At 66.3% G+C, this 112,844-nt stretch carries 112 protein-coding genes and 1 tRNA gene (1 of these 113 running past the window's edge); 60 read left to right on the top strand and 53 right to left on the bottom strand.

Annotation, left to right across the window (positions count from 1 at the left end; genetic code table 11):
* Together AC5FRV_RS17520 and AC5FRV_RS17515 are read left to right on the top strand one after the other, a co-directional pair.
* Positions 1-602, top strand: the 3' portion of a protein-coding gene (locus AC5FRV_RS17520; protein ID WP_493562375.1) for a hypothetical protein. It extends 10 nt beyond the left edge of the window; only the last 602 of its 612 coding nucleotides appear in the window; the start codon falls outside the window, past its left edge; its stop codon occupies positions 600-602.
* The gene (locus tag AC5FRV_RS17515; RefSeq protein ID WP_493562374.1) at positions 599-1,918 is read left to right on the top strand and encodes a hypothetical protein; all 1,320 of its coding nucleotides are present in this window, start codon (positions 599-601) and stop codon (positions 1,916-1,918) included. Before AC5FRV_RS17520 ends, AC5FRV_RS17515 begins: the two co-directional genes overlap by 4 nt.
* Before the next feature lie 32 nt (positions 1,919-1,950).
* Here the strand turns inward: AC5FRV_RS17515 and AC5FRV_RS17510 are convergent, their stop codons facing one another.
* The gene (locus tag AC5FRV_RS17510; protein ID WP_493562373.1) at positions 1,951-2,763 is read right to left on the bottom strand and encodes an aldo/keto reductase; all 813 of its coding nucleotides are present in this window, start codon (positions 2,761-2,763) and stop codon (positions 1,951-1,953) included.
* 310 nt (positions 2,764-3,073) lie between these two features.
* On the opposite strand from AC5FRV_RS17510, the gene AC5FRV_RS17505 reads away from it, so the two are divergent.
* Positions 3,074-4,315: an MBL fold metallo-hydrolase gene (locus tag AC5FRV_RS17505; protein WP_493562372.1), complete on the top strand. Its 1,242-nt coding sequence runs from the start codon at positions 3,074-3,076 to the stop codon at positions 4,313-4,315.
* Positions 4,316-4,398: 83 nt separating this feature from the next.
* A complete protein-coding gene (locus tag AC5FRV_RS17500; protein WP_493562371.1) occupies positions 4,399-5,169 on the top strand; it encodes an HAD-IIA family hydrolase in 771 nt (256 codons plus the stop codon).
* 30 nt (positions 5,170-5,199) lie between these two features.
* Here AC5FRV_RS17500 and AC5FRV_RS17495 read toward each other — a convergent pair whose 3' ends face one another.
* Complete coding sequence (locus AC5FRV_RS17495) at positions 5,200-6,399, bottom strand: hypothetical protein (protein ID WP_493562370.1); 1,200 nt, start codon at positions 6,397-6,399, stop codon at positions 5,200-5,202.
* 104 nt (positions 6,400-6,503) lie between these two features.
* A complete protein-coding gene (locus tag AC5FRV_RS17490; RefSeq protein ID WP_493562369.1) occupies positions 6,504-7,409 on the bottom strand; it encodes a hypothetical protein in 906 nt (301 codons plus the stop codon).
* A gap of 64 nt (positions 7,410-7,473) precedes the next feature.
* Between AC5FRV_RS17490 and AC5FRV_RS17485 the strand changes: the two genes are divergently transcribed.
* Positions 7,474-7,767: a DUF7837 family putative zinc-binding protein gene (locus AC5FRV_RS17485; protein WP_493562368.1), complete on the top strand. Its 294-nt coding sequence runs from the start codon at positions 7,474-7,476 to the stop codon at positions 7,765-7,767.
* A 75-nt stretch (positions 7,768-7,842) separates the two neighbouring features.
* Here AC5FRV_RS17485 and AC5FRV_RS17480 read toward each other — a convergent pair whose 3' ends face one another.
* Positions 7,843-8,181, bottom strand: coding sequence for a DMT family transporter (locus tag AC5FRV_RS17480; RefSeq protein WP_493562367.1), 339 nt, complete (start codon positions 8,179-8,181; stop codon positions 7,843-7,845).
* A gap of 119 nt (positions 8,182-8,300) precedes the next feature.
* Between AC5FRV_RS17480 and AC5FRV_RS17475 the strand changes: the two genes are divergently transcribed.
* A complete protein-coding gene (locus AC5FRV_RS17475) occupies positions 8,301-9,110 on the top strand; it encodes a TrmB family transcriptional regulator (RefSeq protein ID WP_493562366.1) in 810 nt (269 codons plus the stop codon).
* 30 nt (positions 9,111-9,140) lie between these two features.
* Here the strand turns inward: AC5FRV_RS17475 and AC5FRV_RS17470 are convergent, their stop codons facing one another.
* Entirely contained in the window at positions 9,141-10,379 is a 1,239-nt protein-coding gene (locus tag AC5FRV_RS17470; RefSeq protein WP_493562365.1) for an ABC transporter substrate-binding protein, read from the bottom strand.
* Positions 10,376-11,617 carry an ABC transporter substrate-binding protein gene (locus tag AC5FRV_RS17465; RefSeq protein WP_493562364.1) on the bottom strand — a complete coding sequence of 414 codons (1,242 nt, stop codon included), beginning with the start codon at positions 11,615-11,617 and terminating at the stop codon, positions 10,376-10,378. Before AC5FRV_RS17465 ends, AC5FRV_RS17470 begins: the two co-directional genes overlap by 4 nt.
* 118 nt (positions 11,618-11,735) lie before the next feature.
* Between AC5FRV_RS17465 and AC5FRV_RS17460 the strand changes: the two genes are divergently transcribed.
* The 3 genes from AC5FRV_RS17460 to AC5FRV_RS17450 all read left to right on the top strand — a co-directional run bounded on the left by AC5FRV_RS17460 (position 11,736) and on the right by AC5FRV_RS17450 (position 15,027).
* On the top strand, positions 11,736-12,890 hold the full coding sequence (locus AC5FRV_RS17460) for a FecCD family ABC transporter permease (RefSeq protein WP_493562363.1): 1,155 nt from the start codon (positions 11,736-11,738) through the stop codon (positions 12,888-12,890).
* Positions 12,890-13,753, top strand: coding sequence for an ABC transporter ATP-binding protein (locus AC5FRV_RS17455; protein ID WP_493562362.1), 864 nt, complete (start codon positions 12,890-12,892; stop codon positions 13,751-13,753). Before AC5FRV_RS17460 ends, AC5FRV_RS17455 begins: the two co-directional genes overlap by 1 nt.
* Before the next feature lie 89 nt (positions 13,754-13,842).
* Positions 13,843-15,027: an ABC transporter substrate-binding protein gene (locus tag AC5FRV_RS17450; RefSeq protein WP_493562361.1), complete on the top strand. Its 1,185-nt coding sequence runs from the start codon at positions 13,843-13,845 to the stop codon at positions 15,025-15,027.
* A gap of 125 nt (positions 15,028-15,152) precedes the next feature.
* Here AC5FRV_RS17450 and AC5FRV_RS17445 read toward each other — a convergent pair whose 3' ends face one another.
* Positions 15,153-15,632 (bottom strand): metal-dependent hydrolase, encoded by a 480-nt coding sequence (locus AC5FRV_RS17445; RefSeq protein ID WP_493562360.1) that lies wholly within the window; start codon positions 15,630-15,632, stop codon positions 15,153-15,155.
* A 125-nt stretch (positions 15,633-15,757) separates the two neighbouring features.
* Here AC5FRV_RS17445 and AC5FRV_RS17440 point away from each other — a divergent pair, with 125 nt between their 5' ends.
* Entirely contained in the window at positions 15,758-16,063 is a 306-nt protein-coding gene (locus AC5FRV_RS17440) for a cupin domain-containing protein (protein ID WP_493562359.1), read from the top strand.
* Positions 16,064-16,067: 4 nt separating this feature from the next.
* On the opposite strand, the gene AC5FRV_RS17435 is transcribed toward AC5FRV_RS17440, so the two are convergent.
* The gene (locus tag AC5FRV_RS17435) at positions 16,068-17,030 is read right to left on the bottom strand and encodes an oxidoreductase (RefSeq protein WP_493562358.1); all 963 of its coding nucleotides are present in this window, start codon (positions 17,028-17,030) and stop codon (positions 16,068-16,070) included.
* 111 nt (positions 17,031-17,141) lie between these two features.
* Positions 17,142-19,076 carry an ABC transporter ATP-binding protein gene (locus AC5FRV_RS17430; RefSeq protein WP_493562357.1) on the bottom strand — a complete coding sequence of 645 codons (1,935 nt, stop codon included), beginning with the start codon at positions 19,074-19,076 and terminating at the stop codon, positions 17,142-17,144.
* 192 nt (positions 19,077-19,268) lie between these two features.
* On the opposite strand from AC5FRV_RS17430, the gene AC5FRV_RS17425 reads away from it, so the two are divergent.
* From AC5FRV_RS17425 to AC5FRV_RS17410, 4 genes are all read left to right on the top strand, one after another.
* On the top strand, positions 19,269-20,195 hold the full coding sequence (locus AC5FRV_RS17425; RefSeq protein ID WP_493562356.1) for an ABC transporter permease: 927 nt from the start codon (positions 19,269-19,271) through the stop codon (positions 20,193-20,195).
* The gene (locus AC5FRV_RS17420; RefSeq protein WP_493562355.1) at positions 20,192-20,986 is read left to right on the top strand and encodes an ABC transporter ATP-binding protein; all 795 of its coding nucleotides are present in this window, start codon (positions 20,192-20,194) and stop codon (positions 20,984-20,986) included. The genes AC5FRV_RS17425 and AC5FRV_RS17420 overlap by 4 nt, the downstream gene beginning before the upstream one ends.
* Positions 20,986-21,594 carry a DUF8130 domain-containing protein gene (locus AC5FRV_RS17415; protein ID WP_493562354.1) on the top strand — a complete coding sequence of 203 codons (609 nt, stop codon included), beginning with the start codon at positions 20,986-20,988 and terminating at the stop codon, positions 21,592-21,594. The genes AC5FRV_RS17420 and AC5FRV_RS17415 overlap by 1 nt, the downstream gene beginning before the upstream one ends.
* A gap of 64 nt (positions 21,595-21,658) precedes the next feature.
* Positions 21,659-22,615 carry a phosphotransferase family protein gene (locus AC5FRV_RS17410; RefSeq protein ID WP_493562353.1) on the top strand — a complete coding sequence of 319 codons (957 nt, stop codon included), beginning with the start codon at positions 21,659-21,661 and terminating at the stop codon, positions 22,613-22,615.
* Between the two features lie 19 nt (positions 22,616-22,634).
* Here the strand turns inward: AC5FRV_RS17410 and AC5FRV_RS17405 are convergent, their stop codons facing one another.
* From AC5FRV_RS17405 to AC5FRV_RS17395, 3 genes are all read right to left on the bottom strand, one after another.
* Complete coding sequence (locus tag AC5FRV_RS17405) at positions 22,635-23,777, bottom strand: Fic family protein (RefSeq protein WP_493562352.1); 1,143 nt, start codon at positions 23,775-23,777, stop codon at positions 22,635-22,637.
* 170 nt (positions 23,778-23,947) lie between these two features.
* A complete protein-coding gene (gene thiE / locus AC5FRV_RS17400; RefSeq protein WP_493562351.1) occupies positions 23,948-24,592 on the bottom strand; it encodes a thiamine phosphate synthase in 645 nt (214 codons plus the stop codon).
* 66 nt (positions 24,593-24,658) lie between these two features.
* A complete protein-coding gene (locus AC5FRV_RS17395; RefSeq protein ID WP_493562350.1) occupies positions 24,659-24,868 on the bottom strand; it encodes a hypothetical protein in 210 nt (69 codons plus the stop codon).
* 117 nt (positions 24,869-24,985) lie between these two features.
* On the opposite strand from AC5FRV_RS17395, the gene AC5FRV_RS17390 reads away from it, so the two are divergent.
* From AC5FRV_RS17390 to AC5FRV_RS17360, 7 genes are all read left to right on the top strand, one after another.
* A complete protein-coding gene (locus tag AC5FRV_RS17390; RefSeq protein ID WP_493562349.1) occupies positions 24,986-25,894 on the top strand; it encodes an AEC family transporter in 909 nt (302 codons plus the stop codon).
* A gap of 90 nt (positions 25,895-25,984) precedes the next feature.
* On the top strand, positions 25,985-26,368 hold the full coding sequence (locus tag AC5FRV_RS17385; protein ID WP_493562348.1) for a hypothetical protein: 384 nt from the start codon (positions 25,985-25,987) through the stop codon (positions 26,366-26,368).
* A gap of 678 nt (positions 26,369-27,046) precedes the next feature.
* A complete protein-coding gene (locus tag AC5FRV_RS17380; RefSeq protein WP_493562347.1) occupies positions 27,047-27,502 on the top strand; it encodes a universal stress protein in 456 nt (151 codons plus the stop codon).
* A gap of 61 nt (positions 27,503-27,563) precedes the next feature.
* Positions 27,564-28,643, top strand: coding sequence for a DHH family phosphoesterase (locus tag AC5FRV_RS17375; protein ID WP_493562346.1), 1,080 nt, complete (start codon positions 27,564-27,566; stop codon positions 28,641-28,643).
* 216 nt (positions 28,644-28,859) lie between these two features.
* Positions 28,860-30,056: a lipase family protein gene (locus AC5FRV_RS17370; RefSeq protein WP_493562345.1), complete on the top strand. Its 1,197-nt coding sequence runs from the start codon at positions 28,860-28,862 to the stop codon at positions 30,054-30,056.
* Between the two features lie 280 nt (positions 30,057-30,336).
* Entirely contained in the window at positions 30,337-30,807 is a 471-nt protein-coding gene (locus AC5FRV_RS17365) for a GNAT family N-acetyltransferase (RefSeq protein WP_493562344.1), read from the top strand.
* A gap of 241 nt (positions 30,808-31,048) precedes the next feature.
* Complete coding sequence (locus tag AC5FRV_RS17360; RefSeq protein ID WP_493562343.1) at positions 31,049-32,230, top strand: tubulin/FtsZ family protein; 1,182 nt, start codon at positions 31,049-31,051, stop codon at positions 32,228-32,230.
* 118 nt (positions 32,231-32,348) lie between these two features.
* Here the strand turns inward: AC5FRV_RS17360 and AC5FRV_RS17355 are convergent, their stop codons facing one another.
* Together AC5FRV_RS17355 and AC5FRV_RS17350 are read right to left on the bottom strand one after the other, a co-directional pair.
* Positions 32,349-32,783, bottom strand: coding sequence for a DUF5807 family protein (locus AC5FRV_RS17355; RefSeq protein WP_493562342.1), 435 nt, complete (start codon positions 32,781-32,783; stop codon positions 32,349-32,351).
* A gap of 91 nt (positions 32,784-32,874) precedes the next feature.
* Positions 32,875-34,113 (bottom strand): LEA/WHy family protein, encoded by a 1,239-nt coding sequence (locus AC5FRV_RS17350; protein WP_493562341.1) that lies wholly within the window; start codon positions 34,111-34,113, stop codon positions 32,875-32,877.
* Between the two features lie 91 nt (positions 34,114-34,204).
* On the opposite strand from AC5FRV_RS17350, the gene AC5FRV_RS17345 reads away from it, so the two are divergent.
* Both AC5FRV_RS17345 and AC5FRV_RS17340 read left to right on the top strand, forming a co-directional pair.
* Positions 34,205-34,558: a nucleoside triphosphate pyrophosphohydrolase gene (locus AC5FRV_RS17345; protein ID WP_493562340.1), complete on the top strand. Its 354-nt coding sequence runs from the start codon at positions 34,205-34,207 to the stop codon at positions 34,556-34,558.
* Positions 34,559-34,681: 123 nt separating this feature from the next.
* On the top strand, positions 34,682-34,912 hold the full coding sequence (locus tag AC5FRV_RS17340) for a hypothetical protein (protein ID WP_493562339.1): 231 nt from the start codon (positions 34,682-34,684) through the stop codon (positions 34,910-34,912).
* Between the two features lie 795 nt (positions 34,913-35,707).
* Here the strand turns inward: AC5FRV_RS17340 and arlJ are convergent.
* From arlJ to AC5FRV_RS17255, 17 genes are all read right to left on the bottom strand, one after another.
* Positions 35,708-37,456, bottom strand: coding sequence for an archaellar assembly protein ArlJ/FlaJ (arlJ, locus tag AC5FRV_RS17335; RefSeq protein WP_493562338.1), 1,749 nt, complete (start codon positions 37,454-37,456; stop codon positions 35,708-35,710).
* Between the two features lie 2 nt (positions 37,457-37,458).
* The gene (gene flaI / locus AC5FRV_RS17330) at positions 37,459-39,132 is read right to left on the bottom strand and encodes an archaellum flagellar ATPase motor FlaI (RefSeq protein WP_493562337.1); all 1,674 of its coding nucleotides are present in this window, start codon (positions 39,130-39,132) and stop codon (positions 37,459-37,461) included.
* Positions 39,132-39,893, bottom strand: coding sequence for an archaellum protein ArlH (gene arlH / locus AC5FRV_RS17325; protein WP_493562336.1), 762 nt, complete (start codon positions 39,891-39,893; stop codon positions 39,132-39,134). The genes flaI and arlH overlap by 1 nt, the downstream gene beginning before the upstream one ends.
* Positions 39,890-40,339 (bottom strand): archaellum stator protein ArlG, encoded by a 450-nt coding sequence (gene arlG, locus AC5FRV_RS17320; RefSeq protein ID WP_493562335.1) that lies wholly within the window; start codon positions 40,337-40,339, stop codon positions 39,890-39,892. Before arlG ends, arlH begins: the two co-directional genes overlap by 4 nt.
* 1 nt (position 40,340) lies before the next feature.
* Positions 40,341-40,781, bottom strand: coding sequence for an archaellum stator protein ArlF (gene arlF, locus AC5FRV_RS17315; RefSeq protein WP_493562334.1), 441 nt, complete (start codon positions 40,779-40,781; stop codon positions 40,341-40,343).
* Positions 40,765-42,273, bottom strand: coding sequence for a FlaD/FlaE family flagellar protein (locus AC5FRV_RS17310; protein ID WP_493562333.1), 1,509 nt, complete (start codon positions 42,271-42,273; stop codon positions 40,765-40,767). Before AC5FRV_RS17310 ends, arlF begins: the two co-directional genes overlap by 17 nt.
* Before the next feature lie 257 nt (positions 42,274-42,530).
* Complete coding sequence (locus AC5FRV_RS17305; RefSeq protein ID WP_493562332.1) at positions 42,531-43,049, bottom strand: chemotaxis protein CheD; 519 nt, start codon at positions 43,047-43,049, stop codon at positions 42,531-42,533.
* Positions 43,049-44,263, bottom strand: coding sequence for a chemotaxis protein CheC (locus tag AC5FRV_RS17300; protein ID WP_493562331.1), 1,215 nt, complete (start codon positions 44,261-44,263; stop codon positions 43,049-43,051). The genes AC5FRV_RS17305 and AC5FRV_RS17300 overlap by 1 nt, the downstream gene beginning before the upstream one ends.
* Position 44,264: 1 nt before the next feature.
* A complete protein-coding gene (gene cheY / locus AC5FRV_RS17295) occupies positions 44,265-44,624 on the bottom strand; it encodes a chemotaxis protein CheY (RefSeq protein ID WP_493562442.1) in 360 nt (119 codons plus the stop codon).
* Between the two features lie 107 nt (positions 44,625-44,731).
* Positions 44,732-46,798: a hypothetical protein gene (locus AC5FRV_RS17290; RefSeq protein ID WP_493562330.1), complete on the bottom strand. Its 2,067-nt coding sequence runs from the start codon at positions 46,796-46,798 to the stop codon at positions 44,732-44,734.
* Between the two features lie 22 nt (positions 46,799-46,820).
* On the bottom strand, positions 46,821-47,324 hold the full coding sequence (locus AC5FRV_RS17285; RefSeq protein WP_493562329.1) for a hypothetical protein: 504 nt from the start codon (positions 47,322-47,324) through the stop codon (positions 46,821-46,823).
* Positions 47,325-47,372: 48 nt separating this feature from the next.
* Positions 47,373-47,933, bottom strand: a complete 561-nt coding sequence (locus AC5FRV_RS17280) for a DUF7500 family protein (protein ID WP_493562328.1) — start codon at positions 47,931-47,933, stop codon at positions 47,373-47,375.
* A 105-nt stretch (positions 47,934-48,038) separates the two neighbouring features.
* Positions 48,039-48,695 (bottom strand): flagellin, encoded by a 657-nt coding sequence (locus AC5FRV_RS17275; protein WP_493562441.1) that lies wholly within the window; start codon positions 48,693-48,695, stop codon positions 48,039-48,041.
* 267 nt (positions 48,696-48,962) lie between these two features.
* Entirely contained in the window at positions 48,963-49,238 is a 276-nt protein-coding gene (locus tag AC5FRV_RS17270; RefSeq protein WP_089817165.1) for a DUF7521 family protein, read from the bottom strand.
* Between the two features lie 279 nt (positions 49,239-49,517).
* Positions 49,518-49,853 (bottom strand): ArsR/SmtB family transcription factor, encoded by a 336-nt coding sequence (locus tag AC5FRV_RS17265; RefSeq protein WP_089816399.1) that lies wholly within the window; start codon positions 49,851-49,853, stop codon positions 49,518-49,520.
* 153 nt (positions 49,854-50,006) lie between these two features.
* Entirely contained in the window at positions 50,007-50,732 is a 726-nt protein-coding gene (locus AC5FRV_RS17260; RefSeq protein ID WP_493562327.1) for an RAD55 family ATPase, read from the bottom strand.
* Between the two features lie 126 nt (positions 50,733-50,858).
* Positions 50,859-51,284, bottom strand: a complete 426-nt coding sequence (locus AC5FRV_RS17255; protein ID WP_493562326.1) for a chemotaxis protein CheW — start codon at positions 51,282-51,284, stop codon at positions 50,859-50,861.
* Between the two features lie 186 nt (positions 51,285-51,470).
* Here AC5FRV_RS17255 and AC5FRV_RS17250 point away from each other — a divergent pair, with 186 nt between their 5' ends.
* From AC5FRV_RS17250 to AC5FRV_RS17230, 5 genes are read left to right on the top strand one after another with little or no spacing between them, the layout of a single operon-like run.
* Positions 51,471-52,526, top strand: coding sequence for a protein-glutamate methylesterase/protein-glutamine glutaminase (locus AC5FRV_RS17250; protein WP_493562325.1), 1,056 nt, complete (start codon positions 51,471-51,473; stop codon positions 52,524-52,526).
* Between the two features lie 2 nt (positions 52,527-52,528).
* A complete protein-coding gene (gene cheA / locus AC5FRV_RS17245) occupies positions 52,529-54,541 on the top strand; it encodes a chemotaxis protein CheA (RefSeq protein WP_493562324.1) in 2,013 nt (670 codons plus the stop codon).
* Positions 54,538-55,347 carry a CheR family methyltransferase gene (locus AC5FRV_RS17240; RefSeq protein WP_493562323.1) on the top strand — a complete coding sequence of 270 codons (810 nt, stop codon included), beginning with the start codon at positions 54,538-54,540 and terminating at the stop codon, positions 55,345-55,347. The genes cheA and AC5FRV_RS17240 overlap by 4 nt, the downstream gene beginning before the upstream one ends.
* Entirely contained in the window at positions 55,344-56,570 is a 1,227-nt protein-coding gene (locus tag AC5FRV_RS17235) for a HEAT repeat domain-containing protein (RefSeq protein WP_493562322.1), read from the top strand. Before AC5FRV_RS17240 ends, AC5FRV_RS17235 begins: the two co-directional genes overlap by 4 nt.
* A complete protein-coding gene (locus AC5FRV_RS17230; RefSeq protein ID WP_493562321.1) occupies positions 56,567-57,430 on the top strand; it encodes a CheF family chemotaxis protein in 864 nt (287 codons plus the stop codon). Before AC5FRV_RS17235 ends, AC5FRV_RS17230 begins: the two co-directional genes overlap by 4 nt.
* Before the next feature lie 2 nt (positions 57,431-57,432).
* On the opposite strand, the gene AC5FRV_RS17225 is transcribed toward AC5FRV_RS17230, so the two are convergent.
* The gene (locus tag AC5FRV_RS17225; protein WP_493562320.1) at positions 57,433-57,591 is read right to left on the bottom strand and encodes a hypothetical protein; all 159 of its coding nucleotides are present in this window, start codon (positions 57,589-57,591) and stop codon (positions 57,433-57,435) included.
* 139 nt (positions 57,592-57,730) lie between these two features.
* Between AC5FRV_RS17225 and AC5FRV_RS17220 the strand changes: the two genes are divergently transcribed.
* Complete coding sequence (locus AC5FRV_RS17220; protein WP_493562319.1) at positions 57,731-58,486, top strand: class I SAM-dependent DNA methyltransferase; 756 nt, start codon at positions 57,731-57,733, stop codon at positions 58,484-58,486.
* A 167-nt stretch (positions 58,487-58,653) separates the two neighbouring features.
* Here AC5FRV_RS17220 and AC5FRV_RS17215 read toward each other — a convergent pair whose 3' ends face one another.
* The 5 genes from AC5FRV_RS17215 to AC5FRV_RS17195 form a co-directional block, all read right to left on the bottom strand.
* Positions 58,654-59,532 carry a CheF family chemotaxis protein gene (locus AC5FRV_RS17215; RefSeq protein WP_493562318.1) on the bottom strand — a complete coding sequence of 293 codons (879 nt, stop codon included), beginning with the start codon at positions 59,530-59,532 and terminating at the stop codon, positions 58,654-58,656.
* 93 nt (positions 59,533-59,625) lie between these two features.
* A complete protein-coding gene (locus AC5FRV_RS17210) occupies positions 59,626-60,054 on the bottom strand; it encodes a DUF7112 family protein (RefSeq protein ID WP_493562317.1) in 429 nt (142 codons plus the stop codon).
* Between the two features lies 1 nt (position 60,055).
* Positions 60,056-60,445 (bottom strand): 30S ribosomal protein S6e, encoded by a 390-nt coding sequence (locus AC5FRV_RS17205; protein WP_493562316.1) that lies wholly within the window; start codon positions 60,443-60,445, stop codon positions 60,056-60,058.
* A 73-nt stretch (positions 60,446-60,518) separates the two neighbouring features.
* Complete coding sequence (locus AC5FRV_RS17200; protein ID WP_493562315.1) at positions 60,519-60,932, bottom strand: dCTP deaminase/dUTPase family protein; 414 nt, start codon at positions 60,930-60,932, stop codon at positions 60,519-60,521.
* A gap of 44 nt (positions 60,933-60,976) precedes the next feature.
* Positions 60,977-62,086, bottom strand: coding sequence for an aminopeptidase (locus AC5FRV_RS17195; protein WP_493562314.1), 1,110 nt, complete (start codon positions 62,084-62,086; stop codon positions 60,977-60,979).
* 97 nt (positions 62,087-62,183) lie between these two features.
* Between AC5FRV_RS17195 and AC5FRV_RS17190 the strand changes: the two genes are divergently transcribed.
* The 3 genes from AC5FRV_RS17190 (at position 62,184) to nucS (ending at position 64,385) form a co-directional block, all read left to right on the top strand.
* Positions 62,184-62,942, top strand: coding sequence for a hypothetical protein (locus AC5FRV_RS17190; RefSeq protein WP_493562313.1), 759 nt, complete (start codon positions 62,184-62,186; stop codon positions 62,940-62,942).
* A gap of 138 nt (positions 62,943-63,080) precedes the next feature.
* Positions 63,081-63,632, top strand: coding sequence for a DUF6735 family protein (locus AC5FRV_RS17185; RefSeq protein WP_493562312.1), 552 nt, complete (start codon positions 63,081-63,083; stop codon positions 63,630-63,632).
* Between the two features lie 12 nt (positions 63,633-63,644).
* A complete protein-coding gene (gene nucS, locus AC5FRV_RS17180) occupies positions 63,645-64,385 on the top strand; it encodes an endonuclease NucS (RefSeq protein ID WP_493562311.1) in 741 nt (246 codons plus the stop codon).
* A 19-nt stretch (positions 64,386-64,404) separates the two neighbouring features.
* Here nucS and mutS (AC5FRV_RS17175) read toward each other — a convergent pair whose 3' ends face one another.
* Together mutS (AC5FRV_RS17175) and AC5FRV_RS17170 are read right to left on the bottom strand one after the other, a co-directional pair.
* A complete protein-coding gene (mutS, locus tag AC5FRV_RS17175) occupies positions 64,405-67,119 on the bottom strand; it encodes a DNA mismatch repair protein MutS (protein ID WP_493562310.1) in 2,715 nt (904 codons plus the stop codon).
* Between the two features lie 78 nt (positions 67,120-67,197).
* A complete protein-coding gene (locus AC5FRV_RS17170) occupies positions 67,198-67,605 on the bottom strand; it encodes a hypothetical protein (RefSeq protein ID WP_493562309.1) in 408 nt (135 codons plus the stop codon).
* Between the two features lie 198 nt (positions 67,606-67,803).
* Between AC5FRV_RS17170 and AC5FRV_RS17165 the strand changes: the two genes are divergently transcribed.
* The 3 genes from AC5FRV_RS17165 (at position 67,804) to AC5FRV_RS17155 (ending at position 69,931) form a co-directional block, all read left to right on the top strand.
* Positions 67,804-68,583 (top strand): DUF7847 domain-containing protein, encoded by a 780-nt coding sequence (locus AC5FRV_RS17165; protein ID WP_493562308.1) that lies wholly within the window; start codon positions 67,804-67,806, stop codon positions 68,581-68,583.
* 36 nt (positions 68,584-68,619) lie between these two features.
* Entirely contained in the window at positions 68,620-68,952 is a 333-nt protein-coding gene (locus tag AC5FRV_RS17160; protein WP_493562307.1) for a thioredoxin family protein, read from the top strand.
* 346 nt (positions 68,953-69,298) lie between these two features.
* Positions 69,299-69,931, top strand: coding sequence for a DsbA family oxidoreductase (locus AC5FRV_RS17155; RefSeq protein ID WP_493562306.1), 633 nt, complete (start codon positions 69,299-69,301; stop codon positions 69,929-69,931).
* Positions 69,932-70,179: 248 nt separating this feature from the next.
* Here AC5FRV_RS17155 and AC5FRV_RS17150 read toward each other — a convergent pair whose 3' ends face one another.
* Positions 70,180-72,462, bottom strand: coding sequence for a glycoside hydrolase family 3 N-terminal domain-containing protein (locus AC5FRV_RS17150; protein WP_493562440.1), 2,283 nt, complete (start codon positions 72,460-72,462; stop codon positions 70,180-70,182).
* A 392-nt stretch (positions 72,463-72,854) separates the two neighbouring features.
* On the opposite strand from AC5FRV_RS17150, the gene AC5FRV_RS17145 reads away from it, so the two are divergent.
* Positions 72,855-73,796, top strand: coding sequence for a DMT family transporter (locus tag AC5FRV_RS17145; RefSeq protein WP_493562305.1), 942 nt, complete (start codon positions 72,855-72,857; stop codon positions 73,794-73,796).
* A gap of 81 nt (positions 73,797-73,877) precedes the next feature.
* Here AC5FRV_RS17145 and AC5FRV_RS17140 read toward each other — a convergent pair whose 3' ends face one another.
* Positions 73,878-74,036, bottom strand: coding sequence for a DUF7331 family protein (locus AC5FRV_RS17140; RefSeq protein WP_493562304.1), 159 nt, complete (start codon positions 74,034-74,036; stop codon positions 73,878-73,880).
* 173 nt (positions 74,037-74,209) lie between these two features.
* On the opposite strand from AC5FRV_RS17140, the gene thiD reads away from it, so the two are divergent.
* The gene (gene thiD, locus AC5FRV_RS17135; RefSeq protein WP_493562303.1) at positions 74,210-75,562 is read left to right on the top strand and encodes a bifunctional hydroxymethylpyrimidine kinase/phosphomethylpyrimidine kinase; all 1,353 of its coding nucleotides are present in this window, start codon (positions 74,210-74,212) and stop codon (positions 75,560-75,562) included.
* 24 nt (positions 75,563-75,586) lie between these two features.
* Here the strand turns inward: thiD and AC5FRV_RS17130 are convergent, their stop codons facing one another.
* The gene (locus AC5FRV_RS17130) at positions 75,587-77,728 is read right to left on the bottom strand and encodes a glycyl aminopeptidase (RefSeq protein ID WP_493562302.1); all 2,142 of its coding nucleotides are present in this window, start codon (positions 77,726-77,728) and stop codon (positions 75,587-75,589) included.
* A gap of 186 nt (positions 77,729-77,914) precedes the next feature.
* Here AC5FRV_RS17130 and mutS (AC5FRV_RS17125) point away from each other — a divergent pair, with 186 nt between their 5' ends.
* The gene (gene mutS / locus AC5FRV_RS17125) at positions 77,915-80,659 is read left to right on the top strand and encodes a DNA mismatch repair protein MutS (protein ID WP_493562301.1); all 2,745 of its coding nucleotides are present in this window, start codon (positions 77,915-77,917) and stop codon (positions 80,657-80,659) included.
* Here mutS (AC5FRV_RS17125) and AC5FRV_RS17120 read toward each other — a convergent pair.
* The 4 genes from AC5FRV_RS17120 to AC5FRV_RS17105 form a co-directional block, all read right to left on the bottom strand.
* On the bottom strand, positions 80,652-81,206 hold the full coding sequence (locus AC5FRV_RS17120; RefSeq protein WP_493562300.1) for a hypothetical protein: 555 nt from the start codon (positions 81,204-81,206) through the stop codon (positions 80,652-80,654). The genes mutS (AC5FRV_RS17125) and AC5FRV_RS17120 overlap by 8 nt on opposite strands.
* Before the next feature lie 191 nt (positions 81,207-81,397).
* Positions 81,398-81,625: a DdfA family disk-determining factor gene (ddfA, locus tag AC5FRV_RS17115; protein ID WP_493562299.1), complete on the bottom strand. Its 228-nt coding sequence runs from the start codon at positions 81,623-81,625 to the stop codon at positions 81,398-81,400.
* Positions 81,626-81,768: 143 nt separating this feature from the next.
* Complete coding sequence (locus AC5FRV_RS17110; RefSeq protein WP_493562298.1) at positions 81,769-82,422, bottom strand: ribonuclease HI family protein; 654 nt, start codon at positions 82,420-82,422, stop codon at positions 81,769-81,771.
* A 111-nt stretch (positions 82,423-82,533) separates the two neighbouring features.
* The gene (locus AC5FRV_RS17105) at positions 82,534-82,710 is read right to left on the bottom strand and encodes a hypothetical protein (protein WP_493562297.1); all 177 of its coding nucleotides are present in this window, start codon (positions 82,708-82,710) and stop codon (positions 82,534-82,536) included.
* A gap of 159 nt (positions 82,711-82,869) precedes the next feature.
* Here AC5FRV_RS17105 and AC5FRV_RS17100 point away from each other — a divergent pair, with 159 nt between their 5' ends.
* The 8 genes from AC5FRV_RS17100 (at position 82,870) to AC5FRV_RS17065 (ending at position 89,834) form a co-directional block, all read left to right on the top strand.
* Positions 82,870-83,010 carry a hypothetical protein gene (locus AC5FRV_RS17100; RefSeq protein WP_493562296.1) on the top strand — a complete coding sequence of 47 codons (141 nt, stop codon included), beginning with the start codon at positions 82,870-82,872 and terminating at the stop codon, positions 83,008-83,010.
* A gap of 172 nt (positions 83,011-83,182) precedes the next feature.
* A complete protein-coding gene (locus AC5FRV_RS17095) occupies positions 83,183-84,451 on the top strand; it encodes an RNA-guided endonuclease InsQ/TnpB family protein (RefSeq protein ID WP_493562295.1) in 1,269 nt (422 codons plus the stop codon).
* 78 nt (positions 84,452-84,529) lie between these two features.
* On the top strand, positions 84,530-84,985 hold the full coding sequence (locus AC5FRV_RS17090; protein ID WP_493562294.1) for a hypothetical protein: 456 nt from the start codon (positions 84,530-84,532) through the stop codon (positions 84,983-84,985).
* 114 nt (positions 84,986-85,099) lie between these two features.
* Complete coding sequence (locus tag AC5FRV_RS17085) at positions 85,100-87,181, top strand: RecQ family ATP-dependent DNA helicase (RefSeq protein WP_493562293.1); 2,082 nt, start codon at positions 85,100-85,102, stop codon at positions 87,179-87,181.
* A gap of 270 nt (positions 87,182-87,451) precedes the next feature.
* Positions 87,452-87,790, top strand: coding sequence for a DUF7853 family protein (locus AC5FRV_RS17080; protein WP_493562292.1), 339 nt, complete (start codon positions 87,452-87,454; stop codon positions 87,788-87,790).
* 128 nt (positions 87,791-87,918) lie between these two features.
* Positions 87,919-88,689: a creatininase family protein gene (locus tag AC5FRV_RS17075; RefSeq protein ID WP_493562291.1), complete on the top strand. Its 771-nt coding sequence runs from the start codon at positions 87,919-87,921 to the stop codon at positions 88,687-88,689.
* A 380-nt stretch (positions 88,690-89,069) separates the two neighbouring features.
* On the top strand, positions 89,070-89,480 hold the full coding sequence (locus tag AC5FRV_RS17070; RefSeq protein ID WP_493562290.1) for a DUF4870 domain-containing protein: 411 nt from the start codon (positions 89,070-89,072) through the stop codon (positions 89,478-89,480).
* Between the two features lie 96 nt (positions 89,481-89,576).
* The gene (locus AC5FRV_RS17065) at positions 89,577-89,834 is read left to right on the top strand and encodes a hypothetical protein (protein ID WP_493562289.1); all 258 of its coding nucleotides are present in this window, start codon (positions 89,577-89,579) and stop codon (positions 89,832-89,834) included.
* A gap of 240 nt (positions 89,835-90,074) precedes the next feature.
* On the opposite strand, the gene AC5FRV_RS17060 is transcribed toward AC5FRV_RS17065, so the two are convergent.
* A complete protein-coding gene (locus AC5FRV_RS17060) occupies positions 90,075-91,124 on the bottom strand; it encodes an RNA-guided endonuclease TnpB family protein (RefSeq protein WP_493562288.1) in 1,050 nt (349 codons plus the stop codon).
* 307 nt (positions 91,125-91,431) lie between these two features.
* Between AC5FRV_RS17060 and AC5FRV_RS17055 the strand changes: the two genes are divergently transcribed.
* On the top strand, positions 91,432-93,618 hold the full coding sequence (locus tag AC5FRV_RS17055; protein ID WP_493562287.1) for an elongation factor EF-2: 2,187 nt from the start codon (positions 91,432-91,434) through the stop codon (positions 93,616-93,618).
* Positions 93,619-93,800: 182 nt separating this feature from the next.
* Here AC5FRV_RS17055 and AC5FRV_RS17050 read toward each other — a convergent pair whose 3' ends face one another.
* Positions 93,801-94,160 carry a VOC family protein gene (locus tag AC5FRV_RS17050; RefSeq protein ID WP_493562286.1) on the bottom strand — a complete coding sequence of 120 codons (360 nt, stop codon included), beginning with the start codon at positions 94,158-94,160 and terminating at the stop codon, positions 93,801-93,803.
* Between the two features lie 362 nt (positions 94,161-94,522).
* Here AC5FRV_RS17050 and AC5FRV_RS17045 point away from each other — a divergent pair, with 362 nt between their 5' ends.
* Positions 94,523-96,916, top strand: a complete 2,394-nt coding sequence (locus AC5FRV_RS17045) for a GLUG motif-containing protein (RefSeq protein ID WP_493562285.1) — start codon at positions 94,523-94,525, stop codon at positions 96,914-96,916.
* 78 nt (positions 96,917-96,994) lie between these two features.
* Here AC5FRV_RS17045 and AC5FRV_RS17040 read toward each other — a convergent pair whose 3' ends face one another.
* The gene (locus tag AC5FRV_RS17040) at positions 96,995-97,780 is read right to left on the bottom strand and encodes a helix-turn-helix transcriptional regulator (RefSeq protein WP_493562284.1); all 786 of its coding nucleotides are present in this window, start codon (positions 97,778-97,780) and stop codon (positions 96,995-96,997) included.
* Positions 97,781-98,078: 298 nt separating this feature from the next.
* A complete protein-coding gene (locus tag AC5FRV_RS17035; RefSeq protein ID WP_493562283.1) occupies positions 98,079-99,857 on the bottom strand; it encodes a hypothetical protein in 1,779 nt (592 codons plus the stop codon).
* 263 nt (positions 99,858-100,120) lie between these two features.
* On the opposite strand from AC5FRV_RS17035, the gene katG reads away from it, so the two are divergent.
* Positions 100,121-102,268 (top strand): catalase/peroxidase HPI, encoded by a 2,148-nt coding sequence (gene katG, locus AC5FRV_RS17030; protein WP_493562282.1) that lies wholly within the window; start codon positions 100,121-100,123, stop codon positions 102,266-102,268.
* A gap of 100 nt (positions 102,269-102,368) precedes the next feature.
* Here katG and AC5FRV_RS17025 read toward each other — a convergent pair whose 3' ends face one another.
* Positions 102,369-102,566, bottom strand: coding sequence for a hypothetical protein (locus AC5FRV_RS17025; protein WP_493562281.1), 198 nt, complete (start codon positions 102,564-102,566; stop codon positions 102,369-102,371).
* A 99-nt stretch (positions 102,567-102,665) separates the two neighbouring features.
* Positions 102,666-104,768, bottom strand: coding sequence for a COG1361 family protein (locus tag AC5FRV_RS17020; RefSeq protein ID WP_493562280.1), 2,103 nt, complete (start codon positions 104,766-104,768; stop codon positions 102,666-102,668).
* 218 nt (positions 104,769-104,986) lie between these two features.
* On the opposite strand from AC5FRV_RS17020, the gene AC5FRV_RS17015 reads away from it, so the two are divergent.
* The 11 genes from AC5FRV_RS17015 to AC5FRV_RS16965 all read left to right on the top strand — a co-directional run bounded on the left by AC5FRV_RS17015 (position 104,987) and on the right by AC5FRV_RS16965 (position 112,001).
* The gene (locus AC5FRV_RS17015) at positions 104,987-105,520 is read left to right on the top strand and encodes an amino acid-binding protein (RefSeq protein WP_493562279.1); all 534 of its coding nucleotides are present in this window, start codon (positions 104,987-104,989) and stop codon (positions 105,518-105,520) included.
* Entirely contained in the window at positions 105,517-106,470 is a 954-nt protein-coding gene (locus AC5FRV_RS17010) for a homoserine dehydrogenase (protein ID WP_493562278.1), read from the top strand. The genes AC5FRV_RS17015 and AC5FRV_RS17010 overlap by 4 nt, the downstream gene beginning before the upstream one ends.
* An 83-nt stretch (positions 106,471-106,553) precedes the next feature.
* Positions 106,554-107,183 (top strand): class I SAM-dependent methyltransferase, encoded by a 630-nt coding sequence (locus tag AC5FRV_RS17005; RefSeq protein WP_493562277.1) that lies wholly within the window; start codon positions 106,554-106,556, stop codon positions 107,181-107,183.
* Positions 107,184-107,350: 167 nt separating this feature from the next.
* A complete protein-coding gene (tuf, locus tag AC5FRV_RS17000) occupies positions 107,351-108,616 on the top strand; it encodes a translation elongation factor EF-1 subunit alpha (RefSeq protein ID WP_493562276.1) in 1,266 nt (421 codons plus the stop codon).
* The gene (rpsJ, locus tag AC5FRV_RS16995) at positions 108,616-108,927 is read left to right on the top strand and encodes a 30S ribosomal protein S10 (protein WP_089816305.1); all 312 of its coding nucleotides are present in this window, start codon (positions 108,616-108,618) and stop codon (positions 108,925-108,927) included. The genes tuf and rpsJ overlap by 1 nt, the downstream gene beginning before the upstream one ends.
* Positions 108,928-109,066: 139 nt before the next feature.
* Positions 109,067-109,138 (top strand) — tRNA-Ala (locus AC5FRV_RS16990).
* 191 nt (positions 109,139-109,329) lie between these two features.
* A complete protein-coding gene (locus AC5FRV_RS16985; RefSeq protein ID WP_493562275.1) occupies positions 109,330-109,593 on the top strand; it encodes a DUF7563 family protein in 264 nt (87 codons plus the stop codon).
* Positions 109,590-109,787 carry a sigma factor-like helix-turn-helix DNA-binding protein gene (locus AC5FRV_RS16980; RefSeq protein WP_493562274.1) on the top strand — a complete coding sequence of 66 codons (198 nt, stop codon included), beginning with the start codon at positions 109,590-109,592 and terminating at the stop codon, positions 109,785-109,787. The genes AC5FRV_RS16985 and AC5FRV_RS16980 overlap by 4 nt, the downstream gene beginning before the upstream one ends.
* Entirely contained in the window at positions 109,784-109,936 is a 153-nt protein-coding gene (locus AC5FRV_RS16975; protein ID WP_493562273.1) for a hypothetical protein, read from the top strand. Before AC5FRV_RS16980 ends, AC5FRV_RS16975 begins: the two co-directional genes overlap by 4 nt.
* Positions 109,936-110,385 (top strand): hypothetical protein, encoded by a 450-nt coding sequence (locus AC5FRV_RS16970; RefSeq protein WP_493562272.1) that lies wholly within the window; start codon positions 109,936-109,938, stop codon positions 110,383-110,385. The genes AC5FRV_RS16975 and AC5FRV_RS16970 overlap by 1 nt, the downstream gene beginning before the upstream one ends.
* Entirely contained in the window at positions 110,373-112,001 is a 1,629-nt protein-coding gene (locus AC5FRV_RS16965) for a DUF7845 domain-containing protein (protein WP_493562271.1), read from the top strand. The genes AC5FRV_RS16970 and AC5FRV_RS16965 overlap by 13 nt, the downstream gene beginning before the upstream one ends.
* A gap of 216 nt (positions 112,002-112,217) precedes the next feature.
* On the opposite strand, the gene AC5FRV_RS16960 is transcribed toward AC5FRV_RS16965, so the two are convergent.
* The coding region (locus AC5FRV_RS16960; protein ID WP_493562270.1) for a hypothetical protein at positions 112,218-112,844 on the bottom strand (627 nt) is incomplete at its 5' end.

Here is a 112,844-nt window from a genome sequence, read left to right as displayed (position 1 = left end):
GGTCCCGACGGCAGACCCTCTCGACACTCGCTGGCGGCCTCGCAGCCGCGCTCGCCGGGTGTCGGGGGACCGACAGCAGCGACGGATCGCCCGACCGGTTCGAACGACGCGTGGAGAACTACGAAGTCAAGGGGGTGCGTGACGAGGACGGTGCGGCCCTGTTCACCCGCCACGACGAGTTCCCGGACGGCCACGCCGGTGGTTACCACCACCTGAAGAGCACGGAGGACCTGGAGGAACTGACCTTCGCCGACGTGCCAGCGGCCCGGGCGCTCCGTGAGTTCAGCGCCGCCACGGACTTCGAGGAGCGGTCGATATACCTGTTCGCACAGTCGGTCCCGGCGTGTTACACCGTGGAGCTCCGGCACGTCGATGTCGATCGGAACGGCCCCAGCGCGCAGTTCTGTCGCGACCTCCGGCCCGTCGACGTCGAGTGCGAGACCGACGCCGAACACACCGCCGGCTACGCCATCAGGCTCCCGTTCACCGGGGAGAACCACAGCGGCATGGGCTCGGGGATGAGCAGTTCGTGCTCCCGGCCGCCTCGCCCCGAGCCGTTCGACGCCAACGTCACCCTCGCGAACGGGCGTGATGGGCGATGACCGACCCGACTCGCCGCCGGCTCCTCACCGGCTGCGGCGCCGGACTCGCCGCGCTCGCTGGCTGTTCGGGACTCCCGGCGTTCGGCGACGAGACCGACGATCGGCCCGACTACGACAGGGAGGCCGTCGAACGCGCGCTCGCGCCCGTCGCGGACCTGCTGGAACCGGACGCCTTCCCGGTCGGTATCCCGGCGGCCCTCCAGCACCACCATCGCGAGCGCGGCCGGGAGTACGTCGACGCCGTCCCCGCCGAGCCCGGATACCCGAACGGCGTCATCGCCTCGCGAGTCGCCGACGAGCGCGCGGCGGCCGCGTCGGCACTGGACGAGGACGCCACTGGTCGTCCGCGAAACCGGCTGGAGACGTGGCGGGACCGCCGCGAGGAGGCGGCGGCCGTCATGGGGACGCACCTCGCTGCGACCGGAGGGATCGACCGGAGCGACGTCGACGCGTTGGGCGAGCGTGGCAGGTCGCGACTGGCCGCCTTCGAAGCCGACTGGGCGTACCGGGCGACAGACGTTATCGACGCGGCGGTCGTCCACGCGACGCTGGAGGACTACGTACAGACGTGTCGCGGGCAGCTACACACGAACTCACCGTTCCCGACGAAGCCGGACGAAGCGGTCTTCCAGGCCGGCGACGTCGTCGGGACCGTGGACGGGGCCATCGCCACCGCCACCGACGCCGGCCGGCTGCGCGAGCAGTACCGCAGCAGCGTGGACGCCGATACCGGGTACCGACAGCGCCTCGCGAGCGCCGCCTCGCGACTCGACCGGTCCCTCTCGTCCACCACGAGCGACCTGGAGGAGTACCTCGACGTCGAACCGGACGAGGCGTTCGACGCCGACCTCTCGGACACGCCGGCGGAGACGGTGTTCAGGGACGCATCGCGAACGGTCGAGTGGCGGCGTGAGCAGGTGGACGAAGCGGGCCAGCGCCACGACCCCGCGACGGCAGTCCTCGCGGCCGGGCACGGGTTCGTCGCGGCCGGCGCGCTGGAGGCCGTCGTCGACGCCGTCGAGGACGGGAACTACCGGGAGTACCCGACTGTAGACGACATCGAGCGTCACACCGACCGGGCTATCGACGCGCTCGAAGCCGCGTGGGACGCCGAGCCGCAGGCACTCGCCATCGAAATCGCCGACCCGGCCCTCCTGTCGCTCCGCGCTGCTCACCGGCGCGTGCGAGAATCGCAGTTCTACGGCGGACCGGAGCGCGTGTTCGTCCAGGTTCTCCACGCCGAGGCCCAGGCGCGTGCGGTGCCGGCGGCGACGGCGTTCGTCGCCGAGCGACTGCAGGCGACCGGCCCGGACTAGCGGGGCGATACCCCGAGCGTCGGAGCGCCCGCTCAGAAATCGAGCAGCGAGCGCAACCGGTCGAGCGGTCCGCCGCCGAGTTCCGCCACCGTCGTCATCTCGTCGTCGGTGAGCGCGAAGTCGAAGACGTCGAGGTTCTCCCGGAGGTGGTCCTCGCCGCCGGCCTTGGGGATGGCGACGACGTTCGGCTGCTGGACGAGCCAGCGGAGTGCGACCTGGGCGCCCGTCTTCCCGTAGCGCTCGCCGAGTTCCATGAGCGTGCCGTCCTTCGCGACCTTCCCCTTGCCCAGCGGGCTGTACGCCGTCAGCAGGACGTCGTGTTCGAGACAGAACTCGAGGAGGGCCGACCGGTCCTCGTAGGGGTTGTACTCCACCTGGTTGGTCAGAATCGGCGTCTCGGAGGCATCCATCGCCGTCCGCAACTGGTCGACCGAGAAGTTGCTCACGCCGACGTGGCGTACCGTTCCCTCGGCCTGCAGGTCGTTCATCGCCCCGATGGTCTCCGGGATCGGGATCGAGCGACTCGGCGCGTGGATCAACAGCAGATCGATCGTGTCGACCCCGAGCTTTTCCGCGCTCCGGCGACCCGACGCCAGCACGTCGTCGCGGGCGAGGTTGGTCTTCCACACCTTCGTCGTCAGGAACACCGCCTCGCGGTCGACCGGCGACTCCCCCAGCGCCGTCCCGACCGCCGTCTCGTTCTCGTACAGCTCCGCCGTGTCGAGGTGGCGATACCCCAGGTCGAGCGCGCGCCTGACGGCCCGTACCCCTGCCCGCCCCCGTAGCTCGTAGGTCCCGAGGCCGACGGCCGGCACCCGCACGCCGCGGGCGGTCTCGTACTCCATGTCAGTCTTTAGCACTCTGCCGTGAAAAGTGCGCGCCGTTTCCCGGTCTGAAGGGCACGACCGTGACAACCACCGAGAGTACCGAACCCGTTCAATCAACGTCCGGGCGGGACTGAAAGGGGCGACCGGTTCGAGGAAGGCTGGCGACGCAAGCACGCGACCACCGGGAGCGCGCGCAGCGAGCCACCCGACTCGAACCGGTCGGGGCTTTCTTGTCGTTTGCGGAAGATCAGCTGGCGTTCGCCATCGCTATTCTCACTCCTAGCGAGAATCGACGGAGGAAAACCCCTGGAGCGACCACGAACGGTCGATGGAGGTCCAGTTCCTGGGCGGAGCCGACGAGATCGGTCGGAGCGCCGTCCTGGTCGACGGATCGCTGCTGCTCGACTACGGGATGGCCAGCGAGTCGCCTCCGCAGTACCCCGTCGGGAACGTGGATCCCGAGGCCGTCGTCGTCTCGCACGGCCACCTCGACCACGCCGGCGCGGTGCCGTCGCTCATGTCCAGGGGCGAGGACCTCCCCGAGATTCACTGGACGCCACCGACGCGTGACCTGGCGACGACGCTCGCCGAGGACACCCTGAAGCTCCACGGCGGGACGATGCAGTGTCCCTTCACCGTGACCGACGTCCGGCGGATGAGCCAGGTCTCCCACACTCACGGCTACGGCGAGAACGAGTCGTTCTCCGTCGCGGGGTACGAGGTGACGTTCTTCGACGCGGGCCACATCCCGGGAAGCGCCCACGTGCTGGTCGACGACGGCGAGACGCGCCTCCTCTACACCGGCGACTTCCACACCGACGATCAACGACTCGTCGCCGGCACCACCGACCGGCCCGACGCCGACGCCGTCGTCTGCGAGTCGACGTACTCCGACGTCTCTCACGAGGACCGCGACAGCGTCGAGAAACGGTTCGTCGAATCACTGCAAACGACCATCTGGGAGGGCGGAACCGTCGTCGTCCCCGCCTTTGCCATCGGCCGGACCCAGGAGATGATGCTGGTCTGTGCGGCCCACGACGTCGAGTGCTACGTCGACGGGATGGGGACGCGCGTCACCGAACTCCTCCGGCGCCACCCCGACTTCCTCCGGGACGCCGACGCGCTCCAGCGGGCGACCTCCCACGCCCGCTTCGTCGACGGTCGAGACGGCCAGCGCCGGCGAATTGCGGAGCAAAACACGGTCATCATCACGACCTCGGGGATGCTCTCTGGCGGCCCGGCGATGACCTACGTCCCGGCGATTCGTGAACTCCCGGTGAACAAGATAGCGATGACGGGCTACCAGGTCGAGGGAACGCCGGGTCGGGACCTGCTCGACACCGGGAGCGCCGAGATCGACGGCCGCCGGATGCCCGTCAGCGCCCAGGTCGAACTGTACGACTTCTCCGCGCACGCGGACCGAGACGGCCTGCGTTCCTTCCTCGATTCGTACGGCGACACGCCGGTACTCCTCAACCACGGTGACCGCACCGCGGCCTTCGCCGAGGAGTTGCGCGAGGACGGCTTCGACGCGGCGGCGCCGGAGCTGGGGGAGACGGTGACCATCTGAGCGACTCGCGGACCGGAATCGTCGCGAACCGGGAACCCCGCAGTCGGTCCACTCTTTGCGGTCGCTCCCGTTCGCCGGAGTAGATGCTCGTCGACCAGTACGACGCGTTCCTCGTCGACATGGACGGCGTGGTCCACGTCGGCGACTCGCCAGTCCCCGGCGCGGTCGACGCGATTCGGGACCTGCGGGACCGCGGGAAGACCGTCCGGTTCGTGACCAACAACTCAAGGGCCAGCCGGGAGGCCCTCGTCGAGGACCTCCGGGGGTTCGGAATCGAGGCAAACCCGGACGACGTGGTCAGCGCCGCCTGGGCGACCGCCGAATACCTCGCCGAACGGGGCGTCCAGGCGGTCTCGCTCGTCGGCGGTGAGGGGTTCGCCGGGATGGTTCGAGACCACGGCATCGCGGTCCGCGACGAGAACGTCGACGCCGTCGTGGTGGGCCACGACGATACCGTTGCCTATGCAGATCTCAAGCGGGCGACACAGCTGATATACGAGGAGGGCGCCGACCTCGTCGCCGCCAACGCCGACGGCTGGTACCCAACGTCGGACGGTATCGCCCCCGGAACCGGCGCGACCGTCGCGGCCATCGAGGCGGCCACCGGCGCCGAGGCGACCGTCGTCGGCAAGCCCGAGGCCAGACTGTTCGAAATCGCGATGGAGGGACTGCCGCCAGAGCGGACAGTGATGGTCGGCGACAATCCGCAGGCTGACCTGGTGGGTGCCGAGGCCGCCGGTATCGACGGGATTCTTGTGACTGGGACTGGCGGCGACGTGGGGGCGGGGAGTTTGGATGAAGTCGGAGTGACTCCCGTAGCGACTGTGGAAAGTCTCGCCACGCTTCTCACGTAGACCAGAGCGTGATACAGACTGTCGAGTTACTCAGTTAGCGTCCTCAGGCCAGGTCTTCGTGGAACCGCCATCAGAAGTATCTTCGAGGGTTCCTGCATCGACGGGGAACGTAGTTCCATTACGTGTCTCAAGAATTTCAACGGTAATCTCGAATGGGTGACCACCAGTTCCACCGGTACTGTACTCGACGGTGCCGTTCGAATCATTTGGACCGGTAGTCTTCACTTCGGTAGCTGAATCCTTCTGCGTGTCTTCGAACGTAACTCTGGCTCCACCGAACCGCTCGGTGTTCGAAGTTTCATAGGAGACAGTGTAGTTGGTGGTGTTCTTCTCGGTGGTGTCGTTGAGGGTGAAAGCCTCGAGTTGAGGGCTGTCGGAACGAGTCGAGTCACCGTATCCCGACGGATCGATACCATCGGCATCATCCTGAATCGTGACATCGTCAACAACAAGCCCGTTCTGGTTCTCCACTTCGACAATTATCTCGAACGAATCGTCTTCAGTCCCTCCTTCATTGTAACTGAGGCTCCCGGTGGGAGAATCCGGGCTCAGGTCGGTGTCCGTAGCCCAACTATCGCTGGTGTCGCGAAATCGTCCTCGAACTTGCCCAAAGGTATCGAGATTCGAAACCTGATAATATACTGTGTAGTTACCGTTGTTGTTCTTGGTAGTATCCTCTACGAGGACCCAGTCTAATTTAGGACTGTTCGCATTGCCGAACTCTCCACTGCTGGAACCACTCCCGCCTGCGTCATCGATCGTCTGCTTCGTAATGATCGGGGCAGTGGTTCCCTGCTTGTACACTCTGAATGTGAACTGATAACGTTCACCCATTGCCCCACCATCACTACCCCCGCCCCTGGGATAGGAAATCATGCCCTCTACCCCGGTCCGCGTAAACGTATCTCCAGTAATGTTTGGGTTGTCGATGTTTTCGACGTCGATCTCGATCCGGTCGAAGTTAGCAACCCATTTTACCTGAAATACTATCTGATACTCCGCGTTGTTATTCTTGGATTTGTCCTGAATCTGATAGTTCAGCGTCGGGTTGCCATCGACGGCGACCGTTCCGCTCGCGGAAAGACTGTCTCGAAACGTTGCGGTGGTTTTGCCGTCGACCAGCATCGAGCTCCCGCCGACGAGCAATAAACTCCCGGCGACGAACTTCCGCCGAGAGATATCGCTCCCGGCAGGCTTCTCGGAGTCGAATCGGCGTTTCTTCCCACCCATGGATGCGGCGAACTCGTACAGAATAGAGGGTAATTCAGATATATAAGCGACGTGGCCGATTCCCGAACGAGTCAATTGACTAATCTACTCGGCGGATGAGCCAATCACGCGCTCCACGAGGTTCCGTTCCCGTCGGGTTCGTCGGTAAGGGTCCCCGAATCGACGACGATGCCGTTGTCCTTGACGACTTCGACAGTGATAGCGAACGGTCCCCACCTGGGATAGGTCTGACCGTCGTCAGGATACGACACGGCCCCGCTGTCGACGGTCTCGTTCGATATCGTCTGGTTCCCCTCGGGGTAGAGGAACCCGAAAAACCCGTTGGTACTCTCGAAGTGAACCTGGACCTCGCCATCGAACCCGTCTGAGTCGGCGACCTGATACGAGACGTCGTATCGGGTCCCGTCGTCCCCGTTACTGAGATCCGTTACAGTGAACGATTCGAGTGTCGGGTCGTCTGACCCACCCATGTCGTCCCCCGGTGGATTCGTACCATCCGGCGAATCAGTGAGGGTTTCCGTCATGACCGGGTTCGAATCACCGGCTCCGGCGGCGCTCACTTCGAACGAAAACTCGAACGTATCGAAATACGCTCCCCCATCGGCAGTGTGTTGAATCACTCCTTCCTGCCCGTCGGCCGCGTCGCGTGGATACGTCGTCGAGTCGCCCGACGTGTTATCCACCGTAACCTCGATTCCGTCGAACCCTTCTTCCATCACCACCTGGTAGATAATCTGGTACTGAACGTCTTCTAAGAAACGACTGTTATCCTGGAGGGCTACGTTGAGCTCCGCTATCTGCACATCACTGGATGCCGAATCGGCACTCTGGAACTCAGCCTTCGTCGTCGCAGTGACGAGATTCGAGCTTCCGCCGATCGTCGCTAAACTCCCAGCGAGAACCTTCCGGCGAGAGATGCCACTCCGACGGTCCTCCTGCTCGCGACACCCGCGGTTATCCACACCCATAGCGTACCACACCCAGTTGTGGCAGAGATTGGTGAAACCCAACCATAAGGGCCCGTATCGTGTCGAACGGTGAGGAGGGACGCGATGGCAACGCCCGTTTTCCGGGATGCCGTTGTCGCCCGTCGATTACACTTTCACCGCGCTTGGCCGAGTATTATACCCATCCCGACGAGAGCTACTGGTGGAGGGCGAGAACGTTCCCCAATCATACAACACGCTCCAGTCCTCCGACGAGGTGATTTCGGTGTCTACGTCTCCATCGGCTGCCGGCACGTGCCCGCGGTGTGGCGAGGCCGTGCCAACGCATCGACTCCTGATCGAGTACGAGACGACCGACGGTCCGGCGGCCTTCGCCGAGTGTCCCACGTGCGGCGACGTGGTGCATCCCGAGCCCGCCTGACCGGTCGTCTCCGTTCCCCTTTCGAACCGAACCGTCACGAGCGACGGCGCTGGTCTCAGATCCGACTCCGAGCGCTCAGTGGGCCGGCGTGTACGCCTCGGAGAAGACGTTGAGGACGACGACGCCCGCGACGACGAGGGTGACGCCGACGACGCCGGCCAGGTCGAGGGACTCCTCGAACAGCGCCACGCCGATGGCGACGGAGCCGACGATGCCGACGGCGGCCCACGTCGCGTAGACCAGCCCCAGGTCGAGGTCCTGGAGCGTGAGACTGAGCAGGTAGAAGGCGCCGAGGTAGCCGACGAGGACCACGGCGCTCGGGAGGGGATTCGTGAACCCGTCGGAGTACTTCAGCGCCGTCGTTCCGGCGAGTTCCGACGCGATGGCGAGTGCAAGTGCGAGATACGGGCGCATGCCGGATTGCTCTCGTGCGGTGTGGAAAACCGGTTCCAAACGGACGGGGACTTCAGATATGTTTTCTGACAGCTCCTGGTCGGACAGACTCTTGTCACTGGGCCGAGCCGATGGTGTCGATGAGCGACCTGACCGAACTCGGTCTCTCCAGCTACGAGGAGCAGGCCTATCGCGCCCTGCTCACGCTCGGCCCCGCGACGGCACAGCAGGTCTCGGAGACCAGCGACGTCCCGAAGGGGCGCGTCTACGACGTGCTGAACGCGCTCGCGGCCCGGGACCTGGTCGAGGTCAGGGCCGGGGCCGAACCGCGACGGTACGCGGCGATCGACCCGGACGAGGCGGTCGACCGACTGCTCGACGAACGCCGCGCTGACCTCCGGGAAGAACGGGCCAGGTACGAACAGCTAGCGGCGGACGTGAGCGCCGAACTCTCGACCGCGGTCCCGAGCGAGAGTCGCTTCTGGTCGATCCCGATCGGGAGCGGCGACGCCGTCGCCGGGATGGGTGAGCAGTTCGACGCCGCCGAGGAGACGCTCCTGTCGGTCGTCGCCGCGCCGTACGAGGGCGCCGCGCCGGAGGCCTACCGGGAAGAGATAGCGGCCTACGCGGACCTGGTTCGGACCGACCTGGAGGTGAAACTGTTGACGACGCCCGAACTTATCGACCGGACGCCGACCGACCAGCTGGCGCGAGCCGTCGCCGACGCGCCCGACTTCGCGGTCCGAACGACGACCGGGATCAACCTCACCTACGACGTGCTGGACCGCGAGGCGGCGTATCTCAGCGTCCCGACGCCGTTCACCGACGGCGAGCGGCTGGGGGCAGTGCTGGTGCGCGACGACGACCTCGCCGACCGGCTCGAAGACCGATTCCGCGAGGCCTGGGCGGCCGCGGATCCGGTCGAACCCGCGGTCGCCGGCGACGACTGAACGGTCTGCCAGGATCGCGAGCGAGCGCCTTCAGAACTCGCCGTTGATCGCGCCGGCGACTCGCTGGCGGTCGAACAGCTGCTCGTCCTCGGGAATCTCGGGATACGGGCCGTTCTCGTAGGTCGGCCACTCGCCGAAGACGTCGGGGTAGAGCTGTTTGGCCGTCATCTCCAGCTGGAAGAGGTTCAGGACCGGGCCCTGGTAGCGGGCGCCCTGCGCGTAGACGCGGTCGTTCTTCACGGCCGTGATCTCCGACGCGACCGGGTCCTCCGCGAAGGCGACGCGGCGGTCGGCCATGTTCGTGTTCGGTTCCATCCCACCGAGGTGGAGGATTACTTCGGGGTCCGCGTCCAGGAGCGCCTCGAAGTCGACGACGGAGTTGCTCTCGACGGTCCCCTCGAAGGCGTCGCGGGGCCCAAGCGGACGGGTGTGTGCCGTCAGGAACCCCGGCGTGTTCATCGTGTACGTGTAGATCTCCTGGATGTCGGCGGCGGCGATCATCACCGCCGTCGGGCGCTCTGACTCGGCCGGGAGGTCGGCGTCGATCGTCGAGCGGAGTTCCTCGCGCACGGCGGCGAGTTCCTCGTAGCGCGCTCGCTCGCGGAACACTTCGGCGACGAGTTCGAACTGCTCCCAGAGGCCGTAGTACTCGTAGTCGTCGGCCCACTCGCCGGTCGGTTCGCGGTGGATGTCGCTGAGCGAGTTGCCGAACCACGGGGAGACGTTCTCGGCGATCTCGTCGACGTCCGCGCGGTCCCAGCTCTCTTGCTGGGTGATCCACGCGGGGTCGGCGAGGTGGACGTCGCTGTCGAGTTGGTACAGCTTCTCTTTGCTCGGTTGCCAGGAGGAGTACAGCCCGGTCCAGTCCAGCGTGACGCCGGGGAGCCGTTCGACGTACTGGTTCCAGAGACCGTCGTAGTAGTCCGGCGCGTGCATCGCCGTGACGTCGTCCCCGTGGCCGAGCGCGAACGCCATGTCGGCGTGGTGAGTGAGCCGCGTGAAGACGGTCTCGGGCGGCGACTCGAAGGTCACCTCGCCCACGGGCGACATGGTCACCGAGTACGAACTGGCTTCGGTGTCCGTTTCTGCCGCCGTCTCGGTCGCTCGCTGGGTCCCCGTCTCGGTGGCCGTCGAGGCGTCGTCGGTCGCGGGCGCGGACTCGCTGCCCGAACAGCCGGCCAGCAGGCCGCTGGCGACTATCGCCCCGCCGTACTTGATCGTCTCTCGTCGCGTCGGTGCGCCGGTCGTGTCGGTGCCGTCGTCAGTCATGATCGGTTGTCTCCGTTGACGATGTCCGCGAGTCGCTGGCGGTCGAATAGCTGCTCCTCTTCGGGAATCTCGGGGTAGTGCTGGCCGTCCTCGTAGTCGGGCCACTCGCCGAAGACGTCGGGGTAGAGCTGTTTGGCGCCCATCTCTATCTGGAAGAGGTTCATGATCGGGCCCTGATAGCGCATCCCCGCCGGGTAGACACGGTCGTTTTCGACGGCGCTGAGCGTCTGGCCCGCGGAGTTGGATTCGAGCGTCTCGCGCGTGTCTGCCATGCTGTAGTTGGGCGTCATCCCCCAGAGGTGGAGGATGACGTCCGGGTCGGCCTCCAGCATCGCCTCGTAGTCGACGGTGCCCCACAGCCCGTTCCAGTCCTCCTCGGCGAAGGCGTCCCTGGCGCCCAGCGGGCGAGTGTCGGCCAGCCAGTACCCCGGCTTGTTGAGGTGGTAGGTCCAGAAGGACTCGCCGTCGCCCGAGAGCGTCACCCGGACGGCGGTGGGCCGCTCCTCCTCGGGCGGCAGGTCGGCCTGAATCGTCGAGACGAGGTCGGTGTGGACCTGCGCGAGGGCTTCGTACCGCTCGCGCTCCTGGAACACGTCGGCGACGTTCCCGAACAGTTCCCACAGCGTGTAGTACTGGTAGTCGTCGTAGCCCTTCGGCGGCGACTCGTTGGTCCCGCTGTAGAAGTTCCCGAACCAGGGGGCGAGCTGGGAGTCGACCTCGTCGACGTCGGACTGGCTCCAGCCGTCCTGCGTCGACACCCACGCTGGGTCGGCGAGGTGAACGTCGCTATCGAGTTCGTAGAGGAGCTCTCTGGGAAGCCCGTCGGCCAGCGGATCCCGCAGCCCTTCCCACTCGACGGAGACGCCGTCGAGGTGGTGGTAGTAGTGGTTCATCGTCGTCCCGGACATCTCGGGGACGTACACCGAGTTGACCGCGTCGCCGTGGCCCAGCGCGACGGCCATGTCGAGGTACTGCGGGAAGACGGTGAACACGTTCTCGGGGACGGCGTCGAACGTCACGTCGCCCGCCGGCGAGAGCGAGGCGGTGTAGGAACCGTCGGTCGACGTCTGGGAGGCGGTCGGGGTCTCGGTCGTCGTCTCGCCGTTCGCGGTGTCGTCCGCCGTCGGCGTCGACGCATCGTTGGCACCACCCTGGCTGCAGCCGGCGACGGCCGTCCCGAGCGCGACGCTCGCGCCGGTCAGGAACCGTCGACGGGTGCTGTCTGTCTGGTCTCGCATACGATTTAGGCCCACCTAAAGGACTAAAGAGCTACCGGTTTTTAGGTAGGCCTAATCGGAAGAGATCCGGCCCGGATCAAAACTGTTAACAAGAGGATTAGGCCTACCTAAACCAAATATGGCCAGTGCCCATTCGGACGCCCAGGTCTCGGAGACTGCCGAGGACCGGGGCTGGCTCACCGGCGACCTCGTCTTCTTCTGTCTCGCGTGCACGGCCGTCACCGTCTTCGCGGGGCTGATCCAGGTCAGCTTCGGGGCGTTCACGATGACCATCGAACAGGCCTGGCGCGCGGTGTTCAACCCACAGGTCGTCTTCAACCTGAACGCCTGGGAGGCGTTCATGTTCGGGACCGAACTCCCCGAGATGAACCGCCGGAGCCTGATCGTCTGGAACATCCGGCTGCCCCGCGTCTTCGTCGCCGCCATCGTCGGCGCGTCGCTCGCCGTCTCGGGCGCCATCTTCCAGGCCGTGACGCGCAACGAACTCGCCAGTCCCTACGTGCTCGGCGTCAGTTCCGGCGCGGGATTGACGGTCCTGCTCACCCTCGTCGTCTTCCCGAGCGTCACCGTCGCCATCCCGTACATCTTCGGCACGTTCACCTTCAACACGACGTCGCTGCTCCCGCTGCTGGCCGCGCTCGGCGGGACCATCGCCTTCCTCCTCGTCTACGGCATCGCCTGGAAGGGCGGGACCAGCCCGGTGCGGCTCGTGCTGGCCGGCGTCATCGTCAACATGGTGTTCCAGTCACTCCAGCGTGGCCTGTTCTTCTTCGCCGACGACCTCGGCGTCGTCCAGTCCGCGCTGGCCTGGATCACCGGCTCGCTCACGGGCACCGGCTGGGAGCAGGTCCGCCTGGCCATCATCCCCGCGACCATCGCCATCCTGCTGGCCGTCGCCGGCGCGAGACAGCTCAACGTGCTCTTGCTGGGCGAACGCACGGCCCAGTCGCTCGGGATGCGCGTCGAGCGCGTCCGCTTCATGCTCTCTGGCGTGGCCATCCTCGCTGCGAGTACCGCAATCGCCGTCGCCGGCATCATCGGTTTCTTCGGACTCGTCGTCCCCCACGTCGTCCGCATCGTCCTCGGGAGCGACTACCGGCGGCTGGTGATCGGCTGCGTGTTCGCCGGCCCCGCGCTGCTGGTCGTCGCCGACGTCGGCGCCAGGCTCGCGCTGAGTCCGGTCCAGATCCCGGTCGGCGTCGTCACCGGCGTCGTCGGCGGACCGTACTTCCTCTACCTGATGCGCAAACAGGAGTCCATGGGTGACCTGTGATGGCACAGCGAGACGCCTCCCACGAGAGCGACCACGACCGGATCACGGACACCAACGACGTCGCCGTCGAGAGCGCAGTCGTCGCCGACGAACTCCAGTTGAGCTACCCCTCCTCCGACGAGACCATCGTCGACGTCGCGCGCCTTGACGTCCCCGAGGGGGCCGTAACGGCCCTGGTCGGGCCCAACGGGAGCGGCAAGAGCACGCTACTGAAGGGGCTCTCGAACCACCTCGCGCCCGACCAGGGCGACGTCAGGCTCTGGGGCGAGAGCGTCGACTCCTTCGGCGACAAGGAGCTGGCCCGCGCGCTCGGCGTCCTCTCACAGGAGAACGAGTCGCCGGGGACCATCACCGTCGAGGACCTGGTCTACCACGGCCGGTATCCCCACCGAGGATTCTTCGAGAGCGTCACCGACGCGGACCGCGAGGCCGTCGAGCGCGCCCTGGAGATGGCCGGCGTCGAACACCTCCGGAACTCGGAGGTCGGCCAGCTCTCCGGCGGTCAGAAACAGCTCGCCTGGATCGCGATGGTGCTGGCCCAGGAGACAGACGTCCTGTTGCTCGACGAACCCACCACCTTCCTCGACCTCCACAACCAGTTCAAGGTCCTGGAGACGGTCCGCCAGCTCAACGAGCGGACCGAGGTCACCGTCGCCGTCGTCCTCCACGACGTCGCCCAGGCGGCCCGGTTCGCCGACTACCTCATCGCGCTTCGGGACGGCCAGCTCTACGACTGGGGGCCACCGGGGGACGTCGTCACCGAACAGCTGCTGGCCGACGTCTTCGGCGTCGAGGCCACGGTGGAGTACGAGCCCGAGTTGCAAGTGCTGCCCCGACGCGCGCTCCCGGACGACCGGAACTGACGAGCGGCGGGATCTGGCGACCGGGGACGACGACCCCGACGCGGCGCGAATCGGTGCCGCTTTACATTTTTAGGCCAGCCTAAAACGCGATGAGCGAAGAGACCAGACGTACAAGACGGAACGTACTACGGACGAGCGCCTCTCTCGCCGCCGTCGGCGGACTCGCCGGCTGTAGCCAGGACGACACAGGTAGCGCGGCCACCGAGAACGACGTCGAATCCGAGACGGCAACCGGGACGCCGGCCGAGACCGCGTCGTCGACCGAGAGCGGGTACTCGGTGACGATGAAACCGGTGGGCACCGTCGACTTCGAGGCCGTGCCCGAGACCTGGGCCACCTACTGTCAGGGGTACGCCGACATGGGCATCGCGCTCGGCCAGGCCGAGGGCCTGCTCAGTGTCGGCTACAAACCCCGGCTCCACACCAAGTGGTACGACGAACTCGACGGCGTGAGCGTCGACAAAGAGGGGCTTCAGGCGCTGTACCAGGGCGGCATCGACAAGGAGCTGTTCTACTCGATGGACGCCGACGTCCACGTCGTCGACCCCAACTGGCTGTCGAACAACTTCAAGGGCTGGGAGCAGTCCGACGTCGACGACATCGCCGACGAGGTCTCACCGTTCATCGGCAACCTGATCTTCCGGCAGACCGACGAGTGGCACGACTATCGCTACTACACGATGTACGAGGCCTTCGAGACGGTCGCCGAGGTGTTCCAGGAGCAGGAACGGTACCAGGCGTTCGCCGACCTGCACGAGGAGTACGTCCGGGGTCGCGTCGCCGACAAACTACCGGAGGGCGACGACGCGGTGGAGGCTGCGATACTCCACGCGGCCGGCGAGGAACCGGAGAAGTTCGCACCGAACCGCCTCGAATCGAGCGGGACGGCGCTGAAACACGTCCGCGACCTGAACGTCCAGGACGCGTTCGTCGGCACCGAAGTCCAGGGGCTGAGCTCCACCAATCGGACGAAGATAGATTTCGAGACCCTGCTCGACGTCGACCCGCCGGTCCTGCTCGTGAAAGGTCACGAAGCCAAGAGCACCCAGGAGTTCCAGGACACGGTCGTGGCCCACTTCGAGAACCACGACGTCGGCGCGAGCCTCACCGCGGTCCAAGAGGGGCGCATCTTCAGGGGCGGACCGGTCTACCAGGGCCCGATCCACAACCTCTTCCTCGTCGAGCGGCTCGCAAAGAACCTCTACCCGGACACGTTCTCCGGCGAACTGTTCGACCGCCAGCGCGTCGCGGACATCGTCACCGGCGAGTTCTGACTCGACGCCGACCCATCGACCTGCCGTGATCCAGTCCGGTCACTGCCGACCGGGCGCCGCTTTTCCGCCGACGGACGCCGCTTTTCCGACGGGCAGGACGTCGAACAGTGACGGCGCTCCACTCCTCAGAGGTACGGCGCGACGGCCTCCAGCACCGGCTGGTGGAGGTCGTAGTGGACGACGGCCGCGATGACGGCCAGTTCGAACGCCGTGACCGCGAGGGTGACCGCGTCCGACCACTTGCTGGAGACGGCCACGCCCACCGGGATGTCGTACTCCTCGGGGTAGGGATAGAACAGGGCCATCCCGCGGATGTTGCCCAGCATGTCCAGCACGTAGTGGGTCGCGACGCCGATCCAGACGTAGTGGAGGTTGCCGAAGACGACGGGGAAGGCCAGGAACGCCCCGAGCGTCGCGAGGTTGTGGAAGGTCTTGCGGTGGGTCCCGAAGCTGGTGTCGATGTCGGGGAACAGCGCACCGAGCGTGACCGGAACGCCGACGGCGAGGAGCGCCTCGACCGTCGGCAGCGCCAGCTCCCCTTCGAGGATGACCGCGATGCCGACGCTCAACAGGACGGCGTTTTCGACGTGGCCGCGTTCGTTCATCGGCGGTGACTGCGCCGCCGGGGTACGTCAATTATTCGGGACTGGTCCGGTCGCCGGGTGGCGCCGACGCGCCGTCGGGCCTGGGACCCGAAATTCCTTGACCGACGCGGCACGAACCGACCAGCATGAAACGAACGACCCTCGAATCCGACGACTGGTTCGACGTGCTGCTGACGACCAGCGACGCCCAGGCGGCCGTGATGACGCTCGATCCCGGCCAGTCGACCGGTGGGCCCGACAACTACCACCGGGAGAGCGACCAGTGGCTCTACGCGGTCTCTGGGGCGGCCACGGCGATTGTCGAGGGGGAAACCGTCTCGGTCAGTGCCGGCGATCTCGTCGTCATCGAGGCCGGCGAGACGCACGAACTGGCGACCGACGGCGACGAACCGTTCGAGTCACTGAACATCTACGTCCCGCCGGACTACTGAGAACTCACTCGCGCACCGTCGCAGACAGTCGGTCGAAGTCGTACGCGACGCCGGTCAGATCTTCCGAGACGGTCCAGAGCCGTTCGGCGACGGCCGGGTCGTAGGACTCCTCACTCGACTCCTGGAAGCCGGGGTGACCGCGCATATTAAACAGGCCGGCCGGCCCCACGTACTCGCCGCCGATGACCGCGTCGTCGGTGGCGGCGAACAGCATCGGTAGCGCGCCCATCTCGGCCGACTGGCCGAACACCGCGTTCGCGGCCTTCATCGCCCAGAGCTGGAGCGTCGACCCCGACGCCTCGCCGGTCCGGATCTGGAGGTTGGTGTCGGCGTAGCCCGGGTGACAGACGACGCTGGTGACGCCGTCGACGCCGTGCTCGCCGAGTCGGTCGTCCAGTTCGTAGCCGAACAGCACGTTCGCCAGCTTGCTCTGGGCGTAGGCCGTCCACTTGTCGTAGCTCTGCTCGCCCTGGAGGTCGTCGAAGTCGATGTTCCCCCGCTCGTGTACCCCGCTCGACTGGGTGACGACGCGGGACTCGCCCCGCGTCTCGGCGAGGGCGGAAAGCAGGTGGCCCGTCAGCGCGAAGTGGCCGAGGTGGTTCACGCCGAACTGCGTCTCGAAGCCGTCGGCCGTCTCCGACCGGGGGATGGCCATGACGCCGGCGTTGTTACAGAGGACGCGTAATTCGTCGTAGTCGTCCGTAAACGCGTCCGTGAACTCGGCGACGGCGGACAGGTCGCCCAGATCGCACTCGCGGACGTCCAGGTCGGCGTCGGGGACGGCTGCCCGTATCTCCCCGGCCGCTCGCTCGCCGCGGTCGACGGACCGGCAGGCCATCACGACCGTCGCTCCCCGGTCGGCGAAGACCCGCGTCGCCTCGTAGCCGATGCCGCTGTTCGCGCCGGTGACCACGACCACCTCGTCGTCCATCCGGGGCACGTCCTCGGCCGTCCACTTGTCACTCATCGACCGAACGTTCGGTTCGACGGGTGAGAAAACTATCGGCCCGGGACGTCGCACTGCCACGGCAGGCCAGTCGTCGGCATTGGCGAGCAGCGACGCCATGCTGTGCGCCGTTCAGACGCTGCCCGTCTGCGCGCCCCAGAGCTCCGCGTACCGGCCGCCACCGTCGACAAGTTCCTCGTGGGCGCCGCGCTCGACGACCTGGCCGTCTTCGAGGACGACGATCTGGTCGGCCCCGACGACCGTCGAGAGGCGATGAGCGACGACGAACGTGGTGCGGTCCTCGGTGAGCGCGTCGAGCGACGACTGGATGCGCTGTTCGGTGTCGGTGTCGACGTCGCTGGTCGCCTCGTCGAGGACGAGGATCGCGGGATCCTGCAGGACGACGCGGGCGATGGCGATGCGCTGGCGCTGCCCGCCGGAGAGCTTGACGCCGCGCTCGCCCACGCGGGTGTCGTAGCCGTCTGGGAGTTCGGAGATGAACTCGTGGGCCTCCGCGGCGCGAGCGGCGTCGCGCACGTCGTCCATGCTCGCATCGAAGCGGCCGTAGCGGATGTTGTCGCCGATGGTGCCGTCGAAGAGGAAGGCGTCCTGGGAGACGTAGCCCACGTGGGTCCGCAGACTCGCCAGTTCCAGGTCGCGGACGTCCGTTCCGTCGGCGCGCACTGCGCCCTCGTTGAGGTCGTAGAGGCGCAGCAGCAGGCGACAGAGCGTCGACTTCCCGGCGCCTGTCGAGCCGACGAAGGCGACCGTCTCGCCCGGTTCGGCCTCGACCGAGACGTCCTCGATGACGTACTCCGCCTCGTCGCCGGTCGATTCGAGGACGGCGCCTCCGTCGGCTGCTGGGCTCTTTCCCCGTTCGTCCTCGCCCTCGGCGCGGGCCAGGAAGTCCGGGTAGGCGAAGGAGACGTCCTCGTACTCGACGTGACCCTCGGGATTGTCGAGCGGGACCGCGTCCTCGGCGTCCTCGATCCGCACTGGAATATCGTACAGGCCGAACACGCGGGAGGCCGAGACCCGGGCGTTCTGGACCTGGTCGACGATGCTGGAGACTTCGGCCAGGGGCGAGACGAACCGCTGGGTCATGAAGACGAACGTGATGAAGACCCCGACGCTGAGTTCGCTCGTGAAGGGACCAAATCCGTCGGCGAGCAGCCAGTAGCCCCCGACGACGAAGGTGATGGCGAAGGAGAGGCCGGCGAGCAGTTCCATCCCGGGCCGGTAGAAGTACGCGAGTTTCAGCACCTCCATGATGGACTCGAAGACGCCCCGCGAGGCGTCCCGGACGCGACCGGACTCGTACTCCTCGCTGGAGGTGGCCTTCGCGAGTTCGACGCCGCTGATCCCGTTCTCGATGCGGGTGTTGAACGTCGCCACGGCGGACTGGCGGTCCTCGTACCGGGGCTCGATGACGCGCATGAACCACCAGGTGAAGGCGACCATCAGTGGGAGCCCGAGGAGCGTGACCACGGCGAGCTGGGGATTCAGCAGGAAGAGGATGGCGGCGATACCGAACACCATCACGACCAGTCGGACGCCGTTCATCAGCGCGTCGTCGAGGAACAGTTCGAGGTTCGAGGCGTCGTTCGAGAGGATGGACATCACCTCGCCGGTCTGCTTGTCGTCGAAGAACGCGGCGTCCAGCCGGATCATCTTCTCGAAGCTATCGGACCGGACTTTGTGCATCACGCCGTGGGCGAAGAAGTTGGCCACGACGCCGTAGATCCAGGTGAAGACGGCCGTCGTCAGGAAGGCGCCGGCGATGAGGATCGCTGAGAACCAGAACGCCTCGACCTGGGTCTGGGGGAGCAACGACGTCGGCACGAGCGGGAGCTGATAGGCCGTGTCGCTCTCGCCGAACACGGCGTCGATGGCCGCGCCGAGCACCACCGGCGGGAGCAGCGACGCGGCCTGGGCGACGAGGTTGGCGAGCAGGCCGACGATCAACCAGCGCTTTCGTTCGAGCCCGTACTCTCTGAAGAGCCGGACCAGCGGTCTGTCGATGCGCTGGCGGTACCGGTCGAACGGCGTCTCCTCGTCGGCGGCCATGGGGACTGACTATCGAGTCAGTGTACATAACAGCTTGGAAACCCGTTCGGCCGCGGCGACGCCCGAACCGGGCGCTCGGGGCGCCGGCCCCGTCGCGGCGACGTCCGCCACGAACGTCGTGCATCAGACGGGAGGTTTCGTGCGCGACCCCCGATCGGTAAATCTATTTTCATTACCTCCGCACCGCCGTCCATGTCCCGCTCGCTCGCCGCCCTCCCGCTTTCGTCCCTCCCCCGCTGGTTCCCGCTCGCGCGCAAGGAGGCGCGCACCGTCCTCACCTCGAAAGGCACCTGGCTCCTCGCCGTCTTCGTGTTCGTCTTCGGCTGGCGACCGACGTACTCGGGCTGGGAGCTCCTCGGCCCGTCGATGAGCGCCGGGTTCGTCCAGGTCGGCGTCACGACGCTCGTCCCGCTGGGCGTACTCGTCCTGAGCTACGGGTCGGTCGTCGGCGAGCGAACGTCGGGCAGCCTGAAGTTCGCCCTCGGGTTGCCCCTCACCAGGACCGACGTCCTCGTCGCCAAGACGGTCGGCCGGACCGCGGGCTTCGTCCTCCCGGTGACAGTCGCGACGGTCCTGCTGGGCGTCGTTGGCGCGTTCCGCTACGGGCTGTTCTCGCCGCTCGCGTTCCTCGGCGTCCTGCTGGCGACGTCCCTCTACCTCGCCGTCCTCGTGGCCATCGCGACGGCCGTCTCGGCGGTGACGACGAGCACCGTCCGCGCCAGCGGTGCCGTCGTCGGTTACTTCCTGGCGTTCGTCCTGCTGTGGTCACAGCTCGCCGTCGCGGCGTACTCGTCCCTGACCGGGCGCGCCGTCAACCCCTACGACCCGCCAGCGGACGCCCTGCTGTTCGGCCTCCTCCGGCTCTCGCCGGACCGGGCCTACCGGACGGTGACGAACTGGATCCTGGGAGCGGGGAACGCGGGCGAGTCGTTCACCATCCTCGCGATCAAGCTCGCGCCTGGACAGAGTGTCAACGGCTACGCGGTCGAGACTGCGTTCGCTGGGGCGTCGGTCCCGCTCTCCCTCCACGAGGTCGGCGGAGTCGTCGTGCTGCTGGCGTGGCTGGTGGTCCCGCTCTGGCTCGCTCGCTACCGCTTCGAACGGGGTGACCTCGCGTGACGACACCGGCCATCGACACCGACGGGCTGACCAAACGGTACGGGTCGACGGTCGCCCTCGACGGCCTCGACCTCACCGTCGAATCGGGCGAAGTGTACGGGTTTCTCGGCCCCAACGGCGCGGGTAAGTCGACGACGATCAACCTGCTGCTGAACTACGTTCGGCCGACCGACGGGAGCGCGACCGTCCTCGGACTGGACCCCTGGGACGACGTGGTCGCGCTCCACGATCGCGTCGGGATCCTCCCCGACCGCTACGACACGTACGACGGCCTCTCGGCACGGCGCCACCTCCGTCTGGTGATCGATACCAAGCGGAGCGACGACGACCCGTCGGCGCTGCTAGCGCGGGTCGGCCTGACCGACGCCGCCGACCGGCCGGCCGGGGAGTTCTCCCAGGGGATGGAGCAACGGCTCGCGCTCGCGATGGCTCTCGTCGGCAACCCCGACCTGCTGATACTCGACGAGCCCTTTACCGGCCTGGACCCCCACGGTGTCGCGCTCGTCCGGGACGTCGTCGCCGAGGAGACCGACCGCGGCGCGACCGTCTTCTTCTCCAGTCACGTTCTCGGCCAGGTCGAACTCGTCTGCGACCGGCTGGGTATCCTCCACCACGGGTCCCTCGTCGGTGAGGGGACGCTCGACGGATTCCGCGATCGCCTCGACCTGGCAACCGACGCGACGGTCGAGGACGTCTTCGTCGAACTGACCGAGGACGGCGTTCGCCCGGAAGCGGAGCGCGACGAGCCGGTCGCCACTGCCGAGGGCGTCTCCGAGGGAGGTGCCCGGTAATGGAAGAACGAACGGCGATACGTCGTCGTACGTATCTCGCCGGCGCCGCCGGCGCGCTCGCGGGGCTCGCCGGCTGTATCGGTGGTGAGACGGAGTACCGGGTGACCGGCGCCTCGGGCGCGTCGCCGGCGGACCACCCACTCTCGCTGGACGTCGCCGTCGAGCGCCCGTCGATCACCGTCGATAGTCCCGCTACCCTGTCGTTCACGCTCCGGAACGAGGGCGACGACGCCGTCGCCGTCCTGAACACCGGCGTCTGGCCGCTCGGCGTCCTGGCCGTCGAAACGGAGACGGAACACGGACCGGTAGACGCTCGCCTCCTCTCGGACCGGTACGGCGAGACCGACCGCGTCGACGTGAAACCCAGCGGGATGAGCGTCTCCCAGGAACCGCTCGTCCGCCCGATCGCTGCCGGCGACTCGGTCACCGAGCCCTACGTCCTCCACGGTGACGGCCTGTCCCGGACCGGGAGCTACCGGGTTCGGGGAAAGTTCGAGGAACGGATCCTGCGGTACGCCGCGCCCGGTACGAACCCTGAGAGCGGCGACTGGACCGACTTCGCTCCCGACGTGACTGTCACGCTCGAAGCCCAGTCGGTACTCCCCTGACGTACCGTGGGACGATCTAGCAGGCCACCCCAAGAACCAACCCCGTCGTTTTCGAGAGACGCCCATGGGCGAGTTTATCGACGCCGCGCTCGACGACGCCTTCCCCGGCAGAGAAGTCGCCGAGGTGGGCGAGACGGGCCCGTCCTGGAACGAGACGAACGAGACCGTCGAGGTCCAGTTCGCCGACGGCGAGACGGTGTTCTGCAAGGTCGCCGTCGACGGCGACGGGTCACGGATCGCCCGTGAGCGCGCAGTGATCTCCTTCCTGGGTGCGAGTTCCGAGGTGCGCGTTCCCGACGTGGTCGCCACCGACTCCGACGCCGCAGTCCCCTCCCTCGTGACCAGCCCGCTCACCGGGCGAAATCTCGCGTTCGCCTGGGCCGACGCGACCCCCGACGAGCGGGAGCGTCTGGCCCGGATGGTCGGCGAGACGCTGGCGGACCTCCACGCGGTCCCGGTCGGCGGTCACGGTCACGTCATCGGTGGCGACGCCGACGGCCTCGCGGTCGAGACCGCGCCGTGGCCCGACGTCCTCCTCGACAGGATCGAACTGATGCGCGACCTCGCCATCACCGAGCGCTTCGACCACCACTTCGACGAGGTGGCAGCGGCCGTCGCGGCGAACCGCGACCTGCTCGACGGCGCGCCGGCCGCGCTCCTCCACGGCGACCCGGCCCAGCCGAACGTCGTCCGCGACGAGGGAGATCTCGGCCTCCTCGACTGGGAGATCGCCTACGTCGGCGACCCGGCGCGGGAACTCGTCCGCGCGCGCAACCAGCAGTTCGACCACCCCCGGGCCGACGCTTCGGACCGGATCCTCGACGCGTTCCACGACGGGTATCGCGAGCGAGCGGGCGGACTCCCGGACGGGTTCGAGCGACGCCGTCCGGTCTACGAGGCCGTCAACCTGCTCACGATTTCGGGCTTCTTCGAGAACTGGGCCGACCACGCGGACGAGTCGGCCAAGGATCTCGCAGACTGGTTGACGGACGAACTGGAGAAGCGGCTGGCCGCCATCTGAACGGGCGCGTCGCCGCCGCTCAGGACGACTGCACCACGGCCAGTATCTCGGGCGACTCGTACACCTTGTTGCGCTGCTTGCCGGTCGTCTCCTCGACGATGCCGGCCGACTCCAGCTTCTCGATGGCGTCGTAGACGGCCGGTTTCGACCGCCCCGTGGCCTCGACGGCGCGGGGGCCGGTGAGGTAGGGCTGTTCGAAGCAGTAGTCGACGAGCGCGCGGGCCGTCGGGGAACTCGGGAACTGCTCGCGGTACGCCTCCCGCAACTCGGTCAGTTCGATGCCGCAGTCGTAGCCGTCGATGGCCTGCTCGGCGATGGCGTCGAGGACGAAGGTGATCCAGTCCTCCCAGGCCCCCTCCTGGCTCACCGCCAGGAGCTTCTCGCGGTACTGGTCGCCGAAGCGCTTGAAGTAGGCGCTCAGGTAGAGGTAGGGGCCCGGCAGCAGGCCCGAGTCGTACAGCTGGAGCATGATGAGCAGGCGTCCCATCCGGCCGTTGCCGTCGCGGAACGGGTGGATGGTCTCGAACTGGTAGTGGGTCAGCGCCACGTCGATCAGCGGCGGGTACTCCCCCCGGCCGACGTAGGCGAACAGCTGATCCAGGAGGAGGGAAACCAGGTCGGGGTTGGCCGGGATGAAGTTGGCGTCCTCCGGCGTCCCGTCGCGGGCGCCGATGTAGACCGGGACCTCCCGTAGTTCGCCGGGTCGCTCCTCGCCGCCGCGGACCGAGCCCATCAGCGTCTCGTGGAGGTCGCAGACCAGGTCCACCTCGATGGATCCCCCGTCGTCCAGGCGGTCGAACCCCTGGGTCACCGCGTCGACGTAGTTGTACGCCTCGCGGACGTCGTCGAGTTCCGCCGCCGACCGGCTGGGCTCGGCGCCCACCTCGTGCTGGTAGATGTCCGAGATGGTGACGTTCGTCCCCTCGACCTGCGAACTCATCGCCGCCTCGCGGTGGACGAAGGGGGCGATCAGCAGGTTCGGATTGTCGATGTCGCGAGCGAGAGTGGCCAGCCTGCCCAGCGCGTACTGGGCGTCGCCGTAGACGGCGAGCAGGTCCTCGGTGTACTCGAGATCCGGCGGCAGGCTCGCCGGCGTGTAGCAGGGCAGACCCTCGTAGTCGTCGATGCGGCCGGGGCCGTTGGTGAAGTCCGCGGGGTCCATCTAACTACGAGTCCGCTGGACGGCCCGTTAGTTAACCGTTTCGGCGTTCGGTTAACTGTAGTCGAGTTGGAGACGGTAGAAGTTAGATCTGCGGGCCGGAATCTCACTAGCCGGGTGATTCGCGGGCTCGTAGTTAATCCCGGCCGGCCGCTACTGGACGCCGTCCGAAGCTACTCCGAGGGGCGCCCGCCTTCGAGAGCGTCTCGCAGCGCCACTGTCGCCGCTTCGGGGTCCTCGGCCTTCGTAATCGCCGAGATGACGGCGACGCCGTCGGCGCCGGCGGCCGCGACCTCGCCGGCGTTATCGGCGGTTATCCCGCCGATGCCGACCACGGGAATCGAGACGGCGTCGGCGATGGCGCGCACGCGCTCCGGGCCGACGGCGTACTCGTCGTCGGGGACGTCGTCTTTCGACCCGGTGGCGTAGACGGACCCGACGCCGAGGTAGTCCGCGCCGGTGCCCTCGGCGGCGATGGCGTCCTCGACGAAGGACGCCGAGCGACCGATGATCGCGCCCTCGCCCAGAATCTCCCGGGCGACCTCGACGGGCAGGTCGTCGTCGCCGAGGTGGACGCCGTCGGCGTCGATGGCCTGTGCCAGGTCCACGCGGTCGTTGACGATCAGGGGGACGCCCGCCTCGCGGGTGAGTGCTCGGACGTCGCGGCCGACGGCGAGTCGGTCGCGGACCGGGAGGGCCTTGTCGCGGAGCTGGACGACGCCGGCGCCGCCGTCCAGCGCACTGGCGACGATTTCGGGCGTCGAGCGGCCGGTGGAGGCGCGCCGTTCGGTGACGAGGTAGACGGACCAGTCGACCATAGCGGGGGGTCGGCGGGCCGGGTTCTCACTCTTGCGCTTCGAGCACTCGACCCGGAACGGAGAGGTTCACTCCTCGTCGCGGATCTGGTCCTCGTCGTCGTGTTCGATCCGGAACTCGAGCCAGCCGCCGGGATACGAAATCGAGCCCGACTCGTAGGGGACGGGGTCGTACTCGACGTCGTAGCCGTAGATGGTCGCCTCGCCGTCGCGGACGGCGCCGGCGACGCGTTCGAGCTGGTCGGCGACGGCGTCGTCGCGGTCGCGTCGAACGGGCATACGCGCCAGTACGGCCGCGAGCGGGAAAAACGGGTGGGCGGCGGGAACTCCTCAACTGGCCGACCGGATCCGGCCGGAAGGGCAAGGGACAAGACCGGGACTCCCAGATTGGGGTGTATGGATCTGGGCGTGCGCCTGCTCTACATGCTCTCGCTGCTGGCCGTCGGCCTGGGTGCACGCCACGTCGGGCTGCTGGAGGCGACCCGGCGGGATCAGCTCAACGCCTTCGCGTTCTACGTGACGCTCCCGGCGCTGATCTTCCTCTCGACGTACGACCAGCCGCTGGGAACGCTGCTGTCGCCGGAACTGCTGGCGGGGCTGTGGGTCGTCCTGTTCGCCGTCGTCGGGGCCAGCTGGCTCGTTCACCGCCGGACCGACCCGCGCTCGACCCGGAGCGTCGCGATGGTCCAGTCTTACCACAGCAACTTCGGCTTCCTCGGGCTGCCGCTCGTGGCCGTCACGCTCGGCACCGCCGCGGCCGGCCGGGGGAGCATCATCCTCGGCATCGGCGCGCTGACGCAGGTTCCCCTCACCGTCCTCCTGCTCGTCTCGATGAACGACGCGGAGGCCTCCCTGCGCAGCGAACTCCGGAGCCTCGCGACGAACCCCGTCCTGATCGCGCTCGCGATCGGCCTGGTCGCCTCCATCTACTCGCTGTCGGTGCCCGAAGTGGCACAGACTGGGCTGGGCTTGCTGTCCGACCTGGCCCTCCCACTCGCGCTCGTCCTCGTCGGCTCGGCCCTGGAGATGCGGATGCCCGACTCGGACTGGCAGGCGCTGGGCGGCGTCGTCGGCCTCAAGGTGTTCCTGATGCCCGTCTTCGCCTTCGTCGCCTTCTCGGCGCTCGGGGCGGACCCGCTCACCCGCAACGCCGCGGTCGTCATGTTCGGCGCCCCCACCGCCGTCTCGACGTTCATCTACGCGAGCGAACTCGGCGGCGACGCGGAGTTCGCCTCCGTCGCCGTCTTCGCGACCACCGTCGTCTCCGTCGGCACGCTCGGCGTCGCACTCCAGTTGCTGGTGTGACCTGCCGCTTCGCGGCGCTGCCCCGGTGTCCCGACCTCCTGTTTCCCGCCAGTCCATAGATTCGTATGACTGGGCCTCGCACGTATCTACATGGAGATCATCGCGACAGTACTCGGCTCGATAGTGACGTTCGTCGTCGGCCTGCTCGTCGGCGGGCTGGCCATCTACGTCGCCGCCCAGCTCGTCGTCGGCAAGGGCGACTTCCGGACCGCCGTGTGGACGGCGGTGTTCGGCGCGCTCGGCTGGCTCCTCGCGACGCTCGTCGTCGGCTGGATTCCCTTCCACATCGGCGGTATCCTCGGGACCCTCCTGGGACTGGCCGTCTACCTCACCGTCATCGCCGTCCAGTACGACACCGACTGGGTGGAGGCAGCCGCAATCGCCTTCGTCGCCTGGGTCGCGGTGCTCGTCGCCCGGTTCTTCCTCGCCCCGCTGCTGGGCGACTGGGGCGTCGTCGGCGTTCCATTCGTGTGAAAGAGACCAAGTCGGTTGTCTGGAGGCGCGTTTCGAGAAGAGTCCCGAACGATTTCTGTAGCCGGAACGAAGACCGACGACAACCAGAAAGCCCTCGGCGCGCTCCTAGCTATCGTTGTCGACACCGCAAACACGAAGAAAGCCCTCGGCGCGCTGAACTCACGCGGACCACACTGCGCTCCTCGTTGCACTGCGGTGCTTGTGGGTCCGTGCTTCGTTCACCGAGCCTCGCCCTTTCAGTCCACCAGGGTCAGCATGGCTCGCGCGATGAAACGCGCTCGCGATTGAGTCCCCCACCCCTCCCCGGTCGCGCCTGGCGGCGCGACACGCTTCCTTCCGCAACCGCGCGGCGGTTGGCCGGGAGCGAGTAGCCGAGCGAAAGCGAGGCTCTCGCGACCAGGGGGAGGGCAGGCCTGCGGTGCGGTACCTGGAGGACTGAAAGGGCGAGGTGGGCTCCGGGAACCCCGGACCTTCAAGCACCGGAGCGGAGCGAGGAGCGCAGGAGGTCCGCGGGACCGGAGCACGCCGAGGGCTTTCGGAGTGTTTGCGGTATTGTTGCCGACTCCAGAGAGCGCCGAGGATTTTCGACGTCCTGGCGCTTACGTCGACGCAATCACCACCAACACCTCCCGAACCTTCTCCCGGAAGTTTAAGCCGGGTCCCGCGCAACCCACCAGCATGTTCGAGACGGTACTCATCGCGACGGACGGGTCGGCCAGCGCCAAGCGGGCCGTGGAGGCGGCCCTAGACCTGGCCGAGCGGTTCGACGCGTCGGTCCACGCCCTCTACGTCGTCGACGCGGGCGAGGTGGCGGCCTCGCCCGACGAGGTCCGGGACGACCTCGAGCGGGCGCTCGCGACCGCGGGCGGGCGGGCGCTGACGTTCGTCCGCGAGACGGCAGACGAGACGGCCGAGAAGGGCGACGTCGTCACGGCGGTCCGCGAGGGCGACCCCGTCGACGAGATCTGCCAGTACGCCACCGACCAGGACGCCGACGTTATCGTCACGGGCACGCGCGGGCGCCACGACGACCACGGATTTTTGCTGGGGAGCGTCGCCGAGGGCGTCGTCCGGCGGTCCGGCCCGCCTGTGATGACCGTTCGGCAGCTGGAAGGCGCCGCCGCAGAGGAGTGAGGAGTCTCCCGCATCGACCGTCATTCCGAGCCTTCATTGCCACCGCGCCGTTCGTCGGCGTATGGACGACTGGCTCATCGACGACGAGCGGCTCTCTATCGAGCGGAAGTCGATCCTCCCCGGCGCGGGCTTTTTCACGCCCGACTCGGTCGAGGAGGAGGAAGCTGAACGCGAAGCGGCGGAGTCGCTGACCGACGCGGGCGTCGTGGTCATCGCCGACCCGGATTCGGACGGCCTGGCCTGCGTCGCGCTGGTGCGCGAGGCATTCGGCGAGGGACAACTCGTCCCCGCCGGACCACACGAGATCGAGGAGAGCCTGGAGTGGGCCGCCGAGTACGCCGAACCCGACGCGACCGTCGTCGTCTGCGACCTGTGTCCCGACAGCGAGTACGACGTCGCAGCGCTGCCGGACCTGGTCGACCGCGTCGAGGACATGCGGTGGTACGACCACCACCAGTGGGACCCCGAACTGGCCGATTTCGTCGACGACCAGGGCGTCGAGCGCGTCGTCGGCGACAGCGACGAGGTGTGCACCGCCGACGTCGTGCTCGCCGAACTGGACCACGAGTTCGACGAGCGCTTCGCCGAACTCGCCGCCGTCACCCGCGACCACGACCTGTGGATCCGCGAGGACGAGCGCAGCGACGACCTGGCCGACCTCTCGTACTGGTCCGAACCCGAGGAGTACATCGAGGCCGTCCTCGAACACGGTCCGGACCTCTCCGAGGAGATCCACGACTTCCTCGCCGAGAAGCGCGTCGAGAAGGAGGCCCTCATCGAGAAGGCCGTCCAGCGCGCCGAACTCCGCGACGTCGGCGAGTGGACCGTCGGCGTCACCTACGGCCGCTGCTCCCAGAACGAGGTCGCCGAGGCGCTCCGCGAGCAGGGCGCCGACGCCGCCGTCATCGTCAAGCCCGCCGGCTCCGCCTCCATCCGCGGGACGGAGAACTTCGAGCGCGCCCACGAAGTCGCCGGACAGGTCAACGGCGGCGGCCACCCGCGCGCCGCCGGCTGCAAGCCCGACATCTACGACGACATGCTGGACTACGCCCACCACTGGTCGACGCGTGGCGCGGTAGCGAAGCAGGCGATAGTCGATGCGTTCCTCCGGCTGGAACCCGAGGATAGCGAGGGCGAGTGAAACGAGCCCTCGAAAAGGCGAGCGGTGAAAACCGCGAGCCAGACGAAGACGTCGACACAGAACGGTAAGCGGCGAGCGTCCTGCGTGTGACGTCGTGGGGCGGCGGCGCTGGCCCGGGCCGATCCCCAATTTAATGAACGTCGTTAGCGATGAAATAATAATTATAAACACCCGTAAACGACGGAACGTACCGCTCCGAAGAGCGGTCGAGAACACATGACACCGAACCGATGTTCTGACGGGGACGGGGAGAACGGGGAATCGTCAGACGGGCGTTCGCGGCGGGATCTGCTCAAAACCGCCGGGGCGAGCGTCGTCGGCGCTGTCGGACTCAACGCAGTGACGAGTCCGGGGGCCGCCGACACCGACGAGATACGCGAACTGGACCTGCGGGACGGCGTGCCACCGGTCACGGACGCGCCACAGGGAGAGGACGAGGTCGTCTTCAACGTCCACGGCTACTCGGCCTCGTCGCTCAGTGTCAGCGAGGCCCGGCGACTACAGGGAACCCTGCGTGAGGTCGGCAACACAGAGACGGTCACGGCGGTGACCTGGGACGACAGCGGGGGGCCATTCGGCGCGCTGTCGAACGCTCGCGACCAGGGCGGCGTCTTCGCCGACTGGATGGCCGCGTACCTGGAGGAGAATCCCAAAACGACGATCCGGGTCCTGGGGCACTCGATGGGGGGCATCGTCACGTTCGAGTTCCTGGCCGGCGCGGACGGCCGATTCACTGTCGCCAACGCCGACTCGATCGGATCGTACGTGGCCTCGGACGCACCCTGCGACGGGTCGGAGTACCACGACGCCATCGACGCTGCTGCGAAGTCCGTCGGGAACTACTACTCGACGAACGACGGTATCGCCCGCCTCGGCGGCGGGCCTGCGAGCTGTTCGTCGGGAGCGCTGCCGTCGAACTACGCCGACGTGGACGTGAGCGATTCTGTGTCGGGTCACACGACCTACAAGACGAGCAGCGGGTGCGTGCAGGCGATCGTCGACAACTACGTCTCCGGGGTCGACAGGGGGAACGGCGGGACGTCCACGGAGACGGCGACCGAAACGACGTCACCGACGGAGACAGAGACCGGGTCGTCGAGCGAGACGCCTTCCGAACCGCCCACGGACACCGAGCCTATCATCGACACGTTCGACGTTTCGGAGGAGAGATTCGGCAACGACCCCGACGTCGAGTGGACCGTCTCGGTCGAGGGTGGTGACCTCGCGACGGTCGAATCCACGCTCCTCAGCTACTCGGGCCGGACGCTCGACAGCGCCGCCAGCGACGTCTCGGGCTCGACGGCCGAGGGCCGCCACGAACTCGACACGTTCTCCTGGTGGAAAGACACCGTCGAACTGACCGTCACCGACGAGGCGGGCAACAGCGTGACCGAGCGGGCGCCGGCGCCATAGCGCCGGTTCGTCCGACTGGTCCGCCGGCGAAGACGTCGAGTTCGCTACCGAACCGCGGGATGACGTCGTCGTCCCGGACTCGTCGCCCCGATCGTCGATACCGCTGTGCGACTGGTTCGCACCACGAGACCGGCCCCGATCGGGGGCGGGGGGCGTAGCGATTCTCGTTGCCCGGCACGCAAAACGGCGCACGCGTCGACGGCGAGCGGTGCCGGGTGGGGTGCCGGTGATCGCTCGCGACAGTAGGATATCACAACCGTCTTAGTCGCGGTGGAGCACCGTGACGGCACTGACCACGATGGCCGCTGCCAGGACGATTCGATCGGACGAACTGGACGACCTCCTGGAACTGTACCAGATGCTCAATCCCGAGGATCCGGTCCTCGCCCGGGACGAGGCGTTGTGGGGTCAGTGGGAGGAGATGCTGGCCGACGACTCGCTCGACGTCGTCGTCGTCGAACACGACGACCGGCTGGTCTCGTCGTGCGTGCTTTCGGTAACGCCGAATCTAACCCGGAACGCGAGGCCGTTCGCCGTTATCGAGAACGTGGTGACCCACGAGGAGTTCCGGGGTGAGGGATTCGGTAAACTGTGCGTCGAGGCGGCCGTCGACCGTGCCGAGGCGCGCGACTGTTACAAGGTCATGCTGCTGACCGGAACGGAGGCGGAGTGGAAGTTACAGTTCTACGAGAGCTGCGGCTTCGACCGCGAGGCGAAGACCGGGTTCGTGCGCGACTTGCGAGACGAGTGACCCCAGCGGTCCGGCAGAGCGGAGGTGGCGGCGACGTTCAGCGTAGATCCGCCTGCTTTCTTGCGATTCTGGTACCGTATGCAGTCCGGAACGATTCTGGTGGGGAGGTGGTAAGTGTCTGAATAACAAGGGTCATAGAGAGTGTTGGACGGAGTGACGCGGGGGCAGTCGCCGGTGAGATGGGATTCCTCACCACGACGACGAGGGGTCGAGCGCGAACGCACCCCCGGACCTTCCAACCATGAAACTGGCACTCATCGGCTTCGGGCAGGCAGGCGGAAAGATCGTCGACCGATTCGTCGAGTACGAGCAGCGAACGGGGGTAGACGTCTTCACAGACCCCGTCGCGGTCAACACCGCGTCGGTCGACCTCCAGGGGCTGGAGCACGTCCCCGAGGACAGCCGGGTCCTGATCGGGCAGTCGCGCGTGAAGGGCCACGGCGTCGGCGCGGACAACGAACTCGGCGCCGAGATCGCCGAGGCGGACGTCGACGAGATACAGAGCGCCCTCGACGATATTCCGGTCCACGAGGTGGACGCGTTCCTCGTCGTGGCCGGCCTGGGCGGTGGCACTGGCAGCGGCGGCGCGCCGGTGCTGGCCAAGCATCTCAAGCACATCTACACCGAACCGGTGTACGGCCTGGGTATCCTGCCCGGACGAGACGAGGGTGGCATCTACACCCTCAACGCCGCGCGCTCGTTCCAGACGTTCGTTCGCGAGGTGGACAATCTCCTCGTGTTCGACAACGACGCCTGGCGGACGACCGGCGAGTCGATGCGCGACGGCTTCGAGGCGATAAACGAGGAGATAGCCACCCGCTTCGGGATGCTGTTCGCGGCGGGCGAGGTCGACGGCAACGCCGAAGTCGCCGAGAGCGTCGTCGACTCCTCGGAGATTATCAACACCCTCTCGAGCGGCGGCGTCTCGACGGTTGGCTACGCCGCCGAGGACGTCGAGCGGTCGGGCGACGGGAGCCTGCTCTCCCGGGTCGGTAAGGGCGACTCCAACGCCGACGGCCTCGACAGCGCCAACACGACCAACCGCATCACGGCGCTGGTCCGCAAGGCCGCACTCGGTCGGCTCACGCTCCCCTGCGACGTGCAGGGCGCGGAGAAGTCCCTCGTCGTCGTCGGCGGTCCGCCGGAGCACCTCGACCGGAAGGGCATCGAGCGGGGCCGTCAGTGGCTCGAAGAGGAGACCGGGTCGATGGAGGTCCGCGGTGGCGACTACCCCCTCCCGTCGTCGGGTAGCGTGGCGAGCCTGGTGTTGCTCTCCGGCGTCCACAACGTCCCCCGGTTCAAGGAACTCCAGCAAGTCGCCATCGAGGCACAGGACAACATCGCACAGCGCGACGCACGGCGCGAGGACAACCTCCAGAAACTCGTCCACGACGGCGCCGAAGAACTCACGTCGCTGTTCTGAGCGCTCCGCCGCCTGGTCCCCCTGACGCGGTCGGTCCGGCGCTCCGCACCGGGTCGTTCTCTCTCCGGCCCTCCACCGCACCGAGTTACCGCCGCTCCGATCTTACTTCTCGCAGTACCTACTCCTCGCCGACGACCCACTTCTCCGAGTAGGCCTCGCCGCAGGTACACACCGCGTACGAGTGGACGACGTCGCCTCGCTCGTAGATACCGCCGACCTCCTCGTTCTGTTCCTCGGCGAAGGCGAAGACGAACTTGGCGACGTGGTCCTCGTCGGACTCCCCGTCGGCGTTCGGACAGACGCCACCGGTCAGATCGCGATCGATCTCGCCGTCGGTGCCCATCGCCCGCTTGGCCAGCGCCATCGGGTCCAGCCCGGTCGCCGACTGGAAGGCGCTGCGGCCCTGGTCGCCGTCCAGCACGAGGACCAGGCCGTCTCCGACCTGTTCGGCGTACTCCGAGAGGGCGTCGACGTTCCCGACGCTGTCCTCGTGGAGGAAGAAGGCGATGTCCTCGACGCGCTCGCCGGCGAGAAACTCCTCGCGTTTGCTCATACCGGAGAGAAACACGGACGCGGTGAAAAGTTTCGCGACTCGGGCGGGCGCGGGCGACGGGAGGCTGGTCGGAGGGTGTCGAGTGGACCGGTCAGAGCGTGACGTCGAGAATCCCGCCGTCGTCGCCGTCGCCACCGTCGTCGGTCCCAGTCGCGGTGTCCGTCTCGGTCGGCGTCTCCGTCGCCGTCGACGTCGGCGACCCGGATCCGGGTTCGGTCTCGTCGTCACCGCCGGAGAGGATGTCGCCGTCGTCGGTCGCCGTCGAGTCGTCGTTCGTCGGCGTCGGCGTGGACTCGTCGCCATCGGCGTCGCTGGAGTCGTCGCCGTCACTGGCGCTGGCGTTCTCGGCACTGCCGGTCGGATACTCGTCCTTGTTGCCGAACATGTCGGTCTCGATCTCGTGAGTCACGCTGTCGAGAGGGACGCGGATATCACCGGCGCCGGCCGCCGAGAGGTCGAAACGGGCGTAGAACTGGATCTCCAGGTCGGTGACCTGGTTCCGTTCGAGGTGGGAGACCCACCACTCGTCGAGGAGGCCGTTGTCGATGACCGTCGTCGCCTCGATGGTCCGGGTCTCACCCGGCGGGATGGTGACCGCGCTGTCGGTCGACCCCTCGCCGACGGCGAGGTCGTTCATCGTGACGTCGTAGCCGATGGCGGAGGCGCTGATGGGGTAGTCCTTCGGGTTGTAGAGGGTGAAGGCCATCACGATGGGCGTCTCCTCCTCGGTCACCTCGCCCCACTCGCCCTCGGTCTCGTTGAGGTAGAGCACGGGGTCGCTCACGAGGGGCTGGTTCGCGTCGATCGGCTGGGTCTCCGTCGAGTCGAACGACGAACTGATGTCAGTCTCTATCTCGCGCTCGACAGAGGGCGCGCCGAACGAGCGGTTGACCATCGAAGAGTGGACGTCGGCGTCGACGGTCAGCGCCGTCGACTCCCCGTTCTGGAGGTGGCTGAACCACCACTCGGGGATCCGGTCGTTGTGGAGGCGCGACGTGACGTCGACGGTGGAGTTGCCCGTCTCGACGCCGACGCCCGCCTTGGTGCCAGTGGCCATCGTGATGCCGTTCATCTCGACGGCGTAGTCGACCGTCGTCCCGCCGAGTTGCACGCCGACGGGGTTGGGGTTGTCCACGACGATGTCGGTGTGGACGTCGGTGGTCGTCTCGTTCACGTCGCCGAAGTGGTTCTCGATGCCGGCGACGCTCGGCGCCCCGAGAATCCCCGTGGCCGCGCCGGCCGCGCCGACGGCGACGAGCAGTCCGATGCCCACCGCGACGACGCGAAGTTTGCTGCCCAGCAGCATCGCGGCGAACCGTCCAAGTGCCATGAGAGAGGTGTCTCCCGCGAGCGGGCCTTAGCCTTGCGGCTTGGAAACAGTCGACCGAACGACAGATGTGGCGGGGCGTCGACCGACCCGTATGCGCGAGACGTACGACAAACTCGTTCGCGACGATATTCCCGAGGTGATCAGGACCGACGGCGACGAGCCGATGACCCACGTCGTCGAGAGCGAGGAGTACCTCGAGCGCCTCCACGACAAACTCGACGAGGAGGTCGCGGAGTTTCACGAGAGCGGCGACGTCGAAGAACTGGCGGACGTGCTGGCGGTGGTCGACGCGCTCGCCGCGGCGTACGGCTCGTCGTCGACCGAACTCGACGATATCCGTCGAGCGAAAGCGGCCGAACGCGGTGAGTTCGAGGCAGGGGTCGTTCTCGAATCGGTTCGTCGGTCGTCGGAGAGTCCCGGACGTGACGACAACGGTGGACCGTGATGATCAACTGCACGCCGATCGAGTCCGATAAGACGCCGCCATCGCGCCAGTGAACGCCGGACAGCAACCCAATAGTTAGATATCCGACAATATATGGTCACGGAGCCCCAACTGCCACCCGCAATGTCCACGAACACTGACAACCACATCGGCTGGTTCGGCTGGTTCTCGCTCCTCGGATTTATCGTCCTGGGGCTGCTGGCCATCGGTGAATCGATGGCGGCCCTGGAGTGGCCGCTCACCGTCGGGCTGACGGCCGCCCTCGCCATCCTCGCCGGCATCGGCGCCATCGCGCTCTGGATGGGCAACGACCCGACCGCCAGAGACCGGGCGGCAGAGGCACAGCGCCGGTGACCAGGGAATCGAGTCCTTCGTCGCGCGCTATTTTCTTCGAGTGTTCGGGTACGATCAGTGTAGTACGTGTGGTGAGCGATCGGTGGAGTCGATGGTTCCGGTGTGAACGGGACGTCAAACACGTCGAAAGCCCTCGGCACGCTGAACTCGCGCGGACCGCACTGCGCTCCTCGTTGCACTGCGGTGCTTGTGGGTCCGTGCTTCGTTCACCGTGCCTCGCCCTTTCATTCCACCAGGAGAGCAAGCTCTCCTGAGCCCTGGCTCGCTTCGCTCGCCAGGACACCAGGACCAGCCTTACTCGCGCGGCCTCCGGCACGCGCTCGCGATTAGCTCCACCACTCCTCCCCGGTCGCGCCTGTCGGCGCGACACGCTTCCTGACCGCACCACCCGGCCGGGAGGCCGTCTCGTCGGCCGACCAGGGGAAGGGAAGGCTGCGGTGCTGTGCTGGCCTGGGGTCCTGCCGAGCGTAGCGAGGCAGGGCTCGTCAGAGCTTGCTCTGACGGTGGACTGAAAGGGCGAGGCGGGATCGGGGAAGCCCGACGAAGCAAGCACCGCAGCGAAGTCGTTCGAAAGGCGCTTCGCGCCTTTCGTGATGACGAGAGAGCGAAGCTCTCTCGAACCACGAGGAGCGCAGCGAGTCGCGCGAGCCGAGCACGCCGAGGGCTTTCTGGTTCTTGCTGTGTCCGTTTCTTCTAAATTCGGATCCCGTAGATCCACTGTTCCCTGCACACAGGTACCGAGCAAACAGATCGGCACGAAGTCCCGGAAACGAGACGGCCAGCGGCACTCGAAGCTCAGATCGCGAGGAACTGGGTGACGAGCAACTTCGTCATGATCGAGATGACGGCGCCGATCCAGGCCAGCAGGACGAAGTGGATGTAGGTGTTGAGCTTGTGGCCGCCGTCGACGGTCCGGATCATCAGGGCCGAGAGCATCGCGCCGAACATGATGATGACGACCAGCAGGAACTCGATGAGGGGGATGTTGTACACCTCGGTGTGGATGAGCGACCCGGCGTCGAAGTTGGCAGTGGAGTCGAGGCCCAGCGTCATCTCCGAGAGGATGTTGACGACCTGGAGGCCGATGAAGAACGCGAACGTCGAGGCGGCGGTGATACCGTAGAGGAGCCCGACGAGCTGGACCGTCGCCTGCTGGCGCTGCTTGCGAAGTTGCTGGACCTCGCTCATGTTCTCGGCGATGAGTTCGCCGAGCATCTTGGGCGAGCCACCCATCGAGCGCCCGACGAGGTACATCTCCGAGAACGTCTGGATGAGGTAGGACCGACAGTCGGCGGTGAAGTACCGCCACGCACCTTCGGGCTCGATCCGCATGTTGAGTCGCTTGTAGAGGTGGTCGAGGTTCTCCGTTAGCGGGCCGAAATCCTTCTTCCGGAGCGACTTCAGCACCTTCGACGTCGTCGACTGCTTGGCGCCCTCCGTCGCGCCGAGGGCGCGGATGAAGCTCGGGAACTCGTCGTCGCGGCCCTTGATCCGCTGTTCCTCCTGGCGGACGACGATGCCGGGGATCAACAGCGGCGTGATGGGGACGACCGGATGGAGTGGGATGGGGACGTCGTCCATGAAGAAGAAGAGGTGCTCCAGCGTCAGCGGCGAGACGCCGAACATCCCGCCGATGGAGACGAACGCGAGGACGGCACTCAGTCCCAGACCGACGTAGGTGGCCTTGTCGATACGCTCCTGGGCGGGCGAGGGGTACTTCTCGGGGTGGAACCACAGCGGGTCGTAGGGTGCCATCGACCGGATGGCGAGGTAGAAGCCCGACTGGACGAAGATGTACATCACGATGACGGCGCTGACGGTCATCGTCGGGTTCGTCCCCGTCAGGACGGGGAGGACGACGGCGAACACGAGCGCGAACGTCATCGAGAGGACCATCGACAGGTACAGGTCCTTCATCACCTCCAGGTTGTCCATGGTCCCCTCGTACACCGTCGAGTAGTTCTGGATGATCTGCTCTTGCTCGCCGATGAGGTAGTCCTCCAGCGACTGGCCGGCGCCGAGGGTGTAGGCGAGGCGGTCGAGGAAGTCAGAGACCGCGTCGGAGGGGACCTCCTTGGCGCGGCGGCGACAGGCGTCGTCGAGGCTCTGGTTCCAGGTGTCGACCAGTTCGACGATGCGGTGCATCTCGTTGGCGAGTTCGCCGTACTCCTCCTCGCGGGCGAGCGTGCGGAACACCTCCATCCGGTCGATCTTCGTCGTCGCCAGCACCGTCATGTGGGTCACCATGAGGTGGAACCGGTCGTTCAGCTGCTGGCGCCGCTGTGAGAGCAGTATCTTCGGGTAGATGACGGCGGTCCCCATCGCCAGGAATCCCAGCAAGGGGATGGGGAGCCGGATCATCATCGGCAGATCGACCAGGACGGCGACGACCACCGAGAGGACGAAGAACACCCCGGAAGGGAGCAGGATGAAGAAGAGATATCGCTCCAGGGGGATGTGCATCTTCCCGTAGGAGTCGACGAGCGAGGCTATCGTCTCGGTGATCGTCGTCGGGAGTCTGTTCTCGGCCTGGCTCGACGCCATCGTCAGTCGGGTCTGGCGATGGTGAACGGGAGGCCCTCGACGCCGTCCCGCTGGAAGTTCTCGATCAGCTCGTTCACCTCGTGGTAGCCCAGGATGTTCTCCTGGATGGCCCGCTCGATGATGTTGGCGCGGAACTGCAACTCGTTGTAGATGTCCCGCGTGTCCTCGTAGCCCAGCAGCGTCGCGATCTGCTCTTCGAGGACGAAGGAGTTGTTCATCCCCTGGAAGACGATCTCGTCCTCGACGGGGTCCCAGTAGAACGCCTGCCGGGTGACGACCCCGTCCATCTCCTTCGAGTAGCCCTCGATCTCCTGGACCGAGGTGACGCGCCGCAGCACCTGATCGCCCTGCTTGACACGGTTCTGGAACAGCGCGACGTCGGCGACGTCCATGAACGTCTCGGGGACGTTGATCGGTTCGCCGGTGAAGCGCTGGATCATGGAGACGATGTCGCTCGCGTGGAAGGTCAGCATGACCGGGTGGCCGGTCTGGGCCGCCTGGAACGCCATGCGACCTTCCTCGCCACGGACCTCACCCACGATGATGTAGTCGGGACGGGACCGGAGTGCGGCGGCGACCAGGTCGAACATGTCGACGCTGGTCCCCTCGTCCTCTCCCTCCCGGGTCAGCAGTTGCTGCCAGGTGTTGTGCGGCGGCAGCACCTCGGCGGTGTCCTCCGCGGTGTATATCTTGGAGTCCTGCGGGATGAACGACATGATGGAGTTCAGCGTCGTCGTCTTCCCCGAGGCCGTCTCCCCGACGACGAACACCGTCTGTTCGTTCTCCAGGCAGAGCCAGAGGTACGCCGACAGCTCCGGTGAGAGCGTCATCCACTTCGTGATCTGGAAGATGGAGAGGGGGGTCTCGACGCCCTGGCGGATGGTGAGCGAGGGACCCTTCAGCGAGACGTCGTCGGAGTAGATCAGGCTCAGACGCGATCCATCAGGTAAGGTCGAGTCGACGATGGGGTCGGAGTCGGAGACGGGGTCGCCGATGCGTTCGCCCATGTTCCGGAGCCACTGGTCGAAGGCCTGGTCGCTGGGCCACTCGACGGTGGTCTCGAGCATCCCGTACACCTCGTGGTCGACGTGGCACTCCTGGCGCCCGATGACGTGGATGTCCTCGTTCGCCGGGTCGCGCATCACCGGTTCGAGCGGGCCGAGGCCGACGATGTCACGGTTGAGCCGGTAGAGGATGTTCTCGTAGGTGCGCTCGTCGACCTCCACCTTGCCGACGGCGCCCAGGTTGGCCATCCGGGTGAGGACGCCGCTGTTGCCGCTCTCGTCGCGGACTTTCGTCGAGTCCTGAAGCAGTTCCTCGATGCGGTCGTCGTACTCGGCCTCGCTCTGGGGGGCCGCCTTCGTCACGGACTTCTCCAGGAGCTTGTTGCGGACCTTCTGGAAGACGACCTGTTCGTCCTGGTCCAGCTCCGGCTCGATGGCGTAGTACTTCATCTCCTGGCCCAGGTCGCCGTAGATGTGGCAGTAGATCGGGCCACCGACCGGATAGAGGACGTTCGGCCGGTGGGACTCGTACTTGCTGTCGGCCTCCTCGATGTACTTGGGGAACTCGCCGGTGATCTGTTTGAACTTCTTGAGGTGGTCACGCAGGTGCGGGCGCCGCGCGGCCACCTGCCGCAGTTCGTCCGACGGTTTCGGTCGGCCGTGGTCCGTCATCAGGCCACACTCCGTGATTCGATGACGATGCCGGTCCCCGAGCGAACGGAGTACCCGACGCTGTCTCCGACCTGTTCGCCCATGCCGGCGAAGCGCTTGACGCTGATCTGCCGGCGAACGTCGTTGCCCACCTCCACCATCTCCAGTTCGAGGAAGACGTCGGCGATGGCCCGGAACGGCCCGATGGCCTCTTCGGCCAGCGTCGACGGGTCGACGGTCAGCATCACGCACTTGCCCCGCGAGATGATGTCCCTGAAAAAGGAGATGATCTCCAGGGCCGCCTGGCGCTCGTCGTTCTGGCGCACGAGCGCCTCGAACTTGGGGTCGTTCCGGAGGATGGAGTCGAACGTGTCCACGATGATAACGTCCGACTCCCACATCACCTTCGCCTCCATCAGCCGCTTGAGCAGTTGCTTCCGTTCGCCCTCTTCCTCGTTGCCCGAGAACGTGTTCCCGTCGCCGATGTCGGCGTGGAGGAAGAGCAGGTTCTCGTTGAGGACGTGGTCGACGACGTCGTAGGACAGCGAGTGCATCTGGTCGAGGAAGCTCCCGACGGTCAGCTCCGTCGAGAGCATGGTGACGTCGTTGCCCTCCTCGCAGAGGCCGTAGGCGAACCGCTGGCTGATAGCGGACTTCCCGGCCCCGTAGTCACCCTCGACGAGGATGATGCTCCCCGGCGGGATGCCCCCGCCGAGTTCGGCGTTCAGTCGGTCGTGCTCGTCCAGTCCGAGCGAGAACAGATCGTTGCGTGCGACACTCATGTTCGGAATTTAAACACCTCCTCGTCCGCGTTGACGATCAGCTTGACCCGGTGGTCGCCGCTGTCGAGCGGGTGGTCGATGTCGAGTCGCACCACGCCACCGGGGCGCCACCGGACGCCGTCCTCGAGCAGCGTCGCCTCGGCGTCCGTCTCGAAGACGCCGTCGACGAACAGGTCGATCCTGTCGGCCCGCGCCGGTAACGTCTCCGAACCGGTGTTTTTCACGTGGAGCGTGATGTTGCCGGTCGCGCTGTCGTAGACGGCGTCGCTGCCGGCGTCGGAGATGATCTCGACGTCGGTCCGGACGTTCTCCGAGACGTCCAGCCCCTGGTCGGATATCGCCTGGCCGAGGCGCCCGACCGTGTCGGTGAACACGCCGGCGACGCTGGCGGCGATGACCATGCTCGCGATGAACAGGATCAGGTGCGAGGCGGAGACGCTCGCCACGTCAGGCCACCCCCGTCGTTCGCGTCGCGGACACACCGGGCCCGGTGACCAGCTTCACCCGGCCCGGGTCGCTGTCGAGGCTGGTTACGGTGATCGCCAGGGTCTCCTGGGGGAGCCAGAGGTTCGTCGCGTCGTCGCCGTCGACCGACGTGGCGTACCCGCTGACGTAGGCGTTGTCCGCCAGCAGGTCGACGTCGTCGACCGCCAGTTCGGTCGACCCGGTGTTGTTCGCGCGGACCGTGAGCTCGCCGGCCCCGCCGTCCCAGGTCGCCGACCAGATCTCGATCTCCGTGTTCTGCTGGACCAGCGTCCGGTCGGTCCGGTCCTCCTGGGCGTCCGAGACCGTCTCGAAGCCGTTGACGGTGGCCGAGTGAAACATGCCGAAGCCGACGAACATCGCCGCGAAGATGATCGCCGCCGAGCCGCTAACGCTGAAGCCCATCGGCACCTCCACCCACGAGTTTCGACAGGGCGACCGCCTGGCCGCTGTCGTCGTCAAGCTGGCTGATGTACTGGAGACTGCGCGTGTGGTGGTCGATGGTCAGGCCGCCGTCGCCACCGCCCACGTCGTCGAAGCCGCGCAGGACTTCCTGCAGGTCGTCCGCGACGTCCTCGTTGATCCAGTCGATGGTCTCGTAGTAGTCGATGGCGCGGGCGGCCTCGCGGTGGCCGGCCTGCTGGAGCAGGAACTCCAGCCACTCGACCACGATGAGGTCGCTGGCGAAGCCCGACGGCAGCGTGGCGAGGTACGGCTTCCCGCCGTCCGTGGCGGCCGAGTCCCCCGTAGTCTCCGCTTCGGCCGACTCGGGCTCCGACTCCTCGGCGGGCTCGACCGACTGTTCCGGCGCGCTCTCCTGTGCCGACGACGATTCATCCACCGTTTCCGCCGCCGGTTCGTCGTCGACGACGTCGTCGAACTCCTCCTCCTCGAACAGTTCGTCGCCTTCCAGACCGTCGACGTCGTCGTCGCTCTCGTCCTCGAAGTCGTCGTCTTCGAACAGCTCGTCGCCCTCGAGGCCATCGTCGAAGTCGTCGTCACCCTCGTCGTCGGGGGCTTCGCCGTCTGCCCACTCGGCGTCGCCGGAGTCGTACTCGTCCTTGAGCTCCTGGAACGACTTCCCGCCGTCGCCACCGTCGTCCCCGCCGTCGAGGTCGTCTTCGTCGTCGAAGTCGTCCTCGAACCCCTCGTCGAAGGTGCCGCCGTCGTCCTCGAAGGCGTCGTCGCCGCCGTCGTCGCCGAACATGTCGTCGACGCTGTCGCCGGCGTCGGCGTCGTCCTCGACCAGGTCCTCGTCGAAGAAGCCCTCGGCGTCGGCGTTAGCGATGCCGTCGTCGATGTCCTCCTCCTCGCTCCCGCCGTCGTCGTCGTCGAAGAGGCCGAAGGAGCTCTCGCCGCCCATGCCGCCGCCCATCCCGGCCTCGATGTCGTCGGCGAAGGGGTTCACGCCCCGGGTGACCATCTCGTAGATGTCCAGCAGTTTGCGCACGTTCTCCTGGACTTCGTCGACGGACTCGCTGATCTGCTCGTTCTCCGTCCGGACCGTGCTGACCGTCGAGGACAGCGACCCGACCTCGTTCTCCAGTTCGTCGAGGCGGTGTTCGAGTTCGTCGGTGTCCGCGCCGGCCGCGTCGTCCATGTCACCGAACTCGTCGCCGCCGAAGCCGTCCAGGTCGTCTCCACCCTCGTCGCCGCCGAGGCCGCCGAGGTCGCCGAAGTCGTCGTCGCCGTCCTCGGCCATCAGCCCACCGCCGTCGGCCATCTCGTCCCCGCCGGCAGCGTCGCCGTCGTCCTCGTCGGAGAGGATGGAGTCGAACATGTTCTTGATACTCATCCCGACGAGCCCGCTCGTGAGCAAGATGATAATGGCGGGCGCGATAGCGGTCCCCCCGGGGACAGCCACCTGTAGTGCCGGGACAATCGCGGTACTACTCATTATCCAGTACAATGCTACCTCCTACCCTTCAACATTCCGGCCGTCGTATCAATCCTGATAACATGCTTCCCAGATATTCATCAATTACCCCTGACACGTCTGACGGGCGGCAGACGGGCAGCTTCCGGCCGCTCCGAACCTTCAGACGTGCCGAATCGCAGCGAGAAACGCGGCAGTGTCGACAGTCGCCACGTCCGACAGAATATGCAGGAGCGGTACAGCTGTGACGTGCAGTCGTCTGGCCGTATTCGCACGGGCTACAACTTGGTCGAGTCCTGGCTCGCGCTCTTGACGACCAGGTCGCCCGTGGCCGCTTCGAGCTTGAGCGAGCGGCCGTGGTCGCCGCCGACGTCCTCGCCCTCGATCGGGATTGAGAACGTCGCGAGCGTCTCCCGGACGCTGTCGAGGTTCCGGGACCCGATGGAGGAGCCGTTCTCCGAGAAGTCGAGCATGTCGCTTCCGCCAGCGACCTTCGCCGTGATGCGACGGCGGTCGGCGCCGCGGTCCTCCATCGCCTCGACGAGTACCTCGATGCCCGTGTCGGCGAACTTCGCCCGGTTCCCGTCGGTGTTCTCCGCAGTCGGCAACATGACGTGGACGAGCCCGGCGACCTCGGCCGTCCCGTCGTACAGCGCGACGCCGATACACGAGCCGAGCCCGCTGGTGGTGAGGACGGCCCCGCTGGTGGTCACCTCGAACTCCGCGATGCCGACCTTCTTCTGCTCGGTCGGCATCTCGGTGCTGCCACCGGTGGTACTCCCGTCGTATACCTTCATTATTTGAAGAGCTGTTCGGCGTCCGCCTCGGTCTCGTCTGCGCGGTCGACGTCGAGGGCCTCAAGGGCAGCCCGCAGTTCGGCCTCGTTCGGGAGCGCGTGGATCTCGCTCTGGAACTCGATCTCGTCGGTCTTCATCGTCGACTCGATGATGAACGCGTGCTCCTGGTGCTGGCCGACCTGGGCCGCGAGCGGGTCGACGATGGCCCGACCCATGTCGTGGACCAGTTCCGGGGGCGTGTGTTCGACTGACGTCTGGAGGACGTTGGCCCAGCCGTCGACGAACCCACTGGTCATGATGTTTCCTAGTTCTTCTATGGCCGACTTGTGTGCTTCGGTGAGTTCCGTCCCCTCGGCGTCGGTCGGCATGAGCGCGTCGGCGACGTTCCGCGCCGACACCTCGTCGAACAGCACCATGAGGTAGCCGCTAGGGGTCCCAGTGAACTCGACGACCGTACCGACGTACGTCTCCGTCCCGATCTGTTTGGGGACGTCCTCGATGGCCGCGAAGCTGATCTGGGTGACCTCCGCCGACGTTTCGATGCCGGTCATCATCTCCACGTTCTGGGCGGCCTTCTCCGTTCCCTGCGTGGTCATGTCGTTGAACACTTCGAGCTTGTCCACGGGGATGGCGTCTTGGCCGGGATCACCGAGTTCGCTCATCAGGCCCGCCAGCGGGTCGTACTCCGGCAACATGTAGATGTAGAAGCTCACCGACTCCCCGACCCACTCGATGGACGACTTGAACACGAAGATCTGTTCGTCCTCCTCGTTCGCGGGAGGCTCGGGGAGGACGTCGGCACCAGTCCGTTCGATGTACTGGGGCGGACTGTGGTCGATGGTCGCCTCCAGGTAGTCGGCCCAGCCGTCGATGAACCCACTCATCATGATGTTGCCGATCTCCGCGACGCCGCTCCTGGCCATCTCGCCGTCGGCGCCGCCGGGAACGAGTGCCTCGATCAGCGTCCCGACCGAACCGGACTCGAACACCAGCACCGTCTGGCCCTGCAGCGCGCCGTCGAAGTCGAACTGGACGCCGACGAACTCGTCGTCTCCCAGTTCCTCGCCGACGTCGGCGCGGCTCATCAGCGTGATCTTCGTGATGTCCACGACGGCGTCGATGCCGGTCAACTGCGACAGCGACTCGGTCGCCTGCGTGGCCCCCTCGTGTGCGAGCTGGTTGAACGTCCCCAGCGATTGAATGTCGACTCTCATCTCACGAAGGGACGACGTCCTCGATGGCCTCGATCACGCTGGGTTTCTGGAAGGGCTTGGTGATGTAGCCGTCGGCGCCGGCCCGGACCGCCTCTTTCATCTTCTCTTCCTGCCCGACGCTCGTGCACATGATGACGTTGGCGTCTGGGTTGGAACTCTTGATGTCGTCGGTGGCCTCGATGCCGTCACGGATGGGCATCACGATGTCCATCATCACGAGGTCCGGGGCCTGTTCTTTGTACACCTCGACGGCCTCGACGCCATTCTCGACCTCTCCGACGATGGTGTGGTCCTCTTCGAGAATCTCCCGGAGGAGATTGCGCATAAACTCCGAATCGTCCGCGATCAGTACCTCTGGCATGCCTATCACTAATCGGATACCGTGATCATCCAGATAAACTCTTCCTCTAAATTATCGGTGCTGATATTCGATCGACGGCGCCGTCGAACGGGCGGCACCAGGCCCACTCAGAACAGCGGGACCGCTGCCGACAGTTCCCGGGCGATGCCGAGCGCGTACGGGCCGTACTGGAAGTACTCGACCCCCGCCAGGAAGAGGAAGGCCGTCGTCGCGCCTGCGGTGACGCCCAGGACAGTCGCTACCCACCCGCTCTGAACCCGCTCCGGCACGAGTGCCCGACCGCCAACCGTCAGCGCGAGGAGACCAGCTGCCCCCAGGTCGACGAGCGCGTGGAATTGCATCGCTTCACCGACGGCGACGTCCAGGAACGCGAGGACCGCCACGATCACCGCGGTGCCGCCGACGACCGTCACCACGTACGTCCCACCGACCCGCCTCGGCGCCTGGGTCACCGCTTCGTGGACCGGCGGAAGCCTGACGACGCCGTACAGCCCGAACGGCAGCGCGTAGACGATGTACCGGACCGTTATCATCGAGTAGAGCGGCAACCGGGACAGGTAGATGACCGTCAGTAACACGCCGAGCGCGACGACGAGCAGGTCCGTCTGCCGGCGCGGCGAGAGCGTCCAGGGCAGCGGAATCCTGCGTTCCCGGGACCGGTCCACGACGGACCGATAGACCACCGCGGGGAGCGCGAGGAGGCCACCGAGCAGGGGCGCGCTCTCGAGGACCGTGAGGTCGATCATCTCGTGGTGGTTTATCCAGTGCCTAAGTCCGGGGATCCGACCGCTTCGACCGAAGACGTGCCAGAGGCGGTCCGGTTCCGACAGGACCGCGAGGCCGGATTCGACCGTCAACACGACGAATCCGAGGATGAAACCGATGTTGTCGACGGCGCCCTGGAAGGGGCCGAGCAACGGCGCGAGCAGCGGGGCGAGAACGCTGAGTGGGTTCCCGCCACCGCCGCCCGAACTGTCGCCACCACCGCCTGACCCGGCGCCGTCGCCGGAGCCACTACTTCCCCCTGCCTCACTCCCCCCACCTTCGCCACCTGAGCCCAGCAAATCGCCGCTGCCACCACCCGATGCGCCACCCCCACTACCGGTGGAGAGCACCTCACCAGACGGCGCCAACTCGACGCCGCCCGACCCCTGGTTCGGCAGCATCCGCGGCGGTTCGAGCGGGTTCCCCGCGATGAGGAGGTTGGTCAGAAACATCGGCGCGAGGCCCACGATCAGTCCGCAGACGATGACGGCGAGTCGCTTCCGGTCCCTGATACCGCCGGTGAGCAGGTCGACGGTTCCGAGCGCCAGCAACGCGAACAGGCCCTCGAACGCGTGGACCCAGGCGACCAGCGAGACGAACACGTACGCGCCCGCGAGGGCGACGTAGGCTCGCCGGCCACTCGCCTGCCGACTCCGGGCGAAACAGAACACCGACCCGATCAGCAGCGTCGCGACCAGGACGTGGCGCTTGGGTATCGACGCCCAGAAGCCGATCGGGAACGCCAGGACCACGGCGACGCCGGCGGCGACGGCCACGCGCCGGTGGTGGAACACCCCGACGAGTCGATAGAACAGGACGCCACCGAACGCGGCAGCCAGCAGCGTGCTCAGCTGAAGCGCGATCAGGTGGAGCAGGTCCGGGTGCAGCGGCGTGGGTGAGAGCGCGTTCACGGCGAACGTCGCGATGGCGACGCCGACACCGACCACACGGACCCACGACCTGTCGAGAAGCGTCGCGACCTGGCGAGCGAGCGCCAGGAGGGAGAGACTCCAGGCGGCGGCCAGGGCGAGGTGCAGCGGTGCCAGCACCGTGGCGGCCTGGAGCCCCCAGACCACTGGCAGCGCCAGGAACACCTGGCCGTAGTTCCGGCCGTAGAGCCGACCGCCTGACTCGTGTAAACCGGGCTGGGAGCCGAGCGTCAGCGAGTACTGGATCTCCGTGATCGCCAGGCGACCGTCGGCGACGTTGAACAGGGCGTTCGCGATGGCATAGGAGTCCGAGATGAAGAAGCCGACCCGCCAGGTGAGCCCGAGGGCGACGACCAACCCGAGCCAGAGCGCCAGCCCGGTCCGGTCGCCGAAGGCGACGCGACCGACGACGTGTGCGAACGAGCGCCAGTCGCGCTCGCCCGCGAGATAGCGGTCGACTGCCGCCACGACGTCGGTCATCGTGCCACCGCCACGACGTCGATCATCGCCCCACCGCCACGCTCTCGTTCACCGAGACGACCGTCTCGTCGACCTGGAAGCTCTGGACCCGGACCGTGACCCTCGCGTCGTAGCGGTCCGCCGCAACGTCGTCGGGGTCGAACGCCTGGTCGACCCCCCGGACCGTGACCGTCTGCCCGTCGCGGTTAGTGAGTGATTCCGTCGCCGCCTCGTCGACGTCCAGCGCGGCAACCTCGACCCGGTAGACGAGTCTGGGGTCGCCGTCGACGCCGTCGACGCGAATACGAATGTCGGGGATCCGGAGGTACTGTACACCCGTGCCGAACCGGCCGTCGTCGATTCGCAGACGCTCGCTGGGTAGCGAAACTACCGAAACTTCCGCCGTCCCGTCGCCCACGACGGCCGACGTCGTCCCGGCCGTAGTGACGGTGGCCACGCCGTCGCTCCCGAGCCCGGCGCTCGACGCGACGAGCGTCAGGAGGATAACTCCGACCACGCCCCACTCCAGGCTCCGCAAACTCGCCATCTTGTCAGAGGGTACCCGGAGACGCGCTAAAAGGTTCGGCCCCAATTCTCAGCGTTGAACACCGCCGTCCTCCCCGACTGCCGCGAGGAGGTCGGCGATGGAGTCGTCCGGCGAGAGCCCCTCGGTCTGGACGAGCGTCTGGATACTCGAGGGCGGATACGTGACGGGGACGTTGGACTCGCTGAGGAGGATGCCGAGTACCTCCTCGACCGGCGTGTCGGCGTCGATCTGGCGCGCGTACCACAGCATCAGGCTCTCGAAGACGGTGACGATGTCGTTCGAGACCATCTGCTGCTGGCTCACCGTCCCGTCGAATTTCGCCGTGACGTCGAAGCCGTACTGCGAGTTGGTGTCCTCGAGGTTCTCGTGGAGCCACTGGTGGACCGAGGTGTCGGTGAACTGTGGCTCTGCCCGGGGCTGTTGTCGCGACCGCTCGGGCGACTGGTCGGACTGGGAGACCGACGCCGTCGAATCGGTCCGGACGTTCGGGGAGACGACGTACCGGCCGTCGTCGATCCGCTCGACGTGCTCGTCGTCGTCGATGTCGAGCTCTTCGGGGGAGAGGATGCGGCCATCCTCCGGGTTCGGTTTGTCCTCCCCTGATGCCATGCCTTACCGTGTGTGATACACCGCTATAATTCCGTCGCCCGTTCGAGCGCGCAAGCGCTGCCGCTCTCGGGTGACGTGAAAAAACGGAAAAGCTGCGGCGTCAGTTTACAGCGCGACCGTGGACTTGCCGGAGAGCGTCTCGGGTGCACTCACAGTGGCGGTCGTCGTCCCACCAGACTGCGTGTTGAGCTTGATGGTGACTGTTTCACCCTCGTCGATACCGTCACCGCTGCTACCACCTGAGATCGCGTTCGCGTCGAACGTGAGAACGGCCCGGTCAGCGGGGTCATTCAGAACGTTGCTGTCGGTAATCGAAGTGTCGTCGTCCTGGAATTCGCTAGTACTGAAGTGTAGCGAACCGTCTACTGTCCCTCCGTTGCTGGACAGTTGGTAATCCGTACCGTCGTCGACACTGTAGGTAAGGTCTGCAGTTGACGTGCTGTCGACCCACTGGGCGATCGTCGTCTCGAGGTCGACGTTATCCGCACCCGGCGCGCGCTTGACGGTTATCTCGACCTGATCGATAACGGGATCGGTACCCGAGCTGTCAACGGTACCGACCGTACTCACGACCTGCAGCCGGTCAGTGACCTGCGAACTGGACTGCTGGCCTGTTTCTTCTGCGCTACTCTGGAGGAAGCCGGCGGTATTGATGAGGACGCCCGCGGCGATCGCGGCGACCAGCACCATCGCGATGAACACGATGAGGGTGCCGATACCGACCTGACCTCGGTCTTCGTTGTTTGCGATTTTCTCGAACATGGTTATCTCGTATGCGTCCGGGGCGCGATGCCGTCCGGACTCTGCTATCAACTCTCTACTTTCCCCTAATAAGGGTATCTGGCCAGTTATTGAGGATGATAACACATAGTGGTGGTATCCAATTTTGGATCAGCGAGCGATAACGGACAATAGAGCAGCTCAACCAACCATCTCGAATTGGCTGGTTCTGCCGTTCCGAAGATCGATATCTGAGAAGGGAGCGGGTTGTCTGGCTGTGCCAGGTCGGGACGGTTCGGTCGGCGAGAGTCAATCGTACGTGACGAGACTGTACATCACGAAGAGGTACCCGAAGGTCGTGAGCCCGCTGTTGACGAACAGCAGTGATCGGGCCCCGTCGAAGTCGGTGATGAACGCACTGATCATGGTCGCGGCCGCCCCGGCGACGGCCAGTGAGAAGCCCAGCGAGAGGTGCAACATCGCGCGGCGAGACGTCTGGACGTAGGCCCGCATCGCCATCCCCACCATCGTGAGGCCCGCCACGACGAAGACGAGCGTGGATATCGCGTAGAGCGTTTCTATCATCGGCATTGAATAGTTGGTTTCGAACTACCAGTATTAAATCCACCCTCGAAAATATCCTACGTGATAATCGGAAACGGGGTTTCGTTCGGGCGGGTCGAGAACTCACCCGGCAGGTGGGACGACCTGGCCGACGCGAGTGATATCTGCATCTGGGTAGTCCGCGCGTGTGCGCGTGAGAAGAGAGAGAGGGGGTAGATGAGAGGGAAGCGGTACGAGGTGGAGATCCTGGAGAGTGCCAGCCTACCCGAAGCGTCCGACACGGATGCCGTGACCGGCTACTTAGCTCTCGGAGAGAGTCCGCCAGGCCTCGTCGAGCTTGTTCGTCACTTCCGTCCGTTCCTCGATGTGGACCGTCAGTTCCTCGTCGAAGTCGACGCGGACCTCCTCGACGTTTCGTCGGTACACCTTGATCCGCCGGCGGTCGTCCGAGAGAATGTTGTCGTGCAGTTCCAGGAGGTCGTGTTCCGTGAGCTCGTCGATACGTCGGTAACACGTGGCGATCGGAATGCCGAGTTCGTCGCTGAGTTCCTGGGCGGAGGCTGGCTCGTCCGTGGCGTCGAGAATCTCGGCACTGTATTTGTTCCCGAGCGTTTGCAAAATATCCACTGAAGCCATCGGTTATCAAATGATATATTCAGTCTACTATAAAGCTATCGCCGGTGATACCGCCCGATACTGGGGGATGGCCGCTTCGGCGCGAGTCCTTACCAGGGCCAGGGAAGGAGGCTGATACGTCCCGTTTTCCCAGATAATAACCGGTTAGGGACTCTATATCGGGGAGTCGCCTTCACCCATCATGGAGAAGGCGCTCGCGTTTTCGTGGACGTTGATGCCGCCCCAGTCGATCTCCATCGGGTAGATGTCCGTCTCGATGTTCTGCTTGCGCATCTTCGCAACCCAGAGGTATCGGTTGACGCCCGAGTCCGTCGGCGTCTGGATGAGGTAGATGTTGCCGTCGGTGAGATAGTTCTCCAGGCCGATCTCGGTGTCGGGGAAGACGGCGCCCTGTTCGTTGGTCATCAGCGTCGTCAGCTCGTTCTCCCGGAGGATGTCGGTGAACTTCAGCAGGTAGGTGCGCTTCTCCCGCTCGCTCTCGAAGAACAGCTCGAACATCGCCAGCGAGTCGAGGACGAGGCGGTCGTACTCGTCGTCTTCCAGGTCGTCCAGCAGGAGTTCCAGGGAGGAGGAGAAGTCGTTCTCACGGAGCAAGACCTGCTTGTCGTAGACCTTGATGTCGCCGCTCTCGACGTAGTCTGGCCACTTGTCGAAGCCGATGGATTCGGCAGCCTCACGCAGGTCTTTCTCGTTTTCCTCGAACGAGAGGTAGATGCCCTTCTCGTCGAACTGGTCGACGCCGTTGTAGATGAACTGGAGACCGAGGATCGACTTCCCGGCACCCGGATTCCCGCTGACCAGGGTCGTCGAGTTCTTCACGATGCCGCCGTTGAGAATTTCGTCGAGGCCGTCGATGCCGGTCTTTGTGAGCTCTATCATAGTTGAATCGGTAGCAGCGCGTAACTGGGGGATTGCGTAGAGGTGTGTCGGGTGAGTTAAAAAGTCTTGTTCATAGTCGGACGCGGTGAGTCGCGCGTTCGCGGGCGTAGCGGGGGAATCCGTCGATCAGGCGGCGTGAACCGCCGCGGGGTCGACCCAGATGACGAAGCCGTCGTCCCGCTTGACGACGCCGCGTATCGATCCGCCGCTGCCCTCGCCCGGCGAGGCGTCGACGTTTTCGGGGTCGACCTGAACGACCTGATGCACCTCGTCGACGAGCCAGCCGGCGGCCGACTGGTCGGCGACGATGGCCGGGTCGAAGACGACCACGCGCCGCTCGGCGCCGTCCCCGTCGATGTCGAAGATGGTCTTCGGGTTGACGATGGACGTCGTCCGTCCGCGCAGATCCATCACGCCCTCGACGTGTTTCGGTGCGTTCGGTACCTGCGTCAGGTCGCCGACGTCGACGATCTCGGTGACGTAGTCGATGCTGACGCAGTACGTTTCCTCGCCCAGTTCGAATTCGAGCACCTGGCCCTTCGTTCCTGACATAGTATCCTGACCGCTCGATTACGTACAGAGGGGAGCCCGTAACGAGACTTAAAGATGCCTTCCGGACTATCAAAGTTGATTACGTAGGCGGAGTCTTTATTTCGGTTCCCCGACCGACTTCGGTGTACGAATGCACCCGTCCAGGACCGTCCGGTTGACCGTGCTCACTGGGGGTCGCCGGTGACGATGACCGGTAGTCGAACCAGCGTCGTCGTCGCGGACGACTCCCACTTCATGCGGAGCGTCATCTCGGACATCCTCGAGACGGGCGGTCTCGAGGTCGTCGCGGAGGCCCGCAACGGCCGGGAGGCCGTCGACGCCGTCAGGGACCACCGGCCCGACGTCGTCACGATGGACGTCGAGATGCCGGAGATGAACGGTATCGAGGCGGTCGAGCAGATCATGGGCGACTACCCGACGCCGGTCGTGATGCTGTCGGCCCACACCGACGAGAACGCCGACGTGACGTTCGAGGCCCTCGACAAGGGGGCAGTGGACTTCTTCACCAAGCCCGGCGGCGAGGTGTCGATGGAGATGTCGCGCCTCAAAGACCAGCTCGTCGAGATCGTGACGACCGTCGCGCAGGTCGACGTCGCCCGGAGTCGCGAGGACGAGTCCCGGTCGCGCGCCGAGACCGGCCCCGCCGCGTCGTACGCGGCGGATCCGACGCTCATCATCGGTTCGTCGACGGGTGGACCGAAGATGGTCGAGCGCGTGCTCTCGGAACTGCCGCTGGAGGCCGACCTGCGGGTCCTCGTCGTCCAGCACATGCCCGAGGGGTTCACCGGGCGGTTCGCAGAGCGCATCGACGCCCGGAGCGCGTACGACGTCCGCGAAGCGACCGACGGGGCCCGGATCGGCGGTGGCGAGGCGCTCGTCGCGGCCGGTGACAGCCACATGCGCGTGAAGAACTACCGGAACGGCCGGCTTCGCGTCAAACTCACCGACGACCCGCCGGTCAACAGCGTCCGGCCGGCCGTCGACGTGACGATGGAGACGGCGGCGGCGACGGTCGACGACGTGCTCGTCGGCGTGATCCTCACCGGCATGGGCGAGGACGGCGCGGACGGGATCTGTCGGATCAAGGAGGTCGGCGGGCACACGATGGCCCAGGACGAGGCCACGTCCGCCGTCTACGGCATGCCGAAACGGGCCGTCGAGACGGGCTGTGTCGACAGCGTCCTGCCCATCGGTGACGTCTCCGCGGGCGTCGTCGACGCGATTACGCGGGAGGTAACCTGACCATGGACGACCAGTATCTAGACGCGTTTATCCGCGAGAGCGAAGAGGCGATCACGGCGTTGAACAACTCCCTGCTCGACCTCGAGTCCGATCCGTCGGACACCGAGGCGATGGAGGACATCTTCCGGCGGGCTCACACCCTGAAGGGGAACTTCGGGGCGATGGGCTTCGACGACGGGGCCGACCTGGCCCACGCCATCGAGGACCTGCTCGACGAGATGCGCCAGGACCAGATGGAGGTTACGCCCGAGGTGATGGACCTGATCTTCGCCGGCGTCGACCAGATCGAGGCCATCGTCTCCGGCATCGAGGACGAGGGCGAGGCCGACGTCGACACGGACCCGATCGTCGCCGAACTCCGAACCGTCCTCGAGGATGGCGTCGAGGCCGTCGAGGGAGACGACGCGGCGGGAAGCGACACGACCGGCAGCGTCACGGCCGGCGGCGACACAGCTGACGCGGGGTCGGCCGACGCTGCGTCTGGTGAGACCGGCGACACCGTCGACGCCGACGCGTTGCCCGCCATCGATCCCGAGAGCGTGGACGGCCGAGTCGTCCGGGCGACCGTCGACATCGGCGACTCGGAGATGGCCGGCGTCGACTCGATGCTCGCGCTCGAAGGGATCGAAGACTCACTCGAAATTCTGGCCTGTTCGCCCGATCGAGAAGCCGTCGAAAACGGCGAGTTCGACGACGAGTTCGCCTGCTTCGTCGCGGCCGACGACGCGGACACCGCTACCGCAGTCCTCGACGACGTCGGGAAGATCGAATCCTTCGACGTGGCTGACGTCACCGACGACGTCTCGGCCCAGCAGTCCGGGACCCCCGACGGTGACTCCGGAACCGCCGACGCCGACGCGGCGACCGACCACAAGGTCGACGAGATCAAGTCCGTCCGCGTGGACGTCGACCAGCTCGACGACCTCCACGGGCTGGTCGAACAGCTCGTGACGAGCCGGATCAAGCTCCGGCGGGCCATCGACGAGGACGATCTCGGGGCCGCCGGCGAGAACCTCAACGAACTCGACAAGATCACCGCGAACCTCCAGAATACGGTGATGGACATGCGGCTCATCCCGCTGAAGAAGGTCGTCGGAAAGTTCCCGCGGCTGGTCCGGGACCTCTCGCGGGAACTCGACAAGGAGATCGAGTTCACCATCGAGGGCGAGGACATCGAACTCGACCGGACGATCCTCACCGAGATCTCCGACCCACTGATGCACATCCTGCGGAACTCGGTCGACCACGGGATCGAGTCGCCCGAGGAGCGCGAACAGAAGGGCAAGCCACGGACCGGCCAGATCGAGTTGCGAGCCTCGCGCGAGCGCGACCACGTCATCATCGAGGTGGCCGACGACGGCGCGGGCCTCGACGTCGAGGCCATCGAGGCGAAGGCAATAGAGAAGGGGGTCCGGTCGGCGGACGAACTGGAGACGATGAGCGACTCGGCCATCTACGACCTGGTGTTCCACCCCGGGTTCTCGACGGCCGACGAAATCACCGACACGAGCGGGCGCGGCGTCGGGATGGACGTCGTCCACGACACCGTCACGCAGCTCGACGGCTCGGTCAGCGTCGACTCGACGCAGGGCGAAGGGACCACAGTGTCGCTCCGGCTCCCCGTGACGATGGCCATCGTGAAGGTACTGTTCGTCCAGGTCGGCGACGAGGAGTACGGCATCCCGCTGAAGAACGTCGACGAGATCACCCGGTCGAACGACGTCAAGCAGGTCAACGGCCGCGAGGTCATCAAACACAACGACGAGATATACCCGATCATCCAGCTCGGCGAGACGTTCGACGTCCCCGGCGAGACGAAGAACGGGGACGGGATGCTCGTCCGGGTCCGCGAGTCCGAGCGGCAGGTCGCCCTCCACTGTGACTCGGTCAACAGTCAGGAAGAGGTCGTCGTCAAACCCCTCGAAGGGATCCTCAGCGGGACGGCCGGGCTCTCCGGGACCGCGGTGCTGGGCGACGGAAACATCGTCCACATCCTCGACGTGGTGACATTATGAGCAAAGGAGAGGGCCGCGACTTCCGGAAGCTACTGGGCTACATCGAGTCCGAACTCGAGTTCCAGTCGGACTTCTACAACGACGCGTATCTCGACCGGCGGATCACCGCCCGGATGCGCCGGACGAACAGCGACTCCTACGCGACCTACCAGCGCCTGCTCGAACGCGACGATGGCGAACACGAGGAGCTCCTGGACTCGCTGTCGATCAACGTCACCGGCTTCTTCCGGAACCCGGACGCCTGGGAACACCTCCGGCCGGTGTTGCGAGAACTCACGGACGAGCATCGGAACGTGCGGCTCTGGAGTGCCCCCGCGGCCGACGGCCGCGAGCCGTACTCCGCGGCGATGCTCGCGCTCGACGACCCCCAGGTCGACGCCAGTCGGATCTCCATCCTCGGCACGGACATCAACGCCGACATCTTGCGGGAGGCGCGGGCCGCCACCTACGAGACGTCGAAGACGACGGACATCGAAGAGGAACTCGAACCGCTGGACGACTACGCCAAGTACATCGACCGGGACGAGGACTCCTTCACCGTCCGCCGGCCGGTCAGGCGGATGGTCGAGTTCGAACAGCACGACCTCATTCGCGGCGAGCCCAAGCGGGACTTCGACCTGGTGTTCTGCCGGAACCTCCTGATCTACATCGATTCGGAGTTCAAGGTCCCCATCTTCGAGACCATCCGCGACTCGCTGCGCGAGGGGGGCTACCTCATGATCGGCATGACCGAGACGTTGCCGGCGGCCTGCCGCGACTCCTTCGAGGCGGTGGACAAACAGCACCGGATCTACCGGAAAACATGAGTCTCTACGAACTCGAACGGACCGGGGACGTCCAGGAACTCATCCGCGTGATCCGCGAGAGCGACAACGACCGGGTGCGCGCCCGGGGCGCGGAACTCCTGCGGAACTTCCCCGACCACGACGACCGTCGAGACGTCGTCAACGCGCTCGTCCGGGCGGCCCAGGACGAGAACGACGACGTCGCCGCGAAGGCGGTCGACTCGCTCGACGAACTCGGCGGCGACGCCATCGAACAGCTCATCGGCGACGTGGCCGGCGTCGACCTCGACCGGGACGGCGCCGAGTGGGTGAAAGCCAAGGCGTTCGTGAAGGCCCTCGGCGCCGACGTGCCGGAACTCCGGATGGCCGCGGCGAACGCGCTCGGCCAGCTCGAACAGGGCGAGGCCGTCGGCAAGCTGACCGACTGCTTCGACGACCCCGACCCACGGGTCCGCGCCCGCGCCGCCCGCGCCTGTGGCAAGATAGCCGATCCGCGGGCGACGAGTCCCCTCGAAGGCCTCCTGACCGACCGGTCGGCCGAGGTCCGGCGGGAAGCCGCCGACGCGCTGGGAAGCATCGGCAACCGCCAGGCCCTCCAGGCGCTGCTCCCCCTGTACCAGGACGACAACGACCGGGTCCGCCAGATCGCCGTCGGCGGGTTCGGGAGCTTCGAGAACGACCGCCCCGTGGACTATCTGGTGGCCGCACTGACCGACGACTCCCCGACGGTCCGCCGGACTGCGGTGTACTCGCTGGTCGAACTGCTGTCGAACGTCCCGACCGAGCGGAGTCACGACATCCGCGAGACCGTCGTCGAGAAGCTCTCCCAGACCGACGACGCCAGCGTCGTCGTCCCACTGGTCGAGATTTTAGAGGAGAGCACCCAGGGCGCCCAGCGGCGCAACACCGCGTGGTTGCTCGGCCGCGTCACCGGCGAGGAGGAGCGACGGCGCGTCATCGACGCCCTCGTGACGGCACTGGGCGAGGACGACCAGATGCTCCGGCAGTTCGCCGCGACGAGCCTCGCCGAACTCGGCGGTGAGAAGGTCGAGGATCCGCTGCTGGACATCGTCAAAGACGGGGACCGGGACCCGGAGGTGCGCGCCCAGGCCATCTTCACGCTCGGGAAGGTCGGCGGCGAGCGCTCCCGCGAGGCGCTCGACGCCATCATCGACGACACCGACCACGAGACCATCCGGAAACGGGCGTTCTCCGCCATCTCCAAACTCGGTGGTCGCCGATGAGCGACGGCGAACAGAAACTCGCCGACTCCACGGGGAAGTTCGTCCAGGTCGTCGTCGACGGCCGCAAGCGCAACGAGGTCGACTGGGTGAACGGCCGGCTCATCCTCTCGAACAAACGGCTCGTCCTCGTGAGCAACGAGGGCAAGCGCACCATCGCGCTCTCGAAGGTCAGCGGCGTCAAGTCCGGCACGAACGTGAACGAGGCCATCGCCAAGGTGTCGGGCTACCTCTCCCTGCAGGTCGGGTCGAACGTCACCCTGATCGCACCCCAGGATGTTGACTCGTTCGAGAAGAAACTCTACAGCGCGTTACTCGACCAGTCCGTCGTTCTCGTCAAACACCCCGCCGTCAAGGGGGGCGTCGTCCAGGACACGTCGTGGGAGAAAGGGCGACTGTCGACCGAGGACGCCACGGTGAACCTGGCGCTCGCGAACGGCACGTTCGTCGAACTGCTGGTCGACGACGTCGGGACCGTCGAGCGGGCCGAGAAGACCGTCCGCGGGAAGAAGCGACGGACTGTCGAGGTCGAACACACCATCGACGGCACCAGCGTCGAGACCCACGTCTCCGGCGGCGGCCAGACCGTCGCCGTCCTCGAATCGTTCGTCCGCCGCGGCGAGGTCGCCAACCAGACCGACGTCGACCTCTCCCAGGCCGAGAACGAGGTGTTGATGGCGCTGTACTCCGGCGTCTCACCGTTCCAGATCCCCTCCTTCGTCGGCATGGACGTCGACCAGGTCGAAGAGACCTTCCAGCGCCTCATCGAATACGACATCCTCGAAGACGTCCGCGTCCGGAAAGAGGTCCAGCTAGAGGCCCGCGGCCGGTCCGTCGCGAGCGACGCGATGGCCGACCAGTAATGTTACGTGGTAAACACCGGATCCACCGCGAGCAGCAGGACGACGAACGCCGTCGTCGCGAGGCCCAGAACGGGACCGGCCAGTTCTATGGCGACCAGCGTTATCAGGACCACGAGCAGGAACTGGATCCGACGGAGCTGGTCGAACTGTGTTTCGGACACGATAATTTCGATCGCACTACCCAGGTATAAATAACGACTCATCCGCGGAAGGCCGGTCCCGGAACCGGCCCCACTGCAGTGTGTCCAAGTGTGTCACGCGTGGAGAAACGCTTTTCGTGCAGTCCCCGACGTCCCTGCTATGGCTGACAACGACACCTATCGGGGCGACGCGGCGCAGTTCTACGACCAGCAGGTTTCAGTCTTCGACCGCGACGACGCAGCGTTCTACCGCGACCGAGCGAAATCCGTCGACGGCCCGGTACTCGAACTCGCCTGCGGCACCGGCCGGGTCTACCTGGAACTGCTCCGGGCTGGAATCGACGTCGACGGCATCGACCTCTCGGAGGACGTCCTCGAAGTCCTCCGCGAGAAAGCGGACGACGAGGGGCTCGACCCGTCGGTCTGGCAGGCCGACATGGCCGACTTCGCCGTCGACCGGGAGTACGACCTGATCTACTGCCCGTTCAACGCGATCCAGGAACTGACGGACGTCGCTGACCAACTCGCCACCGTGGATTCCGTGTACGACGCCCTCGCCCCCGGCGGCCAGTTCATCTTCGACGTCTTCGTCCCAGACTTCGAACTTATCTGCGAAGAGTACGGCGAGTGGCAGACCCGGGACGTGGAATATCAGGGAGAACCCCACACGTTCCGGACGCGGACGGATATTGCCGACGAAGTCGAGCAGATTATCGCAGTCCGGAACGAACTACGCCAGGGTGACGAGACGGTGTTTACGGAAACGCTCGAAATCAAACTGCTCCCCAGGCGCGAACTGGAACTCCTGGCCCGCCTCTCTCCCTTCGACTCGTGGGACGTGGCCGGTGGCTTCGACGGCGAACCGATCGAGGACGGCGATTCGGTGCAGGTTTGGACGATGGAGAAGTCACCGTGAGCGTGCGGTCGGCATCAAGCATACCGCGCGAGCGAAGCGAGCGCGGTTTCTACCGGACGCGAGCGAACGAAGTGAGCGAGACGTCCGGCCTTTTTTCATCGACGTTTTTTGTGGGGGGTTGAGCGCTCGCCGGAGGCGAGCGCGATGCCCCCCACGAAAAAAGGTCGTTAGTCATTTACGTCTTCCAGGTGCCGGCTGGCCACGACCTCACCAGTCGGCGTGAGCGTCGGGCCGTCGGCGGAGTCCTGGAGGAGCCCCTCGTCCTCCATGTCCTGGAGGAGCATGGTCACTTCGGAGGCCTCGGCGCTGACGATGTTGGCCAGGGGCATCCCGTCGAGGTCGCCGGTCGAGTACATGGCGACGAGGATCTCCGTCTTGTCCGAGGTGAGTTCGACATCCTGGATCTCCTGCATGAGGTCGCTGTACTCTAGCCGGAGGAATCGGCCGAGGATGGACATCTTCCGGGGCGAGGCCATGGCGGCCTCGGTGGTGATGGCGGTGCCGTCTTTCATGTGCCGGAAGTTGAGCGCCGGGCGGTTCGAGCCCGCGATTTCGCGGGTAGAGCGCTGGAAGTCCGTGACCGTCTTCAGTGACACCTCGAAGGAGCCGTCCGGTTTGCGGAACTCGACGGTTCCGGGCTTGAGGAACAGCTTGGCGGTGGTGTACTCGTCGTTGGTGACGCGCCCACCGACGCGAGCGCGTTCCTTGACCGTCGTCTCGGTGCCGTTGAGGATGGCCTTGAACAGCACCGTCGAGAACTTGGAAATCTTGTCGTCGTCGGCCTCGACGACGGCGACGTGGCGGGCGTTGCCGCGCTCGAAGGCGACGGTGACAGTCGAGTCGAAGAAGTCGCCCAGATCCGGCGGGATGTGGCCGACGGCGACGTCGAAGATGCTGGAGAGCGGAATCGTCAGCTTGTCGTCTTCCTTGGCCGCGAGAACCAGTCGCTTCTGGCTGAGGAGGACGCGTCCCTTGACGGGTTCGGCGCGCGTCAGCACCTCGGCGTTGAATTTGCCGACGAAATCAGCGATGATGGACTCCGACATCCTGGCGATGGAATCAGCTACAGCAGCGGTAATCTTGAGCGTTTCGTGCGAGTATCAAACGAGAGAACGTGATTCGACGGCGATAACGGGCCGCTACTCCTCGAGGCTGCGCGCGATGTCAGCCAGCGACGAGTCCGGTCCGTCCGTCGCCGCGTAGACGACGCGGTTGCCGGGCGACCGGAGGCCGTACTTGTGGCCGGCGGTGACGACGTCGAAGTGGACCGAGTCGCCGAAAGCGACGTCGACGTCGTCGAACCACTCGGCGAGGCGGTTCTCGCCCTCGCCCTCGCGGACGAGGCGGGCGTTGTCCGCGGCGCGGCGGATCACCCGGTCGCCGTCGAGGGTCGTCTCCACGCGGCCGTGGTACTCTTCGCCGTCCAGGACGACGCGAAAAACCTCGCCCTCGTCGACCGCGACGGAATCGGGGACCGCGACCTGCGGGCGACCCATTCGGCCGACCTGCGAGACCGTCGCGCGGTGGGTCTCGACGGCGTCGTGGTCGCTCGGCAGGCGGTCGGCCACGTTACTCGTCGTCGCCGCCGAGGAGGTCCTCGACGGACTCGTCGCCGCGGGCGGAGATGCGGGCGTTGATCTGGGCCGTCGCGTCGCTGACCTCGCGGCCGCGGACGGTGATGCGCTTGCGCTCGCCGTCGCGCTCGGGGTTGAAGCCGACGCCGCCGTCGGTGAGGATGGACTTGAGGTCCGAACCGCGGACGTCGCCGCGCATCGGTCGGCCCGCGTCGTCGGAGCCGCCGGAAATCTCCAGGGTGTAGCCGGCCAGGCCGACCGATCCGCCGTCGACGTCCTCGCCGATGTCCTTGCCGATGAACCGGTTGGCGTCCTGTCCGTCCACGTCTAGCTGGTGCGTCTGGCCGCTCTCGGGGTCGGCGACCGCGACCGTAAATTCTGCCATAGACGTGTGGAATCGTCGGCAGATAAAAAGCCCGTCGAACCCGGGCGCAGATCCCTCCCCGGGTGATACCTTCTCACTCGGCGTCGACGATGGTACTCACGCGTGCGTTCTCCTTGATCCTGATGCCGGCGCCGCCCACCGAAATCGGGATGCGCGGTAACTCGTCGACCTGAAGTGTCGGGTGGGAGACGCCGCGTTCGAGCAGTTCCGTGCGGGGCTGGATGGTGACCGTCGTTTCGCCGGTCAGCGACTCGTTGTACTCGACGAGGTACTGACCCTCGCGCAGCGTCCACCACTCGTAGTCGTCGTCGAGATTCCGTTTCTCGCTAGCGTGGGGAGTCGTTTCGGCCGGTTCCAGTTCGCCTCCCCCGAAGTCGACGCGGCCGGGTTCGACGATCTCGTGGACCGCTGCGACGGTGAGGTCGAATCCATCCTCCCCGGCCTGGGTCTCCTCGTGGACGATATCTTCGACGTACTGCTCGTACATGGATGGGATGTCGCGCGGACTCCTGAAAAAAGCAAAGCCGTCGCTCACGACTCGAACCCGTCTTCCCACCGGAACAGTCCATCGACCAGGACCGGGTCGTCGTCCACGAGCAGGCGCCCCTCCTCTCGCAGGTCGGTGATCAGGTCGACGTGGACGGCGCTGTCGTTGCCGCCCTCGCCCTCGGGGAGGCAGGCGTCGTAGGCGCGACCGAGCGCGAGGTGAACCGTCCCGCCCATCTTCTCGTCGAAGAGGATGTTGTCCGTGATGCAGTCGATGCCGCGGTTCATCCCGACGCCGAGTTCGCCCAGGCGTTTCGCGCCGTCGTCGGTGTCGAGCACGTCCCCGATGACAGACTCCCCGCGGGCGGCCTCGTAGTCGGTGACTACCCCGTCCTCGAAGACGAGGCGGACGTCCCGGACCTGGGAGCCGTTGACCGTCATCGGGACGTCGAAGGTCACCTCGCCCTCGGTGGCGTGGGGGGCGGTGAACACCTCGCCAGAGGGGAGGTTGTGGGAGTCGTAGGCCACCGACGCGGCGGAGTTGACCGCGGTCCGGTCCTCGATGGACATCGAGAGGTCGGTGGCGCCGTTCGGGTTGTCGCTGACGATGCGGACCTCGCTCCCCTCGTCGAGGACGTCTTTGAGCCGGGCCATCTCGTCGGCCAGGGACGCCCAGTCCCGCAGGGTGGCGTCGTAGACGAACTCGCTGTAGGCCTCGTAGCTCATCCCGGCCTGCTGGGCCATCGCCCGGGTCGGGTGCTGGGTCGACACCCAGTCGGTGTCCAGGCGGGCCTCGCGGATCCCCTGGCGGGCGCGTGAGAAGGCCTGCCGGCGATCTGCGGGCACGTCGGCCGCGCCGGCGGTGTTGTTCGTTCCCTTGAGCGCGAGGACGACGTCCGCCCGCTCGTACAGCGCTCGCTCGTAGTCCGGGTCGGGCTCGAACTCGCCGTCGTGGGCCCGGAGGTATGCGCGGGTTACCTCGCTGGAACTGTACGTAGCCAGCATGTTCGCACCACGGTCGCCCAGTCGCTCGGCCACGGCGACGGCCAGGTCGTGGGCGCCCTCGTCAACCGCCAGGACGACGTCGTCACCCGGGTCGACGCGGGCGCTCCAGTCGACCAGTACCTCGGCGTGTTCCCTGATTCGCTCGTCCATACGACGACGTCGGCCGCCGGCGTCAAAACCCCAGCGTCACCGCCCCGCCTCCCAGTACGGTGCGTGTACTTATCCGGCGCGCGGACTGCTAGCGAACATGGACAGCGACCACGTCCTCGTGCTGTTCCTCGGCCTCGTGCTGGTCGGCGCCGCCGTCGCCCTCGCGCTCTCCTTCCCGGCCGCCTTCGGTGGCGACTCCGAGGGCATCGGCGGCGCGACGCTGGCCTCGTTCGAGACCACCGACGTGTACTGTGGCGACCCGAACACGACGAGCGGGTCCGCAGTCAGAGAGGACATCAGCGGCGGCGAAGCGCTCGTCCTCAACCGGTCGCTCCCGGTCGCCAGCAACGACACGACAGTTTCGGCCTCCTTCGAGGAGTTCGGTCCCCAGCGGTATCTCCTCGAGATAACGTCGGAGACGCCAGAAGCGACGCGGACCGAGACGTCGACGCCCGAGACCGCCACCCCGACCGCGACGCCGGTGAACGGAACTGCGACGAACGAAACCGACGTGAATCAGTCGACGACAGAACCGACCGCCACGGCGACGGCGGCCAACGAGACGGACGGTAACCGGACGGGAGCCAACGAGACCGCATCTCCGACCGAGGTCACTACCACGCCGACCGAGACCGGGTCGACGTGCCACCCCGAGGTCATGTACAACGCGACGATCCAGATAGCCCAGCCCGACGAGTACACCGTCGTCGTCACCTACGACGGCGAGTTCGTCGCCGGTCACTGGCGGGACGGCGACGACGACGGGTCCTACGATACGCTCCCCGAACGACCCGAGCGCGAGGGCGGGGCGAACGAGACGGCGGCGACCGTCAGTTCGGTCCGGCTGGCTCGGTAGGGGCGGGCCGCCGAACGGTTCCTCGCTGGTCCGCGCGTTCCCGGACCGTCTCGTCGTGGCCGACCCGGGTTTCCCGCGGTCAGCGTCCGGGTCCGTGCCGACCTTTTTGGCGGATGAGGGGGCCAGCGACGCCCACCGATGGGCCACCGTGCACTCGTCGCCTACCGCCAGCCAGACGGGACGTTCACCCTCCGGTACGCCCACTGGGGCGAGAACCTCTCTGCCGCCATCGGCCCGACGTCGCCGCTGGGCGGCTCCGCTCCTCACTCCGGCACGGACGACGTTGCGACCGACCTCGGCGTCGAGCGACGGAACGGGTACGAGCCACCGATCACGACGCGCGTCGACCCCCGACCGCTCACGGTCGGAGCGACCGCCGCCGACGTGGTCGACGCTGTCGACGTGAGCTACGAGTCGCTAGTCGTCGTCTCGCCGGCTTTCGAGACGACGACCTACCTCGTCTGTTGGCTCGACCCGATGGGGGTCGGGGAGGAACTGGTGCTGGTCGACCCCGACGACGACCCCGAGACGCTCCGGGGCTGGTACGTCGAGACGAAGTCCCGGCTCTCGGGGGCCGTCGCCGACGGGACGCTCACTCCGGAGTCGGCGCGGGCGACGCTCCGCCGGGCGCTGTCGGTGCAGGGAACGCTGTACTCGCCGGACGACGCGTCCTTTTTACGCGACGGGTGACTACTGGGGAGCGTGACGACCGCCGACGGGACGCCGGTCCAGTCCATCACGCACCCGACCCCGGAGGAGGCCCAGGCCCTCGCCCAGCACGGCCTCGACCGGGGGGCGATGGTGACGCTGTTCGGCCGGTGTACCGTCGACTACGAGGGGCGCGCGGCCAGCACGCTCGGACCAGGCGACCGCCACGTCATGCTCAAACCCGACGGCTCCGCGCTGGTCCACACCGACGAGGGCCAGCAGCCCGTGAACTGGCAGCCGCCGGGCTGCGACCACGAGGTGGCGATCGACGAGGGACACGTCGTCGTTCGCAGCGAGCGACCGACTCCGGAGGAGGAGCTGACCGTTCGCTTCGAGGAGGTGACTCACGTGGCGAGCTTCGACGTCACCGACCCGACCGACCTCTCGGTCACCGGCACCGAGGAGGACCTCCGCCAGCGCATCCTCGACGACCCCGACCTGGTCGAACCCGAGTTCACGCCGCTGTCGACGGAACGGAACACGCCGGCGGGCGCTGTCGACATCTACGGCGAGGACGCGGACGGCCGGACCGTCGTCGTCGAACTGAAGCGCCGCCGGGTCGGCCCGGACGCCGTCGGCCAGGTCGACCGCTACGTCGGCGCGCTCGAGCGCGACCTGCACGACGACGCCGCTATCCGTGGGATTCTCGTCGCGCCTTCTATCACCGACCGGGCGCGCGAACTCCTCGCCGAGAAGGGGATGGAGTTCGTCGCGCTCGAACCGACGGCCGAGTGAACAATCTCCGAGCCGTTTCTCAGTCGTCGACGCGCTCCTTGAGGTCCGCGAGCGCGTTCATCGCCTCCAGCGGCGTCATCGTCGCGACGTCGAGGGCCCGAAGCGCTTCGGAGAGACCGCCGTCGTCCGTCGGCGCGGCCGGAGACTCGTCGTCCGGTTCGTCCTCGACTCCGTGGTCGGCGCTCTCGCCGTTCGCGTCCACGCCGTATCCGTTCGTCGCGGGGTCGCCGCCAGCCGTGGCGGCGTCGGAACCGGACTCGCTGGCGCGCTCGGCGTCCAGCAGCGTCCGCGAGCGGTCGACGACGGCGTCGGGGATGCCAGCCATCTTCGCCACCTCGACGCCGTAGGAGGCCGCCGCGGCACCGGGAGCCACCCGGTGCTCGAAGACGACGTCGCCGTCGACCTGGCGCGTCTCGAAGTGGAGCGTGAACACGCCCGCCAGGTCGTCGGCCGCCGCAGTCAGTTCGTGGTGGTGGGTCGCGAAGAGCGTGTAGGCGCCGATATCGTCGTGGACGTGCTCGGTGACGGCGCGGGCGATGGCGAGGCCGTCGGCCGTCGAGGTGCCACGACCGACTTCGTCCAGCAGGATCAGGGAGTGCTCGGTCGCGCCCGAGAGGATGTCGGCGAGTTCGGTCATCTCGATCATGAACGTCGAGCGCCCGCCGGCGATGTCGTCGCTGGCGCCGACGCGGGTGAACACGCGGTCGACGACGGGGAGTTCGGCCGACCGCGCCGGGACGAAGCTCCCGGCCTGGGCGAGCACGCAGGTCAGCGCGACCTGGCGCATGTACGTCGACTTCCCGCTCATGTTCGGCCCCGTGATGACGGCGAAACGGTCCTCGGGCGTGAAGCGGGCGTCGTTCGGGACGAACGAGTCCTCGGTCCGCTCGACGACGGGGTGGCGCCCGCCCTCGACGTCGATGACGTCACCGCCCACCGACGGCCGGCAGTAGTCGTGGTTCGCGGCGACCTCGCCGAAAGCCACCAGCACGTCCAGCGTCGCGAGTCTGTCGGCCAGCGCCTGGACGCGCTCGGACTCGGCGGCAACGTCGTTTCTGACCTGCCGAAATAGCTCGTACTCGCGGTCGTCCGCGCGCTGTTCGGCCCGGAATATCTCGTCCTCCCTGTCCTTGAGTTCGGGCGTGACGTACCGCTCGGCGTTTTTCAGCGTCTGGCGGCGCTGGTAGTCCTCGGGCACCAGATCGGCGTTCGCGTCGGTCACCTCGATGTAGTAGCCGTGGACGGCGTGGTGGTCGACCTTCAGCGACTCGATGCCGGTGCGTTCGCGCTCGTCGGCCTGCAGGTCGGCGATCCACTGCTTGCCCGACCGTTCGGTCTCGCGCAGGTCGTCCAGCGTCTCGTCGTAGCCGGGCTTGACGACGTCCCCCTCCGTCACCTCCTGGGGCGGGTCCTCGCGGATGGCGTGTTCTATCTCCTCGCGAACCTCGGTGAGCGGGTCCAGCGTCTCGTGGAGGTCCGCGAGCAGGTCGCTCTCGGCATCGGCGATGGCTTCCTTCACCTCCGGGACGACGGCCAGCGTCGCCGCCAGCGAGCGGAGGTCGCGGGCGTTCGCGCGACCGCGAGAGACTCTGGATATCAGGCGTTCGAGGTCGTACACGTCGGTCAGCAGGTCGTGGAGTCGCTCGCGGGTCTGAACGTCGCCGACGAGTTCTTCGACGGCGGCGTGGCGGCTCTCGATGCGTTCCTCGTCGAGCAGCGGCCGGCGGATCCAGTCGTTGAGCTGTCGCCGTCCGAGCGCACAGGCGGTCTCGTCGAGCGTGTCCACGAGCGTGCGGCCCTCGTGGCCCCGGACCGAACGGCGCTCGAACAGTTCCAGACTGTCGAGCGCGACGGCGTCGAGCAGCATGTACTCGCGCGGGTCGTACCGCGTGAGGTGGTTGAGGTAGTCGAGCCGGCCGTGTTCGGTCGCCGTCGCGGCGATCTCGTCGGCCGTCCCGCTCTGGCCGCCGCGGGTGTACTCGGCGTATTCGAGGAGGGCCCCGCAGGCCCGGACCTCTACGTCGTCGGCCAGCAGCGAGTCGGGGTTCCCGAAGTACGATCCCACGCGCTCGCCGGCCACGTCGCGCTCGAAGACCCGTTCGTCGTATGGCGTCACCATGCACGCCGGACCGAAGACGTCGTCCGCGTCGGCGGCCCCCGCGACGTTCGGGCCGACGATGGCCTCCGCGGGCGCGAACCGCCCGACCTCGTCTTCGATGGCGTCGACGTGACCCGCGCTCGTCGCGTAGAAGTCGCCCGTCGAGACGTCCAGCAGGGCGAGGCCGAACCTGCGCAAATCCGTCGTCAGCGCCGCGACGTAGTTGTTGTCCGGGCTCCGCAACAGCGCGTCCTCGGTCAGCGTCCCTGGTGTGATGATCCGGGTGACAGCCCGTTCGACCACGCCCGACACCTCGTCTGGGTCCTCGACCTGGTCGGCGACGGCGACGCGGTAGCCCGCATCGAGGAGGGTCTCGACGTAGCTCTCGGCGTTGTCGATGGGGATGCCCGCCATCGCGTACTGGCCAGTCGAGTCCTCCCGCTTGGTGAGTGTAATCTCGCACAGGCGCGCGACCTTTTCCGCCGCCGCCTCGAACGCCTCGTAGAAGTCGCCGACCTGGAACAGCACGAGCGAGTCGTCGTAGCGCTCGCAGAGCTCGAAGTACTGGCTCATCATCGGCGTCAGCTCGTCGGCGTTCTCGGCCATCTTCTCGGGTGGCCCCAGCGCCGCGTCCATGGATGGGTTGGGGCGTCCGTCGGTCAAATACCCTTTGGGGTCGGGCGCGGGCGGTGACGGCGATGGGACGCCCACCCGTCAGAACGGACTCTCGGCGGGCACCGCGTCGACTTCCCTGGCGCCGTCGTCGAGCGCCCGGTCCACGGCCTCGTCGTCGGTCAGCAGGAAGAAGTTGTACCCGTCAGCGCTCCGCTGCATCACCGACCGCTCGAAGATGCGGTCCGGATGGGCGGTGTACTGCTTCACCGCGACGACGAACTCCTCGACGGCGTCGACGACGACGAGCCCATACCCCTCCCCGGCGAGGAACGACTGCAGGTCCTCGAACTCGTCGGGCGGCACCTCGAAGCGGTACTGGTGGAAGTTGTAGTAGGGCCTGAGCCGCGCGAACACGTCGTCGCCAGTGAAGTAGTGTTTGAAGACGTACGTCTCGTCGATCTCGAAGACGTTCACGCGATTACGTTCCCGCCGTCGGCCCCCCGCCATCTGGTCGGTGGATTTACTCTACCTGGCAATAGCTTTGCAGGTTCGTTCAACGGTCAATTCCTGCCGAAGGTCACGTCCGGAAACGCATTACTGCGGCCCGGTCGGGGCCGGGGAAGAAGTGAATGTCCGAATGGATCATAATCTAACGCCGACACACCCGAAAAATACATCACCCGTCCCGGTAATCCTGCATCTACAATGTCCCTCCCGATAGGCACAGCGCTCAAAGACGGGTTCACCAGGGTCGCTAACCGCGCCGGCGCGACGTTACTCGTCGCGTACCTCGTCGTGAACGTGGTCTACCTCGTGGCGATGAACAGCGCGATGAAGACGTACTTCACACAGAACGGAATCGAGACGATGGGCACGTTCTCGCCGGCCGTGGACCTCCCCCTGGCAGCGAGTGGTGCCCTCACCGTCGTCTCCTTACTCGCTACGGTGTACCTCTTCGTGGTTGCGATTCGGACATTCGTCGCGGGCGAGCGCCACTCGATCCGGAGCGACCACCTCACCGGTGGGGTCGCGCTGGCACTCGTGAACCTCGTGGTCGGCTACATCGTCTACAGTATCGTGGTGACCATCGGGTTCGTCCTGATCATTATCCCCGGTATCTTCCTGATGGTGGTGCTGACGTTCTGGCCCATCTACGTCGCTGTCGAAGGCGACAACCTCGTAGCCGGGATGCGCAAGAGCTGGCGGCTCACCGAAGGGGACCGATTCGCCCTGTTCGCGCTCGGCGCGGTCATCGTCGGCATCGGCTTCGCCTTCGGCGCGATCTTCGGCATCAGCGCATTCGTCGTGACCCTCGCCGGTCTGGACCAGGCCATCATCAACGTCGTCCAGATCGTCGTCATCGCACCGATATCACTGTACAGCCTCGGCGTCCTCACCAGCGCGTTCAACCTGCTTCGCGGCGACACCGGTGGCATCGACGGCGGCGAGTCGACCACCGCCGACGCGCCGTCGACGCCGGCCTGAGACAGCCTTACCCCGCTCGGTCCCCTACCACCGGGTATGACAACGGCCGAAGAACTTGACCGCCCGATCCCGCTCGACTCGAAGACCGAACTCGACGATTTCGTCGCGAGCCACGACCGCGTGCTCGTCGAGTTCTACACCGACGGCTGCGGCATCTGCCAGTCGATGGAGCCCGTCCTGAGCGGCGTCGCCCGCAGCGCCGACGTCGCCGTCGTGACGATGAACCCCCGCAACGACCCGCCGCTGGTCGAGGAGTACGACGTCCGCTCCGTCCCCAAACTCCTCTACTTCGAGGACGGCGACCTCGTCGACACCAGAGAGGACGGGTTCGTCCCGGCCGACGACCTGCTCGCGTTCGTCGGAGATTAGGAGCGACCACAGAGGTTTGAAGGCGAAGAGACCATCCGGCGTGTTCCGGCGAGGCGAAGAGACCACCGGGCGGGACTGAAAGGGGCCGACCGCCTGGCGGCGAAGCCGCCAGGTTATAGAAGGTCGGCGGAGCCGACCTTCCGCTCGGGGAAGGCAGGCGACGCAAGCACCGCAGGCCGCCAGGCCGAGGAGCGAAGCGAGCCTCCCGACCCGAGCGGGAGGGGGCTTTCAAGTTGTTCTCGTTAGCTGACTCTGCAGTGCAGTAGCAAGCCATCCCCATTTCTCACCATCCCGGTTACCCTCACGTCACTCCAGACTTTTCAGGCCCCAGTCCAAAGCGTTGAGCATGAGCACACAGACCCAGGAAAACGAGTTGATCGTCTTCTCGGACTACGTCTGTCCATTCTGCTACCTCGGCAAGGCGGCGATGGAACAGTACCTCGAATCGAAAGAGGACCCGCCGGAAGTCCAGTGGCACCTCTACGATTTGCGGGGGTACAAGCGCAACCCCGACGGGAGCATCGACAGCGACGTCGACGACGGGAAGGACGACGAGTACTTCGAAAAGGCCCGCGAGAACGTCCGCAAGCTGAAGGAGGAGTACGACGTGGAGATGAACGTCGACGCCTCCATGGAGGTCGACTCCTGGAACGCCCAGCAGGTGGCGCTGTACGTCAGGGAGGAGGTAGGTGAGGAGGCGTTCCTGCGCCTCCACGAGCGACTCTTCGACGCCCACTGGCAGGACGGCCGCGACATCGGCGACCCGGACGTGCTTCGGGAGATCGCCGTCGACGTCGACCTGGACGAGGACGTCGTCGATTCGGCGCTCACCAGCGAGTGGGACGAGCGTCTGCGCGAGCGCTTCGACGCCGCCCAGGACGCCGGCGTGACGGGCATCCCGACCTTCGTCTACGGCGAATACAGTGCTCGCGGGGCGATTCCGCCCGAACAGTTCGAACGACTGGTCGAGGGAGTGTAGGGAGCGCTTTGAGTTGATTGAATCAGCTAATAAACTGACGCGATAGTGACTAACAGCCCCGAAAGCCCCCTCCCGCTCGTCGGCTCCGAACGCACCTGCGCGCGGCCTGCGGCCGTGCTTGGTGGTTCTCGCTCGACGAGCGGTCGGCCCCTTTCGATGCCCCACCCACGGTGGTTGCCGAAGTCGTTATCGAGCGGTGGCTGTCGCTGTTCGTCTCGCAAAGAAAGAAATCAACCGTGTGATGGTCGCTATTCCTCGACGCTGGACTCGCTGAAGTACGCACGGCCGCTGGTGGGGACCTCGTAGCGCTCGCCGACGACGTCGAAGGTCGCGGTCGACTGGATGTCGGCGGCGGAACCGCCGACGCGGACCTCGTAGGTGTCAGGTTCGACGACGAGATCCATGTCCGTGTCGTGGAAGGCGAGTTGCGTCGTCGAGAGCGTGATGCTCACGGTCGCGGACTCGCCGGGTTCGAGGTGGACGCGCTCGAAGCCGCGGAGTTCCTGGACCGGGCGGGCCAGGCTCGGGTTGTCCTGGTGGGTGTAGAGCTGGACGACCTCGTGGCCGGCCATCTCGCCCGTGTTCTCCACGGTGACGGTGGCGGTGACGGTGTCGGCGGGGCCGACCTCGGTCTCGGAGAGCGAGACCTCGCCGTACTCGAACTCGGTGTAGCTCAGGCCGTGGCCGAACGGATAGAGCGGGTCCTCGTCAGTGTAGACGTGGTTCTCGTTGCGGCTGTTGGGCTTGCGGCTGTAGTAGACCGGCAGCTGGCCGACGTTCTTGGCGACCGAGACGGGGAGCCGACCGCTCGGGTTGTGCTCGCCCAGGAGCACGTCGGCGATGCCGTGGCCGCCCTCCTCACCGGGGAGCCAGGCCTGGAGAATCGCCGGGACGTTGTCGTCGATCCACTCGATGGCGTGGGGTTTGCCGGTGACCTGGACGACGACGAGTGGCGTGTCCGTGTCGTGGAGCTCCTCGACGAGTTCCTGCTGGACGCCGGGGAGCTGGAGGTCGGTGACGTCCGCGCCCTCGCCGCTGGTGGGTACGTCGGGCTGTTCGACCATGTCGGCCTCGGGGTCGCTGAAGGCGATGGCCGAGCGGGTGCCGACGAAGGCGACGGCGACGTCCGAATCCTCCGCCGCGGCGACGGCGTCCTCGAAGCCCTCCGTCGCGGGGCCGGTCGTCGTACAGCCCTCGGCGTAGGTGACCTGGTCGCCCAGGCGCTCTTCGAGCGCGTCGAGCGGCGTCACGACCTCGCGATTCGCGTCGCGCTCGGGGTAGTGGGCCGCGTAAGCGTAGTCTCCCAGTTGGCCCTCCGGAGAGTCGGCCTTCGGGCCGACGACGGCGACGGACTCCTCGCCCACGAGCGGGAGCAGGTCGTCGGCGTTCTTCAGGAGCGTGACGGACTCGCGACCGAGCTTGCGGGCGTAGTCGCGGTCGGCGTCGGGGCCGAACTCCTCGGAGACCGAATCGACGTCGACGAAGGGGTCGTCGATGACCCCCTTCTCGACCTTCTGGCGGAGGACGCGCCGGGCGGCGACGTCGACCGTCTCCTCGGCCAGGTCGCCGTTCTCGACGGCGTCGACCAGCTTGTCGTAGGCGGCGACCTGTGGGAGTTCGACGTCCATGCCGGCCTCGAGGGCCTGGATACCGGCCTCGTAGTGGTCGGCGGCGACGCCGTGCTCGTCGTCGAGGTAGCGGACGCTGAAGTAGTCCGAGACGACGGTGCCGTCGAAGCCCCACTCCTCGCGCAGGATGCCCGTCAGGAGCGAGCGGTCCTTCGCGCAGGGGACGCCGTCGATGTCGTGGTAGGCGTTCATCACCGACTCGGCGCCGGTCTCGCGGATGGCCGCCTCGAACGGGAAGAGGTGGACCTCGCGGAGTTCGCGCTCGCCGATCTGGACCGACGAGCGGTTCTTGGCGCCCTCGCCGACGGCGTGGCCGGCGAAGTGCTTGACCGTCGCGGAGATGCCCTCGGTGGGGTCCTCGCCCTGGAGTCCGCGGACGTACGCGCTGGCCATCTCGGCGACGAGGTACTCGTCTTCGCCGAAGGTCTCCTCGGTGCGGCCCCAGCGCGGGTCGCGGCCGACGTCGAGCACCGGCGAGAGCGCGTGGACGGTGCCGATGGCCTGCAACTGCTCGCGGATGCGGGTGGTCATCTCCTCGACCAGGTCCGGGTTCCACGTGCTCGCCAAGCCGATGCCCTGCGGGTAGGTGGTGCCGTCGGGGCCCATGTAGCCGCTGAGACACTCCTCGTGGGGGACTGCCGGGATACCCAGGCGGGTCTCCTCCTGGACCATCTCCTGGAGTTCGTTGGTCACTTCGGCGGCGCGCTCGGGTTCGAGGCTGCCGCCGCCACCGAGGCGAGTGAAGTGGCCCACGCCGTCCCCGATCAGTTCGCGGGCGTTGTCGCGGTTGATGTTCCCGTCCTCGTCAAGCAGGTGGACGGCGGTCTCGGCAGCGCTCTCGTCCAGCGCCATGTACCGGGCCGGCACGGCGGTCAGCTGGGCGACCTTCTCCTCGAGCGTCATCCGGTCGAGGAGGTCGTCGACCCGCCGCTCGACGGGCAGCGATGCGTCGCGATAGGGTGGGTTGTCCGTCGCTGTCACACCCGACCCGTCGTGGTTGAGGTGCTAAACCCTTCGGCGATTTCTCAGTCGACTACCACTTTTCGTTCCACGGAACCGAACAGCCGCGCTCGAACGTTCCGATACCCGGCGCGATCGTTCGTTATAGCTGAACAAAATCGGCCGCAGTCGCTCGCCACCTGGTCGCCAGCTTCTCGCGCGCACCCGCCACGCGCTCTCGGAACGCGCTCCCGTAGCCCGGTTCGCCGCGTCCGGCGTACAGTGTCGATTGTCACCGTTCCGCGCACAGCCCCCCAAACGGGACGCTCTTGAGGATCGATCGCAGACGTTCGGTCGTGTCTCTGGGCCTCCTGTTCGCCGTCGTCTCGGCGTTCCTGTTCGGGAGCTACCTCTTCGTGATCAAGCGGTACTTCAGCGCTTACCCGGCGACTGTGTACGTCTTCCTCGCGTTCGCCTTCGCGCTCGTCTGGTACGTCCCGGTCGCGCTGTTGACCGTCGACGGAAGCTTCTTCCCGCCCGGCTTCGGTCGAACCGGCGTCCTCGTCCTCGCTACCACGGTCGGGTTCACGCTAGTGGGGAACCTCACCTTCTTCCGGGCCATCGCGGTCGGCGCCGTCTCCTACGTCGCTCCCATCAGCAAGGTCATCCCGGTGTTCGTGCTGCCGCTGGAGGTCCTCCTGCTCGACCAGTACCTCTCGGCGCTCCAGGTGGTCGGGGTCGTCGTCGCGACGATCGCCATCTACGTGGCGAACTACCGCCCCGGCGAACTGCTCGAACCGCTGCAGCGCGCCGTATCGGCCCGGCCGGCGCAGTTCGCGCTGGCCTCCGCGGCCTCCTTCGCGGTCGTCGACGTCGGCAAGCGGACGCTGATGCAGGAACTCGCTGTCCCGCCACAGACGTTCGTCGTCGTCCTGTTCGCCACGCTGACGGCCTCGCTCGCCCCCATCGCGGCCCGGAACTGGCCGTCGGCGGCGCTCGACCGATCCTCGACGGTGACCGACGGTGGCACCGCCGCAACGGCGGAGCCCGTCCGCGTCGACGTGCGCGGGGACCTCCCGAAGTTCGCCGCGACTGGGCTGCTACTCGCGACGGCGAACCACGTCGCTATGTACGCCTTCGGCGCGCTCCCGGCCAGCGTCGCCTCACCGATCGTCAACACGCAGGCCGTCGTCGCAGTCGTCCTGGGCGGGCTCCTGCTGGGCGAGGAGCACTTCCGGATCCGACTCGTCGCCGCCGGGCTGGCCGTCGTCGGCGTGACGGTCATCGCGCTGGGATGACCAGCAGCTATTCGCAGCGAACGATATCGGCGAACTCCGTGGACACGGCGTCAGTTCCGTTTCTGCCTCGCGCTCGCCTGGTCAGGCGCTCGTCTCGGCCCCGGCGGTCGCGCCGACCGCTACCGAGAACGTCGACTGGATCCACGCTTCGGGATTGTGCCGGTCGTAGAGGACCGTGTCTCCCTCGTCCGTCCTGAAGAACCCGTACCGGGCGTCGTCCGTGTTTTCGTCGTCACTCATTGTGGGAGGGTCGCACCCGTTCTAGGGGCTTCGAGCGGGTAAACCCTCGGACGGCAGCGGTGTCGGCGCGCGTTCGTCCGACTGCGCGGCAGGTCTGCGAGCGGGCGCTCACGACCGCGCGGCGCCGGGCCGAACCACCACCTCTTACCACCCAGTGGTTCCAGAGGATCACTATGACGCGACGATCCGCACCCGTCCGCCCGCCGGTCGTTCTCACGATAGCGGGGAGCGACTCGGGCGGCGGCGCGGGGATACAGGCGGACCTGAAGACCATCGAGGCCGGCGGCGCGTTCGGGACGAGCGCCATCACGAGCGTCACGGCCCAGAACACGCGCGGCGTCCAGGGGACTCACGGACTCCCGATCGCCGAGATCGAGGCCCAGATCGACGCCGTCCTCTCGGACTTCGACGTCGCCGCGGTGAAGACCGGGATGCTCGGCCGGCGCGAGGTGGTCGAGACCGTCGTCGACGACGCCGACCGATTGCCGAACCTCGTCGTCGACCCGGTGATGGTCGCCGCGTCGGGCGACCGACTGCTCGAACCCGCGGCCGAATCTGCCTACGAGGACCTCGTCGCCGCGGCGACACTCGTGACGCCCAACGCCGACGAGGCCGCAGTGCTGACCGGTGTGGACGTGACCGACGTCGACGCCGCCCGGGAGGCCGGTGACGTGCTGGTCGAGATGGGCGCCGACGCCGCGCTCGTCAAGGGCGGCCACGTCCCCGGCGACGACGTCGTCGACGTGCTCGTCACCGAGGAGACGACCCACAGCTTCCGCCACGACCGGGTCGACACCGCCGCGACCCACGGCTCGGGCTGTACGCTCTCCAGCGCCGTGGCGACGCGACTGGCCCACGGCGACGACCTGCCGAGCGCCGTGGGCGACGGCGTCTCCCTGCTGGCCTCTGCGGTCCGCTACGGCGTCGACGTCGGCGAGGGCCCCGGGTCGGTCCACCACCTCGTCGAAGCTCGAAACGAAGCGGCCCGCGGCGAGACCGTCGAGGCCGTCGAGCGCGTCGTCGGCCTGCTGGTCGACCGGGCGCCGAAAGTACTGGTACCGGCCGACGGGACGAACGTCGCCGGCGCGACGCCCTACGCCGAATCGCCCCGGGACGTCGCGGCCGTCGAGGGCGGCATCGGTCGAACGCGGGACGGACTGCGAGCCAACCGCGGCGTCCGCTTCGGAGCCGGCGGTCGGCTCGCGTCCCTGGTCCTGGCCGTCCGCGAGGTGGCCCCGACGACCCGGTTCGCGCTCGAGTGCCGTCGCTCCCCGGCGCTCGACCGGGCGCTCGCCGAGTTCGACGGTCCAGTCGTCGAGCTATCGGCTGACGCCAGCGACGCCGACGGGAACGACCGACCGCTCGCTCGCCGGGTCAACGAGGCCGCGGCTGACGACGACGTCCCGCCCGTCGCCGTCGTGGATCCGACGCGAGGCGAGGCGGGCGTCGCCCTGCTCGCTCCGGACACCGGGACGCTCGTCGACCGGACGGAGCGGCTGCTCGACGCGGCCGAGGACGCGGACTGAGAAGAGCCCGTCCGACTGGCCCCGTCAGCGGCGTTCGCGGAGCACCGCCAGCGTCGCGGCGAGCGCCACTGTCAGCGTGACGGCGAGCGCCTCGGCACCGAGCCCGAAACCGGTCGAGCCGGGCGTGTCGGTCGGGGTCGCCGTCGCCGGCTGGGTCTGCGTGACGGTCGCCACCGTAGTGGGCGGGCCCGTTGTCCTGTCCGCCCCGTTCCCGTCGACCGTCGTCTGGACCGGCGGCGCGCGAACGGCGACCGTCACCTCCCCGGCGCCGTCGACGCGCACGGTCGTGGCCCCGGTCCGCGACATCGGGACGCTCGCGTTGACCCAGCCGGCGGACTCGGGGGCCAGGCGGACCGTCTCCGCGACGGCCAGGCCGTCGTCCCGGCGGAACACGACCGACGTCTCGCCGGGGATGGGAGCGTCGTTCTGGACCCGGGCGCTCACCCGGACGGACTCGCCTTTCAGGACCTCCCGTGACGTCGCCGTGACGTCGGTGACCCGGCCCTCGGCAGGCTCGCTGACCTCGACGGTCCGCTCGTCGCCCCCGACCGCGAGTTCGTACGTCCCGGGCTCGTCGAACGTGTGGTTCAGGCCCAGCACGGCCGTCTCGTTGGGTGCGACCGAGCCGTTGGCCTGGTCGACGACGCTCCCGTTCACTGCCAGCCGGGCGGTGAAGTTCCCCGCTCGCCCGCCAGCGTTCTCGACGACGGTCCCGACCCGGAGCCGTTCGCCAGGCACGACGACCACCGGACCGTCAGTCGCCTCGATGGTCGCGTTCCGGTAGCGCCCGTCGACCCTGTACGTCGCGTCGTTGCCGTCGCCGGGGAGCTGGAAGCCGATGCGGGCGGGTGGGTCGCCGAAGGCCATGACGTGTGCGGGCTGGTCCCACATCGTGACGTTCGCGGGCTTCTCGGCGTACCGGGTGGCCGCGTCGACGATCTCGTCGTCGCCGTGTTCACCGAGGGCGCCCAGGAAGTCCGACAGCGAAATCGGGCCCATATCGGCGTTCATCGCCTGGACGACCGTCTGGAGCGTCCGTTCCTGGTCGCGCGTGTTGCGGATCTGCCGGTCCAGCTGCCCGGCGACGAGCGCGCCCTTGTCGTAGTCGGGAGCCGACTGCCACGTCGACTGGTTGGCGAGGACGGCGTCGGCGTAGGAACTGTTCGCACCGGCGCCGATCCGCTGGCTGAACGCGTCGTAGGGGACCCGACCCTGTTCGTAGGTCAACAGCGCCGCGTAGTAACTGGCGGAGGCCTCACGGAACCAGCGCATCTCCGGGTCGAGCGCGAAGTCCTGACGGGTGTGGACGTACTCGTGGACCCACGGATTCTCGGCGCTGTCGACCGGTTCGACGTCGCGGACCCAGAGGTCGGATTCGCCCGTCTGGAAGCCGCGGACGCCCCACTGGACGCCGTCGGTCGGGGCGGCGACGACGAACACTTCGTCGTCGCGGTCACCGACGCGCAACGCGTCCGAGGCGTCGGCCAGCGAGTCGAGCACCGACCGGGGAGCGTCGCGCATGCTCGCGTTCGCGGGGACGACGAGCCTGAACCGCTGGTCGCTGGCGTTCCGCTCGTAGGTCTCGTGTTCGCCGAGGTAGACCAGCCACTCCCCCGCCGCGCCGGGACCCGCGGTCGTCGACGTCCGGTCGTACGCGACGGGGCCGGCCGACGAGTAGCGGGTCCAGTCGGTCGTGACGGGCGGGCGCTGGAACAGGGCCCACTCGCCCGCGTCGACGGCGACCAGGTCTCCGTCGGCCCCAACGGGCCCCGTCTCGTTCAGCGACTCGTTGACCGGAATCGTATACGTGATCGAGGGGGTGCTCGTCGTCTCGTCCCAGCGGTACTCGCGCCAGCCGTCACGGACGAAGCCGTCCGTGTCGGTCACTTCGACGTCGTCGGGGAGCTCGGTGTGGAGCGAGACCACGCCGCTGGAGATGGTATACTCCAGCTCCACCGCCACCTCGCCGGGGGTCGACGGCGTCAGCGCGAACTCCTGGGTCGCGTTGATAGTCGTTCCGTCGTCGCTCTGGAAGCCGATCTGGGCCGGGCCGGAGCTGTCCTGGCGCGGCGCGACGTCGCCGCTCGCCACGGCCGGAGCGACCGCGCCGGTCAACAGGACCGACGCAAAGACCACAGCGAGCACGGCGCGACGCGCCAGGCGCATTGGGATCCGTTAGCAACTGGGAGGTGAAATACCTGATCCGTGTTTTCCGCGCGAGACGGCCGATTCCGGGGAGTCGCTCCGAAAACGGGTCCGGGACGATTCGAGCGACGCGCACGCCTCCGCACCGCCCGTCACCGCCGAGGCGGACCCACAACCCCTATGCCGCCCACGCACGCACGGGTGGGTATGACAGAGGCGACGGGCATCGTCGGGGAGTTCCTCGCGCTGAAGGAGAGCACCGACGCGGACGTGCTGGCGATGCAGTGCGGGGACTTCTACGAGTTCTTCGCCGACGACGCCGAACTCGTCGCGGACGAACTCGACCTCACCGTCTCACAGAAGTCCTCCCACGGCTCGTCCTATCCGATGGCCGGCGTCCCCCTCACCGAACTCACGCCGTACGTCTCCGCGCTGGTCGAACGGGGCTACCGGGTCGCCGTCGCCGACCAGCACGAGACCGAGGACGGCCACGCCAGGGAGATAACCCGCGTCGTCACGCCCGGCACCCTCCTCGAAACGACCGACGATTCGGCCCAGTATCTCGCGGCCGTCGTCCGCGAGGAGGGCGGGGGCGCGCGACGGAGCGACGGGACCGCCGGGGACTCCTACGGCCTCGCCTTCGCCGACGTGACGACCGGACAGTTCCACGTCACCGAACTGGACGGGGAAGACGCGGCCGCGACTGCCCAGACGGAACTGTACAAGTTCGACCCCGCGGAGGTATTGCCCGGTCCGGAGCTACGCGCCGACGACGACTTCCTCGACCGGGTCCGCGAGCGCACCGACGCGTCGCTGACGCTGCACAGCGCGGAGTCGTTCGCACCAGCCCGCTCGCGACACCGAGTGCGCGACCACTTCGGAACGGAGACCCTGAAGAGCGTCGGCGTCGAGGGGAAGGACGCCGCCATCAGGGCGGCGGGCGCCGTCCTCTCCTACGTCGAGGACACCGGCGTCGGGACGCTGGCGTCGGTGACGCGGCTCCAGGCCTACGGCGCGACAGACCACGTCGACCTGGACGCGACGACCCAGCGCAACCTCGAACTCACCGAGACGATGCAGGGAGGGAGTGATGGCTCGCTGTTCGACACGCTCGACCACACCGTCACCTCCGCCGGCGCGCGACTGCTGCGCCAGTGGATCCAGCGCCCCCGCCGGGACCAGGGCGAACTCGCTCGCCGGCAGCAGTCGGTCGCGGCACTCGCCGAGGCGGCGATGGCCCGCGAGGAGCTACGCGAGACGCTCGACCCGGTGTACGACCTGGAACGGCTGGCCTCGAAGGCCGTCTCGGGCAGCGCCGACGCCCGCGACCTGCGGTCGGTCGGCGAGACGCTCGCGCTGCTGGACGCCGTCACCGACCTGGTCGAGCGAACCGACCGCCTCGCGGAGTCGCCCCTCGTCGACGTGCTCTCGCGACTCGACCGCGAGGCCGTCGCCGACCTGGCGAGCGAAATCGACGAGGCCCTCGTCGAGGAGCCGCCGGGGACCGTCACCCAGGGCGGGCTCTTCCGGACGGGCTACGACGACGACCTGGACGACCTCGTCGAGAGCCACGAGGCGGCCCTGGAGTGGATCGACACGTTGCCGGAACGGGAGAAGGGAAAGACCGGCATCACCCACCTCTCCGTCGACCGCAACAAGACCGACGGCTACTACATCCAGGTCGGGAAGTCCGAGACCGACCAGGTGCCCGAGGAGTACGACGCCATCAAGACGCTGAAGAACTCCGAGCGCTATACGATTCCAGAACTTCAGGAGCGCGAGCGCGAGGTGCTCCGCCTGGAGGAACGCCGCCACGACATGGAGTACGAACTGTTCGAGGAACTCCGGGAGCGTGTCGCCGCCCGCGCAGAATTGCTCCAGGACGTCGGCCGGGCGCTGGCCGAACTGGACGCCCTCGCGTCGCTGGCGACCCACGCCGTCCGCAACGACTGGACCCGGCCCGACCTCTCCGACGGCCGGGAACTCGACGTCCAGGGTGGCCGGCACCCCGTGGTCGAGCAGACGACGGAGTTCGTCCCCAACGACCTCCGCCTGGACGAGGAGCGGCAGTTCCTGGTCGTCACCGGCCCGAACATGTCCGGGAAGTCCACCTACATGCGGCAGGCCGCCCTCATCACGCTCCTCGCCCAGGTCGGCAGTTTCGTCCCCGCGCGCTCGGCGAGCGTGGGCCTCGTGGACGGCATCTACACCCGCGTCGGCGCGCTGGACGAACTCGCCCAGGGCCGCTCGACGTTCATGGTCGAGATGCAGGAGCTCTCGAACATCCTCCACTCCGCCACGGAGGACTCGCTGGTCATCCTCGACGAGGTCGGTCGGGGCACCGCCACGTACGACGGCATCTCCATCGCCTGGGCCGCGACGGAGTATCTCGCGAACCAGATTCAGGCGAAGACACTGTTCGCGACCCACTACCACGAACTCACTTCGCTCGGCGAGAAGCTCCCGAAGGTCGAGAACGTCCACGTCGCCGCCGACGAGTCCGACGGCGAGGTGACCTTCCTCCGGACCGTCCGCGACGGACCGACGAATCGCTCGTACGGGGTCCACGTTGCGGATCTCGCCGGCGTCCCCGAACCGGTCGTCGACCGCTCGCGAGACGTCCTCGACAGGCTCCGCGAGGAGAAAGCCATCGAGGTCCAGGGCGGCGAGCGGAACGGCGGCAACGAGTCGACGCAGGTCGTCTTCGACCTCGGGTCGGGCGAGCTGAGCGCCGGGGAGACGAGCGCTACCGGACAACAGATCGCGACCGACGGGAGCCAGAGGGAAGCGCCAGCGAGCGATGCGGGCGGTCAGTCGCTCGATCCCGAGACGGAGGCCATCCTCGACGAACTCGACGACGTCGACGTCAACGAGACGCCGCCCGTCGAACTGATGGCGAAGGTCCAGAACTGGCAGGCAAAACTCGGGGATCGTGACGACGACCTCACTTGAAGACGATCGGATCGAGCGTTACTCGCTCGGCGACGACTGGATAGTCGGCTGCGTATTCGTTCCCCTCCAAGACGACCGTGAGGTCGACCGTCGACGGCGCCCGTTCTAGAATCGCCTCGAACGGAACGTTTGGCGCTTCCATATCTGGCATTCCATCGCCATTGAGAATATACAGTACACGGAGAGCTTTCTCCAGGTACTGTCTCGAACTGTGCATTGAAATACCGGTGACTTCGTCGTCGAAACGAGAGTGTATCGCCTGTAATACAGCGTTGGCAGCGATCGTCTCGCTCTGCGTTTTCGCCCATTCGGAAAACGAGATCGTTTCGGTGAGATTCTCGGTTCCCTGGAGTCGGTACGTCACTGACTGATTCGAGGGATGATACTCGGTCACGTTCCCTGGATCGTGGCGCTCGCCGAGTGAAATCGGGTCACCCTGCGCTCGTGGCGGGCCCGTAATCAGGTCCGGCTTGAACACCGCGACTCCACCGAGAGCGGCTGCTGCGCCACCGCCGAGAAGTACCGAAAGCGCTTTTCGACGTTTCATATGGATGATGGTGAGACGAGGCTGTCATTAATGCTACTGCTGAAGCAATCGAGAAGTACACCCGTCGCGGGCGCAGACCGTACGAGCTGACGTTGGTCTCCTCCGACTTCAGGCGAGGAGATACCGACCGCATGTCGGATAGCAACGAGCGCTGCCGATGCCGATGCCAATGCCGGCGGAGTCTCGAACGATTACGGATTGCCAGTGAATACCTCCCCCACCGACTCACTAATCATAATTGCACCTTCGGAGAAGACCCGAATTCTCGTGTCTGCGTACTCGAATATCACGACACCGTTCGCCGCGTCCCGGTCCCAGAGGGCCTCGAGGGCGTCCGGATCTATCGACTCGTTCAGCGGTGGCAGTTCCATTGGATCCACCCCCTTCGAATCTGCGACAGCTTCGATTACCTCCGACATCACATTCATAATTGATAATGATGTCTGTGGGATGAAGTCAGTACACCCTCAAATATTAGGGTGTATCTCGTCCCTGCCGTGTTCACTGCTAATCGTTGTGGGTCTCGTTCCGATTTGGTGCCACTCGTTTCGTGAGTGGTCTCCTATCCAGGGCCCATCGCCGCGATATCGGCGCCCACCGTCGCCAGCGCGTCGGCGGGGTTCGGGTCGCTGTCGGCCAGGTGCGTGTAGCGGTGGTCCGGAACGTTCGACAGCGCCGCCGCGACCGCGTCGCTGTACGCCTCGACGCCCGGCTCCGTCGGGTCGTCGCCGCCCCAGACGTCCCGGACGACCGTCATCGAGTCGATGCGGACCTCCAGCGTCCGTGGTTCGTAGCGGGCCAGCAGTTCGGCGAGGCCGAGCTGGAGGGCGACGTACTCGGCGGTGTTGTTCCCCGTCCGGGCGCCGACGGGCCGGCCGAGACGGGCGAGCGGGTCCTCGTCGGCGTCCATGATGACGGCGCCCGCGCCCGCGGGACCGGGATTGCCGCGCGAACTCCCATCGACGTAGAGGACGAAGGCGTCGCCCGTCACCTCCTGGACGGGCGGCCGGGTGAGGTCTGACGTCAGCAGGCCTTCGAGCGCGCGACGTAACTCGTCCCGGTCCGTCCCGGGGTCGAACAGACCGCCGTAGCCAGGGACGGCGTCGTCGATGGCGTCCGTGGCAGCCGCCATCTCGTAGCCGACGCTCGCGAGCACCTCGTCGACGAGCGTCGCGACCGGCGAGAGGTGTTCGACCGGGAGGGGTTCGCCGGTCACGCCACTGTCCCCGCTCGGTTCCGGCCTCTCGGACCACCGCTCCCGGATCGGCTCGTCGGATAGTCGCGCCGTTTCATACGGATCCCTCGGTGGTCGATCGGGATAATCCCTTCAGGTGATCCCCCAGTCATCGAATGGATCGGGTGCAATCTGGCTTCCATCCTGGTTCCACCGTTCACGCGTTCCCTCCGGCGCGTACGACGATGCCTCACAGACGTAGTGTTCGAGTTCGTAGTGGCAACGTTTCGTCGTCGTCGTCAGAGACAAGTCGCCGACGATTCCTGACAAGAGAAGTGTCTGGGATCGACGGCGATGAAAGCGGCAGTATCGAGGACAAAGGGGTCGAAGTAGAGTACTCGATCGCTGTTGGTTGCGACCACGACAACACTGCGTCCGGACGGGTGCGGAAAAGGTTTAACCAGTAGCATCGGTAACGTACAATCACTCATGGCTTCGACCTCCCGTTCCGACGAGAACGAATCTGAGGAGGATCCAACGGTCCCGGCAGGCGTCCTCGAAGGGATCGAGGATATCGCCGAGGGCCGGACCGCCGACGGGGACGACCTCGACGAGGCACTCGACCTGTAGCGAAGTTCGGAAGGGATTTTATAAAGAGCAAGGAGAATACCCCGCGCCTTTAGGCGTGGGATGAATCCGACAACTTTGACGCCTTCTACGTTCGACGGCACGGCAAGATATTCAACGCCCGGCCGTTAGTTTTAATACACCATTTCCCATAATTTATTATGAGCACAGTCCGGTGCTGGAGACAACTCGCACCTATCGAGCGGAAATCGTCAACCAGTCTCAAGTGAGTGACGACCTCGATGACTGCGGGCACTCCGCGTCGAAACTGTGGAACGTCGCCCGATACCACTCCCAACAAGAGTGGGACGACACGGGTGAGATTCCGTCCGAAGCCGACATCAAGCGCGAATTAAAAGACCACGAACGCTACAGTGACCTCCATTCGCAGTCAAGTCAGCGCGTTCTCGAAGAACTCGCTGAGGCGTTCAACGGCTGGTTCAAAAAGCGCAAGAACGGCGACACAGACGCGAATCCACCCGGCTACCGAAAGCGAGGCGACAACCATCCGCGCTCCACCGTGACGTGGAAGCAGAATGGCATCAAGCACGACGCCACGAACGACCGGCTCCGTCTCAGCAAGGGCTTCAATCTCAAAACCCACCGTTCGGATTTCATCCTCTGCGAGTACGAGACACGACCGGACGTGACCGTGGAGAACATCCAGCAAGTCAGAGCCGTGTGGAACGGCGAACGCTGGGAACTCCACCTCGTCTGCAAGATCGAGATTCCTGTCGAGGACGCCCCCGGCGACAACACGGCTGGCATCGATCTCGGCATCAAGAACTACCTCGCAATCGCTTACGACGACGGTGACGCCGAGTTATACCCGGGGAACGTGCTGAAACAGGACAAGCACTACTTCACCCGCAACGAGTACGACACCGAGGGCAAGAACGGGCCATCGAAGCGTGCGCTCCGCGCCCGGCAGAAGTTGTCTCGGCGGAAAGACCACTTCCTGCACGCGCTCGCCACACACATCGTTGAGCAATGCATCGACCACGAGGTTGGTCGCATCGCAATCGGCGACCTGAGCAAAATTCGCGAGGAGGAGAACGGAGACGCTCGAAACTGGGGCAAGCATGGGAACAAGAAACTCCACGGCTGGGAGTTCGACCGGTTCACGAACCTGCTCGAATACAAGGCCGAAGAACACGGAATCCTCGTGGACCGAAAGAGCGAGCGGGTCACGAGCAAGACGTGTTCGTGCTGTGGTCGGAAGCGAGGCGCGAATCGTGTGGAGCGTGGCCTGTACGTCTGTGAGTCGTGCGGTGTGACGATGAACGCGGACGTGAACGGTGCGGTGAACATTCGCAGAAAGATAACTCAGAATCCTCCGACGGAGGATATGAGTAACGGTCGTTTGGCACGGCCAGCAGTCCACCTGTTCAATCAAACCTCGGGGCGTTTCGCACCGAGCGAACAGGTGGGTTGTGAACCGTAATATCCCAACGGCAGTCGGGATTCCTCTGTCTTCAGGCGGAGGGGGATGTCAAAGGTTCGTTGTGCAACCACCGTTAGCGTGAGCGTCGTCGAACTATCCGACGAAGAGAACGTTGCGATTCTCGCCGAGACATTCACGGAGAGCCTCTCGGACATCGGGGACAAAACTCGTCAGGCCGCTGTACTGAAACGGCTACACGAACTCCTCGATAGCGACACCCCACAACACTATATCTACGAAACCGTCGCAGGCTGTGACGAACTCCAGGTGATCCGCGTCGGTGGTGACCAGCGAATCTTCTGCCGCTTGGTGATGGGAATTCCCCACGGCGACAAGTACTACAACGTTCTGTTCGTCTTCTACGTAGACCCTCACCAGTACCGCCCCGATCAACTGGCTACGTTCGATGACGCAGCCGAGCAACGACTCGGCGAGATAACGGAATTCCACACGGTCGATGCTGTCGACGACTACCTCGACGAGATGAATGCCTTTACGCCAGTGGAAATCCGGGAAAGGATCGAGCTGCTATAACACGAAGGGTGAGTAGTCCCTTCCTTGCGCTTCTGTCTCTAGGATCAAATGACGACCTGTCCCTCCGTCCACCTCCGGCGAGCGTTTTTGTACGATTACGCTGTGAACACGCCTGTGGCACTCAACTCGAGGGACGGGATCCGGGAGCGCGCCCAGACGCTGCTCGAACGGAGCATCGGACCGGAAGCGGCGTTCCGGCCCGATCAACTGGAAGCGATCGAGAGCCTGGTCGTCGACGAGGAGCGACTGTTGCTCGTCCAGCGAACTGGCTGGGGCAAGAGCACCGTCTACTTCATCGCGACGAAACTGCTCCGCGAGCGGGGAGCGGGTCCGACGCTCATCGTCAGCCCGCTGCTCGCGCTGATGCACAACCAGATCCAGGACGCCGAAGCACAGCTCGGACTCGGAGCCCGGACGATCAACTCGAACAACACGGACGAGTGGACCGAGACGATGGAAGCCGTCGTCGACGGTGAGTGTGACATCCTGTTGATCTCGCCGGAACGCCTGGCGAACGCTGAGTTCCAGGAGGACGTCCTGGTGGCGATGGACGAGGAGTTCGGCATGCTCGTCGTCGACGAGGCCCACTGCATCTCCGATTGGGGCCACGACTTTCGGCCGGATTACCGCCGTATCAAGCGGATCCTCCAGGAACTCCCTGACCACATCCCCGTCGCGGCGACGACGGCGACCGCCAACGACCGCGTGGTCGACGACGTCACGGACCAGGTTCCCGACCTCCGGGCCGTCCGCGGCGACCTCGTCCGGGACTCCCTGCGGCTCCAGACCATCGAGGTCGGGTCGCGGTCACGTCGGCTGGCCTGGCTCGCCGAGAACGTCCCGGACCTGCCGTCGTCTGGCATCGTCTACTGCCTGACGACCGACGAGGTCGAGACGGTCGCCGAGTGGTTGACCGCTCGCGGCCTCGACGTCGAACCGTACCACGGTGGGATGGACGGAGACCGTCGTCGTGAACTGGAACACCGACTAATGAACAACGACGTGGACGGGCTTGTCGCGACGAACGCCCTGGGGATGGGGTTCAACAAACCCGACCTGGGCTGGGTGATCCACTTCCAGCGACCGCCGAACCTCATCCGGTACTACCAGGAAGTCGGCCGTGCCGGTCGCGGCCTGGACGAGGCGTTTGCCATACTGCTCTCCGGCGAGGAGGACGACCGGGTCGCGGAGTACTTCATCGAACAGGCGTTTCCCGAACCCGAAGACTTCGAGACGGTCCTCTCGACGCTGGGGGACAGCGACGAACCATTGTACAAGTACGAGATTCTGAAGCAGACGAACCTCTCGTGGAAGGCCGTCTCCCAGTGTCTCGATATCCTGCGAGTGGACAACGCGATAATCCGCGTCGACGACGGGTTCACGCGGACGTCCGCCGACTGGGCGTACGACCACGAGCGCATCGAGTCGGTCACCGAGCACCGCCGGGAGGAGCTGGCGCGCATCCAGGCGTTCACCCGGACGGACGACTGTCTGACGCGGTTCATCGACGACGAACTCGACGGGTCACTCGAGGCGGACTGTGGCCACTGTGCCAACTGTTCCGGGCCGTTCCGTCCGGAGTCCGTCGACGACGAGGAACTCGTGAGTGCTGCCGTCGACCACTACCGGGCCGAATCGTGGGACGAGATATCCCCGCGATACTACGTGCCCGACGAGGACGGTCGGTCGAAAATCGCCGAAGACCGCAAACCCGAACCTGGGCGCGTCCTGTCGGTGTACGGCGATCCGGGCTACGGCGAACTGGTGCGTCGAGCACAGGACGACGGCGACCGGTACGACGAGGAACTGATCGACGCCGCGGTCCACCACGTCGATACGGAGTGGAACCCGTCACCGGCGCCGACCTGGGTCACCGCCGTTCCGTCACCGACCGACGAAGAGCGAGTCGACGACCTCGCCCAGCGGATCGCTCGCGAACTCGGGCTGGACTATCTCAGAGCGGTCGAGCGGGTCCGGGAGATGCGCCCGCAGCACGAGCTGGCAAACTCCTACCAGCAGCGCTGGAACGTGGAGGATGCGTTCGAGGTGACTGAATCCGTTCGATCGGGCCCCGTGTTGCTGGTCGACGAGACCGTCGGGTCGCGGTGGTCGTCGACGGAAGCGTCGCTCGTCCTCCGTGACGCCGGGAGTGGCCCGGTCTATCCCTTCGCACTCGCCGAACGGAACCGGTGGTAGGTCGGCTGACGCGTGGCGATCACCCGCGTCCATCCGGTCGGCGAGGTCGGCCTCCGCCTGGAAACCATCGGGGAGGCTTGCCGTCTCGCCGTCTTTCGCAGCCTGGATGGCCGTGAGCGCGCCGCAGGAGTGGCTGAACAGTATCGGCTCCCCGTCAAAGCCGTCGACGAGCGCACGGACGTACTCTACCCGGGGAGAATTGGCGGTCGTCGTAGCCCATGGCAAGAGTTAACATGCACCAATACCAAACTCGGCTGTACAGTCGCCGCCATGCCAGACAACGCCCACGACCCTGCCACAATACGGCTTTCCCTGGACCGGGAGTCCCGCTGGACGCTCCACCACGTGCTTCTGGACCGCCTCGAGCGGGAAGCGAGAGCGGACGATCCGACCGGAATCGACCCGCCACCGGTGGCGGTGTTCGACGCGTTCGAGACGCTCGACGCCGGCGAGACCAGCGTCACCACAGCGGAACTCGAGGCGATGCGATCGGTCGTCGCGGAGTATCACCACTCGACGTCGTGGTGGGAACTCGAACGCTCGCGACTGGAAGGGCTCTTGCACCTCCTCACCGCGCTCCTCGAAGAACGGGGCGCGGCAGAAGCGTGATTCGAGCGGTGGGGGCCACCTGACAGACGGGGCCAGACCCGTTCGAGTGCGATTGCGGGCCCGGAGACGGCCAGCACCGTGTCTGACCGGGGAACGTATGGGCTGGCCGGTCGTCAGTGTCTGGTAGGATGTACCTCGGAGACGTCGCATGGCCTGACCTCGAGGACTACTTCGAAACCGAGTCGCTGGCGCTGATCCCACTCGGCTCGACGGAACAGCACGGGCCGCACTTGCCCGAGGCCACGGACCACCTCATCGCGGAAGCCTTCGCCCGAGAGGTCGCCGAACGGACGGGCTATCTCTGTACGCCCACCATCAACGTCGGCGTCAGCGGTCACCACCGGCAGTTCCACGGCACGATGTGGGTCGAGCCATCGGTGTTCCGCGAGTACGTGGCCTCGCTCACCCGAAATCTCACGTATCACGGCATCGACCGCGTCATCTACGTGAACGCACACGGCGGGAACGTCCCCCACCTCCGGGAGGTCGGGGCGCGCCTCCGCCAGGAGGAGGTGGCCTACGGCATCGAGTGGATGTGGGACGAGAGCATCCCGGACCTCGTCGACGACCTGTTCGAACAGAACGGGCCACACGGCGGCCCCAAGGAGACGGCGATGATCCAGTACCTCGACTCGGCGCTGGTCCACGAGGACCGATTGGCCGACGCGCGGGACGGTGGCATGACGAGCGTGGACGACGCCGAGATGATGCGACACGGCTCCCGGACGTTCTACGACGCGGCCGACAACACGGACAACGGCGTCCTGGGCGACCAGACGGACGCGACCGCCGAGAAAGGCGAACAGCTGTTCGATGCCGCGACGGAGCAGCTGGCCCACCTCGCCGACTGGCTCGCCGCCCAGGCATTCGAGGACTTGCTGCCGAGAGACCACGTTTAGGAGGGACAGTCGACCGGACCACGGACGACGCAGACTCACGTCGACCCGGACGCGCTCGTTCCCCCGTCGACCGCTTCCACAGTCGCTATCGTCGGACGAGTCGACGGCGTTCGCGACCGACGTCGAGCGGCGGATAGCACCCAAATATCTCCAGCCGGGGCGACCCCGGTGACTGGAACGTCGGGGGCAGGTGGTGGTTGGCTGACGGGACTGCACCCGACGTCGGTGAAGGCTCACCGACTGTGCATAGTCGAGCACGCTAACTTGTTAGGCTACTTGGACAAACTGTAATAATAAAACAGATTAATTAAATGGCGTGTTGTCCGGAACGGGCGGTCGGTAGCCCCGGGTTTATGATTGCCCGAATGCACGTATCCACTATGGCAACGGAACCCAGTGACGAGTCTGTCTCCGTCGACGAGAGTCACGGGGGAGCACACGTCGAGTCCGAGGTGAGCGACGACGAACGGACGTGGGCGATTATCGTCCACGCGATGGGGTTCGTCGGACTGGCCTTCCCCCTCGCGAACGTCTTCGGCCCCCTGCTCGTGTGGGCGATCAAGAAAGACGAAGGACAGTTCGTCGACGAGAACGGGAAGGAGGCGATCAACTTCCAGATCACGTGGACGGTGCTGTTGACCGTCGCCGCGCTGTCCATCTTCGTCGGCCTCGGACTGGTCGTCTTCCCCATCGTCGGCATCGCCTGGCTGGTCCTCACCGGTATCGCCGTGGTCCGGGCGAGCAACGACGAGGTGTACGACTACCCGCTGACGATCGACGTGATCTCCTGAGCGCCGACGTGGCGAACTGCGGACGATCCGAACGTACCAGATCCGACCGCACCGCCCGGCCGATGGAATCTTCACTCACGACGGGAGACCACCTGTATGGACCTCCGGGTACGGAAGCCAGACGGGTGGACGACGGTCTCACTGGACGACGACGTGGAGGCGGTGACGGTGGCCGGCGGCCGGACCGACGGGCACCTCTCGCTGACGCTCATCGGCGTCCGGAGCAGCCAGCCCAACGTGCGCGTTCAGGACGTCCTCGACGTCGACCCCGACGACGAGTCGAAGCTGGCGAGTGAAGTTCCCCGGGCCGACGACGGCACGTGCCTGCCGCTCGACCAGCTTCGTCCCGATTGACATCCTCCCCGCCCTAAAGGGCGAGGATTCCACGAAGTGGATATTCAGGTTGCGCGTTTCCTCGGTTCTCAAGGACGCTTTCGCGTGGAACGTCGATGGTCGCCGTCCAGTTATGACCAGGGACGTGCTTTCCAGCGCGTACAGCCCTGTCAATGGGGCCTTCCTCCCTGCATACAGCAGGCGTCGACGACGGCTGGCTATTCAACCAGCGAGGGAGCACGGTTCGCGTCAGCCGAACTGTTACGCCGTGCATGGTTCACCCTCTCGTTGTGCGATATTCTCCGAAGCGTTCAGGTCGGCGTGCCGTCCACGGTCACACTCCGAACACGAAAAGTGGTCGCCATCACGCGTTCCCGTCGAACCACACGCCGAACATTTCTGGCTGGTATGGTACGCATCGACCTTCTCGACGCGGATTCCAGCGCGCTCGGCTTTGTACGTGATGAACTGTTGGAGTTGGTGGAAGTGCCACGAGTGGACACCCGACCACGAACAGTTCTCGCGGATGTCTTCGAGGTCTTCCATCCGAATGACGGGGTTCTCGAACTGTTCCGCGAACGTGATGAGACGACGGGAGAGTGTGTGATTCAAGTCTGTGATTCGACGCTGTTCTTTGTCACCCACGCGGTTGCGTGCGCGAAGCGCACCCGCTTCTGAGAGCGACTCGCGGAGGGAACGATATTTGCGTCGAACGTACTTCGCTTCACCACCAGACACGAGCATCGACTCGTCCTCACCGTATGCGGTCACAGCGAGAATATGCCGTTCACCAATATCGACACCGATTGGCGTCTCACCCGACGCGTCGGTGTCGTACTCGACGTTGAACGTACAGAACCAGTCGTCACCACGACGATAGACCTGTAGGCGGGTCTTATCAGCGTCTCCTCTGACCAGTCGGTCTACTGGGTCGGCAATATCGTCGTACACTTCGATAGGCGTGTACCACCATTGAGAGACACACGGGAAGCCGACAACGACCGTGCCGTTATCGGTCGTGTCGATCTCCCAATTCTGGTTGTTGACGGCGAGCGGCTGACTCTCTCGATAGCGAACCTTTCCGTCCTTGTTGTGGTCGGATTTCGCTTCTCGAATGGCTTGATTCTGAATGGCAGAGTAGAGGTCGTTGTCGATGCTGGCCGTGGTCACGGACTTGTCGAAGTCGCTGTTCTCCCATCCGTCGATACAGAACTGTTTGGTGTCACGATAGAGGCGAGTGCCCTGCTGCCACTCTTTCCGCCGTGAGAGGGATGGGTTGTGGAACTTCGCGGTGACAGTCACCGTGGCCATTACAATTGTAATTAAGTGTACTATCCCAAGAAACTATTGGAATATCAGGACGTGCTATCGACGGTGGTCTGCGAAAGGCAGTGGTGGATTCATCCCCGCGCTAAAGCACAGGGCTTTCTCCTTGACTGTCCGTAACGCTGCTTCTCCCTTCGATGTGCGTGCCCCACCCTGTCGCACCCAATTTGAAACACCGTCAGTCCGCTCACGACGTTCGCTCCCTGACGAGCTTCCGCGTTCGTGCTCCACATTGTCGCACTCACGTGGAAACAGCACCCTTTTGCCCCTGCTACTGATAGCCTGCCGTATAATGGGCCGACGAAAAAAGATCGTTGAAGAATGTGAGACGCTGATGGACAACCCGGAGCACATCCGGAACATCGCCATCGCGGCTCACGTCGACCACGGGAAGACGACGCTGACTGACAACCTCCTGGCCGGTGCGGGCATGATCTCCGACGAGACCGCCGGGGAGCAACTCGCGATGGACACCGAGGAAGACGAGCAGGAACGCGGTATCACCATCGACGCGGCCAACGTCTCGATGACCCACGAGTACGAGGACGAGAACCACCTCATCAACCTCATCGACACGCCAGGCCACGTCGACTTCGGTGGCGACGTCACCCGCGCGATGCGCGCCGTCGACGGTGCGCTCGTGGTGGTCGACGCCGTCGAGGGCGCCATGCCCCAGACCGAGACCGTCCTGCGACAGGCGCTCCGCGAGGGCGTCAAGCCGACGCTGTTCATCAACAAGGTCGACCGCCTCATCTCCGAGCTCCAGGAGGGCCCCGAGGAGATGCAGCGGCGCCTGCTCAACGTCATCGACGACGTCAACGAGCTCATCCGCGGCATGACCGAGGAGATGGACGACATCGAGGACTGGACCGTCTCCGTCGAAGGCGGCACCGTCGGCTTCGGTTCCGCGCTGTACAAGTGGGGCGTCTCGATGCCCTCGATGCAGCGCACCGGGATGGACTTCGGCGACATCATGGAACTCGAACGCGCCGACAAGCGCCAGGAGCTCCACGAGCGGACGCCGCTCTCGGACGTCGTGCTCGACATGGTCTGTGAGCACTTCCCCAACCCCATCGACGCCCAGCCCATGCGTATCCCGCGCATCTGGCGTGGTGACGCCGACTCCGAACTCGCCGACACCATGCGTCTCGTCGACGAGGACGGCGAAGTCGTTCTGATGGTCACCGACATCGGCGTCGACCCCCACGCAGGTGAGATCGCCGCGGGCCGCGTCTTCTCCGGCACGCTGGAGAAAGGACAGGATCTGTACGTCTCCGGCACCGTCGGCACCAACCGCGTCCAGAGCGTCGGCATCTACATGGGTGGCGAGCGCGAGGAAGTGGACCGCGTTCCCGCCGGCAACATCGCCGCCGTCACCGGCCTCAAGGACGCCATCGCCGGCTCCACGGTCTCCTCCGTCGAGATGACCCCCTTCGAGTCCATCGAGCACATCTCGGAGCCCGTCATCACGAAGTCCGTCGAGGCACAGAACATGGACGACCTGCCGAAGCTCATCGAGACGCTCCAGCAGGTCGCCAAGGAGGACCCGACCATCCAGATCGAGATCAACGAGGACACCGGCGAGCACCTCATCTCCGGCCAGGGTGAACTCCACCTCGAAGTGATCGGCCAGCGCATCGAGCGCAACCAGGGCATCCCGATCAACACCGGTGAGCCCATCGTCGTCTACCGCGAGGCGCCCCAGCAGGCCTCCCGCGAGGTCGAGGGCATCTCGCCGAACCGCCACAACCGGTTCTACATCAGCATCGAGCCGATGGACGACGAGATCGTCGACACGATCAAGAAAGGCGAGGCTTCCATGGACATGCCCGAACTCGAGCGCCGTGAAGCGCTCCAGGAGGCCGGCATGGACAAGGACACCTCCCAGGACATCGAGCACATCCACGGGACCAACGTCCTCGTCGACCAGACGAAGGGTATCCAGCACCTCAACGAGACGATGGAGCTCCTCATCGAGGGCCTCGAGGACGCACTCGACGACGGCCCGCTCGCCGCCGAACCCGTCCAGGGCGCGCTCCTGCGTCTCCACGACGCCCGGCTCCACGAGGACGCCATCCACCGCGGTCCGGCACAGGTCATCCCCGCGATGCGCGAGGCCGTCCACAACGCACTCATCGACGCGGAGATCCGACTCCTCGAACCGATCCAGGACGTCCGTATCGACGTCCCCAACGACCACATGGGCGCCGCCAGCGGCGAGATCCAGGGTCGCCGTGGCCGCGTCGACGACATGTACCAGGAAGGCGACCTGATGGTCGTCGAGGGCATCGCACCGGTCGACGAGATGATCGGCTTCTCCAGCGACATCCGCTCTGCGACCGAGGGTCGTGCCTCCTGGAACACCGAGAACGCCGGCTTCCAGGTCATGGCCGACAACCTCCAGCCCGACAAGATCTCCGAGATCCGCGAGCGCAAGGGGATGAAGCAGGAGCTTCACCCCGCCATCGACTACTTCTAAGACGACCTTTTTCTTCGTCGCCTCTCCTCGCTCACTCCGTTCGCTGCGGGGAGGCTCCTCGAAAAACGTCGGGGAAAAAGCCCGGACGCTTCGCTCACTCCGTTCGCTCGCGTCCGGTGAAACCGCGCTCGCGTTGCTCGCGCGGTATGCTTCACTATAATTCTCCCGCGACGAGCAACGGTTCAGTAGTCAGTGACGCAGAAGCCGTTCCCTGTCGGATCCTCCATCACCGTCCAGGTGTTCGTGTGGCCGTCGAACGTCTCGGTCTTCGTTGCTCGCACCGACGCGCCGAGGTCACGGAGTTCGTCGACGGCCGTCTCGCGGTCGTCCGTCCCGAGGTCGAGGTGGATGGGGAGGTCACGTTCGCATCCTCTCGGCATCGGCTTGAACAGCAGGTCGGGCCCGTCTCCGTCCCGTTCGAGTAGCACTGCGTCGGCCGACGGCGGAAGGTCCCGCCGTTCACCGTCGAGGACCTGTCCCCAGAATTCGGCCAGGCGATCCGGATCGGTACAGGCGAAGGTAATATGATCGAGTTTAATCATGCACTGCAGTCATTTCGCCTGGCGCGGGAAAACAATTACCAGAGCGACAGTATACGCCCCTATCGACGACGCGCGCTACCTTCGACCGAGTGAGCGGTCCGTCGTCACCGATGGACGAGGGGGCGTGGCGTCGCCTCGCCGGCCCGTTCGGGCCGGTCGTCTCACGCGTGAAACATCGTCTCATCGGTGCGTATAACGGTGTTTTCTCCGAGATATCGCTAATGGTAGCCAGGAGCGGTTCGGTCGCGACGGGTGACGACCGGCCGAGGATGCGTGTGGATTCGACTGTCCGAAGGCCTGGGGTGGGAGAGGTGCGGCGCGAACCGAGACGTGCCGGCCGGAGTGAGACCGGGGCGCGTGCGGTGGTTTGTTCGACGTTGCTCGTCCTCGCACTGCTCGCGGGCGTCGCGGCGGTGCCGGGAACGGCGGCCGCCAACGCGCCGACGGAGTCGGACTGCACCGCTCTGAGTTGGAGCACACAGACTGTCTCTGGCGAGCCGTACTACGAGGTCGATAGCGTAGACAAACTCCAGTGTATCGAGACGAAGGGCCTGGGGGATAACTACGTCCAGACCACCGATATCGACGCGAGCGAGACCGCACGCTGGAACGGCGCCAGCGGGTTCGACCCGATAGGGGACAAGACCAACGAGTTCACTGGGACCTTCGACGGCAACGGCTACGCGATCACCGGGCTCACCATCGACCGAGGGGGAACGTACTCCGTCGGTCTGTTCAGCGAGGTCGGCCCGGGTGGAACGATAACGGCGGTTGGCCTCGAGGGCGGGTCCGTCACCGGCGCGAGAAGGACCGGACAGCTCGCCGGGTACAACGATGGGACTGTCGAGGACTCCCACGCCACTGGTGAGGTTACCGGGACCGAGCGGGTCGGCGGCCTGGTCGGCCGTAACGATGGAACGGTTCGTCGCTCCTACGCGATTGGAGGACCGACTCGTGGAAGCGACTGGTTCGGCGGACTGGTCGGTTTCAACCAGGGGGCGGTCACTCGCTCCTTCGCTGCAAGAGCCGTCGACGGAGGTGGAGGCAGCACGTCTGCTGGTGGGCTGGTCGGCGTCTCCACGGGAACGATAGCGGATTCCTACGCCACTGGCACGGTTACTGCGAGCTGGTACGCCGGTGGAGTACTCGGGTCGTTTCAGGCGGACCCTGGAGGGGTAGTTCGGCGTTCGTACGCCACTGGTGCCCTCAGTGTCGACGACGAGTCGCAGGGGATCGGTGGCCTCGTCGGTGGCTCCGCTGTCGAACCGACTACCGTGGAGCAGGCTTACTGGGACGTGGGAACGACGAACGAGGAGCGTGTGAGTACGGGGGATGGATGGGACCCGATAACCGTGACCGACGTCAGCGGCTTCGGTGCGACCGCCGACACTGCGCCCGCTCCCGAGATGCAGGGGTCGAGTGCGGAGACGAACATGCCTGGCCTCGACTTCACGGGTACGTGGGAGACAGTCGAGAACAGTGACTCGGACGCGACTGCAGACGGCTATCCGATACTCCGTTCGCTCGACCGCAGAGAGCAGTTGCGAGCGCAGGGAATCGAAGCGCCGCTGGTCGAGTCGATCATCCGGGACAGTCCGGCCAGCGAGGAGACGAACGCCGACAGCGTCGACTTCGAGGTCACGTTTTCCGAACCGGTCGAGAGCGTCTCGGCCGACGACTTCACGACGAACGGCACCGCATCGGGCACGGTCGAGGCCGTCAGTAGCGAAAGCGGGTCGACGATCACCGTCACGGTCGGCTCGGTCTCGGGCGATGGCTCGCTCGGGCTGGCCCTCGCCAGCGGTGGAGACGTCACGGACGCGGACGGCGACGCACTGTCCACGACTGAACCGGAAATCGACGAACGATACGCCATCGACACCACTGCCCCGAGCGTGAGCGCCGTCGGAATTACAGACGACACCGACGGGGACGGCGCCGTCGCGGCCGGCGATACCGTCCGGGTCACGGCGACCGTGACGGACGCGAACGCGGTTTCCACTGTGACCGCCGACGCGAGCGCCTTCGACGCCGGGACGGTCACGCTCAGCGACGACGGTCCGAACTCGACGACGGCGGACGACGAGTACAGCGCGACGTTCGCCGTCGGCGCCGCCGCGACCCGCGAGGACCGGTTGGTCACGGTCAGCGCCACGGACGCGCTCGGCAACGGCGGGAGTCAGGCGGTAGCCTCGAACGCCCTGCGGAGCGCCAGACCCGTCGGCGGCTCCTCCGATAGCGACCCGGAGCCGAGCGCCGCGATCTCGATCGTCGACGTGACGGTTTCGGCGACATCGGTCACCGAGGGCGACCCGGTGGAACTCACGGCGACACTCGAAAACGCGGGCGACGCGCCCGGCCAGCGAACGGTCGCGCTCTCGGTGGACGGCGAGGACGTGGCGACGGAGCGGGTGACGCTCGACCCCGGCGAGAACCGGACGGTGACGCTGAGCCATCGCTTCGGCCAGGCGGGCACCTACCGGGTGTGGGTGGGCCCCTACTGGAACGCGATCGACGTCGCGCCAGCGGACTCGTCCGGGGCCACATCGACGACCTCGTCCGGGGAGGCAATCGACGGGGACAGGGAGTCATCGGCCGAAACGCAGACTCTCGAACCGACCGACGTCGAGACGACTCACCGATCGTCCCAGACCGATAGCGGTCCCACGAACGGTGCCGGCCCGGGATTCGGGGTCACCGAAACGCTCGTCGCGATGTGCTCTCTGGCCCTGCTGTCTCGACGAAGCGAGCCGTAACGAGAACTGCAGTCCCGGACGTGATTCGGACCGTCGGTTGGTCCGGCTGGTGTAGCCGCCGACGTCGATCCGGACCGCTCAGGCGACGGGGCTCGCGTCTAGCGCGTTCAGCGGTTCCCCCTCGCGCTTGTACCGCCGATAGAGGTCTTCGGCCCACTCGCGAGCGTCCGCGTCGTCGGTCGCTGCGGCAGCTACCGGAAGGGACGTCTCGGCGTCGAATCCGACGACCAGCACTGTCTCGTCGACGATCGCCATCGAGAACGGCACCTCGGGATGAGTGTAGAGCGAGGTCGACGCAGCGGTGACGATCGCGTTGGCCGACTCGCTGTCCCCGCTCTGATCGGCAGCGAACGCCTGTGGCGTACAGATGACTTCGAAGTCGGCGCCGGACTCGACGTGCTCGATGCCGAGCCTGGTGATTTCGGGCGGACAGCCGGCGACTATCATCCCGCGAGAGCTGTCGAACGACGAGAAGTGATCGAGCCACAGCTCGAGCGGTTCGTTCGGGTTCTGCGGCGTCGCGACGGCGAGCGTCGCGTCGGCGAATCGGTCGACGTTGCGCGTGAACTCGGGGGCGGAAACGTGCTCGACCAGCGGCCGCAGGCGGTCGATGGCCGAGAGCGTCCGCTCGAACCGATCGGCGGCGTCGGAGACGGCCGCCCCGGCTGGCGTCGTCCGGTACCCGTTCCGGGTCCGCTCCAGCAAGTCGTCGTCGGCCAGCGCGCTGGTCCAGCGGTACGCCGTCGCCCGGGAAATGTCGAGTTCGTCGGTGAGCGTCGACCGATCGACCGCGCGGTCGCGGGCCGCCGAGAGCAACGGAGCGCGCTTGAGCGATTGGCGAACGTCGTCCTCGCGCAGACTCATAGCGAGGGCACGCGGTACCCGTGCGTAAGCGTTTCGGGGGTTTTCTCACACGAGAAACATCGCCCCATCGGTGCCTATAACGAATATTTCCACCAGTTGCCGGCAACGACGAACGAGGTGACTGCCCCGCAGACCGGCGAAAATCCGGGCGGTGGCCGAGGTGGAGTTCCGCCCCGTCGCCGACTACGTCGACACCGGTCCGTCGCCCCCGGTGCTACGGTGCGTTCGCCGGTTCCGGATTCGAGACGCGTGGTGGGCGGCGCGGTCCGCTCGGAGAACCCGAGAGCGAACCCCGTACTCAGGGGAAGTCGTCGACCAGCGGTTCCGTCGACAGGGCGAACTCGTCGACGAGGAACTCCGTCTCTTCGGCGTAGTTCGGGTTCGTCCAGCCCATGAGGTACCCCTTGTTCCACCCCTGGGGTTTGTCTGTCTCAGACGGGGGGTCGAAGACGTAGTCGGTCACCTTGGCCACGAGTTCGAACTCGTCCTCGTCCTCCCACCGACGCCACCAGTGGGCGGTCCCGTCGGCGGCGCCCCGCTCCGAACTCGTCACCAGCCGGTGGACGGTGTACATCCACCGGCCCCGGTCTCGCGACGGGAGGATGAAATCGTCCATGCCGCGGTGGTGGCCGGCGCCGCCGGCGTTCGAGGCCGAAATCGTCGCCCGCGCTGCGCCTACCTCGTGGTCGAACGACGACCAGGTGTTGAACACGGCCGTCGACCCGGTGCCGTGCTGGGAGTAGCCGTCCATCCAGACGGCGAGCCACTTGTTGTTGCTAGGACTGCCGCTGCCGCTCGCGTGCGAGAAGTTGTGGGGGACGCGGATCCAGTAGCCGATCCAGACCTCGTCGTAGCCCGTCCCGTCCTGGTTCATCGCGAACCGCTGTTCGGCCCAGCTCTTTTCGGGTGGATACCGGAACCGTAGCGACCGAGTGCCGTCGCGGGTCCGGTAGTCCGCCCCCTCGACGAACTCGTCTCTGGGCTCGTTGTGCCAGACGACGCGGCCGCCGTCGGGCCACTCGTCCTCGACGACGGCCGTCCGGTTGTTGCCATGCCAGACGAAGCCCGAGCGGTTCGACTCCAGCGCGAGCGTCGCCTCGTCGGCCATCGACCCGGTCTCGAAGTCCTCGTAGAACAGCGTCGGGTCGGCCGCTCCATCGGTTCCCCCGTCCCCGTCGTCCTCGTTCCCGTCCTCCTGCCCGCCGTTTTCCTGACTCCCATCGTCACCCGTCGCGGTCACCTCCACGGCGTCGACGTGGAAGGCCGTCGCCGGGTCGGCCGTGCGCGCGGTGACGACGACGCGCAGGGTGTCGCCGGAGAGCCCGGTCGCAGAGACCGTCTCGCCCTCGGCAGGCGCGTCGTCTGAGAACGTCGCGACGACCGTCTCGGCGCCGTCGAGCACGCAGGAGACTGTCAGTTCGTCCGCGGGCCGGCCGCAGTCGCCATCGGTAGCTCTATCGGCCGTCCCGTCCGCGGCCCTCGCCAGCCGGACGACGTCGTCGTAGTCGACGCGACCGTTACAGTTGCCGTCGAAGGCGACAGCGTCGTCGGTCACGCTCTCGTTGCCGACACGGTCGGACAGCGCCCGCACGTCCTCGTCGTCCACCCGGCCGTCGCCGGTGACGTCTTCGTATATCCCATCGGCGTCTGGATCCGTCGGCGGGTCGGCGCCGACGACCGGTGCTGGGCCGCCCCGGAGTGGACCGCTTCCCCGCAACTCGACAGCCACGTCCACCGTATCGGCACCCGAGACGTCGATTGGTTCGGACAGCCACCGTGCGTCCCCCGCCGTCTCCGCTGCGGTGAGCGCTCCCGACTGGACGGCGAACGCTGGGTGGCTGTCGGCTGATTCGACGTGCCAGGCCGACTCCCCGTCGTGGTCGGTGGTCCCGTCGGCCTGTTCGAACGTCGCCGTCCACGGCAGCGAGTCCGATTCTTGCCCCGCTCGCCCGCGACCGAAGCCGTCGATGCCGACGCCGACACCCACCCCCAGGGCACCGACGCCAACGTGGTTGAGAAACGAACGCCGACCCAGCGCGGTACGAAGCCCGTCCCGTTCCCGGCCCTCACGCGTCATCTCTTTCACCTGTCCGTCCCCGAACCGGTTCGACTCCCCAGCCCATCTGCCCCATAAATTCACACTGTACTGCCGGAATAAATACTTTATTTCATCGAAAATACCAGTATCGGTTCTGTACACGTCGTCCTGGTCGGGCGACCACCGCTCGCCCGTAGGACGATACGCGGTAGCACGGGCGTCCGATTCCGAACCGGGAGTTGGCACGTGCCAAATCAAGACTTTTGTCGATCAATCTCTGTGTTTCGCCCACGTACCCATCAATGAGCGACGACAGACCCCCACACCGAAAGAGCCACGAGTGGTGGCCCGACAAGCTGAACCTGGACATTCTCGACAACAACGCCGCCGACCTGAGCCCCCTGGAGGAGGAGTTCGACTACGCCGAGGCGTTCGAGGAACTCGACTACGAGGCGGTGAAGGCGGACATCGAGGACGTGATGACGACGTCCCAGGACTGGTGGCCGGCCGACTACGGCCACTACGGCCCGCTGTTCATCCGGATGGCCTGGCACAGCGCTGGCACGTACCGGACGACCGACGGCCGCGGGGGCGCGACGGGCGGAACGCAGCGCTTCGCACCGCTGAACAGCTGGCCCGACAACGTCAACCTGGACAAGGCGCGCCGGCTGCTGGAACCGGTCAAGCGGAAGTACGGCCGCAAGCTCTCGTGGGCCGACCTTATCGTCCTGGCCGGCAACGTCGCGCTGGAGTCGATGGGCTTCGAGACGTTCGGCTTCGCCGGCGGGCGCGAGGACGACTTCAAGCCCGACGAGGCCGTCTACTGGGGTCCCGAGACGGAGTGGGAGGGCTCGGAGCGCTTCGACGACAAGGGGAACCTCGAGGACCCCCTCGGCGCCACCGTGATGGGACTTATCTACGTGAACCCCGAGGGCCCGGACGGCGAGCCCGACCCGCTCGGATCGGCCGAGCGAATCCGGGATTCGTTCGGGCGCATGGCGATGAACGACGAGGAGACCGCCGCGCTCATCGCCGGTGGGCACACGTTCGGCAAGTCCCACGGCGCCCGCGACACCGACGACATGGGCCCCGAGCCCGAAGCCGCTCCCATCGAGGACCAGAGCCTCGGCTGGACCAAGTCGGGCACGGGCTCGGACACGGTCACCAGCGGCATCGAGGGCGCCTGGAACAGCACGCCCACGATGTGGGACACCGCCTTCCTCGACACGCTGCTCGACAACGAGTGGGAGCTGACGGAGAGCCCCGCCGGCGCCAACCAGTGGGAGCCCGTCGACGCCGAGGACAAGCAGACCGTCCCCGACGCCCACGACCCCTCGAAGAAGCACGCGCCGATGATGATGACGACGGACCTGGCGCTCAAGCGGGACCCCGAGTTCCGTGAGATCGTCGAGGGCTTCCGCGAGAACCCCGCCGAGTTCCAGGAGGCCTTCGCGAAGGCGTGGTACAAGCTGATCCACCGCGACATGGGCCCGCCGTCCCGGTTCCTCGGTCCCGAGGTTCCCGACGAAGAGATGCTGTGGCAGGACCCGGTCCCCGAGGCCGACTACGACCAGATCGGCGAGGCGGAGATCGCCGAGCTCGAGGAGGCGGTCCTCGACTCTGACCTGTCCCGGTCCCAGCTGGTCAAGACCGCCTGGGCCTCGGCGTCGACGTACCGCGACAGCGACATGCGCGGGGGCGCCAACGGCGCCCGCATCCGCCTGGCCCCGCAGAACGAGTGGGAAGTCAACGAGCCCGACCAGCTCGCGACCGTCCTGGAGACGCTGGAGGGCATCCAGGCGGACTTCAACGAGTCCCGCTCCGACGACGTCCGCGTCTCGCTGGCCGACCTCGTCGTGCTGGGCGGCAACGTCGCCGTCGAGCAGGCTGCGGCCGACGCCGGCTACGACGTCGACGTGCCGTTCGAACCGGGCCGCACCGACGCCTCGCAGGAACAGACCGACCCCGAGTCCTTCGACGCGCTCAAGCCGAAAGCCGACGGCTTCCGCAACTACTACGGCGGCGATCACGACCAGCCGCCAGAGGACCTGCTGGTCGACAAGGCAGACCTGCTGAACCTGACCGCCGCGGAGATGACGGTCCTGGTCGGCGGGATGCGCGCGCTGGGCGCCAACTACCAGGACTCGGACCTGGGCGTCCTCACCGACCGACCGGGGACGCTGTCCAACGACTTCTTCGAGACCCTGCTCGACATGGGCCTGGAGTGGGAGGAGTCCGACGACGCCGAGGACGTCTACGAACTCCGCGACCGCCAGACGGGCGACCTCGAGTGGGAAGCGTCCCGCGTCGACCTCGTCTTCGGCTCGAACTCCCGGCTCCGCGCCATCTCCGAAGTCTACGGTAGCGAGGACGCCGAGGAGAAGTTCGTGCACGACTTCGTGGACACCTGGAGCGACGTCATGCAGGCCGACCGCTTCGATCTTGCGTAGTCCCCACGTAGCCACCTGATCACGCTTTTTGATTTCTGCGGTTCCGATTTCTGCGGTTCCCCACGCTTCGCGTCAGTAGCGAGATGTCCGTTACGCTCGGTTACGCCCCCGCCACGGCGACGTAAACCGAGAGTGTCCCCAGAACGATGACTGCAGTGAGGACGAAGCGTGACACGAAGGCCAGAAGACCCGTTTCTGGCACTTTCTCGCTCTCATTCATCCAGTTCCAGAATCCAAACGCGAGGACCAACTCTGCGACGACTATCACGGGCAACAAATACCACAGAAAATCGAACATAAACCGGCTATTGTCCCGGGCATTCTATTTCTTCCGATAGCTGTCGTCGTGAAATAGGCGACAGCCCTTCCTCACCCATTTCTTCGGGAGTTGGATCGTTCACCGCTTCGCCAGCAGCGCCGCGACGAGCACCGCGACCAGGACGGCCACGACGACGAGCGTGACGGGCAGCGGGCCCGTATTCGGATCGGGTCCGCGCTCGGCGGCGACCGTCACCGTCTGCGACGTGACGTTGCCGTCGGCCACCCCCAGCCGGTAGGTTCCGGGCTCGTCGAAGGTGACAGTGGCAGTCACGGTTCGCTCGCTCTCGGCGTCGAGCCTGACAGTTCGCTCGGCCACGGTCCACTTCTCACCGCCCCCGGCGCTCTCGGTGGTGTCCGCGGCCGTCACGCGGACGTCGCGCTCGCCCGGCCAGCCGGCGTCGTTGCGCACCGTCACCGCCACGGTCACCGACTCGCCGGGGCGGACCGCTTCTCCGCTGTCGGTTCGGAGGCCGGTCACCTCGGCCGCAGCGGGCTCCCAGACGTTCACCGAGAGCCGCTCGCCGCCGACCCGGAGTTCGTGGGTCCCGGGTTCGTCGAAGGAGTGGTTGACGGTGACGGTGGTCGCGTTGCCGGCCGCGATCCGTCCGGTTCGGCGGTCCAGCGTCGTCTCGCCGTCACGGAGACGGACGTCGTAGTCGCCGGCCGTGCCGCCGCTGTTCTCGACGTACACGTCGACCGACAGTTGCTCGCCGGGCACGAGGACGTAGGGGGTCCGGAGCGTTCGATTCCGGTAGGGACCGTTCGCGCGGACGGCGTCCTCCCCGTCGTCGGTCGTGGCGATCTCGTACTCGATCTGGGCCGGGACGGGTCCGAAGACGGCCTGGTGGGTGGAGACGTTCCAGACCGTCGGCCGCTCGGTCGTCTCCGCGTAGCGCCGCGTGAGGTCGGCGTCGTCCGTGCCCCCCGTGTCGGCCACGTACTCGTAGAACTGCCCGGCGTCGACGGTCCCGTCGGCGTCGTTCAGCCGGGCGAAGACGGTGTGGAGCGCGCGCTCGCTGTCGCTGGCCGTGCGCGTCCGCCGGTCGAGGTCGCCGAGGACGAGCGGACCGACGTAGTAGTCGGGGTTGTACCGCCAGGTGCCGGTGTCGGCGAGGACGGCGGACTCGTGGCGAGCGTCCGTCCCCCGTTCGAGCCGGCCCTGGAAGGTCCGGAAGCTGACTCGCTTCTGTTCGAACGCGTGCAGGGCCGCGTAGTAGCTCGCAGCGGCCTCGGTGAACCAGCGGACCTGTCCCGTCGTCTCGTAGGCCTGGCGCGTGTGGACGTACTCGTGGACCCAGACGTTCTCGACGTCGTGGACCCGTTCGACGTCGCGGACCCACGCGTCGGCGTCGCCGGTCTGGACGCCTCGTGCGCCCCACCGGACGTCGGTCGTCGGCGCGGCGATCAGGAACACCTCGTCGTCGCGGTCGCCGACCCGGAGCCCGTCCGATGCGTTCGCGAGCGTCCCGAAGACGGCCGATCGGTTCTCGGCCAGGTCGGCCTCGGCCGGGACGACGAGCCTGAAGCGCTGCCCGTGGGCCGTGTGCTCGTATTCCGCGTACTCGCCCAGGTAGGCGACGTCCGAGCCGGCGGCGCCGGGACTCGCGGAGAGCGACCGGTCGAACGTGACCGATGGCGAGCCGCGCCAGCCCCACGCGTGGCCCAGCGCCGGCCGCTGGACGATTCCCCACTCGCCCGTGTCCACGAAGAGGTAGCTCCCGGGGCCGGAGAGCGGGTCGTCGCGGTCCACGGTCCTGTTCGCCGGCATCCGGAAGCGGAGCCGGGGGTCCTCGGTCTCGCCGTCCCAGGCGTAGACGCCGTCGCCTTCGTCGGTGAACCCCTCGGTCCGGAACCCGGTCGCCCTCTCCGGGACCGTCACTTCGAGTTTCACGGCGTGGTCGGGGAGCCGATACCGGTTGTCGGCCTCGTACTCGCCGGGGCGATCCGGGAGGCGGTGGAGCGTCTGGTCCAGGTGGATGGTGCTCCCGTCGGTCGCCAGCGTGGCGTCGCCACGCACGGGGCCGTCGGCGGCGGACGCCGCGGCGAAGTGGACGCCAGTCGCGGGGCCCGGGCCCGACTCGCCGGGGAGTGGGCCCGTCACGGTCGCTCCGGCGGCCGACCCCGCGACGAGGAGAACGAGGAGGACGGCGGCGACCGGGCGAGTGGGTCCGCAGGTCATCGGGAAACGATTTGGGCGGCGGGACTTCACGGTTGTGGCTCGGGTCACCGCTGGCGTTCGATCCCGACGAGCACTGTCGCGCCACTCGACGCCGGACTGCGGACGGTTCCGGCCGACCGCGGGCGCCTGGGGCCTGCAGCGGAAGTGGAGGATTCTTATAGTCCGAACCAGTGGTTCGCCACAATGAGCGAACGCACGCGGCGGGAGGTGAGCGGTCGATGAGCGACTCGTCCGACGAGGTGAACGCGTACACGATACGGCTCGAACTGGTCGACGAGCCGGGCGAGCTGTTGCGGGCGCTCCACCCCATCGCGGACAACGGGGGCAACCTCCTCTCTATCTTCCACGAGCGGGGCAACCTCACCCCGCGCGGGCACATCCCCGTGGAGGTGGACCTCGAGGCGACGCCCGAGCGCTTCGAGACCATCGTCGAGGCGCTGAAAGCCGAGGAGTTCACCATCATCCAGGCCGGCGCGGACCGCTACGGCGAGGCGCTGACGGTCGTGCTGTCGGGCCACCTGGTCGAGACGGACCTGTCGGACACGCTGTCCCAGATCCACCAGTCCGGCAACGCAACGGTCACGGACCTGTCGCTGTCCGCGCCCGAGGGGACCGACGACGTCTCCAGTGCGCGCCTGCGACTGGCCACCGAAGCCGACGCGGCCGAGGACACGCTCGCGGCCATCCGGGACATCGCGGCCCAGAAGGACCTCTGTGTCGTCGAGCCGCTCACGGCGGGTGGTGACGCGTGAAGGTCGCCATCCTCGGTGCCGGCGCGGTCGGCACCTCCGTGGCGGAACTGGCCGGCGAGTACGGCCACACGGTGACCGGCCTGGCCGACTCCGGAAGTGCGGCCGCCGACGCCGACGGCATCGACGTCGACGCGGCCATCGCCTCGAAATCGACGGAAGATGTCGTCGGGAGCGGGGATCCGAGTGACGTCCTCGACGGCGATTACGACGTCCTCGTCGAGGCGACGCCGACGACGCTGGGCGACGCCCAGCCCGGCTTCGACCACGTCCGGACCGCGCTCGAACGCGACCGTCACGCCGTCCTGGCGAACAAGGGACCCGTGGCCGAGCGCTACGGCGACCTCCGGGAACTGGAGGCAGACAGCGACGGGAAGGTGCTGTTCGAGGCCACCGTCGGCGGCGCCATGCCGGTGCTCTCGACCATCGACGACTTCGGCCCGGACCACATCACCGCGGCCCGCGGCGTCCTCAACGGGACCGCGAACTTCATCCTCTCGCGGATGGGCGCGGACGGCCTGGGCTACGAGCACGTACTCGCCGAGGCCCAGGATCTCGGTGTGGCGGAAGCCGACCCGACGTTCGACGTCGACGGCACCGACGCCGCGCTGAAGTGCGTCATCGTCGCCAACGTCCTCGCCCAGGGCGAGCGCGAGTACAGCCTCGAGGACGCCGAGGTCGACGGCATCGTCGACGTGCCCGGGAGCGCCATCGACCTGGCGAAGGAGGACGGCCGAACCGTGCGCCTCATCGGCGAAGTCGCCGAGAACGGGGCCGTGCGCGTCGGCCCGCGACTCGTCCCGGAGAACGCCGCGCTCGCAGTGTCTGGCACCCGGAACATCGTCCAGCTGGAGACCGAACACGCCGGCCGGCTCAACGTGTCGGGTCGGGGTGCCGGCGGCCCGGAGACGGCCACGGCGGTCCTGGCCGACGTCGGCCGCCTGCCGGAGTAGTTCACTTCACGCGCCGGCCACGTCTCTTTTCGCTGCGTTTCGTCCCGAAGAGCTACGCCCGTCGACGCCGACGGAACTCGTAGATGGGCGGGAACGAAGAGCCGGACTGGTGGAACCGGACTCGATACCGCGTGTACGCACCCGTGTACGACCTGGTGGCGAAACCGCTCGAACGGGGGCGCGAGCGGGCACTCGACGCCCTCGGCCCCGAACCGGGGGACCGGCTACTGCTCGTCGGCTGTGGCACGGGCGCGGACCTCGCGTACCTTCCTGACGGCGTCGAGGTCGCCGCGATAGACGTCACGCCCGCGATGGTGCGGCGAACCGAGGAACGGGCGGCGGAACTGGGGATCGACGTCGACGCGCGGGTCGCCGACGCCCGGTCGCTCCCCTTCGCGGACGACGCCTTCGACGCAGTGGTTCTCCACCTCGTCCTCGCAGTGGTTCCCGAACCGCGTCGGGTTGTGGCCGAGGTCGCGCGCGTCCTCGCCCCCGGCGGCCGGGTGTCGGTGTTCGACAAGTTCCTGTCGGCGGACGCCGACCCGTCGCCCGTCCGGCGCGCCCTCAATCCGGTCGCACGCGTCCTGTTCTCCGACCTGAACCGACGGCTCGAACCGCTGCTCGACGGGGCTGGTCTCGCCGTCGAGACGCGAACGTCCGTTCTCGGTGGCCTCTACACGGTCGCCATCGTGCGTCCGACCGACGAGCGCTGACCCGATCGGGCCGGGTCGGACCGAGCGCGCGGGATCGGTACCCGATCCGTGCCACTCCGTGCCAGATCGCAAGAAGGCGCCGGGATGGCCTACGGGCGACTTCGAAATCGTTTTATGAACCACCGCGTAAAGATTCCGGTATAGCGCCTCTGCGCGTGAGATAACCAATGAGCGATACCCGACACCAGAACCTGGCCATCATCGGCCACGTCGACCACGGAAAGAGTACGCTCGTCGGCCGGCTCCTGTACGAGACAGGGTCCGTCCCCGAGCACGTCATCGAACAGCACAAGGAAGAAGCCGAGGAGAAGGGCAAGGGCGGCTTCGAGTTCGCCTACGTCATGGACAACCTCGCCGAAGAGCGAGAGCGCGGTGTCACTATCGACATCGCCCACCAGGAGTTCACCACCGACGAGTACGAGTTCACCATCGTCGACTGTCCTGGCCACCGCGACTTCGTCAAGAACATGATCACCGGCGCGAGCCAGGCGGACAACGCCGTGCTCGTCGTCGCGGCCGACGACGGCGTCGCGCCCCAGACCCAGGAGCACGTATTCCTGGCCCGCACCCTGGGCATCGGCGAACTCATCGTCGGCGTCAACAAGATGGACCTCGTCGACTACGAGGAGTCCAGCTACAACGAGGTCGTCGAGGAAGTCAAGGACCTGCTCAACCAGGTCCGCTTCGACACCGAGAACGCCAGCTTCATCCCGATCTCCGCCTTCGAGGGCGACAACATCGCCGAGGAGTCGGACAACACCCCCTGGTACGACGGCAAGATCCTGCTCGAGGCCCTCAACGAGCTGCCCGAGCCGGAGCCGCCGACGGACGCGCCGCTGCGCCTCCCCATCCAGGACGTCTACACCATCGACGGCATCGGGACGGTCCCGGTCGGTCGAGTCGAGACGGGGATGCTCAACGTGGGCGACAACGTCTCCTTCCAGCCTTCGGACGTCGGTGGCGAGGTCAAGACCATCGAGATGCACCACGAAGAGGTGCCCGAGGCCGGCCCCGGCGACAACGTCGGATTCAACGTCCGCGGCATCGGCAAGGACGACATCCGCCGCGGTGACGTCTGTGGCCCCGCCGACGACCCGCCGACGGTCGCCGACACCTTCCAGGCCCAGATCGTCGTGATGCAGCACCCCTCGGTCATCACCGCGGGCTACACGCCGGTCTTCCACGCCCACACCGCACAGGTCGCCTGTACGGTCGAGTCCATCGACCAGAAGATCGACCCCTCCTCCGGCGAGGTCGCCGAGGAGAACCCCGACTTCATCCAGAACGGCGACGCCGCGGTCGTCACGATCCGACCGCAAAAGCCGCTCAGCATCGAGCCGTCGGGCGAGATTCCGGAACTCGGAAGCTTCGCCATCCGTGACATGGGCCAGACCATCGCAGCCGGCAAGGTCCTGTCCGTCGACGAGCGATAATGCCCCAGCAAGCACGCGTCCGTCTGGCGGGCACCAACCCCGAGGACCTCGACGACATCACCGACGACGTCAGCGAGATCGCCAACAAGACGGGCGTCGAGCTCTCCGGACCGGTGCCGCTGCCGACCAAGACTCTCGAAGTGCCCACCCGCAAGTCCCCCGACGGCGAGGGGACCGCGACGTGGGAGCACTGGGAGATGCGCGTCCACAAGCGTCTCATCGACATCGACGCCGACGAACGCGCCCTGCGCCAGCTGATGCGGATCCAGGTCCCCAACGACGTCTCGATCGAGATCGTCCTGGAGGACTGAACTGAGAGACCGGGTCCACCGGACCCACGACGCTGCGTTCGACGTTTCAGCGATCGCACGCCACGCGGCGTGTGACCGACTCTCGAACGCCACTCTCACGCGCAGGACTTATTCACGTCCGCGTTCGAGTGGCTCACGCGGGCTCGTAGATCAGTGGTAGATCGCTTCCTTCGCAAGGAAGAGGCCTCGGGTTCAAATCCCGACGAGTCCATACCGGTTCTTCGTCCTGGCGAACTATCCGGTTAGTCACCGGTAGCGTTGCCGATGCGATAATTTGCAGTCAGAATTTAGAAGATAAAAAGATCGGTTTTCGCGCAATAGAAGACGATTCCTCTTCCGGCCCCGTGCAGTCCGGCGATTCGTCGAGTGAAACTGTTGGGTCCCCAACAGGGGTGAGACACCTTGAGTGACCGACCTGTCAAGTTCTCTAGCAGCGATGCGTCCCAGTGTCAGTACTGTGGCGCGCACGTCTCACGAGACTTCAGGCGAGTCTACGGCGACCAGGACGACACGGTTCATCGCTGTCCCGCCTGTGACTCGATGGGTCGGCTCTACCGCGGAAGTGCCGCCGGGAAAGAACTCGACCTCCCCGACCCAGCGGATCAGCCGAACCGGAATCGCGGGAATCGGGTCGACTCACGGACCGACGGGGGTGAGTGGAAGTGATTCAGCAGGTCCAACTCACCGAGTTCGAATCGGACCTGTCGGCGCTCTCGGACGCACAGAGCGAAGTCTACCAGGCCGTCGAACGAGACGGCTACGGGGTTCGCGAGTACGCCCGGGAGACGGGCCGCGCTCCGGGGACAGTGGGCAACCTGCTGCGTCGTGCTCGGAATCGACTCGGAGGTGAGGCGGCGTGATCGGGTTCGTCCGTGCGTCCCGGCTCTATAACGTCGCCCAGGGCGAGCCAGTGACCTTCGACTGGGCGCGGGGAGAGACTCTCGCCCAGGTCCAGGCCGAGGTCGAGCAGGCCGTCGACGAGATGCTGGCAAACGCGGGTGATGCGTGATGCAGGGCGGTGGCTCTCGCGACCGGGAGCGGTTCCCCGACCTGCGCGAACGACTCGGTGAGGATCCGGCGCGGTGGCTCGACTGGTCGATCCTCGGCGACGGCGACCGGGAGCAGTTCGTCAAAACCCGCATCGAGAGCATCGACCGCGTCGAGTTGCTCCGGGCCTGGAAGGCCGTGGAGCGCCGGCTTGGTCGTGGCGACGATGGTGGCCCACGGTCTGGGATCGTCGACGCGCTCGACGAGCGCGAGGCAGTCCTGGAGGAGATCGGCGAGCGACCGGACCGCCTCGAAGCCCGTGACAAACCCCGGAACCTGGGACCAGTCGAGACGAGCTGGCCGGACCGGCCTGACGTCGACGAACCGGGAGACCGCGCAGTGTACTCGCGACCGCGGCGATTCGGCCCGGGTAACGCGGTCGCCACCGATGGAGGGCGATGCGAACGATAGGGCTGGCCCCTCACGAACTCACGGCCAATCTGCTGTTCGATAGCTACGGGCTTACGCCGTACTTCGCTATGGACAGCCAGGTCAAGGCCGGTGAGGGGTCACGGAGTGGGGAGTTCCTCGACCGGGGCGAACGGTGGCGTGTTCGTCTGAGCTACCAGTCGAGCAACATCGTCCACCCCGGCGACCGGACACCGCAGGGGACGGAGTGGCGACTGAACGAGATGCGGGAGTACCGCCTGAAGGTACTTCGCCACCCCGACGAGGACGACGTCGGCCAGCAGGACTTCACCGCCCACGTCGCGCCGCGCTGGCCAGGGATGCAAGGCGAGCGCGACGACGGATCGCGCGTCGAGATACCGGTTCCGGATGGCTTCGACGAAGGAGTGAACGTCCGGATCAAGGGCTCGAACATCGCGTTCGACCGGTATCCCGATCTACTCCGCCGGGCGGCCATCGAAATCGGCGTCGCGGGGAAGTACTTCGAGGAACCCCACGAGTTCAGCAACATTCAGGACGCCGAGCGGTACGTCCGCGTCCACAGGGACGCCAGTGGCCCCGTACATGCTCGCGACGGTCCGATAGCATCGATGGGTCACCTACTGGAGAACGACCGGCGTGGGTACCGCAAGGTCGTTCAGAACGACGACGACGAGCACGGTCGGACCCTGCCAGGGTACTATCACACCGCGACGCTGGATAGCCGGCGCATCCGCGAGCCATTCCCCGACCACGGGCTTCCGAAGGAGGTGAAACACTACTACGCCCGGGAAGCACTGTCCGTCTCCGACGACCACCCGCTGGCGCACCCCAAGGTGGGCGCGTCGCTCCAGGTGTCGCTGCTGGAGCGCGACGAGACAGTGCGCTGGAGTGACCTGGATCAGCTCCGGCGCGAGCTGGACCAGACCGTTCTCTCGGTGCTGGCCGATGCCGGCCTGGACGTCGCCCCGTCTGGAGGCGGTAACGGTCCGTTCGTCGAAGACGCGTACTTCACGCCGGAGGTCGACGAGACTGGGCCAGACCCGGTCGGGCTTGACCTGACCCGTGTCGAGCAAACTCAGGAGAGTGTCGTCGTTCGCCACCTGGCCGACGGGCTGTCCCCGGTGCAATGGGAGACGCTGGAGACGCTCGTTACCGACGGTGGGCAGGTCGCGCCGAAGGACATCGCCTTCCAGAACGACCGCCACGTCGAGAGCGTTCGGCGGGCGTTGCGGGACATGGGTGACCTCGTAGAGCAGGAGTACGCAGACGTCTCGCTCCGGTCGGACTACGTCGCCGAGATGGTCCACGCGGCCGTCAGCGAAGCGCGTGAGAGCGTCCAGCGCGCCGCGGAGACGACGGCGAAGGCTGTGGAGGCCGTGGAACGTGGACTCGAGGAGACGATGAGTTCGTTCATCGCCTGGGCCGCTCGCCACGGTGTCGACGTCTCAGACACACGCGATGCGCAGATGACGCTCCGCTTCGACGGTGCCGACGTCGCGAACGCGTCGAAGGCGATCTGCGAAGGTTTCCGCGTCTGGAAAGACGCCGGAATGCCTGAAGAGCGATTCCGGCAGGCGAGGGTTCGCTTCTCGGACGGGAGCGTGGGCCAGGCATGGCGGTTCCTGAACACCGGGTAGCGCCCGGCCTGGTTAGAGGCATCACTGTGCAGCACCCCGAAAATCACGCAATTGTTGCCGCTTACTCGCCGCACGAGCGCCGATCGACGTCGCGACCGTCGCGGTCAGCTCAAGGAGTCGTGAGTTTCGCGCTCGTGAACCCAACCCGGGGGGTTGCATTCCGCATTAGGGGTGTGGCTAAGGCCACATCATCAAAATACACCGCCCTGCACTCCGCTACCGCAAGTAGCTCTCTGTCAATTCGAAGGCAAACTCCTGAACCGACTCAAATATCAGACTGTTTAGATTCAGGAAGCCGATGGTCAGTGGGATCGCAGGAATCCAGACTAAGAATAGAGTAGAAACTAACGTAATATCGTTCAGTCCTTGAAGATATTCTGGCCCCATGGCCCCACCTGGAACAGAGAGCATGTATGAAAGTGACACAAATAACTCCCAAGACGCGATATTTCTAACTGGCTCGGCCAATTCCTTTGAGTTCCACATAATCCATCTCCCGTAAGTAAGCTCTAGAATCACGAAGAGGCCTAACGTAGCTCCAAACCAGATCTTCGTGTTACGTATTTTCTTGTGAAACGATTCACTGGCCTTCTCCCATGTCACCGGCAAATTATCTTCAATGATGGACTCTATTTCAAAGGGAGGTACGGATATCCTCCAGAATTCCTTGAGATATTTCCTTACTATCAACAAAGTCCGGATAGAAATAGAGAGCATGACCGCTGTATGCAGTGCCAAGAGGAGGCCCTGAAGTGTATGAAATGGGATGTGGATTACACCAGATCCGTGGATAGTGAGGTATGTCCACCAGACAAAAAACGGCATTTCAACTCCTAGAAACCA

This window comes from Halomicrobium sp. HArcel3 (genome assembly GCF_058933135.1).
The sequence above is the reverse complement of the archived record's forward strand: the minus strand, read 5'-3'. Positions and strand labels throughout refer to the sequence as shown.

Bases quoted from the DNA above. Each gene is read 5' to 3' on its own strand.
- AC5FRV_RS17265 (WP_089816399.1), bottom strand. From the start codon at position 49,853: ATGGCTTCAGTGGATATTTTGCAAACGCTCGGGAACAAATACAGTGCC.
- AC5FRV_RS17415 (WP_493562354.1), top strand. From the start codon at position 20,986: ATGGAAGAACGAACGGCGATACGTCGTCGTACGTATCTCGCCGGCGCC.
- AC5FRV_RS17120 (WP_493562300.1), bottom strand. From the start codon at position 81,206: ATGAAACGTCGAAAAGCGCTTTCGGTACTTCTCGGCGGTGGCGCAGCA.
- AC5FRV_RS16970 (WP_493562272.1), top strand. From the start codon at position 109,936: ATGCAGGGCGGTGGCTCTCGCGACCGGGAGCGGTTCCCCGACCTGCGC.
- AC5FRV_RS17405 (WP_493562352.1), bottom strand. From the start codon at position 23,777: ATGGACCCCGCGGACTTCACCAACGGCCCCGGCCGCATCGACGACTAC.
- AC5FRV_RS17215 (WP_493562318.1), bottom strand. From the start codon at position 59,532: ATGTCGGAGTCCATCATCGCTGATTTCGTCGGCAAATTCAACGCCGAG.
- arlF (WP_493562334.1), bottom strand. From the start codon at position 40,781: ATGGGCTTCAGCGTTAGCGGCTCGGCGGCGATCATCTTCGCGGCGATG.
- AC5FRV_RS17305 (WP_493562332.1), bottom strand. From the start codon at position 43,049: ATGAAGGTATACGACGGGAGTACCACCGGTGGCAGCACCGAGATGCCG.
- AC5FRV_RS17370 (WP_493562345.1), top strand. From the start codon at position 28,860: ATGACACCGAACCGATGTTCTGACGGGGACGGGGAGAACGGGGAATCG.
- AC5FRV_RS17070 (WP_493562290.1), top strand. From the start codon at position 89,070: ATGGCAACGGAACCCAGTGACGAGTCTGTCTCCGTCGACGAGAGTCAC.
- AC5FRV_RS17255 (WP_493562326.1), bottom strand. From the start codon at position 51,284: ATGTCAGGAACGAAGGGCCAGGTGCTCGAATTCGAACTGGGCGAGGAA.
- AC5FRV_RS17190 (WP_493562313.1), top strand. From the start codon at position 62,184: ATGGACAGCGACCACGTCCTCGTGCTGTTCCTCGGCCTCGTGCTGGTC.
- AC5FRV_RS17040 (WP_493562284.1), bottom strand. From the start codon at position 97,780: ATGAGTCTGCGCGAGGACGACGTTCGCCAATCGCTCAAGCGCGCTCCG.
- AC5FRV_RS17240 (WP_493562323.1), top strand. From the start codon at position 54,538: ATGAGCAAAGGAGAGGGCCGCGACTTCCGGAAGCTACTGGGCTACATC.
- AC5FRV_RS17450 (WP_493562361.1), top strand. From the start codon at position 13,843: ATGAGCGAAGAGACCAGACGTACAAGACGGAACGTACTACGGACGAGC.
- AC5FRV_RS17435 (WP_493562358.1), bottom strand. From the start codon at position 17,030: ATGAGTGACAAGTGGACGGCCGAGGACGTGCCCCGGATGGACGACGAG.
- AC5FRV_RS17445 (WP_493562360.1), bottom strand. From the start codon at position 15,632: ATGAACGAACGCGGCCACGTCGAAAACGCCGTCCTGTTGAGCGTCGGC.
- AC5FRV_RS17005 (WP_493562277.1), top strand. From the start codon at position 106,554: ATGGGCGGGAACGAAGAGCCGGACTGGTGGAACCGGACTCGATACCGC.
- AC5FRV_RS17020 (WP_493562280.1), bottom strand. From the start codon at position 104,768: ATGACCTGCGGACCCACTCGCCCGGTCGCCGCCGTCCTCCTCGTTCTC.
- AC5FRV_RS17505 (WP_493562372.1), top strand. From the start codon at position 3,074: ATGGAGGTCCAGTTCCTGGGCGGAGCCGACGAGATCGGTCGGAGCGCC.
- tuf (WP_493562276.1), top strand. From the start codon at position 107,351: ATGAGCGATACCCGACACCAGAACCTGGCCATCATCGGCCACGTCGAC.
- AC5FRV_RS17140 (WP_493562304.1), bottom strand. From the start codon at position 74,036: ATGAGTGACGACGAAAACACGGACGACGCCCGGTACGGGTTCTTCAGG.
- AC5FRV_RS17455 (WP_493562362.1), top strand. From the start codon at position 12,890: ATGGCACAGCGAGACGCCTCCCACGAGAGCGACCACGACCGGATCACG.
- AC5FRV_RS17385 (WP_493562348.1), top strand. From the start codon at position 25,985: ATGGAGATCATCGCGACAGTACTCGGCTCGATAGTGACGTTCGTCGTC.
- AC5FRV_RS17100 (WP_493562296.1), top strand. From the start codon at position 82,870: ATGGCTTCGACCTCCCGTTCCGACGAGAACGAATCTGAGGAGGATCCA.
- AC5FRV_RS17260 (WP_493562327.1), bottom strand. From the start codon at position 50,732: ATGATAGAGCTCACAAAGACCGGCATCGACGGCCTCGACGAAATTCTC.
- AC5FRV_RS17310 (WP_493562333.1), bottom strand. From the start codon at position 42,273: ATGAGTAGTACCGCGATTGTCCCGGCACTACAGGTGGCTGTCCCCGGG.
- AC5FRV_RS17165 (WP_493562308.1), top strand. From the start codon at position 67,804: ATGTCCCTCCCGATAGGCACAGCGCTCAAAGACGGGTTCACCAGGGTC.
- AC5FRV_RS17185 (WP_493562312.1), top strand. From the start codon at position 63,081: ATGGGCCACCGTGCACTCGTCGCCTACCGCCAGCCAGACGGGACGTTC.
- arlJ (WP_493562338.1), bottom strand. From the start codon at position 37,456: ATGGCGTCGAGCCAGGCCGAGAACAGACTCCCGACGACGATCACCGAG.
- AC5FRV_RS17065 (WP_493562289.1), top strand. From the start codon at position 89,577: ATGGACCTCCGGGTACGGAAGCCAGACGGGTGGACGACGGTCTCACTG.
- cheY (WP_493562442.1), bottom strand. From the start codon at position 44,624: ATGCCAGAGGTACTGATCGCGGACGATTCGGAGTTTATGCGCAATCTC.
- AC5FRV_RS17425 (WP_493562356.1), top strand. From the start codon at position 19,269: ATGTCCCGCTCGCTCGCCGCCCTCCCGCTTTCGTCCCTCCCCCGCTGG.
- AC5FRV_RS17200 (WP_493562315.1), bottom strand. From the start codon at position 60,932: ATGTACGAGCAGTACGTCGAAGATATCGTCCACGAGGAGACCCAGGCC.
- AC5FRV_RS17355 (WP_493562342.1), bottom strand. From the start codon at position 32,783: ATGAGCAAACGCGAGGAGTTTCTCGCCGGCGAGCGCGTCGAGGACATC.
- flaI (WP_493562337.1), bottom strand. From the start codon at position 39,132: ATGACGGACCACGGCCGACCGAAACCGTCGGACGAACTGCGGCAGGTG.
- AC5FRV_RS17465 (WP_493562364.1), bottom strand. From the start codon at position 11,617: ATGCGAGACCAGACAGACAGCACCCGTCGACGGTTCCTGACCGGCGCG.
- AC5FRV_RS17015 (WP_493562279.1), top strand. From the start codon at position 104,987: ATGAGCGACTCGTCCGACGAGGTGAACGCGTACACGATACGGCTCGAA.
- AC5FRV_RS17250 (WP_493562325.1), top strand. From the start codon at position 51,471: ATGACCGGTAGTCGAACCAGCGTCGTCGTCGCGGACGACTCCCACTTC.
- AC5FRV_RS17460 (WP_493562363.1), top strand. From the start codon at position 11,736: ATGGCCAGTGCCCATTCGGACGCCCAGGTCTCGGAGACTGCCGAGGAC.
- AC5FRV_RS17275 (WP_493562441.1), bottom strand. From the start codon at position 48,695: ATGTTCGAGAAAATCGCAAACAACGAAGACCGAGGTCAGGTCGGTATC.
- AC5FRV_RS17390 (WP_493562349.1), top strand. From the start codon at position 24,986: ATGGATCTGGGCGTGCGCCTGCTCTACATGCTCTCGCTGCTGGCCGTC.
- AC5FRV_RS17395 (WP_493562350.1), bottom strand. From the start codon at position 24,868: ATGCCCGTTCGACGCGACCGCGACGACGCCGTCGCCGACCAGCTCGAA.
- AC5FRV_RS17350 (WP_493562341.1), bottom strand. From the start codon at position 34,113: ATGGCACTTGGACGGTTCGCCGCGATGCTGCTGGGCAGCAAACTTCGC.
- AC5FRV_RS17075 (WP_493562291.1), top strand. From the start codon at position 87,919: ATGTACCTCGGAGACGTCGCATGGCCTGACCTCGAGGACTACTTCGAA.
- mutS (WP_493562310.1), bottom strand. From the start codon at position 67,119: ATGGACGCGGCGCTGGGGCCACCCGAGAAGATGGCCGAGAACGCCGAC.
- AC5FRV_RS17500 (WP_493562371.1), top strand. From the start codon at position 4,399: ATGCTCGTCGACCAGTACGACGCGTTCCTCGTCGACATGGACGGCGTG.
- AC5FRV_RS17035 (WP_493562283.1), bottom strand. From the start codon at position 99,857: ATGACGCGTGAGGGCCGGGAACGGGACGGGCTTCGTACCGCGCTGGGT.
- AC5FRV_RS17080 (WP_493562292.1), top strand. From the start codon at position 87,452: ATGCCAGACAACGCCCACGACCCTGCCACAATACGGCTTTCCCTGGAC.
- AC5FRV_RS17235 (WP_493562322.1), top strand. From the start codon at position 55,344: ATGAGTCTCTACGAACTCGAACGGACCGGGGACGTCCAGGAACTCATC.
- AC5FRV_RS17360 (WP_493562343.1), top strand. From the start codon at position 31,049: ATGAAACTGGCACTCATCGGCTTCGGGCAGGCAGGCGGAAAGATCGTC.
- AC5FRV_RS17270 (WP_089817165.1), bottom strand. From the start codon at position 49,238: ATGATAGAAACGCTCTACGCGATATCCACGCTCGTCTTCGTCGTGGCG.
- AC5FRV_RS17380 (WP_493562347.1), top strand. From the start codon at position 27,047: ATGTTCGAGACGGTACTCATCGCGACGGACGGGTCGGCCAGCGCCAAG.
- AC5FRV_RS17495 (WP_493562370.1), bottom strand. From the start codon at position 6,399: ATGGGTGGGAAGAAACGCCGATTCGACTCCGAGAAGCCTGCCGGGAGC.
- AC5FRV_RS17485 (WP_493562368.1), top strand. From the start codon at position 7,474: ATGCCGTTGTCGCCCGTCGATTACACTTTCACCGCGCTTGGCCGAGTA.
- thiE (WP_493562351.1), bottom strand. From the start codon at position 24,592: ATGGTCGACTGGTCCGTCTACCTCGTCACCGAACGGCGCGCCTCCACC.
- AC5FRV_RS17055 (WP_493562287.1), top strand. From the start codon at position 91,432: ATGGGCCGACGAAAAAAGATCGTTGAAGAATGTGAGACGCTGATGGAC.
- AC5FRV_RS17205 (WP_493562316.1), bottom strand. From the start codon at position 60,445: ATGGCAGAATTTACGGTCGCGGTCGCCGACCCCGAGAGCGGCCAGACG.
- AC5FRV_RS17280 (WP_493562328.1), bottom strand. From the start codon at position 47,933: ATGGCATCAGGGGAGGACAAACCGAACCCGGAGGATGGCCGCATCCTC.
- AC5FRV_RS17515 (WP_493562374.1), top strand. From the start codon at position 599: ATGACCGACCCGACTCGCCGCCGGCTCCTCACCGGCTGCGGCGCCGGA.
- AC5FRV_RS17290 (WP_493562330.1), bottom strand. From the start codon at position 46,798: ATGACCGACGTCGTGGCGGCAGTCGACCGCTATCTCGCGGGCGAGCGC.
- AC5FRV_RS17430 (WP_493562357.1), bottom strand. From the start codon at position 19,076: ATGGCCGCCGACGAGGAGACGCCGTTCGACCGGTACCGCCAGCGCATC.
- cheA (WP_493562324.1), top strand. From the start codon at position 52,529: ATGGACGACCAGTATCTAGACGCGTTTATCCGCGAGAGCGAAGAGGCG.
- rpsJ (WP_089816305.1), top strand. From the start codon at position 108,616: ATGCCCCAGCAAGCACGCGTCCGTCTGGCGGGCACCAACCCCGAGGAC.
- AC5FRV_RS17025 (WP_493562281.1), bottom strand. From the start codon at position 102,566: ATGTTCGATTTTCTGTGGTATTTGTTGCCCGTGATAGTCGTCGCAGAG.
- AC5FRV_RS17155 (WP_493562306.1), top strand. From the start codon at position 69,299: ATGAGCACACAGACCCAGGAAAACGAGTTGATCGTCTTCTCGGACTAC.
- AC5FRV_RS17130 (WP_493562302.1), bottom strand. From the start codon at position 77,728: ATGCGCCTGGCGCGTCGCGCCGTGCTCGCTGTGGTCTTTGCGTCGGTC.
- AC5FRV_RS17300 (WP_493562331.1), bottom strand. From the start codon at position 44,263: ATGAGAGTCGACATTCAATCGCTGGGGACGTTCAACCAGCTCGCACAC.
- AC5FRV_RS17285 (WP_493562329.1), bottom strand. From the start codon at position 47,324: ATGGCGAGTTTGCGGAGCCTGGAGTGGGGCGTGGTCGGAGTTATCCTC.
- AC5FRV_RS17375 (WP_493562346.1), top strand. From the start codon at position 27,564: ATGGACGACTGGCTCATCGACGACGAGCGGCTCTCTATCGAGCGGAAG.
- AC5FRV_RS17475 (WP_493562366.1), top strand. From the start codon at position 8,301: ATGAGCGACCTGACCGAACTCGGTCTCTCCAGCTACGAGGAGCAGGCC.
- katG (WP_493562282.1), top strand. From the start codon at position 100,121: ATGAGCGACGACAGACCCCCACACCGAAAGAGCCACGAGTGGTGGCCC.
- AC5FRV_RS17345 (WP_493562340.1), top strand. From the start codon at position 34,205: ATGCGCGAGACGTACGACAAACTCGTTCGCGACGATATTCCCGAGGTG.
- AC5FRV_RS17060 (WP_493562288.1), bottom strand. From the start codon at position 91,124: ATGGCCACGGTGACTGTCACCGCGAAGTTCCACAACCCATCCCTCTCA.
- arlH (WP_493562336.1), bottom strand. From the start codon at position 39,893: ATGAGTGTCGCACGCAACGATCTGTTCTCGCTCGGACTGGACGAGCAC.
- AC5FRV_RS17170 (WP_493562309.1), bottom strand. From the start codon at position 67,605: ATGGCGGGGGGCCGACGGCGGGAACGTAATCGCGTGAACGTCTTCGAG.
- mutS (WP_493562301.1), top strand. From the start codon at position 77,915: ATGACAGAGGCGACGGGCATCGTCGGGGAGTTCCTCGCGCTGAAGGAG.
- AC5FRV_RS17470 (WP_493562365.1), bottom strand. From the start codon at position 10,379: ATGACTGACGACGGCACCGACACGACCGGCGCACCGACGCGACGAGAG.
- AC5FRV_RS17050 (WP_493562286.1), bottom strand. From the start codon at position 94,160: ATGATTAAACTCGATCATATTACCTTCGCCTGTACCGATCCGGATCGC.
- AC5FRV_RS17160 (WP_493562307.1), top strand. From the start codon at position 68,620: ATGACAACGGCCGAAGAACTTGACCGCCCGATCCCGCTCGACTCGAAG.
- ddfA (WP_493562299.1), bottom strand. From the start codon at position 81,625: ATGTCGGAGGTAATCGAAGCTGTCGCAGATTCGAAGGGGGTGGATCCA.
- AC5FRV_RS17220 (WP_493562319.1), top strand. From the start codon at position 57,731: ATGGCTGACAACGACACCTATCGGGGCGACGCGGCGCAGTTCTACGAC.
- AC5FRV_RS17410 (WP_493562353.1), top strand. From the start codon at position 21,659: ATGGGCGAGTTTATCGACGCCGCGCTCGACGACGCCTTCCCCGGCAGA.
- AC5FRV_RS17195 (WP_493562314.1), bottom strand. From the start codon at position 62,086: ATGGACGAGCGAATCAGGGAACACGCCGAGGTACTGGTCGACTGGAGC.
- AC5FRV_RS17230 (WP_493562321.1), top strand. From the start codon at position 56,567: ATGAGCGACGGCGAACAGAAACTCGCCGACTCCACGGGGAAGTTCGTC.
- AC5FRV_RS17510 (WP_493562373.1), bottom strand. From the start codon at position 2,763: ATGGAGTACGAGACCGCCCGCGGCGTGCGGGTGCCGGCCGTCGGCCTC.
- AC5FRV_RS16965 (WP_493562271.1), top strand. From the start codon at position 110,373: ATGCGAACGATAGGGCTGGCCCCTCACGAACTCACGGCCAATCTGCTG.
- AC5FRV_RS17340 (WP_493562339.1), top strand. From the start codon at position 34,682: ATGTCCACGAACACTGACAACCACATCGGCTGGTTCGGCTGGTTCTCG.
- thiD (WP_493562303.1), top strand. From the start codon at position 74,210: ATGACGCGACGATCCGCACCCGTCCGCCCGCCGGTCGTTCTCACGATA.
- AC5FRV_RS17150 (WP_493562440.1), bottom strand. From the start codon at position 72,462: ATGACGCTCGAGGAGAAGGTCGCCCAGCTGACCGCCGTGCCGGCCCGG.
- AC5FRV_RS17480 (WP_493562367.1), bottom strand. From the start codon at position 8,181: ATGCGCCCGTATCTCGCACTTGCACTCGCCATCGCGTCGGAACTCGCC.
- AC5FRV_RS17440 (WP_493562359.1), top strand. From the start codon at position 15,758: ATGAAACGAACGACCCTCGAATCCGACGACTGGTTCGACGTGCTGCTG.